This window comes from Streptomyces sp. R41, from assembly GCF_041053055.1.
In the GTDB taxonomy this organism is placed as follows: Bacteria; Actinomycetota; Actinomycetes; order Streptomycetales; family Streptomycetaceae; genus Streptomyces.
The window spans coordinates 6,093,970-6,207,341 of sequence record NZ_CP163443.1; the positions used below are offsets into that span (position 1 = coordinate 6,093,970).

Sequence of the window (113,372 nt, forward strand, 5' to 3'; positions counted from 1 at the left end):
AGCCCCGCGCCGTCGTCGGACCACTTGAGCGCGGCGTTGGGGGGCGAGTACCGGTCCAGCTCGAGAAGCGTGTTGCCGACGGCGATCTGACTACCGAGGGGCCACTCGTCGTCGTCGCGTTCATCGATGGCCTCGCCATCGAGGGTGACGCCTTCCTTGTCCCCCTGAACGGCGACGCGACAGGTTCCGTCCGTTGCAACTGACAACGTCAGGGCCCTTTGCGGGAGCTCGGGATCATCGATCCGTATGTACGAGGATGCCCCGGCGCCGATGTCGTACCGCCCGATCCCGAGCCGATGCACGGCACCGGCGGCTGGACCGCCGGCGACCCTGAGCTCGACGAGCCCGGTCGGCTCACCCGGCAGACACCCGGCGGGGTCGTGCAGGCTGACGACGGCGCCTTCGCGCAGCGGCGAGGTGCCGATGGTGGCGGAGGGATCGACGGGATACCCGTCGACGTACGCGACGGGCGCTCCGCTGCCGGCGGCCTGGTGCTGCCCGATCGGGATGATCTGCGCACCCCCGCTGTACCCGACGTGCGCCGCCAGTTCCTTGGCGATGTCCCCCACCGAGGACTCAGGATCCGCATCAAGAACCACGTCGGCGGTGGCGCCGCCGAGCGGGTCGACGACGGTCAGAGTCAGGCGCACGCTCGTCCTCCCCAGGAACCTGAGGCCGCTTCCGGAACGCGGGCCACAGTGACCTCGACGATAGCCGCTTCCCCCTTCCCGCAGGCAACGGCCCGTGTGAGAGGTCTCTGGAGGCCTCCGGCGGGATATGCGGTCCTGCGGGCCCCCGGGACGCGGACACCCTGCCCGTCCCCGGACACAACCGGGGTCCTCTCGTGACAGAACCGGGGTGTGCGCCTGCAAGCGCCGTAAGTAAGCTGCTGCCTCAAGCGGACGATCGCATCATCCGCATCAGGAGCCACGGGGGTTGGCCCTGCGGCGAGTTGGAGTATGGAGGACGCCACATGGCCGGCGGCAAAGACGCAGATATCACATACGAGAAGATGCGGCACGCTGCGAAGCGACTGGGCCACGAGAAGGAAAAGATGGAGGACAAGCTCCACGGCCTGGACAGCTACATCGACGGCCTGGTCGCGGACGGATACACGACCGCGAAGGGTTCGCAGGCCTTCGACGACTCCTTCAAGGAGTTCACCAAGGGCATGAAGGACACCCTTGAGGGCCTCAAGGGCATGGCCAAGTTCCTCGACGACGCCGCGAAGGCGTACGAGGACCTGGACGACCAGCTGGCCAAGGGTGTGAAGGGCAAGTAGCACCGGCTCGCACCGCTGTTGCATCCGGCGTGGCGGCCCTTGGGGCCGCCACGCCGCTCTTGCATTTCCAGCGGGCTCCGCGTCCCAGGTAACCGCCCAGCCGGAAGCGCTGACTGCAGTTCGTGCGGGACAGGTCCAACCCACCTGTTCTCCTTTGGAGATGGATTCCTAGGCAATGGGCAGTTCGGCGCTTGTGGTGGGCCGGTCCGGGTAGGCCGCGGACCGGGGCCCGGAGCTCCGTCGATGTTCGCGTTGACGACGTTTGTGATCGCGACTTCCCGATCGAAAAGGCTCGCTGCTGCGCCGTGTCGCACGGTCGCCCGTCGCACGTACCGGGCAGGGCGTAGGCCGGATCCGGCCGTCGACGTGACTACGCGTTCTGGACGCTCCCTTTGCTTTCCGTTGGTTGCTGGCCGAAAACCCATGCAGAACAGTGGGCGTGGCCGCGCCGCGGCAGGTGAGCCGGAAGAGGCGGACGCGGCGGTCGGAGGGACAGCACTCGTACGGGGGTCGGAGTGGCGGATCACATCGCCGTGTCCACATCGGAACTGCGGGAAATAAGCCGGTCGGTGGCAAAGTTGAAGACGCACTTCGAGAACGCCAAGGACCTGGTCGACTCCTACGACGCCGAGATCGGATCCGGCGACGTCGCGGACGCGCTCGACGACTTCGCGGACGACTGGAAGAAGAAGCGCAAGCAGCTCTGCGACGGGCTGGAGTTCCTCGGCAAGACGGCCGGCTCGGCGGCCAAGGCCTACGACGACCTCGACCAGCATCTCGCCCAGGCTCTGCTGAAGTCCCAACCGGGCGGTCCGGGGAAGGGCGGCAAGGGCAAGTGAGCGACGACTTCTCCGGCGTCGACTGGCAGACCGCCCGCTGCACCGACAAGGAATTCACCCCGGGCGATCCTTACGAGGTCGCCCGGCTCGGCAAGCGCATCGCCGACACGGCCGCCCTGATCCAGGAGCAGGCCACCAAGCTGCACAACCTGGTCGACGGCAATGGCTGGGACTCCGACGCGGGCCGCGAGTTCCAGAAGAAGACCGAGGACACGGTCGGACTGCTCACCAAGTCGCACAAGCGGTACGCGGCCGCCGCCGATGCCCTCGGCTCCTCGGTGGGCCACGGACCCGTCTCCGACGAGGCGCGGGAGAACTGGGCCACCGCCCTCAACCACGCGCAGAACCTGGTCCGTACGGCGCTCGAGAAGGCCAAGGCCGCCGATGCGGACGGCAGTCACTACCAGAACCAGATCGACCAGCATCCCGGCCCCGACGACCACCCCGACAAGCAGAAGCTGAAGAAGCAGAAGGAGTCGGCCGACGCGGACCTGGAGGACGCCAAGAAGGACCTCCGGCACGCGCTGTCCTATCGGGACACCCAGGCCGGTTACGCCAAGTCGGCCATTCGCGACGCCGTCGACCACGACGGGCTGAAGGATCCCAAGCACCACTGGTGGGACAACTGGAAGGACTGGGTCGCGGACATCGGGCACTGGGCCGGGGCGATCGCCGCCGTGCTCTGTCTGCTGGCCCTCGTGCTGAGCTGGGTCCCCGTCCTCGGCGAAGTGCTCGCCGCGCTGGCACTGGTGGCCTCCGTAGTCGCTCTGGTCTGCGACACCATTTCCGCCCTGGACGGCAAGGGCACCTGGCTGGACGTCGCCATCGACGTGGTCGGCGTGCTGTCCTTCGGCGCCGGGCGCGTGCTCGGCACCGCGGCGAAGGAGGCATCCGTGGCCGCACGCGGAGCCTCCGCCCTCAAGGACTTCCAGCTGGCCCGGGAGATGGGGCTGAACCCGACGGCGGCGCGCGAACTCGCCGAGACGCTCAACGGGGTCAAGTCCGGGCAGATCGGGAAGGCACTGGCCGAGGGGCCCGCCGAACTCCTGCCGCGGATGCGGTCGGTGGTCAAGGAGTCGGTGAACTTCAAGGCGTACGTGAACGACATCCGGATCGCCGCGGGCAGACTCCCCGGCGAGGAAGGCCTCCTCGCCGACGGCGCGCCGAAGCTGTCGCAGATCGCGGGCTCATCGTTCAAGGGGATGGCCCACTCGGCCAACCGGCTCTACTGGGCGAGTCAGGCCCTGCCCTTGGCAGCCGGCATCGGGAACTTGGCGCCGGTGCAGGACTGGGAGCCCAAGGGTCTCGAGCCCAATGTGTTCCGCGAACTGAAGAAGATTCCTGGCGTCGGCGCGGGCGGGATCCCCTTCTACAACTGGCACTGGACCACGTCCTGAGGCGGCTGCCGAACCCGTCGGCTACCGGGCACCCCCGGAACTAGGAAAGCAAGGATTACGTGGCGAGCAAGGACGAGGGGTCTGTCGACGAGCTGTTCGCGCAGTTGCCGAAGGAAGGGCAACTGGCGCTGGAACAAGTCGGTATGGGGCTGCCGGAACTGCGACGTATCGCGGCAGGCGAGGGCGGCATGCGACAGGTGCGCGGCATCCTCTCGGAGTTCAGCGCCAACTCCCATCCGTGGCGGCTCGGTGACGACGAAGGGCCCACTGAGCGGTCCGCGGTGTGGCCGTGGATGCGGCTGCTCCTGGTAGCCGTCGCCGGTGTGGTGATCTGCTTGCTGTCCACGTATCCCATCAACTCCACGGCATTGTTCGTGGGTTGGGCCTGCGCAGTGCCGGTGGCCTGGGCGATGTTCAAGACCCGCCTGTCCCGCGGGGGACTCGTCGCGCGCTGCCTCATCGGGCCTGCCTATGTCGTCCTGATCTGGATGGGTTCCTACTCCGCCGACGAGTGGTATCTGCAGGTGCGCGGACAGGAGACGACCGTGACCTATGCCAAGCCCGACTATTCGGAATCGCACGGGGTTCGCGTCACGTACTGCCGCGTCAAGCTCCCTGACGGATCAGTCCGTGAGGTGTTCCAGAACGACAAGTGGTGTACGGATGAGAACATGGCCGGTTCCGAAGTGGACGCGGTGATCGATCCGTCAGGCCACTACCGGCCGGTCCTCGGGCACAAGTCCGACATCGGCGGCACCGCCGGCGGCTACGTCTGTCTGGGCGCCGCCGCGGTCCTCGTCCTCGCCCCGGTGACCGCCGCGGTCATGGGCCGGGTGCGTCCGGTGGGGCGCAGCCGACGCGACCGGGCGAACGGAACGGTGGCATGACGAACCCCTCCCACGCGGAAGCGGTCACCGGCGGTCCCGAGGCACCGCCCGTACCCCCCTCCGACTACCGCCTGGCCGTCCCCGAAGGCTGGGAGCGAGTGGTCCTCGACCCCGACCGCTGGCCCCACCGCATCGACAAGCTGGTCAACCGCGGCCTGCGCCGGACGAAGGCCACCCCGCAGCTGAAGGCCGCGCTCGCCGACCGGCTCCGGAAGCAGGCCGAGGACGCGCACGCGAACGGCGGGGTGGAGATGTACCTCGTCAACCAGGTCATCGGGCAGGTGCCGGTGTCCGCGGGCCTGGTCGTCACCGTTCTGCGGCCCCCGCCGGACACCGCGGCGGGGGACCTGTCCGACATCGCTCTGTCCTTGCGAGCACGCGGCGCCGCCGACGACGTCACCATGGTCGACCTGCCCGCCGGCCCAGCCGCACGCCACCTCTACCGCCGCCGCCCCGCGTCCGACGACCCGGACGGCAACAAGGTGCCCGTCACGCACCTGGACCTCTACTTCGCGGTACCGCAGAGCGACCAGCGCCTGCTGCTCTCCTTCTCCACCCCGACGCCGCCGTCGATGGAGCCGCTGGCGGACGCCCTGGTGACCCTCTTCGGCTCGATCGCCCGCACTCTGCAATGGATGGCCTGATCCCTCATGCCCGCGTTCTCCGCGTCCACGGTCCGTATGCAGGCGCCGGACGACGCCGTCTCCCTGCCCGTGCGTGAACTCCTCGACCTGGATGCCTGGGCCACGGACGCGGCCCGGCAGCGCGTGGGCCCCGAAGGCGACGAGTGGCTGATCGAGGCCCTCGCGGACGAACTGCGCGGGGCCGCCGAGGACGCGCGCGGCCGCGGCCCGGTCACCGCGCTGTCCTACGTCCCCGAGCCCCGCCTCGGGGAGCTGGCCCGCATCGAGCTGTCGGCGCTGGTCGCCGACGACACGTACCCCACGGTGACCGTCGACCTCCTCCAGCGCTACCTGACCACTCCGACGGACATCTCCTTCCGCCCGCCCGAGGCCGAACTGCGGACCCTGCCCGCCGGCCCCGCGGTACGGGTGCGGCACGCGTACGTCCAGGACGCCGACCGGGACGGGACGGGCACCGTCCTGGAGACCTGCGCGTACGGCATCTGTCCTGACGAGAAGTGGGCCCTCGTGCTGCTCACCTCGTGGCGCGCCCTCGCGCACACCGACGCGCTGTGCGCCCTGACGGACGATCTCGCGCAGACGGTCGCGGTGAACTGACGGGCTGTCACGACGGCTTCAGGGAGCGTGTGAAATCTCCTCGGGCCACCCTCCCCGCCAGCCCGTCCTCCGTGTCCCGTACCAGCGACCCGTACCCGGTGGCGGCCCACACGCTCCGCTCGCCCGGGACCTCGAAGTACGGGACCTTGCGGTCGTCCCTCGTCGTGTCCGTGAGGACCTCGGGGGCGCGGCGGGCGCGAAGGGCGTCGGCGCACGGTTGACAGACGGCCACGTTCAGCCGTTCGCGGCGGCCCAACGGGCGCCAGGTGGTGCGGTGGGCGGCGCGGCCGTGGAGCGGGTTGAAGAAGCAGAGGGGGAGGGGTGATGCGGTGCCGCTGAGGGCGTCCTGCCCCTCCGCCACCAGGGCCAGCACGCCCGCCAGGTCCGGGATGCCGCGGGCGGCGTCGAGGACGGTACCGGCGGCGGCGTAGGCGTCGAGGGCTTGCTGCAGGCCGGGGGTCTCGTCCGGGTCGGCCGCTTGAGTCGCTTCGCCCAGGACAAGGACTTCGGCCTCCGCCCGGCGGCGCAGCCCCGCCTCGTCGGCGGCGCGGGCCGCGGCGAACACGACCTGGGGGAAGGAGAAGGGGGCGGTACGGGAACGGGAGCGGCGGGAGCGTACGAGCGAGCGGCCCACGAGGGCGAACAGGACGAGCGCCGGTACGGCGACGAGGGGCCAGAGCCACCAACTCGCGCCACCTGAAGTCGGCTTGGCGGCAGGAGTCGTAGAGCTGGAGTCCCGGAGGCCCTGCGTCGCCTCCTCGTACACCTTCGTCCCGTCGCCCTCCGCGACCAGTTCCACGGCCTTGGCCGTCCGGTCCGCCAAGCCCGCGCCCCGCATCTCGTCCAGGAATTCGACGGCGGCCACGGCGTCGCCGCTCTGGTGCGTGTCGCTCGGCCACTCGTAGCCGTTCAGCGAGTCGGTGAAGTCACTGTCCGTCGTGATGAGGATGAGGTTGTGCTGGGGGAGACGGTCGTGGACGACCCGGGCGAGGACGTCCGAGTCCCCGTCGAAGCCGTCGCCCTTGGTCAGCGGCGTCAGGACCACCTTGATCGGCAGGCCCGTCTTTTTGATCTGCGCCACCAGTTGCTTCTGGCGGGCGGGCGGTACGGCGTCGGCGTACGCGTCGTCGACGTAGACGGGCGATGTGCGCAGGGCGTTGGCGATGCGTTCGCCGGGGCTGGTGGAACCCGCCGCCCGGGCCGAGGCGGCGGGGACGACAGCCAGCAGAACCGCCAGCAGAGCGATGATCACACGCTTCCGGTCACTCAACACCGGCCAACTCCCTTACCGCGTCGATGAGTCGGGGAATGCCGCCGATCACGGCGGAGAGCGGGCTCTCGAGTACGTCGTACGGAACACGGTCCCGGCCGTCATCGTCCGGGTCCGGCGGTGCCGGCAATGTCATCAACAGTGTGTGGACGGCCCCCGGTTCGCGGATCACCGTGGCGCGGCAGACGTCGCACACCGGGAGCCGGCGACGCAGCCGGTCCTCGGCCGACACCCGTACGGGATGGCGGGTGACCGCGGGCCCGTGCAAGGGGTTGAGGCCGCAACACAGGTCGTACGCCTCACCCCTGAGCGCGGCGCGCCCCGCGCGGGCGAGGACGATGACCGTGACCAGGGTCCCGGGATCGACGCCCGTGCCGTCCGCGTCGTCCCCATCATCAGCGTCATTCGTTTCGGTGAGCCGGTCGCGGTCGCCGTCGACGAGGAGCATCGCGGCGTCGAAACAGTCCCAGGCGCGGACACGGTCGGTGAGGCCGTCGGGGTTCTCTTCGTCGGCTGCCAGGAACTCCTCGGACAAAGCGCCGAGTTCGTCGTACCCGGTGGTCCGCAGATACGACATCGATGGATCACTCGGCGCCTGGAAGTACGCCGACTCCGAGGCCGGCGAAACCGGATGGCGCCGCCGCAGCACCGAGCCGACGATCGCCAGGACGCCCGCCACGAGCCCGAGGTTCAGCAGCGCCCCCAGGCCGCCGACGAGCAGCCCCGGCCAGAAGTCCCCGGAGAAGAGCGGCGGGAGCGCGTTGTCCTCGATGGGCTTGGCCTTGGTGTCCTGGTCGGACGTGGTGCTCGGCTCGTTCGTACGCGGAGACTTGTCCAGGAACGTCATGAGGTCGTCGAGCCGCTCGCCGAGGAGATGGTCGTCGGCCTCTCGCGCCTTGTCGTCACCGAAGCCGATGGATTCCGGCAGGTCGAAATAGAGGCGGCTGCTCTCCAGCCGCAGACCGTGGTTGAGGACGTCGATGTCACCGCGGAGCGTGTCGGCGACGACGAACAGTCCGTCCTTACGGCCGTTGCCGTCCTGGCCGTCCTGGCCGTCCTGGCCGTCCTGGCCGTCCTTGCCGAGCTCGGCGTGCACGGCGTCGGCGAAAGCCTTGGGGTCGCCGCCGGATTCGTCGACGGACAGCTGCGGGACGAGGAGGACGTAGACAGGACCCCCGCCATCCGACCGAGCGAACTTCCGGATCCGCTCGTGCAGTTGGGACAGCTGACGCGAATCCAGCACCCGCGGACTCTCCGGATCTACGTACACGGGATCCTGTTCCAGTCCTGCCGCGACCCGCTCGACGCGGGAGGACAGGTCGGCCGCGGTGGGCGGGACGGCCGCGCTGGATGTGGTCTGGTCGAAGGTGAGCGGGGCGGCGACGACGATCACGGCGACGGTGAGGAGGGCGAGGACGGAGGCGAGCCACTCCGGTGCGCGGCGACGGTCCGGTTTCGCCTGTCCAGTCACCTTGAGGAGAATGTGCCGCCAGCGCCGTACGTAGGTGATCAGCAGCAGAATCAGCAGGGGCACGCCTGTGAGCAACACCCCGGTGAGGAACGACTGGTTGTCGCGGTCGGTGGGGTCGATGTACATCCGACCGGGCTCGGCGTCGCCTTCCCCGTACTTCTCACGAGCCGCCTCCGCCCGTTCGGCGGCCTTCGCGCCGCCCTGCGCGACGACGTCCACGAAGCGCTCGAAGCTGCGCAAGGGGCCTGCGTCGTAAGGCAGTTCGTAGAGCGAGACGGTCGCGGCGTCGTCGGCGGGCGCGCGCACCCCGTACGCCACGGCGTCCGTAACCCCCAACGTGTCGACCAGCACATACAGCCCGTCCCGCCCGAGCCGGTCGTGCACCGCACCGAGCAGTCCCTTGCCGCCCAGATCCTGCTCGGGGAGCACGAGGACGTACGTCGGGACGCCGGTGCGCTTGGCCAGCTTGGCGAAGGCGGGGGCTTGGGAGTGCGGGATCTCGCGGGGGAGTTGGTCGGTTACGTAGATGGGGTTGGTGCGGAGGTGGGAGGCGAGGTAGGCGGCTTGGGTGGTGAGGGCGGGGGGTTCGGCGGCCTGGGCGGCCGGGGTGGCGGTTGCGAACAACCCCAATAGTGATAGCAGGGACACCAGCGCGGGGATTACACGCATTCGAGTACACGGACCGACGCGGCTTCCGTTACGGCCGCGACTGCGATGGGGCGTGAGGGCCGAGTGCGGCTCCTGCGCTTTCATTCGCCGCACTCTACTTAGCTGTTCGCTCTGGCGAAATGGGACGAGATCCGGCTCGGGCTTTGATCAGGCCGAGTCGGTCTCCTCGGCCTCAGCGGGCCCGTCCGGCTCTGGCCGTTTCTTGTCCTGGAACGGCCGAGGACGGCGATAGCCACTGAGGGTTCCCCAGACGATGGCGACGAGCACGGCGGCCGAGCCGAGGGCCAGCAAGGAGGCTTCGTAGGTCGCCCAAGAGGAGTGCGCGAGGTACGGGCGTTGGAGCGAGACGTAGCCGTCGTGCAAGAGGTAGGCAGCAGACTGGGCTGCCACCAGACTGCCGATCATCGCAAATCCCAGGAAGCCGTTCCGCGCGCGGAGCCACGCACCGACCAAAGCGCCCACCACCACGGCGACCGGGCCCGTAGGAATGGTCACTGCCCGGTCGTCGTACTGGACGAGTTTGGAACCGAGCCACGCGCTGGCGGCCACGGCGACGACCGTGAACGAAAGGACGGTGACGCCTCGCCAGGTGGCGCCGAGAGGCGTGCGATGCGGCCAGGTGTCGTGTATCCGGTCCAGCCCACTGGTGGGTTCATCCACGGCCCTTCAGTCCTCCGGCTCGACGAAGGAGACGGTCTGGAGGATCGCCGCGACCATGTCGCAGAATTCGCCCCAGTACTCCGTTGACGCCGTGTAGAGCGTGAAGACTGCCGTGTACGGGCCCGTCGGGAAGGGGACATAGATCTGGATCTGCCCGGTCAGGAGCTTGGCCTGCTCGCCGCTGGCCGTTACCGACGGATCAAGAGTGAACTCGCGCAGAGTGATGCAGGAGACCGCAGGACCACAGGGCAAATCCAGCCAACGGGCATCGTTGAGCGGGTCCTTGGAGAGAATCGAGAGCGTGCCCTGCGCGGCGATCTCCGGATCCTTCTGGTCGGTCTCGACGGCTGCCACGGTAAAAGCGCACTGGGCAACACCGCCTTCCTCGGTGGAGAAGAGCCCCATGGCGGAGTACGAAACACCTTCGGCGGCCATGTATTCGGCGATCGCGGCGTAATAGGGGGCCGCCGGGGTCCAGACAGACTCGTCGCCCTCCGAGTAGAGCTCGCGTACGAACCCGTGGGCCAGGGCGGTGCGTCCCTCTGGAGTGGGGGCTATGGGGAGGGCGAAGAGACCCTCGGGGACGGTGAACCAGAGAGGCGGAATGTCGGACCCGTCGGAGGGCGGGGGCGGGACGATGGTGGTGGGGGTGGTCATGCGGAGCCGTTCCGGTCAGAGGTCGCCTGGCTTGAAGTTCACGTGCTCACCGTTCGGACCCATGAGTTTGAGCCGCGGATCAGTGCCCACACGCGGGTCGGGAACCAGTCCGGAGGTCACCTCGATCGTGAAGTTGCCGCTGGGGCGCCGGGTCACCACGGTGTCGAATGCAGCGCGTTCCGCCTGGAAGGCCGTCACCGTCTCTCGCTGACCGGGAGTCAGCGCTTCGGGAGCGATGAGCTTGGAGGGGTAGGCGAGATGGCGTACGACCTCCCAGTGGTCGTTGGCCTCTGGCGGGGCGAGCCTGCACCACGAGCCGTCTACAAAGGTGATCTTCGCCTCCACGCCCACCTTGCTGAACGTTAGGCGCTGGACATCCGCGACCGTGTCCCGGTCCGTTTCCCAGAGCACTTCATCCTGAGTGGTGTCGTCGTCGGGGAAACCGAGTACGAGTACGCGGCGGTCGGTAACAACGACATGGGTTCTGTAGTGCTCGGGGCACCGGCCCGGGTCGAGCTGCCATGGGAGCGTGCGCGCGAGAGTGCCGGGATCCGCCCACATGACGGGGAAGTCGTCGACCTCGTTCGCGTGGTTCTGTGCGCGGCCGGCACCCCGGGGACTGCTGCCGACGCTCCCGGCAGCGGCCAGCGCCTCCACCGCACCCATGACGACGAGACCGAGAGCGCGGCCCGCGAAACCGCCGGCTGCCCGAGTCCGCCGTTCGGCCTTCGAACGGATGGTGAAGACCGGGCCCTCGGGCCATCCGACGAGGTCGTGCTGGATGTCGTTGCGTTCTGTGTCTCGGAACCAGCGCATCCCGGCCACCGCGGTAGCCGTACCTGTGGCGAAGCAGCCCGGGGTGCGCGCCAGGAGGGTCTCGCCGGGAGAGGGTTGCCAAGTAGCCATCCGTATGGTGCCTTCAGTGTGAGGTGGCTGCGTCGTGGAAGCGATCGCCGGGGTTGATCGCTTCTCCGACGTGCTGCGTTATGGTGCTGATCTTCGGACCGATCTTGCCTGCGGCGTCGATGGCGATGCCCAAGGGCTTTTCCGGGTTGAAGGCCAACTTACCGCCGCTGATGAGCTTCAACCCCTTCGTTCCGATCCACTGGCCCTGGTGATAGCCCGCTTCGGCGAGTCCCGCGAGTCGGTTCATCTTTCCGGACTCTGAGCTGATGAAACCGATCTCCTTGAAGGATCCACCCAGCACGACTCGCTTGCCCAACAGGCTGAGCCCACCTTCTACCTTCGTCGCCAGCTCGCCGGTGGCGAAGAGATTGCGCGCCCCTGCTGCCAGCTCCGCGCCCTCCATTCCCTTGCCGAACATCGCCGCCCGCTCGACAGCTGTCGCCTTGGTCGCCACCTTGACACCCTTGCCGAACAGGCCGATGCCGGGCAGAAGCCCGAGTGCGTCCGTGCCGATCTCCATCCAGCTGACGTCCGCGCCGGCCGCTTTGGCTATGGAGTGAGTCAACAGAGCGAGACCACTGGTGAGGAGAGCCGCAGCACCGAAGATGGCACCGAGGGGCTCGAAGGGGATGGTGATGATGGCCAGCAACCCCAGAATCGCGGTGAGATCGCTCAGCAGGTCGCCGATGAAGGCGATCAGATCGGCGTGGTCCTTGATCCACTGACCGGTGGCGTCCCACGCATCCGCGATCCCATGCCCCAACTTGTCCCAGAATCCCGGCTCGTCCGGCGCGATGTCCGCCGCCTTGTCGAGCTCCTTGCTGATGAGGTGGGCAGCCTTCTTGTAGCGGTCCTCGAGGTCGTGGACGTCGCTGGTGACCTTGTCCACCGCGCCGGAGGCCTTGCCGAGCTCCTCGCTCCCCTTGCCCTCGGCCTTCTGCTCGGCCTTGTCCTTGGCTTCGAGCTTCTCGCCGGCGGTCTTCTCCAGCCGGTCGGCCTCGTCCTGGAAGTCCTTCAGCTCCCCGGCCCATCGATGCAGGGCGCGCGACGCCTTGTCGAAGGAGTCGTGGCTCTTGCGGATGAGAGGGGTGACGTCCTTGCCGATGTACTCGGTGAAGGCGAGCGCGGTCTTGCCTTTCCACGCCCCGCATTCGATCCGCTCCAGCTCCTTCAGGGCTGTCCCCAGCTCGCTTGCCAGCCCGCCGAGCTTCTTGGCGAGGTCGCGCGTGTCCTCCACGTCGCCCGGGGTGGGATCCCAGCCTATGTGCGGGAAGGCGGGGCGCTTGCCGGCCACGTCACTTGCCCTTCTTCTTCGGGGCCTTGAGCGATTCGGCGAGATCCAGGTCGAGCTTGCTGAAGGAGTCGCCGATCTTGTTGATCATCTTGACCGCGCCGTGGGTGTGCTTGCCGAGCTGCTTAATTCCGTAGCCCCAGTCGTCGGCGAAGTCCTGTACGTCCTCGACGAGCTTGCTCTCGCCGACGGCCGAGGCGTCGGTGCCCTTGAGGGTGCGGCGGGTTGTCTCCATACGGTCGCTGATGCTGGAGAAGGTCTTCTTCAGATCCTCGAAAATGGTGTCTTCGAGGCGCAGGTCACTCATGTCGTGGTCCGGGTTTCCTGGGGGATCGGTGGCCTGGAGTCGGAGTTCGGGGCTGGTTGCTTCGGGTCAGCTGCGGTTGACGGCCTGGACTTCCTGGACGGTGACGTTCTGGGTGGCGCCGAAGGTGCCGTTCGGCAGCTTCGTCGGCTGCGGGTTGCCAGTGCCGGTCCAGGTGATCTCCCAGGTGACGGTCGCCTTGAGCGCGAACTTGCCGTCGCCGGAGGATCGCAGGTACTTGATGCCGCAGGGCGGGGTCTCGTCGGCCTTGCCTTTGGCGTACGGCTCACCGATCGAGCCGTCGTCACCGAACCGGCACTCCCCGGAGGCAGGGTAGGTCTCCGCGTCCTTCGTGCCCGGCTCCAGCTTGAGGGCGATGGGCTTGGCCGTCGTGGTGGCCTGAATGTTGAGGCCGCCCACATTGATCTGCGCGGTCACATCGACCGCCTTGAATGTGGCCTTGTCCAGCCAGCCCCACGTCGCGAGATTCACCTTGGTGATGTCCTCGGGCGCGAGAGTGACTTCCGTCTCGGGAAGCTGCAGCCTGTTGTACGCCAGTTCCGCGAGGACCTGCGGGGTGACGGCGTTGGGGACCTTGGGGGTGTCGCCGTTCACGACCCAGAACGGCATCTCGTTGCAGAGCTGCGCCGCGGGTTCCATCCAGCGGTCGGGGTCCTGGACAGCAACCCACCACGTACCCTCATCGGCCTTGTCGAGGTTGTAGTTCTTGTACTTGCCGTCTTTGTACATCTCCCGGAACTGCCCGACGGCCGTCTTCGCGTAGCTGTGCTGCCCCGGGTAGTTGATGGTCTCGGTGTACATGTTCTCGACGTACTTCTGGAAGTCCTCGGCCGTGCGCGGCTCGTACCAGCAGGCGGGGGGAGTCCAGTCGCCCACCGGGGTGACGTTCCCCTTGCCGCCGCTACCGCTGCCCTTGGAGCTGCCGCTGTAGCGGACCATCGACACGATGTCCGTGCCGGACTGGCCGCCGCCGGCCTCCGTGGTCCCGCCGTTCGACTTGCCCCCGGGACCCCAACCGGCCATCGCTGTGCCCGGAATCAGAACGCAGACTCCCGTGACGGCGCCGACGACCAGCCATCTGTTGCGCCGCCTCGTCAAGGCGTGCATGTCTTGTTCCCCCGTTCCGATACAAGCTTGGTGGTCTGCCAGATGCCCTTCTCGGTCTTTTCCAGGCGAGTGCTGTAGAGCACGTACGAGTCGTTTGTCGCAGGCGTCTTGTCGATCTTCTGCGTCTTCCGGTTCTTGTTGAATGCCTTGCTCTCGTCGGAGCAGTAGGAAAGGCCCGCGGATTTCTTGTCGAACACTTCGAGATTGGGCGAGTAGTACCGGACCGCGCCAGTGAACGTGGAGCCGGAGTCGACGATTGTTTTCACCCAGTCCTGGCTGCCGGGCAGGGCCGTACCGGCCTGGTAGAAGGAGAGCGCCTCGGACTTGGGGTCACCCTTGACGACGGCGTACGTGACAGCCGTCTGGGCGCGACCGGCATCAGCCAGGATTGCGTCTTTGGTCGCGTCGCCGGTCTTCCAGCCCTGGAAGGTCTCCGTGATGTCGCCCGGCAGCGTCAGGTCGGGACGGTTGATGCTGTCCGACGGGCTCGCACTCGGCGAAGCCGACGCGGTGTCCCCCTGATCGGCCCCCGCGATCTTGTCATTGTCGCTGGACTTGTCGCCCCCGCCGCCGCACGCCGTCAGCAGCAGGGCTGCGGTCGCGGCGAGCGCGGCAGCAACGGGCAAAGAGCGGCGCTTCACAGTGGACTCCCCGTGGGACAGAGATGCAGTCAAGAGCAATGACGGTATCGGTGGGGCTGACGGTTTCGCCAGGCTGAACTTCCTTCAGGATGCGGGTAATTGCGAATCTAGTTGCGCAAATCGGTCGGGTACTGTGCCTTGATCGTGTCCGCTTGGAGACGCGCTCGGCCCCGGACGCTCGGGGAGTGTCCGGGGCCAGATGATCCTGCCCGTCTTCGCGGCAGCTATCGGGACGGTTGGGGGAAGCGGCACTTCGGGCAGGCGCAGGGCGGGAAGGCTGCGGTCTGTGGAGTGGGGTCGATACGGCTGCCGGTCCAGGTGTGGACTTCTCCGTGGTCCTGGGTGGCCGCGCCCTCGGTGGTGATCTTGTAGACGCGGATCGTCATCCGGGATGGTCGCGGGGCGGCTTCGAGGAGTTCCTGGGTGTCCGTGAGGGGTGGGTAATGGTTCGCGCACTCCGGGCACGCGTAGACGTTGAAGCCAGGGCCCGTCGCCGCGTGGACCTCATGGACCAGGACCGGTTCGTCCGTCGTGCGCTCGCAGCGAGCGCACATCCGCAGCGCGGGGCGCGTCATCGGACGGCCGCCGGTACGCGCACGCCGTGGATGCGGTCCGGGCCGGTGTCGATGCCGAGGGTCGCCAGGTAGAGGGCTCGGCGTCGTTCGCGCTGGCGGCGGTGTTCGGCGGGGCTCAGGACGTAGGGGCGTACGAGACGGGATGCACTGCCGTCGAGGAGCTCGGTGAAGCGGGGCGGCGGGAGTGGCCTGATCCGCAGCGGAGGGGCAGCTCCAAGGCGGTGGCGGCCGCGGGGGTGTGGGGTGCAGATGCTCAGCATCCACGCCAGGAATCGGAGAGTAAGGTCCAGCATGTTGACGCTCCTAGAGCAGCGTTGGCCATGCCCCGGGACGGCCGCAATCCGTCGCCGGGGTCTTCCTGCAAATCAGCCTACATTGCTACGCATGTCAGTGCATAGCAGTGCACAGCATTACGTCTATTGCTGCAGCTCAGCGCTGTTTTACGGTGGCTGGTATGGCAGTAGACCCAGACGATTCGCCGATCGATCCCAACAAGATCGCGTACGTCTACATGCAGCTAGCCGACCACATTGCCGCCCGGATCGCTTCGGGTGAGCTGAGGCCAGGAGCACGGCTGCCCGGTGAGCGGGATCTTGGCGCGGAGTACGGAGTTGCGTACCTGACTGCCCGTCGCGCAGTCCGCGAGCTGCGCGAACGCGGCCTCGTCGTCACCCTCCCCGCGAAGGGCACCTTCGTCGCGTACCCCCAAGCCGACGAGCCCGCGGACGACGACCAGGAGTAGCGCTCGCTTGTGCCGGAATCAGGTGAACCGTGAGTGGGCGCAGCCTGCACCGCACATACTCGCGGTATGCAGGATTTCGCCGCCCAGGCGCTCACGCCCGAGCAGCTCAAGGAGCGGGCCGAGCGCACCCGCGCTCTTCTCGCGGATCACTTCGGGCACTACGTGACGGACGAGGAGTCCGCCGAAATGCGGCGCAGGATGCGTGAAGCCACCGCCGCTCATAGAGGAGGCGGGTGACTACGCCTCGTCACTCACTGCCCTGCCTCATCCCAGCTTCGAGTTCTGCGCCTTCACGAGATCGGCCGGGATCTTGGCCTTGCCGAGGTGGGCGTTCATGAACGCGCTGCTGTCCAGTGTGAAGTAGCTGGCGATGGTGTCGCCGAAGCGGAACGTCTGGGTGCGGATGGTCTGGGTGAGGCCCCGGAACTTGAAGGTGGCGGCGGTGGCCAGGGACTCATCGCTGCCCGAGGGGGCGGTCTCCACGGTCACGGAGTCGTACGTGGTGCTGCCGCTGTTCGACTTCGCCGTGAAGCCACTGCCGCAGGAGTCGGCCGCCGTGGTGAGGTCCTTCATGGCGGTCGCCGCCTTGCCGTCCGCGTAGGTGGAAAGGGTGATGTACGTGAGCATGCCCGTGGACTTGTCGGCGACGCGCGTGAGTGAGGCTTCCGAGGTGCCGACAGGGAGTTCGTTCATCGCGTAGGCCAGTGGGGTGCAGGCGGCCTTGTCGACGTTCATCTCGTCCTGGGTCTCGGCGAGGGAGTCACCGGCGCTGGGCTTCCTGACGGAGTAGCCGCCGGCCTCGGCCTTGGTGACCATGAGCCGCGCGACCTGCTCCGCCGGGCTGAGCGTCTTGGCCGGCGAGGCCGTCGTCTTCTCGGGCTTGCTGTTGCTGTCGGTGCCCTGGTCCGAGCCACCGCACGCGGTGAGTACGGCGGCGAGGGACAGCGCGGATGCGGCGGCCAGGGCGGTGCGCTTCATGTGGGGGGACTCCTCGGTTGTGGTCGGCTCACGGCGGTCCAGTGGGGCGGCCGACCGGACGATGGCGGAAGCAAAGGACGATAGCCCGTCGGACGAGAAGAGCGCCTGGCACTCCGCACGCTCACCCACCTCGTAGGCTGACCCGAGCCGAACAGGGGAACGAACAGAGGGACGGACGGGGGGACACGCCATGGCTCGCTACATGGAGACGCTCACCATCGAGCGCGGTGGTTTTCGGATCAAGGTGCCGGAGACATGGTGGGAGTTCGACGTACGGCCCGAATCGCGTGACGACTCCATACGGCGGATGGTGAACGAACGGGTCCAGCAGCGCCCGGAGTTGGCCAAATACCGTGACACCTACACCGCGTTCCTGCAGAAGTCCGCGGCCGACGCCTGGAAGTCCGGCGCCCTGTACTGCGGCTGCATGGCGGAGACCTTCGGCGGTGACACCCCGATCACCGGCTCGGTCACCGTGTCGATCGTCGGCGGCCGCTCGCAGACCGGCGAGCCCCTCTCCACGGACCCGGCCACCATCGCGGGCCAGCTCGCCGTGCGCGAGGCCAAGAAGGAGGGCGACGCCTGGCGCAAGGTGACCACCGTCGACATTCCCGGCGTCGGCCCCGCCGCGCGCACGTACGGCATTGAGGACATCGCCGTACCCGACGACTCCCTCAACCGCACCATCCGCGCCGTACTCATGCAGACGTTCATCCCCGTGCCGGGGCAGGAAGGCAAGGTCGCCCTGGTCGCCGGCAGTAGCCAAGTCCTCGACCTCGCCGACTCGTTCTTCGACATCTTCGACGCGATCACGTCGACGTTCCGCTTCGCGGAGTAGTCCCGGCGTTCTTTCTTTCGTGACTCGCGCAAATCCAGTAACTTCGCTCATGCGTACGGATGTTGCTGATGGTGTTGCTGTCACGGGGGTTGCGGCATGGCGGGAAATCGGCCGGGGGACTGGCATGTCCTGGACCTGGACAAGGACCCGACGCCAGGTGATCCGGACCGGGTCCGTCATCTGGCCAAGAACCTGCATGACTTCGCCGATGACGTTGGGGACGCGCTCCGCCTGATCAAGGGGATGGCGGACGAGGACGCGGTCCTGAAGTGGGCGGGCAAGTCCGCGAAGGCGTTCCAGGACGAGTTCTCGGGTGTGCCGAAGCAGCTGAAGAAGCTGAAGAAGTCGTACGAGATGGCGGGGGATGCCCTCACTGACTACTGGCCCAAGCTGGAGCGCGCGCAGGCGCTGGCGGACAAGGCCCTGGCGAAGGGCCGTGAGGCGCAGTCGGACCTCTCCTCGGCCAAGTCCCGTCTGTCGTCGGCCGATTCGTGGGTGACGAAGGCCAACAAGGAAGCGGACAAGTACAAGGACGACCCCACCGGCAGCAAGGACACCGAGAAGCCGGACGAGGCGAAGGTGCGGGCCGCCACCCGGGACGCGCAGCACGCCAAGTCGGCGCAGACTTCGGCCCAGTCGGATGTCACGGCTGCGAACGGCGCGTTGGACGCGGCGAAGAAGATGGCCGAGGACGCCCGCAAGATGCGGGAAGAGGCCGCGAAGACCGCCAAGGACAAGATCGACGAGGCCTCGGACGCGGGGATCCACAATCGCAAGTGGTGGGAGGAAGTCGGGGACTGGTTCTCCGACAACTGGGACACCATCGTCGCGGTCTGCAAGGTCGTCGTCGCGGTGGTCGGCATCATCGCAATGATCATCGGCGGGCCGATCCTCGGCGCCATCGTCCTGGTCGCCGCGCTCGTCGTCCTTGCGGACACCCTCAACAAGTACGCGAAGGGCCAGGCCTCCCTGTGGGATGTGGCGTTCGCGGCGCTGGACTGCATACCCGGCGGCAAGGGCCTCACGAGCCTCGGCAAACTCGCCAAGGGCATGAAGGGCCTCGGCAAGACGGGCCTCAAGGGCATGGCTCTCGGCATGAAGGGACTCGGTAAGAGCACCCGCTCGTTCGGGCGCCAAATGAAGAAGCTCTTCACTTGCGGTGACCCGATCGACATATCCACAGGACAAATGGTCATGTCGGAAACCGACCTGACCCTTCCAGGCGTGCTGCCCGTTGTCCTTGAGAGGCACCATCGCACCGGTCTGCGATCCGGCCGCTTCTTCGGGCCGAGTTGGTCTTCCACTCTGGACCAGCGTCTGCTGCTCGACGCGACGGGGGTCCGGTTCGTCAATGACGACGGAATGGTGCTCTCCTACCCGGTTCCCGAGCCAGACGTACCAGTTCTTCCTGTCGAGGGGCCGCGATGGCCGATGGAATGGGACGGCACGCGCAGTGGGCCGATCACCGTCCATAGGCCTGAAACGGGCCAAACGCTTCAGTTCGTGTCGCTGCCCAGCGGGGCACCCGCAGAGCTGATGCTGGCAGGGGTTATCGATCGTAACGGGAACAGCATTGCGATCACGTACTCGGCCGAGGGGACACCGACAGAGGTGGTCCATCACGGCGGCTATCGCATCGGTGTGACATGTGCTTCCGGGCGTATCACGGAATTGCGCCTTCTCAGTGATCCTGACGAGCCGACGGTGATGCGTTACGCGTATGACGATCGGGGAAATCTCGCTGAGATCTACAACTCTTCCGGCCTGCCTCTGAAGCTCGCCTACGACGATCAGCGTCGCATCACCGGTTGGGACGACCGTATCGGTACGTGGTATCGATACATGTACGACGACATGGGCAAATGTGTCGCTTCGCGTGGTATCAACGGAATTCTTGACTACACCTACGTGTACGACGACGAATCCGGCACGACAACTGCCGTCAATTCATTGGGTCACACGAGTCGCTATCAGTTCAACGACTCGTACCAACTCGTCGTTGAGACCGACCCCCTGGGCAACACGACTCACCGAACCTGGAACCGCTACGACAGTTTGCTCACACTCACCGATCCGCTTGGCCGTCTTACAGAGTTCGACTACGACGCCGCAGGGCGACTTACCCGGATGCGGCTCCCGGACGGTTCGGTCACCACGACTGAATTCGGCGAACTCGGGCTCCCCGTCACGGTGGTGGAAGCAGACGGAGCGAGGTGGAGCCAGAGTTATGACAGCAAGGGCAATCTTGCCGAGGCCGTGGATCCCAGTGGCGCGATCACCCGGTACACGTACGCTCCAGGTGGCCGACTCGCAACACACACAGACCCGTTGGGACACACACGTACGCTCACCACCGACGCGGCCGGTCTCCCTCTTGAGCTGACGGATTCGATGGGGAGCACTACTCGGTGTGTGCGTGATGCATTCGGACGAGTTGTCGAGCTCCGGGATCCGGCGGGGCAAGTCACTCGCATGGGCTGGACGGTTGAGGGACTCCAGGCCTATACCGAGGATCCGGACGGATCGCGTGAAAGCTGGGAATACGACGCTGAAGGAAATGAGATTGCTCACCGGGATCCCTCCGGCGCTACCACGCTTCATGATATCGGTCCGTTCGATCTGCCGCGTGTGCGTATCAACGCTGACGGGACCCACTACAAGTTCGACTACGACACCGAACAGCAACTGCGGTGCGTCACCAACGCGCAGGACCGCACCTGGACCTACGACTTCGACGAGGCGGGACGCCTCGTCGCGGAACGTGACTTCAACGGCACCGATCTGACGTACCGCTATGACGCTGCCGGCCAGCTGACTCGCCGGGCGGACGAGAGCGGCGAGGCTCTCGAGTATTCCTACGACCTATTGGGCAACGCGGTCGAGCATCGCTTCTCCGACGGCAGCGTCTCCACTTTTAGGCACGACGCCGGCGGCCAACTCGTATGGGCTCGTAACGCCAACGCCGAAGTTGAGCTTCGGCGAGATGCGATGGGACGCATCGTCTACGAGTCCATCAACGGACGCACCGTCACGTCCGTCTACGACTTGCTGGGGCGCCGTATTGAGCGAGTCACTCCATCCGGGGTGGTGTCCCAATGGACATACGACTCTGAGGATCGTCCCGTCAGGCTCAAGGCGCATGGCTACACCCTTGGGTTCGAGTACGACACTGGGGGCCGGGAAGTACGACGACAGCTTGGGCAACGGGCCATCCTCTCTCAGTCCTGGCGTCATGCGGGCTATTTGAGGGACCAGGAGATCCTGACGCAGGGCCCGAGGGGTGCTTCGACTCTGTGGCGACGCGGGTTCTCCTACGCGTCGGGTGGCAACGTCTCAACCATCGACGAACCCGGAACGGGAACACACCGGTTCCAACTGGATGCCGTCGGCCGAGTGACGTCGGTGTCGGGGCCTCAGTGGCAAGAGCGATACGCCTACGACGCGGTCGGGAACGTTGCGAGTGCCGCCGTGTCGGGCGCGGAGGGCCTGCTTACCGATAAGCGGGAGACGAGCGGGACACTGGTTCGCCGGGCCGGCGGCTCCAGATACGAACACGACAAACAGGGCCGTGTCATCCGCCGTATCAAAAGGACGCTTTCTGGAATCCGCAAGGTATGGACGTATAGGTGGAACCCGGAGAATCGACTCACCGACCTCTTCGCGCCCGATGGATCCCATTGGCGCTACAGCTACGACCCGCTTGGCCGCCGCATATCGAAGAAGCGTATCGACGACGATGATACGGCCGTAGAAATCTGCTTCTTCGACTGGGACGGAGAGGCTCTGGCGGAGGAGGAGTCGGATGGCGGTGATGTGCGGACGTGGGAATACGAGCCCGGCACGCACAGCCCGCTCCTTCAGATCAATCGTACTCCTGATCAGGAAGATTACGACCAACGCTTCTATGCGATCATCACTAACCTGGTCGGAACTCCCACCGAGCTTATTTCCGAAGACGGGGAAATTGCGTGGCAGGCCAGGACCACGCTTTGGGGAGAGGATGCCGGGACGACCGTTGTGGAGACGGACTGCCCGCTGCGGTTTCCCGGCCAGTACTACGATTCTGAGAGCGGCTGGCACTACAACTTCTACCGCTACTACGATCCGCAGACAGCTCAGTACACCTCTCCGGACCCGTTGGGTCTGCTGCCGGAGGACAATCACCACGGATATGTGCGGAACCCGCTGTCCTGGCTCGATGCGCTGGGGCTGGCACCTTGCGCCAAGGTAATCGCCCTCAGGTTGTGGAAGGCTCGGAACAACCAAGGAGGTTACTCCGTCTACCATGGACTGGATGCTCAGGGAAACAAGATCTATGCCGGGATAACCAATAAGCTGGCCAGGCGTGAACGGCAGCATATTGCAAAGAACTATGGGATCGTGAGGCTGCAGGAGGTGAGAGGGGCAACCGGCCTCAAGAAGTGGCAGGCTCGAGCGATCGAGCAGGGTCTGATCGAGGATGTGCGAGCGTCAGGGTTCAGTAGAATCAAGAACGGTGTCTCCATCCCGCAGATCAACTCCATATCTCCCAAACGGTTGATATATGGAACGGCCTTGCGGTATGGCAGAATATTTCTTGCGTAACTTCGCATGGCTCACGAGAAGGGGCGGTGTCTACTATGCCGTTGCAGAGGATGAAGGGGCAGCGTCGGCAGCATGAAGTTGGTGACGTGTTCGCACTTCAACTGGACGACTCCAGCTACCGTTTCGGTCGAATCGTCAAAATTGGCGAGAGCGGGCCTCAGGGGCGGTTTCCCGGCGGTATCCTCGCCTACATTTATGACGTCTCGTCCAGCGCGCCGGAGCCGGATCTTACCTCGCTGATGCCGGATCGCTTGCTGTTGCCCCCGTTCTTCACGATGAACTGGGTGTGGCAGAAGGGGTACTTCCGAACTGTCGCTCATGAGGAGCTGGAAGCCTCGCACCTGTTGAAGCAGCACTGCTTCTACGACGCCAGTACCGAGGGCTATGTCGACGAAAACGACAACATCATCCCCGAACGAGTAGAACCGTGTGGTTGGTTCGCGCTGACCAATTTCGAGCACTTCCAGCATGAGTTGGACGAAGCCCTTGCGGGCCGACCTGTACACGGGGCGTACGCGCGGAATTCCTCTGAGCCGCCAGGGGCTTCTTAGCCGCACGGCCAGGACATCGAAGCGCGCCTGATCCGGTACGAGGACCCAGCAGAGACACCCCACGCCGGCGTCCTGGAGCTTCGGACATGAGTGCCGGATCGGCACTGCCCCCGCCTCAGGAACTGACTGGACGACAACGACGCAGGGCCCTGATGACCACCGAAGAAGGCCGAACTCCTCTGTCCGTGTACCGCCTACTGCCGAGCATGAGGGAGTACCAGATCCTTCATTTCGACAACTCACCAGTGGACCTCATGCGTTGGCAGCTGGGTGGTTCGACAGGGGCCCACCCCAAGGAGTTCGCCGCCGAGTGGGGAGGCCACCCGCGGTGGACGAAGAGCGAGTTTCCCAACGGGGACCCGAGCTCTCCGGTCTTGAGTCGCCGCATCGCGGATCTGCTGCGGGACGACCTGGAGAAGGCGGGTCGTCTGTTGCCGGTGCGGATCGAGAAGGCGGAGGCGGACGAGTACCTGCTGTATCTGGTGGAGCAGGTGGCGGACTGTCTGGACATGGAGAGGTCGTCGCCGCCGGACCGGCTGGGCAGGGTGCAGCAGTCGGTCTTCAGACCGGAGGCGCTGCCGGCTGATGTCCCGGCGTTCCGTTCGATGGGGTTTCCGACGGCTGTGTGCTGGAACGGCTGGGCGGTCGAGCTTCTGAGCGGCCTGCTGGGGGATCTGTTGGAGGCGCGGCTGGTGTGGTCGGAGGATCCGGGCCTGGTTCCACATCCCGACCCGTGGGGGTTCTGACATGGGCGACGAAGCCCGGGCGGCGGGCTTCCGGGACCACGTGCTGAAGGAGGCCGTACGCATCCTGGACAGCTTTCCCGAGGTGCTGCGGCCCGAGATCTACGTCGTCTCGTTCCGTATCTGGCGCGTGGGCCAGGACCCCCGCTATCCGTACGTGGCTGTCGGCTACAACACCGAGAGCGAGGTCCGTCGGGTCCTGGAGCAGGAGTGCTCGTACGAGGGGACGGCACGGTGGGAGTACGCGTACTGGCTCCTCGAGGGGTTCGAGATGGTCGGCCATGTGCCCGAGGACCCGGTCGGCAGCGCCCTGCACCTGGCCGAGGCGAGGGCAGAAGGACTCTGGTACGAGGATGAGGACGCGCTCGCCGAGGACGAGCGGGACGCCCGCGACGACGAACTCGTGCTGCGCTTCGACGACATCTGTATCGATGCCGCCCGCCACCTGCGGGCCGACGGCCACCTCGAACGGACCCTCGGACGACCGGCACCGATCGTGCTGTTCGACATGGACCGTCCCGGCTGGGAGGCGGAAGCAACCGAGGCGGCCAATCCTCCCGAGGCGATCGCCGACTTCGTAGAGCATCATTCGGCGCTGTGACGGTTCTGAACGGCCAGGTGCACTATCTGCCGTTGGATGACACCACCTCGGCCAGTAGGCCCCGTCACCCGTGTGACTGAAAGATCACCATCTCCGCTCACCGCACCCGTAAACACCTCGTGCAGGCCTGGTGCACACCCCGTGACGAACCCCCAGGTCTGGATCCCGGCGGATTCGCGCCCGCACAGCACCCTCCACCCATCAGATCCCCGCCCCCAACAGGGAACCACCCAGCCCCCGTTGCGCGTGGATAACGTCGAGTCCCGTGAGGTTCACGAGCCTTGGCGCGCCTTGAGGGGCTTATGTGCGGCTGATACGGTGCCATGGCTTGACACTCGCTTCAGCGCTGGCTATTTGGCCAGGTCGGGTGGTACGTCCGGCTCGGGCGTACCGAGGTGAAGTGTCCCAATTGGCATGTGAATTGGCAGAAATCTTCTTGGGTGTACGGGGAGCGGTTGCGTGAAGATCCAAGAGCGTACGGGGGCGGGCAACCACCGTTCCGCTGCGTCGGCCCAGCCGGCGATGGGTGAGCGCCTTCCCGCGCCGCCTCGCGAGCGCAAACCCGCGCTCGCCGCTCTCGCGGTGCTCCTGATCCTCGTCGGCGCGCTGGGCGCGACGATGCTGGTGCTGCGCGCCGGGGATCGTGTCGAGGTCGTCAAGGTGACGCAGGACATCCAGGCCGGAGAGTCCGTCAACACCAGCAATACGACCTCGGTCATGGTCGCGGACGACGCCAGCATCCACTACGTCAAGTGGAGCCAGCTCGGCGCTCTCAAGAAGCTGAAGGCGAAGTCCACCATCTACAAGGGGACCGTCGTCATCGGCGACATGTTCGCCGGTAAGAGCACCCTCCCCGCGGGCAAGGCCTCCGTAGGCCTCGCCCTCAAGGAAGGCCAGTACCCGGCCGACATCAAGCCGGGCGACATCGTGTCCGCCTACCGCGTCGGCGACAACAGCAGCAGCTCCGACAAGACCGGTTCGTCCGGTACGTCGGGCAGCAGCAACTCGCTGCTCGTGGAGAACGCGCGCGTCAACACCAAGAGCGACGACAGCGATGCCACGGTGAGCACCGGCAATCTCTCCATCACCCTGCTCGTCGACCAGAGCGATGTGCCGGCCCTCACCGCGGCCGCCGCCGCGGGCGAGGTCTCCGTCGTTCTGGTCCCCGGCAACTAAAGGCGAGTGAGTAAAGAGAAATGGCGCTCATCGCCCTCGCCGCGGACAAGGGTTCCCCCGGCGTCACCACCGCCGCGGTGGCCCTGTCCGCGGTCTGGCCCCGCAGGGTCCTGCTCGCCGAGACGGACCCCGCCGGCGGCGATCTCGTGTACCGGAGCGCGGCGGCCCACGGCGGTCCGCTGAATCCCAACACCGGCATGCTGTCGATAGCGGCTACCGCGCGGCGCGGGCTCGTGCCCGATCAACTGTGGGATCACGTCCAGCCGTTGAGCGGTGGGCTCGAAGTCCTCGTCGGGCTCGGTGTCGCCGAGCAGGCCACCGGGCTCGCCGGGCTGTGGCCCACGCTGGGGCGGGCCTTCGCCCAGCTCGCCGACTCGCCGCACGCGCCCGCCGACGTCATCGCCGACTGCGGGCGGATCAGCGGTGACACCCCCGCTGCCGAGATGTTCTCCCAGGCCGCCCTCGTGCTGCTGATCGCCCGCACCGAGCCGGAGTCCATCGCCCGCGTACGTGATCGCGCCGCCGCGCTCTCCGCCAAGCTGCACGGTGGCCACCGCGGCGCCGCCACCCTCGCCACGCCGCTCATCGGCGTCATCCTCATCGCCGACCCGAGCGACTCCGCCAAGCTGGTCCACCAGGTCAACGACATGCTGGTGGCCGCGCAGACCGGTGCGCGGGTGGTGGGCACGCTCGCCGACGACCCGGCCGGCGCCGACCAGTTGGCCGGGCGCAAGCGAGGGCGGCTCGACAAGTCGCTGCTCATCCGCTCGGCCCGCAAGGTCACCGCGGACCTGTACCAGCAGTACGGCGCCGCCTGGGCCGTACCGGCCGGCGGTGGCCATCACGGTCAGCCCGCCGCGGGAGCCGGACGATGACGGCCGTCGACCACCAGTTGGTCAAGCGGTTCCGGCAGGACGCCGGTGACCGTATCGCCGAGCAGCGCCGTGAGGACCAGGTCCGTGGCGTCACGCCGATGTCCAACGAGGACGAGCGGCACTACGCGCGAGCCGTCATCGCCCAGATACTCGAGGACTACGCCCGTACCGAGATCAACCTCGGTCGCACCCCCCTCGACGCCGAGACCGAGGAGCAGTACGCGGCCGCCGTGCACGCCGCCCTCTTCGGCGTGGGGCGCCTCCAGCCGCTGCTCGACAACCCCGAAGTCGAGAACATCGACATCAACGGGTACGACCAGGTCTTCATCGGATACGCGGACGGGCGGGAGGAGAAGGGTGATCCCGTCGCCGAGACCGACGAAGAGCTGATCGAGCTCATCCAGATCCTCGGTGCGTACTCCGGCCTCTCCTCCCGGCCATTCGACTCCGCCAATCCCCAGCTCGACCTGCGGCTGCCCGACGGGTCACGGCTCTCCGCCGTCATGGACGTGACGCGCCGGCCCGCGCTGTCCATTCGTCGGGCACGCATGGGCAAGGTTTTCGTCTCGGACCTCGTCGGCAATGGGACGATCACGCCAGAGGTGGCCCACTTCCTCGCATGCGCGGTCCGGGCCCGTAAGAACATCATGATCGCGGGCGCGACCAACGCCGGTAAGACGACGCTGCTGCGCGCGCTCGCCAACGAGATCCCGCCGCACGAGCGCCTCATCACTGTCGAGCGCGCACTGGAGCTCGGTCTCGACACCTTCGCCGACCTCCACCCGAATGTGGTGGCGTTCGAGGAGCGGCTGCCCAACTCCGAGGGGCAAGGCACCATCTCCATGGCCGAGTTGGTGCGCCGGTCGCTCCGTATGAACCCCTCCCGCGTCATCGTCGGTGAGGTCCTCGGCGACGAGATCGTGACCATGCTCAACGCGATGTCGCAGGGCAACGACGGCTCGCTGTCCACGATCCACGCGAACAGCTCCAGCGAGGTCTTCAACCGTATTTCCACGTACGCGCTCCAGGCGAACGAGCGGCTGCCCATCGAGGCCAGCCAGATGCTCATAGCGGGCGCGGTGAACTTCGTCGTCTTCATCCAGCGGCGCAACAACTACGAGTCGGGCGGCCGCCTCCAGCGCATGGTCACCTCCGTCCGCGAGGTCAACGGCGTCGACGGACGCGTGCTGTCCAGCGAGGTGTTCGCCGAGGCCCCGGACGGCCGGATCGTCCCGCACGCGCCGATCGCCTGCCTCGACGACCTCGTCGCACAGGGCTACCGGCTGCCCGGCGGCGGGAATTGGGGCTGATCATCGCATGACGGATACGACTTCTCTCGCCGCGCTCGACTCGCTCGGTTCCATGGGCGGGCTGTTCTCCACGACCGTCCTGTACGCGCTCGCGTCCGGTGTCGCCGTCGGCGGCGGCCTCGCGCTGTTCGCCGTCGCCGTGCGCGGACTGCCCGCCAAGCCCGAGCACGAGAAGCAGAAAGCCAGCGAACGGGCCAATGAGCTGATCCGGTTCGCCGGGCAGCGCGGTTCGATCGCCGCCATCGCCGGACTCGTCGTCCTGCTCCTCACCCGCTGGGCGGTCGCCGGTATCGCCGCCGGTGTCCTCGTCTTCTTCTGGGACAAGCTCTTCGGCGGCGCCTCGGAGGAGCGGGCCGCCATGCGCCGCGTGGAGGCGCTGGCCTCCTGGACCGAGTCGCTGCGCGACACGATCGCGGGCGCGGTCGGCCTGGAGCAGGCCATCCCCGCCTCCGCGCGCGCCTCCGCCCCTGTACTGCGGCCGCATCTCGACGCTCTCGTGGACCGGCTGCGTTCCCGTACGCCGCTGCCCGAGGCCCTGCAGCAGCTGGCCGACGAGATCAATGACGCGTCGGCGGACATCATCGTCGCCGCGCTCATCCTCAACGCCCGGCTGCGCGGCCCGGGTCTGCGCCAGGTGCTCGGCGCGCTCGCCAAGTCGGCGCGCGAGGAGGTCGACATGCGGCAGCGCGTGATGGCCCAGCGCGCCTCGACCCGGCGCTCGGTCCAGATCGTCGTCGCCGTCTCCATCGCCTTCGTGCTCGGTCTGTCGATCTTCAACCGCGAGTTCGTCAAGCCGTACGGCACGGCGGTCGGACAGCTCGTACTCGCCTGTGTCTGCGGCCTGTTCGCGCTCGGCTTCTGGTGGCTGCGCAAGCTGTCCACCATCGAGACGCCGGAGCGGTTCCTGGTGCGCGACGAGTCGTCGGTGCAGTTCGTGCGTCCTCGTACGCCCGCGCAGTCCGCACCGGATGAGGGGGTACGCCGATGAACCTGACCATGCCGATCCTGATCGGTGCCGTACTGGGCCTCGGGATCTACGCCCTCGTACGCGCCCTCATGCCGTCGAAGCGCAGCGCGGTCGCGCAGGTCGCGCGCATCGACGCGATGCGGGCGCGCGGGGCGGCGTACGAGTCCGCGCACCACGCCCAGCAGGAGGCCGGCAGGCTCGGCAGCGTACGGGCCCAAGTGGGCGCCCGTGTCGCCGAGTTCTATCTGCAGCAGGGCTGGGAACAGCGCTCGCTGCGGGCCGACCTGGCGGTCCTGGACCGGAGTTGGGAGAAGTTCCTCGCGACGAAGGCCCTGCTGGCCGCGGCGGGCCTGTTCTTCGGCCCGTTCCTCTTCGCCATCGTCTGGACGCTCGGCTTCGGCAGCAGTCCGATCATCCCGGTCTGGCTGGCGCTGCTCTTCGCGCTCGTCTTCTTCTTCCTCCCGGACGTGGAGGTACGGCGGGACGCGGCGGACAAGCGGCGTGACCTGCGGCGCGTGATCGGCGCGTATCTGGACCTGGTGGCGATGAGCCTGGCCGGCGGCCGGGGTCTTCCCGAGGCGCTGATGGCCGCCGCCGAGGTCTCCGACGGCTGGGCGACGCAGCGCATCCGCAACGCGCTCGCCGACGCCCGGATCACCGGCATCAGCCAGTGGCAGGCGCTCGGCTCGCTCGGCGAGGAGCTGGGCGTGGAAGAACTGAAGGACCTCTCGGCCTCGTTGGCGCTGGTCGCGGACGACGGCGCGAAGGTGCGCGAGTCGCTCGCCTCGCGCGCCGAGACGATGCGGCACCGCGAACTCTCCGAGATCGAGGGCAGCGCGGGCGAGAAGTCGCAGTCGATGCTGGTCGCCCAGCTGCTGCTGTGCGCGGGCTTCCTGGTCTTCCTGATCTTCCCGGCGGCGATGCGCGTGTTCCAGGTCTGACGGGGCTGACTGCTCTGAAGTCGACGATCCGCAATTTTTCTTCGAACTCGACGTATTCGAGAGGACAACTCACCATGAACGGACGGAACTTCAGCACCGGGATCCCGGGGGTGGACTTCCTGATCACCTTCCTCCAGGGCCGGGTGCAGCGCGCCCGCTCCGGCGAACTCGACCGCGGTGCCTCCGCTGTCGAATGGGTCATCATCTCCGCCGTCGTCGTCGCGATCGTCGGCGTGGTCGCCGCGATCATCAACGCCGCCCTGAGCGACGGCGCCAACAAGGTGGGCGACTGCATCAAGGGCGCAGACGCGGGCAAGACCTGCTGAGTTCTTCGTCCACTTCTCATACGGGGATACGGGTGCGCGCACGCCGAGGGGTACGTCGCTGGGTGCGCCGCAGGGTGGAGGCCGCCTCCGCCCGCGGCGACTCCGGCATGACCGCGATCGAGTTCGTGCTGCTCACGCCGGTGCTCTTCTTCATGATCTTCGCGACGGTGCAGTTCGCGCTGTACTTCTTCGCGGACCATGTGGCCCAGGCGGCGGCCCAGGCGGGCGCCCGCAAGGCGCGTGCCGTGGCCGACGAACAGCCCGGCGCGTGGCGCGGCGAAGCTCGCGACGTCGTCGACAGCTACATCCGCCAGCTCGGCCCGCAGCTGGTGCTCTCCCCGGACGTGACGATGCTCCAGCCCGAGCAGAACACGGTGGGCGTGGAGATCACGGCGAAGGTGCCCACGGTCTTTCCGGGGCTCGACCTGACGGTGCACGCGCAGTCGTCGGGGCCGGTGGAGAGGTTCGTCAAGGAGGGGGAGAACTGATGACCGGTCTGGTCTCCCTCGTACGGGACCGGGCATCCCGTGACCGGGGCCTGTCCACGATCGAGGTCGTGATCCTGGCGCCGGTGATGATCCTCTTCATTCTCGTCCTGGTGGCCTTCGGGCAGTTGGTGGACGGGCGGGGCGCACTCGACGGGGCAGCCCGGGACGCCGCGCGCGCCGGGTCGATCCAGAAGGACCACTCGACGGCCATGGCCGAGGCGAAGAAGGCGGCGGAGGCGGATCTCGCGGACGTCTGCTCCGGCCCGGTGACCGTGAACCAGACGAGCTCCGGCTTCGAGCCCGACACCCTGTTCACGGTCGAGGTGAGCTGTGAGGTGCGGGGGCTGGCGATGATCGGTCTCGACGTGCCCACGACGCTCTCGGCCAGCTTCAGCTCGCCACTCGACCCGTTCAGGAGGACGGCATGACGCTGCGTTCCGCTGGGCGGGGCCGGGGGACGGCCCGAGCTACCCGGGTGACGGCTGGACCTGCCAGGTGGACGCCTGGACCTGCTCGGGTGACGGCCGGACCTGCTCGGCTGACGACCGAACCTTCTTGGGCGGCCGTACCTTATTGGGCTGCGGCCGTACCTGCCTGGGTGGCGGCCCGCCGTGCCCGCCTCGACGACCGCGGCTCGGGCGCCGGCGCGGTCATCATCTTCGCGATCGTCTTCCTCTCCCTCTCGGCCTTCGTCATCGACGGCGGGATGTCCATCTCCAAGCGGGAGCGTGCCGCGGACATCGCGGAACAGGCTGCGCGGTACGCCGCCCAGGACATCGACCGCGAGGCCCTCTACCAGAACCAGAACGGCCCCGCCCCCATCCGCTACGAGAACTGCGGCGCCCGCGTCAAGGCCTTCGCCCGCGAAATGGGCATGTCCGGCGCGGACATCGCGGCCACCCACTGCGTCGCCGCCAACGCCGACCAGGTCGAGGTCGAGGTCCAGCTCACCTACTCCCCGGTCTTCACGGGCATGTTCTACGGCGGAGACGTGGTCGTCCACGGCCAGGCGGTTGCGGAGAACGAGGTCGGCTGAGGGGAGTGGCGCTCAGCCCCGGTGAGGGGCGGCTGGCCGCCGGCGTGCCGCCGGCGACCTACTTCCCGTCGCCCTTCTTGCCGCCCTTGCCGTCCTCCTGCTTCACCCCGTCCTTGACGTCCTTGGCGAGCTTGTCGTCGAGCTTCTTGAACTCGCGGACCACGGCGTCGGACATGTCGGCCAGGGCGTCCAATGCCTGGGTGATGTCCTCGCGGCCGTCCTCCCAGCCGGACTCGAAGTCGTCGAGCGCGTCGTAGACCGTGTGGTCGCCGAGGTCGTCCTTGTACGACTCGAAGAGCTTCTTGGTGTGGTTGAGGCGGGTCTTGATGTCCCGCAGCCGCCCGCCGTAGTCCTCCAGCTCACTCAGCGGGAGCGCGAGGTCGCTCTTGCCGTTGCCCATGTCTCAAGTCCCCCAAGCTCGGTTCGTCAGACGAAGCGGAAGGTGCTGGTCACCGCGTCGAAGATGTCGTGGAACGCCTCCGCCAGGTCCAGCACCGGGCTGGCCCCGGAGACGAGGACGACCTGGTCGGTGGTTCCCGGGACGGGAATGTACGTCTGGGTCAGCACCATACGAAGGGTACGCGTGTCGCCCTGCGCGACGGGTACGTCTTCGACGCCGAACGTCCGGGCTGCCGCCCCGACTTCGCGGATGTCGACGGTCGTCACAGTGCGCCAGGCGTCGCCGTCCCGACGGGGCGTGATGGTGCGCAGGTTCTCGGCGATGGCGCGGGGATCGGTGGAGAGCGCCACACCCTGCTTGTCCTTCGCACCGAGCACGGAGACCGTGACGGTCGCGGACAGGGGTACCCCCTCGAAGTTCTCCGCCATACAGCCCATGTAGATGGCACCGGAGTCGTGCGCGTCCTTGGCCATCTTGCGGAGCATGTTGGTCAGGTCGGCGCGGTAGGGAGCGAGTTCGGGGATCTCGCGGGTCCGCTCGTCGACGAGGGCACGGATGGTCGCGTCCCGGCCCTCGGGGCGGATGTCGAACTCCCACCAGGACTCCGGGACCGAGAGAGACACGCCGACGGCTGCGGTACCAGGGGCAGTCATACGCCCTCCTCGTCGTCGAAGGTGACGGGCACGTAGGTCTCCGCGTGTTTCGCCAGGAAAGCGCATGCCTCTTCGGGAAGCGGCAGGGGAGCCTGGGCGACGTAATCCAACAGGCGCTTCGGTGGGTAATAGTCGACGAACCGGTACTCCACGTGCGCCAGGTTGGCCACGGTGGCATACCTTTCTTCCACTCCGAGGGCCGTGAGCAGTTCCGGAAGACTCAACTCGGCGACCCGACTGCCCGGATCCACGGGAAGGCGGTAGCGGGTCACGTCGGCAGGCGAATTCGGCAGAGAGCCGTCGGCGATTTCCTGAAGCTGGGGGTAACCCAGGGCGAACCAAGGGCCGTTCTTCTTGACCACCATCCAGCGATCGGAAACACCGCTCTGGAAGATGTGGCATTCCGCGCCGGAGAAGACCTGAGACATCCCCAGCCCCATCCTGGTGAGCCGAGGAAGCGATCCGTCCAGGCTGTCGATCTCCTCATGCCCGGCCTGTACCAGGTGGGTGAACTCGTCGAAGAAGCTCTCCCGCTTGTCGGATCCCTCCAGGCAGGAGAAGTGAATGTTGCCGTCCAGGAAGGAGGGAGCAGCGGCCCATGGGTCTCGGACAAGCCGGTAACCGACGATCTCCCCGCAGTACCCTTCGACAGGCGGAGCCGCCTCACCGCAGATCTGGCAGCAATTGATGTCGGGCATGTCTCTCCTGGTGGTCAGCTCCGCGGAGCCTGGATTGTCGCAGTCTATGTTCTATACGCGGGGCACCGGGATGAGGCCGCCGACGTCGCTCACCGGGCCGCCGGCGGGGTACGTTCCTTGCGGGAGCTCCAGGACCCCTGTGTTGTCGAAGAACCTGAGATTGCCATCACGGCTGATCACCACCTCCGTGTGAGGTGTGCTCTTGTTGTCCAGGTCCCGGCTCATGCTGTTTCTGACATTGCGCGCGGCTTCCATCTCATCGGGAGGGCCGGGTATCCGATCCTCCGGGTGCGTATGAGCAATGAACTTGTAGCCGTCGTTCGCCAGTTCATCGGGGATTTTCGTGGTGATCTCCGTGCCCTGGAAAAGTCTGAGTTCACCGGCCGCATTCTGAACCACAGCGTGTTCGACGCCATGGAATTTCTGAAGCTCGGCCATGTGAGAGATGTTCACCTCGTTCGGGCGGATGTGAACGGGGCCGCGCGTGAGAGCCTTGGCGAGTTGGCGCGCCTTGGGTGACAGCGCGCGGTAAGGGATGGTTCCGCCGAATAGTCGCGTCGATCCCTTGAACGGTCGGTAGATGGCGCGAAGGCCTTCTCCTGACCTGATCTGCAGGGCCTTTTTGAGGAGCCCTCCGCCGATTCCTTTCATGAACGCACCGCCGAGGGCGCGCAGCCCGCCGACCTTCCACAGCTTCCCGATCTTGGCGAGGCTGGTGAAGCCCTTCGTGGCGGGTATGCAGTCGAGGACGGCGAAGAGCAGATCGCCCCAGCCCGCTTGGCCGTTGGCCATCTTTCTTATCGTGTCGGCCAACACGACCAATGCGGCGGCGAACACCAGCCAGCCCAGTGGGCCGCCCACGATCATCACGATGATGCCGACGATGGTCACGACCCACTTGCAGACGGTGACGATCTCGTCCCAGTGGTCGGTGACCCAGTCGACGGCCTCTTCCCACCAGTGCCGGTTGTGGATGCCGGCGTCGGAGGCCTCGTGGAGCTTCTTCACCGTGCGGCGGGCGGCGTCCTCGCGCAGGCCCTTCGCATGGGCGGCGAGCTTCTTCGCCGCGTCCAGCATGCCCTGGGCGTCGTCCACGTCCTTCTGGGCGGCGGTCTGCTGCTCCTTGGCGTGCTGCGCGTTGCGAGTGGCCCGCCGGACCTCGGCCTCGTCGGGCTTGGGTACGTCCTTGCCGTGGTTCTTGTTCGGGTCGTACGAGTCCGCCTTCGCGGTGGCCGTGTGCACCCAGTCGTTCGCGCCGGACAACGCGGTCTGCGCGGTGGAGAGTTCCTCGCGGGCCTTGCGGCCGTCGCGCAGTGCCTTGTCCGCCTTCGTCTGGGCGTCCTCCAGGTCCGGCCAGTACGTGGCGAGGGCGTCGCCCGCGAGGTCGTAGGACTTCTTGAGCTTCTTCAGCTTGCCGGGGACGTCCTCGAACTCCGCGGTGAACGCGTCCGCGGTCTTGCCCGCCCACTTCAGGACGGCGTCCTCGTTCGCCATGCCCTTGATGTCCCGCAGCACGTGGGAGACGTCGTCGGCGAAGTCGTGCAGGGAACCCGCGAGTTTGCGGACCCGGTGCGGGTCACCCGGCGCCGGGTCGTGATCCAGGTCGAGTATGTGCCAGTCGGTCGGGCGGTGCGACACGTGTTTCCCCCGTAAACACCTGCGACGTAAAATCATGTCTGCAATAGAACGCGCATGCGAACATAGCGCATTGACCGTTGCTGGTGTGACGCGCAATGACAGTTGGTCAGTTGCGGGGCGCGCCCCCCAAGTGCCCAGCAGGCCCGCTCAGCGGTTGATCGACTGGATCTCCTGGACGTTCATGTCCTGGGTCGTCTCGAAGGTGCCGTTCGGGAGGTCGCCGCCGGTGCCGTCGCTGCCCTGCCAGGTGATCTGCCAGGTGACGCTCGCCTTCAACTGGTACGGCCGGCCGTCCGTGGCGCGCAGGTAGGTGATTCCGCAAGGCGGAGCCTTGTCGGCGTCCCCCGTCTTGTACGGGGTGCCGATGGAGCCGTCATCGTTGAACTTGCACTCGCCGGAGGCGGGGTAGGTCTCGGCGTCGTCCGTGCCCGGCTCCAGGTTGAGGGCGATCGGCTTGGCGGTGGTCTCCGCCCACAGACCCGTGTTCGGCAGCTCGGCCCGGACCTTGACCTCCTGGAAGGTGCCCTTGTCGAGCCAGACCCAAGTGGGCAGGTTCACAGTCGACTTGGCCTCGGGCCTCAACTCGACCTGCGTGTCCGGGACCTTGATCTTGTCGTAGGCGTATTCGGCGAGGGTCTTGGCCGTGGGGGCGTGCGGGACCTTCGGTATCTGACCGGCGTTCTGCCAGAACATGATGAGACCGCAGTTCCAGGACTCCGGGTCGGTGTCGTCCGGTGCGACGCTCCGCCAGAAGTAACCGTCCTTGCCGATGTTGTAGTTCTCGTAGCCCGGCGCGGACGTCCACTTCTCGTCCATGTTGTCCTCGGGCTTGCCGTCCTTGTAGTGGTCGGTCCACAACCCCTTGCCGAACCAGGACTGGTGGATCCCGACGTCCCCGTTGCCGTCCGACTCGTCCACGAAGTTCTTGAGCCCCTCGGGCGTGAAGACGGGCTCGTACCAGCAGGCCGGCGGCTTCCAATTCGGGTCGACGGTCCCGAGGTTGCCCTTCTTCCCGCCGCTGTTGCCCTTCGTGTAGGTGATTTTGATCTGGGAGTGGGTGGCGGAGGCGTAGATGTTCTTGCCCTTGGCGCCGCCGCTCGGCTTGTCCGCGGGCGGAGTCGTGGTACCGCCCGGAACGTCATCGGCGTATGCGGCGCCGGCCGACCACAGGACGGCTGCCGCTGCCAGAGCGGCGGCCCGGCGTGCCGTGTGCTGTGCGGTCGTCATCCCTGGCACTCCTTTACCCGCCCCTGCACCTCGATCTGCTGTGCCTTCCACGACTGCGTGGAACCGGGTGAGGGGCGCATCAGGATGGTGAACTTCTGGTAGCTGTCCAGGGATTCCTTCGTGTAGTGGGTCTTCCCTGTCTTGATTTTCTTGCTGTACGACTTGGCCTGGTTCCTGCAGAACGTGACGAGGACGCCCGTGGAGCCGACGTTCGCGGTGTCGGCATTGAAGTACTTGTCCGTCCCGGTGGCGGTCCATCCGCCGTCCACCCACGCCTGAATCTGCGACTTGGCGTACTTGGCGGCGCCGCCGACGGAGTAGTACTGGTACGCCGGATCGTCCGGATTCTGCTTCACGATTCCGTGCTTCAGCGCCCGGATGTAGTTCGTGGCCGTGTCGAGCGCCGCCGCGTGCTTGGAGTCGGAGGGCTTGGCGAAGTCGAAGACGAGGTGCAGATCGCCCGGCAGCGAGAGGTCGGGTGCGTCGGAGTTCGCCTTCGACGTCGAAGCCGACGGACTGCTCGACCCGGTGTCCGCCCCCTTGATGCCGTCGGACGAGTCGTCATTGCTGCCGCCGCAAGCGGTGAGCAGCAGGGTCGCCGTCGCGGCGAACGCGGCGGCGGTGGTCAGGGTGCGGCGGGCCACGATCGATCTCCCCCTGTGTAAGGCATGTGTGCAACAGAGAACGAAGCTACCAGCGGCGCGTAAAGGGGAGCGGGGCAGCAGAAGGGGATTGTGTGGGGACCGTGAGAACTGTGACATGACGGTTGCGAATGATGTGGAGGCTGGGCGTCATGGGGGATGGGGCCCGACGGGCAACTCGGGCTTACGGGGCGGGTGGTGAGGAATCGGATGGGCGCAGGTCGGCGTCCCCTGTCTGACCTTCGACTCTCTCCTTAAGATCTCGGTAGGCTCAGCACACTCCCAACTCCCACTCCCTCCACTCACGACCCAGGACACCCGCCATGGCGCGACGCACCACTTCCAGCTCGACGGGAAGCTCGCCGGGTCCGAGGAATCGGACGCCGCAGCCCCTGCCCCGGCGTCGTCGGACGTTCGGGGACTTCGTTAAGGCGTTCGGGGCGTTCGTCGCTCTGGTCGTGCTGTTGGTCGGGGTGCCGGGTGCGCTGGCCACGCAGATCGGGTGGCCGCTGCCGAGCGGGAAGCCGTCGCTGGACTGGCTGCAGCAGGAGATCACCGTCGACACGTTCATCAACGTGCTCACCGTGATCGTGTGGTTCGCCTGGGCCCAGTTCACCGCCTGCGTGCTCGTCGAGGTGAAGGCCGCGCTGTCGGGCGTGGGGCTGCCGAACCGGGTACCGGGCGCGGGGCCCAGCCAGTTGCTCGCGCGGCAGCTCGTCGCCGCGCTGCTTCTCGTGGGGGCCACCGCGGCCAGCTTCACTCCCGGGCTCTCGCAGCTCGGGCAGAACCTGGAGGGCAACCAGCGGGGGACCGTCGCCGTCGCCCAGCAGACCCCTGGCGGGCTGTTCGCCCAGCAGCAGGAGCAGGCCGCCGCCGACACGGCCGCCGCGATCGCCGAACAGGCCGCCCATGCGGCCTCGCACGCCGACAGCGGGAGCGGTCACGCCGCCAAGGAAGGCGACACCAAGTACTACCGGATCCAGCCGCCCGAGGGACGCCACCACGACTCGCTCTGGGAGATCGCCCAGCGGCATCTCGGCGACGGGCGCCGGTACAAGGAGATCTACCAGCTCAACAAGGACCGTACGCAGCCCGACGGGTCCAAGCTCTCCGAGGCCAGCCTGATCCGGCCCGGGTGGATCCTCGAAATGCCCGGCGACGCCCACGGCGGCGAGCTCGTCGAGATGCCCGACGAGGCGCCCAAGGTCTCGGAACAGGTCCAGCAGCAGATCCACGACTACGCCAAGACCGGGGATCACCAGCAGGGCGGAGGCAGCCAGCAGGGCGGCGGCTCCGGAGACCGGGACACCGCGCACATCCATGTGCCCCAGCAGCGGCCCAGCAGTGACCAGGGCGGCGGCGACCAACAGCACGAGCAGGCCGGTTCGCAGGAGAGCGGCTTCTCCTTCGGGCTTCCCGAAGCACTCGTCGGCGCGCCCCTCCTCGCCGCCGGCCTCCTCGGCGCCCTCGGCCGCCGGCGCCGTCAGGCGCTGTGGCAGTCGGCGCTCGGTGCCGTCGGCGGGCGGCGCGGCATGGAGCCGCCGATCCCGACCGGTTCCGCCGCGGACGCCCAGGACGCGCTGCTCGTGGGCGCCGACCCCGAGGGCGTACGCCTGCTCGACCTGTCGCTGCGCGGACTCGCGGCCGCTCTCGCGGCAGAGTCGCGCCCGCTGCCGACCGTCTACGCGGCCTGGCTCAGCGGCAACGGCGATCTGCATCTGCAGCTCGCCCAGCCCGCCGGGAAGCCGCCCGCGCCGTGGCAGCTCGGTCAGGACCAGACGTTCTGGATGCTGGCGCGGACGGACGCGGAACGGTACGAGGACGTCGACACCGCCGCGCCCTACCCCGGGCTGGTCAGCCTGGGCACCATGGACGACTCCAGGCTGCTCCTCAACCTCGAGTCCGTCCCCGGCATCGTCTCGCTCAGCGGCAGCGAGAGCGACCGCGCGGGCGTCTTCGCCTCCGTCGCCGCCGAGTTGGCGACCAATGGGTGGTCGGACCGCATGACGATCACGCTCGTCGGCTTCGGCCAGGACCTGACGCCGCTCGCGCCCAACAGGCTGCGCCACCTCGACGACGTCGAGGCGCTGGTGGAGACCATGGAGGCGGAGACGCGGCAGCGGCGCGGTGCGCTGGGGGCCGCCGGACACGACTCCGTGCTCACCGGCCGCACCGGGCCCGCCCAGCACACCCGTTGGGCCCCGCACCTCGTGCTGCTCGCCGCCGAGCCGTCCGCCGAGGATGCCGTCAAGCTCGCCGAACTCGCCGCCGACGCCAGCCGGTTGGGCATCGGCTACCTCGTCGGCACCGAGAGCGGCGATCTGCCGGGCGCCGCCTGGGAGATGGAGATCACCAGCCAGGGGAAGCTGCTCGCGCCGCTGCTTGGCCTCGAACTCGACGCGCAGCTCCTGCCGGTGGCGCAGCAGCGGGCCGTCGTCGAGCTGTTCGTCGAGGCGGACCCCGAGCGGGAGAGCACCAACTCCTCCGCGCCGCCGTTCCTCGTCGACATCAGCGAGCAGGGGCGTCCGGCGGTGTACGCGCGCCTCGTGGGCCCGTACGAGATCATCGGTCTGGAGACGCCCGACGGCGAGCGCAGCCCACTGCTGCACGAGGCGCTGGCGCTGCTGCTTCTGCACCGTGAGGGTGTGCACCCGCGGGTGCTGTCCTCCGCGCTGTGGCCGCGCGGTGTCACCGAAGACGTACGCGACGCGCTCGTCGAGCGGCTGCGCGGCTGGCTCGGCAACGACCCCGACGGCACGCCCCGCCTCGGCATCGACGCGGCCGGGCGGCTCACGCTCGCCAAGTCGGTCGTGTCCGACCTGGATGTGCTGCGCTCGCTGTACCACGAGGCGACGCAGGGCAAGGGCGTCAACAGCCGTGCGGTGCGGGGGCGGTTGCTCACGGACGCGCTCGTGCTCGTACGCGGGCCGCTGCTCGCCGACCGTCCGCAGGGGCGGTACGGGTGGCTCACGCACGAGATCATCGACGCCCAGCTTCCACTGCTCGTCGCGGACATCGGACTCGCGCTCTCCGCGTTCCATCTGGAGAAGGACCGGGCGGAGAAGGCGATCGAGGCGCTGAACGCGGCGTTGGGCTCCGCCCCCGGGGACGAGCGGCTCTGGAACGAGTTGCTTCGGGCGACGCATGCCACGGGGGACAGTGACCGGCTGAAGCGGCTTGCTGCGGACCTCGTTGCCCGCAGTGGGGCGCGTGGGTTGCCTCCGCGCACGGAGGCGCTGCTGGATGAGTTGCTGCCGACGTGGCGCAGTGGCGTGGCTGCCGTCGGGTGACGTGCCCCGGCCCTGGGGCTGGACCTCTTTTGAGCGGTAGCGGTGGCTGTCCGATGCCCGCTGGGTGGCGACAGGGCTCGAACGGCCTACGTAGGGTGTGCGCGTGGATCTCGATCTCTGGTTGACCGGTGTCGCCGCCCTGTGGGGCGCGGCGGCGGGGTCGCTGGTGCCGCGGGCCGCGTACCGGTTTTCCGTCGCGCCGGATGAGGCGTGGCGGGAACGGTGTCCCGAGGGGCATGTCATCGCCGGGGTCGCGGGCGGATGGCTCGGGCTTGCCCGGTGCGGCCGGTGCGCCGGCTCCGGTCGTGCGTCTCGTACGTCGGAGGCCGTGCACGGTGACGCGGGACATGTGGCCGCCGGTCGTGCACCCGCCTCGTACGGACCCAGTGCCCTCCTCGTCTCCCTCGCCACCGCTCTCGTCTGTGCCGGGCTCGGCCTCGCGACCGGTACGCGGCCGGAGCTCGCGGTGTGGCTGCTGCTCGCGCCGCTCGGTGTGCTGCTCGCGGTCGTGGACTTCAGAGTGCAGCGGCTGCCGGATGTGCTCACCCTGCCGCTCGCGGGTGCCGCGCTCGTGCTGCTCGGGGTGGTCGCGGCCGTGCCCGAGCACGCGGGGGAGTGGCTGACGGCGCTGTTCGGGGCGCTCGCGCTCGGGGGCGGGTACTTCGTCCTCTTCCTCGTCAATCCGAACGGCATGGGGTTCGGGGATGTGAAGCTGGCGCTGGGGCTCGGGGCCATGCTCGGCTGGTACGGGTGGAGCGTGGTGTTCCTGGGGACCTTCGCCGGGTTCCTGTTCGGCGGGCTGTACGGGATGGGGCTCGTCGTGGTGCGGCGCGCCGGGCGCAAGACATCGATCCCGTTCGGACCGTTCCTGATCGCAGGGGCGTACGTCGGGCTCCTGATCGGGGCGTACGCGGCCTGAGCAGGGCGGAATCGACGGCGTACGCGGCCTGACGTCGGGTGACCGAAGGGGCTGGCGTAGGCTGGTTCGGTCCGTCCACAACCCTTACGAAAGGGACGCCCCGGTGACCGAGAACGCCGACCTCCAGTCCGTCCTCGACCGTGCCGCCGAGGGTGGGCGGATCACCCCCGAAGAGGCGCTCGACCTCTACCGCGACGCCCCGCTGCACGCGCTGGGCGCCGCCGCCGACGCCGTACGCCGCCGCAGGTACGCCGGTACCGAGCACATCGCCACGTACATCATCGAGCGCAACATCAACTACACGAACGTGTGCGTCACGGCGTGCAAGTTCTGCGCCTTCTACGCGGCCCCGAAGGACACGGACAAGGGCTGGACACGCGACCTCGACGACATCCTGCGGCGGTGTGCCGAGACCGTCGAGCTCGGCGGTACGCAGATCATGTTCCAGGGCGGGCACCACCCGGACTACGGCGTCGAGTACTACGAGAAGCACTTCGCCGCGATCAAGAAGGAATTCCCGCAGCTGGTCATTCACTCCCTCGGCGCGTCCGAGGTCGAGCACATGGCCCGTATCTCCAAGGTGAGCGTGGAGGAGGCCATCCAGCGGATTCACGCGGCCGGCCTCGACTCCTTCGCCGGCGCCGGCGCCGAGCTGCTCCCCGAGCGGCCGCGCAAGGCGATCGCCCCGCTGAAGGAGAGCGGCGAGCGCTGGCTGGAGATCATGGAGACCGCGCACCGGCTGGGTGTGGAGTCGACGTCCACCATGCTCATGGGCACCGGCGAGACCAACGCCGAGCGCATCGAGCACCTGCGGATGATCCGCGACGTACAGGACCGGACGGGCGGCTTCCGCGCCTTCATCCCGTACACCTACCAGCCCGAGAACAACCACCTGAAGGGCCGTACGCAGGCCACGCTCTTCGAGTACCTGCGGATGATCGCCATCGCGCGGCTGTTCATGGACAACATCGCCCACATCCAGGGCTCCTGGCTCACCACCGGCAAGGAGGTCGGCCAGCTCTCCCTGCACTACGGCGCGGACGACCTCGGCTCGATCATGCTGGAGGAGAACGTCGTCTCCTCGGCCGGCGCCAAGCACCGCTCCAACCGCATGGAGATCATCGACCTGATCCGCAAGGCCGGACGCGTGCCCGCCCAGCGGACGACGACGTACGAGCACATCGTCGTGCACGACGACCCGGCGAACGACCCGGTCGACGAGCGGGTCATGTCCCACATCTCCTCGACCGCCATCGAGGGCGGCACGGCTCACCCCGAGCTGAAGCTGCTGGCGTCCAACTGACCCCAGAATGCTGACGATTCACGCCGCGGACGACCTGCGGTACGCCTGGGACGACTCCGAGCCGGTCAAGGACGGCGCCGTCGCTGTCGAGGGGGACCGAGTCGCGGGCATCGGGCCGCTGGACGAGCTACTGGAGCGTTTTCCGGGGGCGCGCGTACGGAGATGGCCCGGGGTCCTCGGGCCCGCCCGTGTCCACGACGGTGCCCTGCCCGAGGCACCGAGCCCCCGCGAACGCGTCCACGCCGTCCTGAAGTCGGGCGCCACCGCCGTACTGGCGGAGTACGCCGATACGGCTGAACTCCGCGCGGCGGCCGCCCGCAACGACGTCGCCGTCCTCGCGTGTATGCGAAGGGCCGCGATCGTCGCCGCGGGACGTGCCGACCTCGCGGTCTTCGACGCGGACGGGGCGTGCATCGCCACGGTGTGCGCGGGTCGCTTGGTGCACCGGCGCCGATAGGTACCGTCGGCCCGGTGTCGCTGCTCGGGGGTGGGCTGCGCAACTCGGCGCCTACGAGGTGCCGCCCTCTGCGGGACGGGCGCCGCCTGGGGGTCCCCCCACGCCGTCAAGGCAGTGGGGGAGGCACGATCGCCCACAGCTGGGTCAGCCGGCCAACGCCTCCGCGAACTCCCCCGAACTCTGAGTCACCCCACTGCAGTTGGTGGCCGCATCGTCTGACGCGGAGTCGTCGTCCTCGCACTGCTGGTCCCGGAACGTCGACCACATCGACACCCAAGCCACCCCCTTCTCCTCCGCGAACGCCCGTACCTGCGCCGCGTCCGAGAGCGTGAACGTCTCGCCCGAGACGTCCTGTTCGCCGATCATCGAGGTCAGTGCGAGCCCCTGCCAGGCGCCCGTGCTCGACAGCCCGAAGACGTCCCGCAGTTGATCGTGGGCCGCCTTGGCGGACGTCTCGGCGTAGTCGCCCATGTCGTCGGTGTACGAACTGCCGTAGTTCATCGTCATGATGTTGACGGTGGAGACCTTCACGGCGTTGTCGTTGGCGGACTCCAGGAGCGCCAGGCTGTCGTCGTCGAGGCCGGACGGCATCACCGGCAGCGTGAAGGAGACCTTCAGGTCGGTGCGCTCCTTCTGGAGCAGCGCGATCGCCTTGGAGCGCAGCGCGACCGAGTCGGAGTCGGTCAGCGCGTCGCCCTCGATGTCGAAGTCCGCCTGGGTCGAGCCGGCGGCGTCCAGCGCCGCCCCGTACGCCGCCGCGAGCGCCGTCGCGCTGTCGCAGACCTCGGCCAGCTCCTTGCCGGACGCGCCGCCGAAGGAGACGCGCACGTTTGCGCCGGACTCCTTGAGCGCCGAGATCCTGGTCCTCACGGCCGAGTTGCCGATGGCGTACGTCCCGTTCCACTTCGCCGTGCAGTCGCTGCCGTCGGAGATCACGAAGGCCAGGTTGTACGTCGTCGGCGACCCGGTGGAGTCGGTGTCGGACGCGGTGGTGGCGCTCACGTACGGGGCGTACGAGGTGGTGGACGAGGCCTCGCTCTCGGAGGGCGCCGCACTGGTCCGCCGGGTCTGCGCGGGTGCCGCGTCCGATGCGTCGTCACCGCCCGAGGAGCACCCCGCACAGGCCAGAGCCACCAGGCAGACGAGCCCGGCGGCCGGCTTCAGGAAACTCCTCATTGCACATGCACCCGCTCTCGTGATTTCTGTCTCAGGACGGAAACAAAATGCGATTCCGGAGTTCAAAGGTGGCACATCCGGTGGTGATTCATGAATACAGGGAGTGCATAGATGCTGCATAGGAAAGTGGGCTGAAGCAGGGTATATCGGGCGCGAGAATGGGGCATAAGGCCTATATCTACTGAGCCTGAGCTGCGCAGATGTTCATGGATTCTCTCAGGGAATGGACAGGTTGGGCCAAGTCTCATGGGTGCCTCACATGAGAACCAGAGAATTGGCCACATAAAGGCGGCCTAATATCCGGGGAATGCAATCCGAGTCAGCCATCGAAAACCGCGCCCAAGTGCGCGGCCGCCGCCGCAAACGCGGCAACGGGGCCGTCGACGGTCCCGTGTTCGTTGACAACTCTGGGCGCCGGGCCCGCCTGCTGCGCAGAATCGGCATGCTCGTCGGCGTCGTCTGCCTCGGCTACGCGGTCGTGCTCGGTATGGCCTTCATGGGCTGGGGCACCTCGCTGACGCCGTCCTCACTCTTCCCCTTCGGCGGCGGCCAGGCCGGCTCCGCTCCCGGCGGCGGGGGCAACCTGCAGCCGCAGGGCGGCGCCGCAGCCACCGGCACCCCGCCCACGAAGCCCACCGGTACTCCGCCCACGGGCGTCGCCACGGGCGAGCCCCCGTCCCCCGCCGCGTCCGCCTCCACCGACGCCAACTGACGGGGACGCACACACTCATGACACCGACTGGGACGCACCCACACCCATGACTTCGACCACGCCCTCGCGCGGCCGTCGGCGCGCCCCCTCCAAGATGGAGCGGGCGGCCGACAAGGCCGCGGCGCTGCAGAAACCGCGCGTGATCCTCGCCCTGCTGCTCCTGCTGGCGCTCGTCAGCGTGATGCTGCTCGACGGCTACCTGCGCTCCGAGATCGGCAACGACTCGCGCGTCCGCGACGGCGCGGCCTACGACAAGGTCCCCCAGAAGATCCTTGACGGCGGCCCCATCCTGACGTTCGACAACGGCACCGCGAAGACCGAGTCCGTGCCGGACAAGACCATCGTGCTCACCTTCGACGACGGGCCGACGGCGACCTGGACGCCCCAGGTCCTCAAGGTCCTCGAGGACAACGACGTCGAGGGCACGTTCTTCATGGTCGGCTCGATGGTCTCGCGCTACCCGAGCGTGGTGAAGGACCTGGTGGACCAGGGCAACGAGATCGGCATCCACACCTTCACGCACGTCGACCTCTCCTACCAGAGCACCGCACGGCTCCAGCGCGAGCTCAAGCAGACGCAGCTGGCGCTCGCGGGCGCCGCCGGGATCCAGACCACGCTGTTCCGCGCCCCGTACTCGTCGGAGATCAACGCCGTCGACAACTACAGCTGGCCGGTCTACAAGCAGATCGGCAACCTGGGCTACACCAGCGTCTTCGTCGACACCGACAGCGACGACTGGAAGAAGCCGGGCGTCTCGAAGATCGTCCAGTGGGCGACGCCGAAGAAGAACAAGGGCGCCATCGTCCTCCTGCACGACGCGGGCGGTGATCGCTCGGAGACGGTCAAGGCGCTCGGCACGTACATCAAGAAGATGAAGGCGAAGGGCTACACCTTCACCACGGTCAGCGGCGCGATGGCCAAGGCCAACAACCAAAGCCGGCAGCAGAACGCCCAGCAGGCCGGTGCCACCGGGCAGACCGACGGCGAGACTGCCGGGCAGGCCGCCGGTTCCGGACAGCAGCCCGGCGGTACGCAGCCGACCGGTCGGCCCCAGCAGGGGCGGGGCGCGGGCGCGGCCGGCACGGTCAGCGTCGAGCAGGCCGCCCACAGCAAGGCCACCGGCGCCACCCTCTACGAGGGCAAGGCCCTGATCTGGGCGGTCGCGGTCGCCGAGTGGGTCGTACCGGTGCTGTCCTACTTCCTGATCGTCGTCGGCGTCGCCGTGATGGGCCGGTTCGGGATGATGCTGATCCTCGCCCGACGCCACTACAGACAGCGCAACAGAAAACGCGGCAGGGGTGGGAAGTTCAGCTGGGGTCCGACGGTCACCCGGCCGGTGACGGTCATCGTGCCCGCGTACAACGAGAAGGAGTGCATCGCCAACACCCTGAAGTCGCTGGCGAAGAGCACCCATCCGATCGAGATCATCGTTGTCGACGACGGCTCCGAGGACAACACGTCCGAGATCGCCGAGTCGCTCGGCATGCCGAACGTCCGCGTCATCCGGCAGGAGAACGCGGGCAAGCCCGCTGCCCTCAACAACGGTGTGCGCAACGCCAGTCACGACATCGTCGTGATGATGGACGGCGACACCGTCTTCGAGCCCGACGCCGTGCACCAGCTCGTGCAGCCCTTCGCGGACCCGGAGATCGGCGCGGTCGCCGGCAACGCCAAGGTCGGCAACCGCAACACCATGATCGGCGCCTGGCAGCACATCGAGTATGTGATGGGCTTCAACCTCGACCGCCGCATGTACGACCTGCTGCGCTGCATGCCCACCATTCCGGGCGCGATCGGCGCGTTCCGCCGGGACGCGGTGCTTGAGGTCGGCGGCATGAGCGAGGACACGCTCGCCGAGGACACGGACATCACCATCGCCATGCACCGCGCGGGCTGGCGGGTCGTCTACCAGGAGCACGCCAAGGCCTGGACAGAGGCGCCGGGCTCCCTGAAGCAGCTGTGGTCGCAGCGCTACCGCTGGTCGTACGGCACCATGCAGGCGCTGTGGAAGCACCGCAAGTCCCTGACGGACAAGGGTCCTTCGGGCCGCTTCGGCCGCGTGGGCATGCCCCTGGTCGTGCTCTTCCAGATCGTCACGCCGGTCTTCGCGCCGCTCATCGACGTGTTCACCGTCTACTCGATGATCTTCGTGGACTTCAAGGCGGCCCTGCTCGCCTGGCTGGCCGTCCTCGCAATCCAACTCGTCTGCGCGGCCTACGCGTTCCGACTCGACCGGGAGAAGTACCGATACCTCGCGATGCTGCCGCTGCAGCAACTCGCGTACCGCCAGATGATGTACCTGGTTCTGATCCACTCCTGCGTCACGGCCCTGACCGGCGGCCGCCTCCGCTGGCAGAAGCTCAAGCGCACGGGTGAGGTCGGAACTCCGGCAGGAGTGAGCTAGATGAGCTGGGGCTCGGAACAACCGGGGCAACAGGGGCAGCAGGGCTACGGCTACGGATACGGGCAACAGCCCGACCCGTACGGCTACGGGCAGCAGCCCCAGCAGTACGCCCAGGGATACCCCCAGTACGAGCAGCAGACGTACGCCGACTACGGGCAGGGGTACGCCGGCGAGACCGCGCCCCTGCCGACGGTGGAGCCGGAAGCTGCTACCACTGTGGGCAATCGTCCCGCAGGGCGATGGGGGTCCCCCCGCTCGAGCGAAGCCGAGAGTGGGGGAGGGTGGGCACAGCCAGCAGCGCCGGACGCCCTGGAACCCGACCCCGGCACCGACGGCGGTGAGTCAGTGCCCCCCGCGCCGAAGGCGAAGGGGGGCGGCCGCGACCGCTACTTCGACACGCTGCGCGCCATCGCGCTGATCCGCGTCGTGGCGTACCACACCTTCGGCTGGGCCTGGGCCGGCATGGTCTTCCCCTCCATGGGCGTGATGTTCGCGCTCGCCGGCTCGCTGATGGCCAAGTCCCTGGAGCGCCCCGCGTTCAAGGTGGTCAAGAGCCGGATGCGGCGACTGCTGCCGCCCTTCTGGTTCTGGGGATTCTTCGTCGTGCTGGCGATGCTCGTCCACGACTGGATGCCGGGCTGGCAGATCGTCTTCTGGATCGTCCCGGTCGGCGACCCGCCGGGCAACCAGTGGGGCATCCAGGCCTGGGAGATCCTCTGGTACCTGCGGACGTACCTCTGGTTCGTCCTGCTGTCCCCGCTGCTCCTCAAGGTCTTCCGCAAGGCCCCGATTCCGGTCCTGCTCCTCTCCCTCGTCCCGATCGTGGTCTTCCAGTACGGCTGGCAGCCGCCGTACAACCGCTTCGGCAGCGGCCTCACGGACCTGGCCACCTTCCTGTTCTGCTGGCTGGTCGGCTTCGCGCACCGCGAGGGCGTGCTGCAGCGGCTGAAGCCGGCCGTGGTGATCCTGGCGTCGGGAGCCCTGCTGGCGTACGGCGGCTGGTACGCCTTCGGGCACCAGGCGGAGTTCGGCACCTACGACCTGGACGAGGTGCCGCTCGCCCAGACCTTCTGGTCGGCGGGCTTCGTGACGCTGCTGATGTTCTTCAAGGCGTACTACAACGTCGACGTCGCCTGGCTCGCCCGCTTCAAGCGGCTCGACCGGATCGTGACGATCTTCAACGGGCGGGCGGTGACGATCTACCTCTGGCACGAGATCGCGCTGGTGCTCGCGGTCCCGCTGATCGACCAGTTCTGGAAGGTGCCCGCCTTCGAGAAGTGGCTGCCGCTGGAGAGCCAGTGGTTCATGTTCGGCATCGGCTGGGTGCTGATCTGGGTCGCGATCCCGCTCGTGGGGTGGGTCGAGGACGTGGCCGCGAAGAAGAAGCCGAAGCTACTTCCCTGAGGGGGTTCCGAGGGGGCCCGGAGGGGGGTGCGTGAGACGGGCGTACGGGCCGGGTGCTGGAGAGACGCGGGCGATCACGACGGGTTGGGTATCTGACCTGCAAGTTTCCCGTCTGCGTGTCCCCTTCGGCATCCAACATCGCCGCGTATTTGCCGGTAGGGGCCGTTCCGGGCACGTGCAACGCCCTAGGTGTGCTGACCGGAGAGGTTGGTGACGCGGCCGGCTGGGGTGTGGCACGCACATCTGCGGCGTTGTCATCGGTTGCCTGCTCCGCGTTGACGCCCCCTCCGCCTTGCGGCTGCACGCACCAGACTCCGCTCGGGTCGGCCAAGAGGTACCGCACCTCACGGCCGGGCTGATCCAAACGACGGCCCTGGTGCTGCGCCGCGGAAGTTCCGCCGATGAGTTTTCGGCGGTTGTGCGGTCTACCCGTCGACGAAGGGAGCGCACCATGCGCGAGATCATCGTTTGCACGTTTCTGACGCTGGACGGCGTCATGCAGGCGCCGGGCGGTCCGGACGAGGACGCCGAGAGCGGCTTCGAGCACGGCGGCTGGCAGAAACCGGTGGCCGACGACGAGGTCGGCGCGGCCATCGCCGGTTGGTACGAGCACTCCGACGCGATGCTGCTCGGCCGTAAGACGTACGAGATCTTCGCGTCGTACTGGCCGACCGCCGATCCCGACAACCCGTTCACCAATCGGATGAACAGCATGCACAAGTACGTGGCGTCTCGGACCCTGACGTCCGTCGAGTGGCAGAACTCCACGCTGCTGGAGGGCGACATCGTCGATGCCGTACGCAAGCTGAAGGCGTCCGACGGCGGCAACATCAACGTCGTCGGCAGTGGCGACCTCGCCCAGACCCTCATGCGGCACGGCCTCGTCGACGAGTACCGGCTGACCATCCATCCGGTGATCATCGGCACCGGCAAGCGGCTGTTCGCCGACGGAGCGATCCCCACTGCGCTGGAGCCGGTCAGCGTCTCGACGACGAAGGGCGGCACCATCGTCGGCGTCTACCGGCCGAACGGTAAGCCCAGCTACGACAGCTACTAGGCGGTTCGTTTGGATCACCGAGCAGGCCAGAGAAAGATGCCCGCGACGTGGAGTCCGGCCAGGTGGACGGTCGCGGTCTTCTCGTAACGGGGGGCGATGCCGCGCCATCGTTTCAGGCGGTTGATGCACCGCTCGACGGTGTTGCGCTGCTTGTAGGCCGCCCGACCGAACTCCTCAAGCGGGTGTCGCTGGGGTCACCGGGGGATCAGCTGCCCTGCTTCGGTGAGGACGAGCGTGAGGCGACCCAGCCACTCGCCGTCGTCTGGGTACTCCCAGTTGTCAGCATCTGCCAGCAAGGCGGGAAGGTCATGTCGCGGGATGGAAGGACCGGGCTGGAGTCCAGGCTTGTCATCCGGAGCGGTCCAGGGAACGAGCCGGGAGACTTCAATCCAGCCTCTGTCGATGAGCGGCAGAAGGATTGCGGTCAGCTCGGTGGGCTCGGCGGATGCCAACGCTTCTTCCAGGTCTCCCCGAACACCGGGCAGGATGTCGATCTCCGTCGCATTGATCATGAATGCGTGCTCGGCTGACGACAGCTCGTCTGTTGCGGGATAGCTCACCGGGAGATCATCCCAGCTCCGCCAGGTCGTGGGGCGGCTACAGCGCAGGATCTCGGGCCGTCGCTGGGCTGCCTGAGGGTGGCCGATGGTGACGGGCGACGACAGCGGCCGACCGCTAACGCACAGGTCATGCGGTCGGCCGCCGGAGAAGGGGGTCACTGCGAGCCAGGCTCGTCATGTCCTGCGGCAGCTGATGGTCAGCGATGGTCTGCACATCTGTGCCGCTGCGGCACATCTGTGCCTCTGCGCTATCGATCATCGTCGTCTGGCGGCTCATGCACAGGTTGGAGCGCGCCGCTGCGACAGCGCCCGCTGAGCCATGCGGCCAGCCCGGCCGCGACAGTCACCAAGAACCGGTCTGGGCTCAGTCGGGCGTGCCTGACTCTCCGACGCCCCGGCTTCTCCAGTGCGCGAGGTTGTTGCGGGTGGTGAGGGTGTCGAGTGGTCGGGACTCGGCACAGGCCCGGGCCAGATCGGCGAGCGCGGTGGCGGGCCACTTCGAGTCGGCCGGCACAGCCCGGCCGTTCAGCCGGGACTGCCGGAGGGTGCCTGATCCTGCGGGTCGCCGGGCGGTACGGCGTCGTGCGGCGGGAGCGGGGTTGTCGAATCCGCCTGCGGGGCCGGGATCCGTGCCCGCGCCCGCAGTCTGCGCCGGTGGCCGGTGCGGTCGGCGCGGCCCTTGTAGCCCTTGGGCTGCCATTTGTTGCCGTGCCAGAGGTCGGGCGGAACCCAGCGGGAGCAAGCCTGTTCGGCGTCCGTGGTGACGTTGGCCATCCGGGTCAGCTCGACGCGGTAGCGCAGTCTCGGGAGACCGTCGGCGGGCGGGTCACCGTCCCGTACATATCGCCACAGCAGGGGGTGATCGAGGTCGAAGTCCCCGCGGGGGAAGAGCTCGAGCGTCGCGGTGCCGTAGTCGACGGCTGCGTCACCGGTGGAGTAGATGCACACACCGGCCAGCGACTCCCAGGTCAGCAGCGTGTCCCCTTTGGAGCTGAACCACCACCACCCCGTGGCATCGAAGACGAATCTGTCGTCGCGCTCGGCCACTGTCACTACCGGTAGCACCAGGCCGACAAGCGCATACGGACTGACGACAGCGCCGAGAATCCACGAAGCCACGTTGCTGTCCACCAGCGCCGCGCCCGTCAGTCCGGCAGCGGCAACCACGAGAAGGTATGCGGTGGTGATCAGGCCGGGTCGGACGTCCCGCTGCCCGTACCGTACGGCGGTCGCATCGTTGGACGGCCGCGCTGGCAAGCTCCCCCCGGCGCTCATGGTCACCACTGTACGGAGAGCCGCTGCGGAATGCCCGGAATCCGCACCCCAGGGGGATGGCAAAACCCGGCCGCATTCCGTCACCGGTCGGCCGCAACACTTGGGTGGCGCCGTCCAGCGCCCTTGGAGCCAGATCAACTCCGTACCTCGGTGGTACCCGAGCAGCTCCGTGGTGGGGCCCGAACAAGTGCTTGTGAACACTGAGCGGTTCCGGAAACTTCGCCACGTATTTGCCGCAGCCACTCGCAGAAACCCGGTGACAGCCGGACGGCGCCGGACCCTCCCCACGGTTTACGGGGGAGGGTCCGGCGCTTTTCCAGGTACGCAGAAACAGGCTCCGACCAGCACATAGGCGTGCCTGAAGGTAGGGCTCCGAATGAGTGCCCTCGGTAGTGCCCGAATCTGCGGCCGGGTGCTGGAGAGTCGCCCGGTCCGTACTGCCACAATGGGTTCGTGACCCGCGCATCCCTGGACAAGCAGCCGCACGAAGTCGCCTCGATGTTCGACGACGTGGCGGAACGGTACGACCTGACGAACGACGTGCTGTCGCTGGGCCAGGCCCGGCTGTGGCGCAGGGAGGTCGCGAAGGCGGTCGACGCGCGGCCCGCGCAGAAGATCCTGGACCTGGCGGCCGGTACGGCGACCTCGTCCCTCCCCTTCGCCCGCACCGGCGCGTACGTCGTGCCCTGCGACTTCTCCCTCGGCATGCTGCGGGTCGGCAAGAAGAACCACCCCTGGCTGCCCCTGACCGCGGGCGACGCGACGAAGCTGCCCTTCAAGGACGACACCTTCGACGCGGTCACGATCTCCTTCGGACTGCGCAATGTGCAGGACACCGACGCCGCGCTGAGCGAGCTGTACCGGGTGACCAAGCCCGGCGGCCGCGTCGTGATCTGCGAGTTCTCGCACCCCACCTGGGCGCCGTTCCGCACGGTGTACACCGAGTACCTGATGCGCGCGCTGCCGCCGGTCGCCCGCGCGGTCTCCTCCAACCCCGAGGCGTACGTCTATCTCGCCGAGTCCATCCGCGCCTGGCCGAACCAGCCCGAGCTGGCCGAGCGGCTGCGCAAGGCGGGCTGGTCGAAGGTGGCCTGGCGCAACCTGACGGGCGGGGTCGTCGCCCTGCACCGGGGCTTCAAGGCCTGAGGCCTCAAGCCGTGAAGCGCCTCAAGCCCTGAGGCGCTTCGGGCCGTGTGGCGCTTCAAGCCCTAAGGCGCTTCGGGCCGTGTGGCGCCTCAAGTCCTGAGGCGCTTCAAGGCCTGACCCGGGCACCTGCGCACCCGGCACCGGCACTGATCACCTGAGGACCTCGAACGGGTCGCCCGGCTCGTCGAGTTCGCGGCGCATCCCGCCGGACGGCGGCCGCGGCAGCCGTGGCTCGCGCACCCCCGCGCCGCCCTCGGTGTCACCGAGGTCGAACCACACCGTGACCACGGCACCGCGCGGGACCTCGGCGCCGGGCGGCGGATATTGGCGTACGACGTAGTCGACGACCGTGAGATGGAAGTCGGGCCGGTCGGGCGCGACGAGCAGCACCCCTCGGGCCTCGGCCGTCTCGCGCGCGTCCACAGCCATCAGGCCGATGAGCCGCGGTACGCGCACTTCGGGTGTCTCGGGTGTTATGCGCACAGACGTCACCCCCAGCGGTACCGGAAGGGTAAGCCGCGCCCGGGCCATTCCGGAAGCCGTAGGGTGGCTCGCCGGGAGCCGTCAGAGGGCCAGCCGGTAGCAGTGCGCGGGCTGCTTCAGCTCCGGGTGGGGGAAGCGCTCGGCCAGTTCCATGCCGAGGCGCCGGGTCACGGCGATGGACCGCTCGTTGTCGGCTCTGACCATGGCGACGACATGGGAGACGCCCGCCGCGCGCACCCTCTCCAGGGTGGCGAGCCCGGCCGCCGTCGCGTACCCCTTGCCCCAGTGTGCCCGCCCGAGCCGCCAGCCGATCTCGATCTCGCCCGTGGGGCCCCATTCCCGCGGCCACGGCTGCGCGCCGGTGAAACCGAGTACCTCGCCCTCGGAGTCGACCATCGTCCACAGACAGAACCCGAGCTCCGCGTCGTGCCGCCGCTGCCGCGCGGTGAGCTCCTCGTAGACGGACAGTTCGGCCGCCCGGCCGCCGTGGAACTCCATGACCTCCGGGTCCGCGAAGACCCGGTGCCAGGCGAAGGCGTCCTCGTCGGTGGGGACTCGGAGCTGTACGTCGGGGAGCGCTCGGTTCACGGGGCAGCCCTTCAACGAGGTGATCAGTACCGCTGCATAGACTGCCCATGTCCAGTGCCCGTCGGCACGTTGATTTCGCATCTTGGGGAGAACCCGCCGTGACCGAGCCCCAGCCCCTCTCCGAAAACACCGCCGATGTCATCGTCGTCGGGGCCGGGCCAGCCGGTTCCACCACCGCGTACTACCTGGCGAAGGCGGGGCTGGACGTCCTGCTCCTCGAGAAGACCGCGTTCCCGCGCGAGAAGGTCTGCGGTGACGGGCTGACCCCGCGCGCCACCAAGCAGCTCGTCTCGATGGGCATCGACATCTCGGAGGAGGCCGGCTGGCTGCGGAACAAGGGCCTCCGCATCATTGGCGGCGGCGTCCGCCTCCAGCTGGACTGGCCGGATCTCGCCTCCTTCCCCGACTACGGCCTCGTACGCAAGCGGGACGACTTCGACGAGCAGCTGGCGCGGCAGGCGCAGAAGGCGGGCGCGCGGCTGTACGAGCGCTGCAACGTCGGCGCCCCGATCATCGACGACCGCACCGGCCGCATCACCGGCGTCCACGCCAAGCTCGGGGACACCGGCGAGAAGCGCGAGGTCACCTTCCACGCGCCGCTGGTCGTCGCGGCCGACGGCAACTCCACCCGGCTCTCGCTGGCGATGGGCCTGCACCGCCGCGAGGACCGTCCGATGGGCGTCGCGGTCCGTACGTACTTCACCTCCCCGCGTCACGAGGACGACTACCTGGAGTCCTGGCTGGAGCTGTGGGACCGCCGGGGCCCCGAGGACCGTCTGCTGCCCGGCTACGGCTGGATCTTCGGCATGGGCGACGGCACCTCGAATGTCGGCCTCGGTGTGCTCAACACCTCCGACTCGTTCAAGGAGCTGGACTGGCGCGAGGTCCTGAAGGCGTGGTGCGCGTCCATGCCGGAGGACTGGGGTTACACCCCCGAGAACATGACCGGCCCGATCCGCGGCGCCGCCCTCCCCATGGCCTTCAACCGCCAACCGCACTACACGAAGGGGCTGTTGCTGGTCGGCGACGCCGGCGGCCTGGTGAACCCCTTCAACGGCGAGGGCATCGCCTACGCCATGGAATCCGGCCAGATCGCCGCCGACGTCATCGTCCAGGCCCACGCGCGCGCCACCCAGGGCCAGCGCGAACTGGCCCTGCAGCGCTACCCGCGCGTCCTCAAGGACACCTACGGCGGCTACTACACCCTCGGCCGCGCCTTCGTGAAGCTCATCGGCAACCCGAAGGTCATGAAGATCGCCACCCAGCGCGGCCTGACCCACCCCATGCTGATGAAGTTCACGCTGAAGATGCTCGCCAACCTGACGGACCCGACGGGCGGCGACGCGATGGACCGCATCATCAACGGCCTGTCGAAGGTGGCTCCGAAGGCGTAGCTCCCGGGACTACCGGGCGAGTTCGGCTTCCTTGACGGCGCGGCGGGCGAGCACCCGCTCGCGCCGGTCGGCCACCTGCCGCAGGGCGTCCTTCCGCTCCCGCTTGGAGAGACGATCCAGATAGACGTGCCCGTTGACGTGGTCGGTCTCGTGCTGGAGGCAGCGGGCGAAGTACCCCGTCCCCTCGATGACCACGGCGTTCCCGTCCTGGTCGACGCCGCGTACGACGGCGCGATCGGGGCGGGGTACGTCCATCACGGCGCCCGGTACGGACAGGCACCCCTCGCCCTCGTCGAGGAGGCGACGGCCGGTCGGATCGAGCTGATCGAGGACCGGGTTGGCGATGTGGCCGACGTGCCGGACGCCGTCGTCGTCCGGGCAGTCGTACACGAACAGTCGCAGGTCGACGCCCACTTGATTCGCCGCGAGCCCGGCTCCGTCGGCGACGTACATCGTCAGGAACATGTCGTCGATGAGCGCGGCGAGGTCGGGACCGAACTCGGTCACGTCCCGGCACGCCTTGTGCAACACCTCTTCCCCCACCTCGGTGATCCGTCGCACCGATCCGCGAGCGGCCTCCGGCGTCAACCGGGGGTAGGACGTGACGGGCTTTCCCTGGACGAACACACGTGGCATGGCTGGTTCTCCTTCGGGTGGTGTGTGGATGCTGTGGGTGGCCTGGCGGCGGCCTTCCGGCCTCCGGCGCCGCTCCCTACCCTCCCGTACTCATGACAACAGAACACTCGGAACAGTCCCAGGAGCACATCGGACACTCACGCAGACGCTTCCTGGCCGGTACCGGAGGCGCCCTCGGCGCCGTCGCCTTATGGCCCGGAAGCGCGAGCGCCGCCTCCGGCAAGCGCGTCGCCGTCCTCGGCGGCGGCGTCTCCGGCCTCAGCGCGGCCCATGAGCTCGCGGAGCGGGGCTACGCGGTGACCGTCTACGAGTACTACGACGTCCTCGGCGGCAAGGCCCGCTCGATGGACGTCCCCGGAACGGCAGGCGGCGGCCGCAAGCCGCTCCCCGGCGAGCACGGCTTCCGCTTCTTCCCCGGTTTCTACCGGAACCTCCCGGACGTGATGCGCCGGATCCCCTTCCCCGGCAACGCGAACGGCGTCCACGACAACCTCCGCGGCGGCACCGAGGCCCTCTTCGCCCGCACGGGCGGCCGGCCCGATCTGCACTTCCCGCTGCGGCGGGTGACGACTCCGCCCGCGCCCGGCGACATCACCCCGTCGTGGATCCGCGACCAGCTCCTGTCCGTCCTCGACCTGGGCACCCGGCTGCCCGCCCACGAGGCCGCGTACTTCGCCGACCGCCTCCTCGTCCACCTCACCAGCTGCGACGCGCGCCGTGAGGACCAGTGGGAGAAGACCTCCTGGTGGGACTTCATCCGCGCCGAGAAGATGAGCGAGGAGTACCGGACACTCCTCGGCATCGGCCAGACCCGCAACCTCGTCGCCACCCGCGCCGAGGTCGCCTCCACGCGCACCGTCGGCCGCGTCATCATCGAGGCGCTGCTGTTGTGGGGCCTGCTCGGCCGCGGCATGGACGGCGACGCCGACATCGACCGCGTCCTCAACGCCCCGACGAGTGAGGCGTGGATCGCCCCCTGGGAGACGTATCTGCGCTCGCGGGGCGTCGAATTCGTCCTGCGCACGCAGGTGCGAGAGGTCCTGTACGCGGGCGGGCGCGTCACCGGCGTACGCGTCTCGGCCCCCGACGGGAGCCAGGAACGTACGGTCATCGCCGACCACTACGTCTCGGCGATGCCGGTGGAGCACGCGCGCGGGACCTGGGGCCCGGCCCTGCGCGCCGCCGACCCGCAGCTCGCCAAGTGCGATGCCCTGAAGACGGACTGGATGGTGGGCATCCAGTTCTATCTGCGCACGCCGACGCCCGTGGTGCACGGGCACATCAACTGCCTCGACTCACCCTGGTCGGTGACGGGCATCGGACAGGCCCAATTCTGGGACGTACGCGACTTTTCGGCCGACTACGGAGACGGCGGCGCCCACGACTGCCTCTCGGCGATCGTCTCGGAGTGGGACAAGCCGGGGATCCTGTACGGCAAGACGGCCCGTGAGTGCACCAAGGAGGAGATCGTCGCCGAGACCTGGGCGCAGCTCAAGGACGGCCTCAACGACTCCGGGAAGACGACTCTCACGGACGCCGACCGGCTCGGCTGGTTCATGGACCCGGCGGTGACGGGGCTCGGCGGCCCGGATCCGCAGAACCGAGAGCCACTCCTCATCCACCCGACGGGAACCCTCTACAGCCGCCCGTCCGCCCGCACGGCGGTGCCGAACTTCTTCCTCGCGGGCGACTACGTACGCACCGACGTGGACCTGGCCACCATGGAAGGCGCCAACGAGTCCGCACGCCGGGCCGTCAACGCACTCCTGGACGCGGACAATTCGGGCGCCGAGCGTTGTGAGATCTGGGAGCTGTACCGCCCGCCCGAGATGGAACCCCTCAAGCGCGTGGACGAACTCCGCTACAAGCTGGGCCTGCCCAACACATTCGACCTCGGTTAGGGCCGGTTCGAGTCAGGGCAATTCACCCAGGACGGGCCGAAAGGGCCACCGCCCCCGAGGCGGCGGCCCTCAGGCCGTGTGGTTCGTGCGTCTTAGAGGACCCGCACCGCACCCGTCGCCGGGTAGCCCGAAAGGTCCTGAATCACCACACCCTTGGAGGGGTTGGCGGCGTCCAGGTACTGCCCGTTACCGATGTAGACACCCACGTGGTACGCCGAACCGGCCGAACCCCAGTACAGGATGTCGCCGACCTGGATGTTGGACAGCGAGACCGGCGTACCGCTCGTCGACTGGTCCTGCGAGACGCGCGGCAGGTCGACGCCGACCTGCTTGAACGCGGCCTGCACGAGACCGGAGCAGTCCCAGGCGTTGGGCCCGGTGCCACCCATGACGTAGGCATCGCCGACCTGCGCCTTGAGGAAGGCGATGACGGTAGCGACACTGCCGCTGGCCGGGGCGGAGACGTTCGAGCTCGTGGAGGCGGACAGGGTGGTCCGCTCCGAGGAGCGCGAGGCGGCCTGGGCGGCGGCGGCCTTGCGGGCGGCCTCGGCCTTCTTCTTGGCCTCCGCCTTCTTCTTGGCCTCGGCCAGGTCGGCCTTGGCCTGCTTGGCGGCCTTGGCGGCGGCCGCGTCACGCTCCGCCTGCAGCTCGTAGTTGGCCGCGGCCTGCTGTGTGGCGTCCGCCGACTGCGCGACCTGGGTGGCCAGGTCGGCCGTCAGGGTGGGCAGTTCGAGAGTCTGCGTCGTGGACTCGGCAGCGTTCGCCGAACCCGACGCACCGGCCACTGCCAGGGTGCTGAGAACGCCACCGGCAACTCCGGCGCGCATCGCGAGCGACGACGCGTTGCGACGGGGCTTCCGGTGGCTTCGTATGTGAGCGGTGTGGGACATGGGTACAAGCGGTACCAGGGGCTCCTCCATACCTTCAAGAAACGTGTGGTGCGCCACAGTTGTTCAATCCGCGGCCGAATTCAGCTCGCGTCACTCTTTATTGACGCCGTAACGGGCATTGCGGACACGGTCCATCAAGCCCGTGATCAAGGGCTTTCTGCATTACGTCCGAATTGCCTGCCGCCTACCACTGGTTTGAACGGATGGCCAAGCCCGGCTTATCTGACCCATAGGGAGATGTGGTGCAGGTCACGGAACGGTCACCGCGACGGTGGCGTCACGCGCGTGAGTCCCCACCCCCTCCGTTCGTGAACGCGTGCACGCGTCCACACCCGTCCCCGCGCCTCCCTCTGAAGTGTGAATGCGCCCCTCTATCAAGGCCCCGCGTCCATCGCCAATTTGCATGCAAAGGAAGCCTCTTGATATGGAGACGCCGCCCGGGACCTGCGGTGACGAGCGGAAATGTCACCTCTGGTGATCGACCGGACGCTTCGCGTATGAAGATCACTGCTCATCCGACTTCATGATCGTTCGTCAGGTGGTGGAGATCACAAAGCTTGTGCAATACCCCGTGTCGCAGATCACAGACCGCCGGGCATAAGATGCGAGGCAGTTGGGCTTGTGACCTGCTTCACATGTTCGCGATCTTCGCCGGGACGCACGGGGCTCGTGGGACACGTGGGCGGAAGTGCTCGCCCGACGCAACCGCCAGCAGTCAGTGCCGACTGAGAGGAGCGAGGAGCGTGAACGCGTATGCGCCGATCCTCGTACTGGGAGCCCTCGGGGCAGGCTTTGCGATCTTCTCCGTGGTCATGGCCACGCTGATCGGTCCGAAGCGGTACAACCGCGCCAAGCTCGAAGCCTACGAGTGCGGTATCGAGCCGACCCCCACGCCGGCCGGCGGCGGGCGCTTCCCCATTAAGTACTACCTGACGGCGATGCTCTTCATCGTCTTCGACATCGAGATCGTCTTCCTCTACCCCTGGGCCGTCACCTTCGACGCCCTGGGTGTTTTCGGGCTCGTGGAGATGTTGCTCTTCGTGCTCACCGTCTTCGTCGCGTACGCGTACGTATGGCGGCGCGGCGGCCTGGAATGGGACTGAGGGGCCTTTAAGACATGGGACTCGAAGAAAAACTGCCGAGCGGATTCCTGCTGACCACCGTCGAGCAGGCCGCGGGCTGGGTGCGCAAGGCGTCCGTCTTCCCCGCCACGTTCGGACTCGCCTGCTGCGCCATCGAGATGATGACGACCGGCGCCGGGCGCTACGACCTGGCGCGCTTCGGTATGGAGGTCTTCCGCGGATCACCGCGCCAGGCGGACCTGATGATCGTGGCCGGCCGGGTCAGCCAGAAGATGGCCCCGGTGCTGCGGCAGGTCTATGACCAGATGCCCAACCCCAAGTGGGTGATCTCCATGGGGGTTTGCGCCTCATCGGGCGGGATGTTCAACAACTACGCCATTGTGCAGGGTGTCGACCATATCGTCCCGGTCGACATCTATTTGCCCGGCTGTCCGCCGCGGCCCGAGATGCTGTTGGACGCGATTCTCAAGCTCCACCAGAAGATCCAGACCTCCAAGCTCGGCGTGAACGCCGAGGAGGCGGCCCGCGAGGCGGAGGAAGCGGCGCTCAAGGCGCTCCCCACCATCGAGATGAAGGGCCTGCTGCGGTGAGCGACGCGAACGGTAACGGGGCGAACACGCCGGGCGACGGCGTCAACCCCGAGAAGGACCTGGGCGCCCAGAACCTCCCCGGCCAGCGCGGCGAGGGCGGAGAGGAGATCCGCGTCCAGCGCGGCATGTTCGGTGCCAACAACGGCGGCGACACCACCGGCTACGGCGGCCTGGTCCGCTCCATCCGGCTGCCCGGCCCGGCCGCCCGCCCCTACGGCGGCTGGTTCGACGAGGTCGCCGACGAGCTGGAAGGCGCCCTTGAGGAACAGGGACTCGTCCCCGAGCACGCCATCGAGAAGACGGTCGTCGACCGCGACGAGATCACCTTCCACATCGAACGCGAGTACCTGGTCCGCGTCGCCCAGACTCTGCGCGACGACCCGGCGCTCCGCTTCGAGTTGTGCACCGGCGTGAGCGGGGTGCACTACCCCAGCGACAAGGGCCGCGAGCTGCACGCCGTGTACCACCTGCGCTCGATCACCCACAACCGGCTGATCCGCCTGGAGGTCAGCGCCCCCGACGCCGACCCGCACGTTCCCTCGCTCGTCTCCGTCTATCCGACGAACGACTGGCACGAGCGCGAGACGTACGACTTCTTCGGGCTGATCTTCGACGGTCACCCGGCGCTGACGCGGATCATGATGCCGGACGACTGGCAGGGCTTCCCGCAGCGCAAGGACTACCCCCTCGGCGGCATCCCCGTCGAGTACAAGGGCGCCCAGATCCCGGCTCCGGACCAGCGGAGGTCGTACTCATGAGCACGCAGACCCCTTCTTCTGCAGCATCCGCTGCGGCCCGGGAGACGACCGAGGGCACCGTATATACGGTCACCGGTGGCGACTGGGACGAGATCGCCCAGTCCGCGGCGAAGTCCGACGACGAGCGCATCATCGTCAACATGGGGCCGCAGCACCCCTCCACGCACGGTGTACTCCGGCTCATCCTGGAGATCGACGGCGAGACGGTCACCGAGGCCCGCTGCGGCATCGGCTACCTCCACACCGGCATCGAGAAGAACCTCGAGTTCCGCACGTGGACCCAGGGCACCACGTTCGTGACGCGCATGGACTACCTGACGCCGTTCTTCAACGAGACGGCGTACTGCCTCGCGGTCGAGAAACTTCTCGGCATCACGGACCAGATCCCCGACCGGGCGACGATCATCCGCGTGCTCCTGATGGAGCTGAACCGGCTCTCCTCCCACCTGGTGTGCATCGCCACCGGCGGCATGGAGCTGGGCGCCACGACGATCATGATCTATGGCTTCCGTGATCGTGAACTCATTCTCGACATCTACGAGCTGATCACCGGTCTGCGGATGAACCACGCGTACATCCGCCCCGGCGGACTCGCCCAGGACCTGCCCCCAGGTGCGGTGGACCAGATCCGCGAGTTCGTGAAGAAGATGAAGAAGAACCTTCCCGAGTACGACAAGCTCGCCACCGGGAACCCCATCTTCAAGGCCCGTATGCAGGACGTCGGCTATCTGGACCTGGCCGGCTGCATGGCCCTCGGCGCCACCGGCCCGATCGTGCGCTCTGCCGGTCTGCCGCACGACCTGCGCAAGACCCAGCCGTACTGCGGCTACGAGACGTACGACTTCGACGTCCCGACCGCCGACACCTGCGACTCCTACGGGCGCTTCCTGATCCGCCTGGAGGAGATGCGCCAGTCGCTGCGGATCGTCGAGCAGTGCCTGGACCGGCTGCAGCCCGGCCCGGTCATGGTCGCCGACAAGAAGATCGCCTGGCCGGCCCAGCTCGCGCTCGGCCCCGACGGTCTCGGTAACTCCCTCGACCACATCAAGAAGATCATGGGCACCTCCATGGAGGCCCTGATCCACCACTTCAAGCTGGTGACCGAGGGCTTCCGCGTCCCGCCGGGACAGGCGTACGCGGCGGTCGAGTCGCCCAAGGGCGAGCTCGGGGTGCACGCCGTGTCCGACGGAGGCACCCGCCCCTACCGGGTCCACTTCCGCGACCCGTCCTTCACCAACCTGCAGGCCATGGCGGCGATGTGCGAGGGCGGCCAGGTCGCCGACGTCATCGTCGCCGTCGCGTCCATCGACCCCGTGATGGGAGGCGTCGACCGGTGACCACCACCCCCGAGGGCGTCAGCCTGGGCATGCCCCAACTGCCCGCGCCCGACTACCCGGACGACGTTCGAGCCCGGCTCGAAGCCGATGGGCGCGAAATCATCGCCCGCTACCCGGACTCCCGCTCGGCGCTTCTTCCGTTGCTGCATCTCGTGCAGTCGGAGGAGGGCCATGTCACGCGCACAGGGCAGCGGTTCTGCGCGGACATGCTCGGCCTGACCACGGCCGAGGTCGCCGCGGTCGCGACCTTCTACTCGATGTACCGGCGCAAGCCGAGCGGTGACTACCAGGTGGGTGTCTGCACCAACACCCTGTGTGCGGTCATGGGGGGCGACGCGATCTTCGAGGCCCTCCAGGACCACTTGGGCGTCGGCAACGGCGAGACCACCGACGACGGCAAGGTCACCCTGGAGCACATCGAGTGCAACGCGGCCTGCGATTTCGCGCCGGTCGTGATGGTCAACTGGGAGTTCTTCGACAACCAGACCGTGGACTCCGCGAAGCGCCTCGTCGACGACCTGCGCGCGGGAGCACAGGTCGAACCCACCCGCGGCGCCCCCTTGTGCACCTTCAAGGACACCGCCCGCATCCTGGCGGGCTTCCCCGACGAGCGGGCCGGGGCTGTCGAGGCGGGCGGCAGCGCGGGACACGCCTCCCTGATCGGCCTTCGCCTGGCCAAGGGCGAGACCGCCCCCGCGCGCGTGGTGCATCCGCGCGGTGGTGAGGCCCCTCAGGACCAGTCGCCCGCCGAGCACTTGAGCTCGCACGACGCGCCGCAGGACACATCGGCCTCCGACCCGTCCCACCCGGCGGGTCCTGCAGCCGAGGAGGGGGAGTGATGACCTTGGCACCCGAGATCAACGAGACCAGCCCCGAGAAGCTGCTGGTACCCGTGCTGTCGGCCTTCTGGGACGAGGACGAGTCCTGGACGCTCGACGTCTACCGGAGGCACGAGGGGTACGAGGGCCTGCGCAAGGCGCTCGCGATGTCGCCGGACGACCTGATCGCGTACGTCAAGGACTCCGGGCTGCGCGGCCGCGGGGGCGCGGGATTCCCGACGGGAATGAAATGGCAGTTCATTCCCCAGGGTGATGGCAAGCCTCACTATCTAGTTGTCAACGCCGACGAATCGGAGCCGGGAACCTGCAAGGACATCCCGCTCCTCTTCGCGAACCCGCATAGCCTCATCGAGGGCATTGTGATCGCGTGTTATGCCATCCGGTCTTCGCATGCGTTCATCTATCTGCGCGGTGAAGTGGTCCCCGTACTGCGGCGGTTGCACGAGGCCGTGCGTGAGGCCTATGCGGCGGGTTACCTCGGCGAGAACATCCTGGGCAGCGGACTCGACCTCAAGCTCACCGTGCACGCGGGCGCGGGCGCGTACATCTGTGGTGAGGAGACCGCACTGCTCGACTCGCTCGAAGGCCGCCGTGGTCAACCGCGGCTTCGTCCCCCTTTCCCTGCCGTCGCGGGCCTCTACGCGTGCCCGACTGTTGTAAATAACGTCGAGTCGATCGCGTCAGTTCCCGCAATTCTGCACAAAGGCAAGGAATGGTTCCGGTCGATGGGAAGCGAGAAGTCCCCGGGCTTCACGCTGTACTCGCTCAGCGGCCACGTCACCAATCCCGGCCAGTACGAGGCCCCGCTCGGCATCACACTCCGTCAACTCCTCGACATGAGCGGCGGGATGCGACCCGGCCACCGGCTGAAGTTCTGGACGCCGGGCGGCTCCTCGACGCCGATGTTCACCGACGAGCACCTCGACGTCCCTCTTGATTACGAAGGAGTGGGTGCCGCGGGTTCCATGCTCGGGACCAAGGCCCTGCAGTGCTTCGACGAGACGACATGCGTCGTCCGCGCCGTCACCCGCTGGACCGAGTTCTACGCCCATGAGTCCTGCGGCAAATGCACACCGTGCCGCGAAGGCACGTACTGGCTCGTGCAGTTGCTGCGCGACATCGAGGCAGGCAAGGGCGTCATGTCCGACCTCGACAAGCTGAACGACATCGCCGACAACATCAACGGCAAGTCCTTCTGCGCCCTCGGCGACGGTGCCGCCTCGCCGATCTTCTCCTCGCTCAAGTACTTCCGCGAGGAGTACGAGCAGCACATCACGGGCCGCGGCTGCCCCTTTGACCCGGCCAAGTCCACGGCTTGGGCCGACCGCACGGAGGTGAACGCATGACGGTGACCACCAGCGCTCCCTCCGGTGGGGGAGAGGCGGCGGTTCCGCCGGAAGATCTGGTCTCGCTGACGATCGACGGCGTGGAGATCAGCGTGCCCAAGGGCACCCTGGTCATCCGGGCCGCCGAACAACTCGGCATCGAGATCCCCCGCTTCTGCGACCACCCGCTCCTCGACCCGGCCGGCGCCTGCCGCCAGTGCATCGTCGAGGTCGAGGGCCAGCGCAAGCCGATGGCGTCCTGCACGATCACGTGCACGGACGGGATGGTCGTCAAGACTCACCTCACCTCCCCGGTGGCCGAGAAGGCCCAGCACGGTGTGATGGAGCTGCTGCTCATCAACCACCCGCTGGACTGCCCTGTCTGCGACAAGGGCGGCGAGTGCCCCCTGCAGAACCAGGCGATGTCGCACGGCAACGCCGAGTCCCGCTTCGAGGGCAAGAAGCGGACGTACGAGAAGCCGGTCCCGATCTCCACCCAGGTGCTGCTCGACCGCGAGCGGTGCGTGCTGTGCGCCCGGTGCACCCGGTTCTCCAACCAGATCGCGGGCGACCCGATGATCGAGCTGCTCGAGCGGGGCGCGCTCCAGCAGGTCGGCACCGGTGAGGGCGACCCCTTCGAGTCGTACTTCTCCGGGAACACGATCCAGATCTGCCCGGTGGGCGCGCTGACGTCGGCGGCGTATCGCTTCCGCTCGCGCCCCTTCGACCTCATCTCCTCGCACTCCGTGTGCGAGCACTGCTCCGGCGGCTGTGCCACTCGCACCGACCACCGGCGCGGCAAGGTCATGCGGCGGCTCGCCGCACCCGACCCCGAGGTCAACGAGGAGTGGCTCTGCGACAAGGGGCGGTTCGCCTTCCGGTACGCGCAGCAGCGGGACCGGCTGGAGACGCCTCTCGTTCGCGACGGGTCCGGAGAGCTCGTGCCCGCTTCCTGGCCGGAGGCGCTCTCGATTGCCGCTGAGGGACTGTCGGCCGCCCGCGGCCGGACCGGCGTCCTCACCGGCGGCCGACTCACCGTCGAAGACGCCTACGCGTACAGCAAGTTCGCGCGCGTGGCCCTCGACACGAACGACATCGACTTCCGCGCGCGCGTGCACACCGCCGAGGAGGCCGACTTCCTGGCGGCCCGGGTCGCCGGACGCGGACGGGACCTCGACGGTACGGGCGTCACATACACCTCTCTGGAGAAGGCGCCCGCCGTCCTGCTCGCCGGATTCGAGTCGGAGGAGGAGGCGCCCGGCGTCTTCCTGCGGCTGCGCAAGGCGTGGCGGGGGCACGGACAGAAGACCTTCTCGCTCGCCACACACGCGACGCGCGGCCTGGAGAAGGCGGGCGGCACGCTGCTGCCGGCCGCGCCCGGCACCGAGACCGAGTGGCTGGACGCGCTCGCGAGCGGCGTCGGCCTGGAGGGCGACGGCGCCAAGGCCGCGGAGGCGCTGCGCGCCGAGGGTGCGGTGATCGCCGTCGGTGAGCGGCTCGCCGCCGTGGCGGGCGGGCTCACCGCCGCCGTGCGGGCCGCGTCCGTGACCGGCGCCCAACTGGTGTGGATTCCGCGCCGGGCCGGGGAGCGCGGTGCGATCGAGGCGGGCGCGCTGCCGTCGTTGCTGCCGGGCGGACGCCCGGCCACCGACCCGCGCGCGCGGGACGAGGTCGCGGCGGCCTGGGGAGTCTCCGAACTCCCGCACCGATACGGCCGCGACGCCGGTCAGATCGTCGAGGCCGCCGCCGGTGGCGAACTGCAGGCCCTGGTGGTCGCGGGCGTGGAGGTCGCCGACCTTCCTGACCCGGCACGCGCGCGTGCGGCACTTTCCGAAGTGGGCTTCCTGGTGTCGCTGGAACTGCGCCCCAGCGAGGTCACCGATCACGCCGATGTCGTCCTTCCGGTCGCCGCGGTCACCGAGAAGGCGGGAACCTTCCTCAACTGGGAAGGCCGGGCCCGCTTCTTCGAGGCCGCGCTCAAGCCCGACCAGATGACCCGCCGCCTGGCGCCCACCGACGCGCGCGTCCTGCAGATGCTGGCCGATGCCATGGACGTACACCTGGGTCTGCCGGATCTGCGCACCGTGCGCGGGGAGCTGGACCGGCTCGGGGCCTGGGACGGGCCGCGGGCCACCGAGCCCCTGGAGGTCGCGGCCCAGTTGCCGCGCCCGGCCGCCGGAGAGGCTGTACTGGCCGGGCACCGGTTGCTGCTCGACCAGGGGCGCCTCCAAGAGGGCGACGACGCGCTCGCCGGGACCCGGCACGCCGCACGCGCGCGCGTGTCGGCCGCCACGGCAGCCGAGGCGGGCGTCAAGGACGGCGATGTCCTCGCCGTGACCGGTCCCACCGGAGTGGTCGGACTTCCGCTGCAGATCACCGAGATGCCCGACCGCGTGGTGTGGCTCCCGCTGAACTCCACAGGAGGGGGCGTCGCCTCCGACACCGGAGCGCTGCCCGGCGCTCTCGTCCGCATCGGCCCGGCGACCCTGGCCGCCGAGCCCCCCAAGGAGGTGGAGGCATGAGCCCGTACCTCGCCGCTGAAGACCTCTCCATGTTCGGCCGCGACCCCTGGTGGCTGGTCGTCATCAAGGCGGTCTTCTGCTTCGCCTTCCTGATGGTGACCGTGCTGTTCTCCATCGTGTGGGAACGCAAGGTCGTCGCCTGGATGCAGCTGCGCATCGGCCCCAACCGGCACGGCCCCTGGGGCATGCTCCAGTCGCTCGCCGACGGCATCAAACTGATGCTCAAGGAAGACGTCATCGTCAAACGCGCGGACAAGATGGTCTACGTCCTCGCACCGATCGTCGCGGCCATCCCGGCCTTCATGGCGATCGCGGTGATCCCCTTCGGGCCCGCCGACAACGAGATCTCGATCTTCGGCCACCGCACCACGATGCAGCTCACCGACCTGCCGATCGCGATGCTCTACATCCTCGCGGTCGCCTCGGTGGGCATCTACGGGATCGTGCTCGCGGGTTGGAGTTCTGGATCCACCTACCCGCTGCTCGGTGGTCTGAGGTCCTGCGCGCAGATGATCTCGTACGAGATCGCCATGGGCGCCGCCTTCGCCTCGGTGTTCCTCTATTCCGGGTCGATGTCGACCTCGACGATCGTCGAGCAGCAGCACGACCGCTGGTACATCATCCTGCTGCCGGTCTCGTTCCTGATCTACATCGTGACGATGGTCGGCGAGACCAACCGCGCCCCCTTCGACATGCCGGAGTCCGAGGGCGACCTGGTCGGCGGCTTCAACACCGAGTACTCGTCCATCAAATTCGCGATGTTCATGCTTGCCGAGTACGTGAACATGGTGACGGTCTCGGCCGTGTCGACCACGCTCTTCCTGGGCGGCTGGCGGGCTCCCTGGCCCATCAGCACCTTCTGGGAGGGCGCCAACCACGGCTGGTGGCCGATGCTCTGGTTCGTGGTGAAGGTGCAGCTGCTGCTGTTCTTCTTCATCTGGCTGCGCGGCACGCTCCCGCGCGTCCGCTACGACCAGCTGATGAAGCTCGGCTGGAAGGTCCTCATTCCGGTCTCCGTGGTCTGGCTGATGCTCGTCGCGACCGTACGGACGCTGAGGAACGAGAACTACGACTTCGCGGACATCGCCCTGTACGTCGGCGGAGGCGTCCTCGTCCTGCTGCTGCTCTCGTTCGCCGCGGACATCTTCCGCGACAAGCAGGGAGCCGAGGAGGCGCCCGCCGAACCCGCCGCCTTCGACCCGATGGCGGGCGGATTCCCCGTACCGCCGCTGCCGGGACAGGAGCTTCCGCCGGTGCCGCGACGCCGCCCGCGCCGCGAGCGGGAGTTGATTGTCAGTGGTGGGTCCGATACTGCGAGTGACGGATCAATGGACGGAACTCGTGACGGAAAGGAGGGGTCCGATGGCTGAGGAGCCGAAGGAGACCAAACCCGGTTTCCAGAACCCCGTCGCCGGCTTTGGCGTGACCTTCAAGGCCATGTTCAAGAAGCGGCTGACCGAGCAGTACCCGGAACAGCAGAAGACCACCGCCCCGCGGTTCCACGGCCGGCACCAGCTCAACCGCCACCCGGACGGCCTGGAGAAGTGCATCGGCTGTGAGCTGTGCGCCTGGGCCTGCCCCGCGGACGCCATCTATGTGGAGGGCGCGGACAACACCGACGAGGAGCGCTACTCGCCGGGCGAGCGGTACGGCCGCGTCTACCAGATCAATTACGCCCGCTGCATTCTCTGCGGCCTGTGCATCGAGGCGTGCCCCACGCGCGCGTTGACGATGACGAACGAGTTCGAGCTGGCCGACTCCAGTCGCGCCAACCTCATCTACACCAAGGAGCAGCTGCTCGCCGGTCTCGAGGAGGGCATGGTCGACACGCCGCACTCGATCTTCCCCGGCACGGACGAGCAGGACTACTACCGGGGCCTGGTGACCGAGGCGGCGCCCGGCACGGTGCGCCAAGTCGCGGTCTCCAAGGGCGAGAAGGCTGCCGGAGAGGAGGTGGAGGCATGAGCAATCTGGCCGCCTACTCCACCTCCACCGGAGAGGCCTTCCAGTTCTGGGTCCTCGGCGCGGTCGCCGTGCTCGGCGCCCTGGGCACCGTCTTCATGAAGAAGACCGTGCACAGCGCGCTCAGTCTCGCCGGGACCATGATCATCCTGGCGGTGTTCTACCTTGCCAACGGCGCGTACTTCCTGGGCGTCGTGCAGATCATCGTCTACACCGGCGCGATCATGATGCTGTTCCTCTTCGTGGTCATGCTCGTCGGTGTCACCGCGGCGGACTCCCTGAAGGAGACGATCAAGGGCCAGCGCTGGCTGGCCCTGGTGTGCGGGCTCGGCTTCGGCGTCCTGCTGATCGGGGGCATCGGCAACGCGTCCATCAAGGACTTCAACGGCCTGGCCAAGGCGAACGCGAACGGCAACGTGGAGGGTCTCGCCGCCCTCATCTTCACGAAGTACGTGTTCGCCTTCGAAATCACCGGCGCTCTGCTCATCACGGCCGCCGTCGGCGCCATGGTGCTCACGCACCGCGAGCGCACCGAGCGCGCCAAGACCCAGCGCGAGTTGTCCGAGCAGCGCGTACGGGAGGGCAAGCACGTACCGCCGCTGCCGGCCCCCGGCGTCTACGCCCGGCACAACGCGGTGGACATCGCGGGCCTGCTGCCCGACGGCACCCCGTCCGAGCTGACCGTCAACAAGACGCTGCGCGAGCGCGGGCAGATCCGTGACGTGTCGACCGAGGCGTTGAACGACCTGAAGGCCCTGGAACAGCGCGCCGAGGAGCGCCTGGAGCGCACGAACTCGGGAGAGGGGTCGAAGTGAACCCGGTCAACTACCTCTATCTCGCCGCCCTGTTGTTCACGATCGGCGCCACCGGCGTACTGATCAGGCGGAACGCGATCGTGGTGTTCATGTGCGTCGAGCTCATGCTCAACGCCTGCAACCTCGCGTTCGTCGTCTTCTCCCGTATGCACGGCAATCTCGACGGCCAGATCATCGCCTTCTTCACGATGGTCGTCGCCGCCGCGGAGGTCGTGGTCGGGCTCGCGATCATCGTGTCGCTGTTCCGTTCCCGCCACTCGGCCTCGGTCGACGACGCCAGCCTGATGAAGTTGTAAGGGGTCGCTGAATCGTGGAGAACCTGATTGCGCTGCTGGTAGCGGCGCCTCTGCTCGGAGCGGTCGTCCTGTTGTGCGGCGGACGGCGGCTGGACGCCGTCGGCCAGTGGATCGGCACCGCTTTCGCGGCCGCCTCCTTCGTGATCGCCGTCGTACTCTTCGCCGACATGCTGGGGAAGAGCCCCGAGGACCGGACCCTTACGCAGCACCTGTACAGCTGGGTCGCCGTCGGAGACTTCCGGGCGGACGTCGGCTTCCAGCTCGACCAGCTGTCCATGACGTTCGTCCTGCTGATCACCGGCGTCGGCTCGCTGATCCATCTGTACTCGGTCGGCTACATGGAGCACGACGAGCGCCGCCGCCGCTTCTTCGGCTATCTGAACCTGTTCCTGGCGGCGATGCTGCTGCTCGTCCTCGCCGACAACTACCTGTTGCTGTACGTCGGCTGGGAAGGCGTCGGCCTCGCCTCGTACCTGCTGATCGGCTTCTGGCAGCACAAGCCCAGCGCCGCCACCGCCGCCAAGAAGGCCTTCCTGGTCAACCGCGTCGGCGACATGGGCCTGTCCATCGCCATCATGCTGATGTTCACGACCTTCGGGACCTTCGCCTTCGGGCCGGTGCTCGGCACCGAAGGGCACCCGGGGCTGGTCGGAGGCGCCACCGAGGGCAAGCTCACCGCCATCGGCCTGATGCTGCTGCTCGCCGCCTGCGGCAAGTCCGCCCAGGTGCCGCTGCAGTCCTGGCTCGGGGACGCGATGGAGGGCCCGACCCCGGTCTCGGCCCTCATCCACGCCGCCACCATGGTGACCGCGGGTGTGTACCTGATCGTGCGCTCGGCCGCGATCTTCAACGGGGCGCCCGACGCACAGCTCGTCGTCACCGTCGTGGGTGCTGTCACGCTCCTGTTCGGTGCGATCGTCGGTTGCGCGAAGGACGACATCAAGAAGGCGCTCGCCGGTTCGACGATGTCGCAGATCGGCTACATGGTGCTCGCCGCGGGCCTCGGCCCCATCGGCTACGTCTTCGCGATCATGCACCTGGTGACGCACGGCTTCTTCAAGGCCGGGCTCTTCCTCGGCGCAGGTTCGGTCATGCACGGTATGAACGACGAGGTCGACATGAGGAAGTACGGCGGCCTCAGGAAGTACATGCCGGTCACGTACATCACGTTCGGCCTCGGCTACCTCGCCATCATCGGCTTCCCCGGCCTGTCGGGCTTCTTCTCCAAGGACAAGATCATCGAGGCGGCCTTCGCCAAGGGCGGCACCGAGGGCTGGATCCTCGGCGGAGCGGCCCTGCTGGGCGCCGCGATCACCGCGTTCTACATGACGCGCGTGATGATCATGACCTTCTTCGGGGAGAAGCGCTGGCAGCCCGACGCGGAAGGCCATGAGCCGCACCCGCACGAGTCGCCCAAGTCCATGACGATCCCCATGATCGTGCTGGCCTTCGGATCGGTCTTCGCGGGTGGTCTGTTCAGCATCGACGACAGCTTCCTGCACTGGCTGGAGCCGGTGACCGGTCACTCGGAGGGGAACTCGCCCGTCAGTGCCCTCACGGTCACGCTGGCCACGATGGCGCTGCTCGTCGTCGGAGCCGGAATCGCGTACGTCCAGTACGGGCGCCGTCCCGTCCCGGTGGTCGCCCCGCGCGGCTCCCTGCTCACCCGGGCCGCCCGGCGCGACCTGCTTCAGGACGACTTCAACCACGTCGTGCTGGTGCGCGGCGGAGAGCACCTCACGCGCTCCCTGGTGTACGTCGACCACACCCTGGTCGACGGTGTCGTCAACGGCACGGCGGCCTCGATGGGCGGCCTCTCCGGGCGGCTGCGCAAGGTGCAGAACGGCTATGCGCGCAGTTACGCGGTCTCGATGTTCGGCGGTGCGGCGATCCTCATCGCCGCGACCCTGCTGATGAGGGCGGTCTGATACCGATGTCCTTTCCTCTACTGACAGCGACGGCGGCGCTCCCGGCCCTCGGGGCGATCGCCACGGCCGCCGTGCCGGCCGCGCAACGCGTCGCGGCCAAATGGCTGGCGCTGCTCGTCTCGCTCGCCACGCTCGTGCTGGCCGCGATCGTGCTCGTACGCTTCGAGCCCGGCGGCAGCCGCTACCAGCTCACCGAATCCCACGCCTGGATCAAGGACTTCGGGGTGCAGTACGAGCTGGGGGTGGACGGCATCGGGGTGTCGCTCCTCGCGCTCACGGCGCTGCTGATCCCGTTCGTGATCCTCGCGGGCTGGCACGACGCCGACCCGCACGAGACCGGAAGCAAGCGCTGGCGGCCCACGCAGGGCTTCTTCGCCCTGATCCTGGCCGTCGAGGCGATGGTGATCATCTCCTTCGAGGCCACCGACGTCTTCCTCTTCTACATCTTCTTCGAAGCCATGCTCATCCCGATGTACTTCCTCATCGGCGGCTTCGGAGACCGCGCACACGAGCACGGCGACGAGGCAGCGGCGACGCAACGCTCGTACGCCGCCGTGAAGTTCCTCCTCTACAACCTGGTCGGCGGCCTGATCATGCTGGCCGCCGTGATCGGTCTCTACGTAGTGGCCGGAAACTTCTCGCTCCAGGAGATCGCGCAGGCACGCGCCAACGGTTCGCTGCACATGGCGACCAGCACGGAGCGGTGGCTCTTCCTCGGCTTCTTCTTCGCGTTCGCGGTGAAGGCGCCGCTGTGGCCGCTGCACACCTGGCTGCCCAACGCCATGGGTGAGGCGACCGCCCCGGTAGCCGTACTGATCACGGCGGTTGTCGACAAGGTCGGCACGTTCGCGATGCTCCGCTTCTGCCTCCAGCTGTTCCCGGAGGCGTCGAAGTGGGCGACGCCCGTCATCCTCGTACTGGCGCTGATCAGCATCATTTACGGGGCGCTGCTCGCGGTCGGCCAGCGGGACATCAAGCGGCTGGTCGCGTACGCGTCGATCTCGCACTTCGGTTTCATCATCATGGGCATCTTCGCGATGACCAGCCAGGGCCAGTCGGGCGCCACGCTCTACATGGTCAACCACGGGATCTCGACCGCCGCCCTGATGCTGGTGGCGGGCTTCCTGATCTCGCGGCGCGGTTCGCGTCTGATCGCCGACTACGGAGGGGTGCAGAAAGTCGCCCCGGTGCTCGCGGGCACCTTCCTGATCGGCGGCCTGGCGACCCTCTCGCTCCCCGGGCTCGCGCCCTTCGTGAGTGAATTCCTGGTCCTGGTGGGCACGTTCACGCGCTACCCGGCCATCGGCATCATCGCCACCTTCGGCATCGTCCTCGCCGCGCTCTACACACTCGTCCTCTACCAGCGGACGATGACGGGCCCGGTGAAGGCGGAGGTCGCCGAGATGCCCGACCTCAGGGTGCGCGAGCTCCTGGTGGTCGCCCCGCTGATCGCATTGCTGATCTTCCTGGGCGTCTACCCGAAGCCGGTCACCGACATCGTCAACCCGGCGGTCCAGCAGACCATGTCAGACGTACACAAGACGGACCCCAAGCCCGAGGTGGAGGCGGCCAAGTGAGCGCAACAGCCGTCCACAGCCTGTGGACAACCGCGGCCGACCCGATCTCGAAGATCGACGCGCCGAAGATCGAATACGGGCAATTGTCGCCCACCTTGATCGTCATCGGAGCTGCGATCATCGGGGTGTTGATCGAGGCGTTCGTGCCGCGCAAGTCGCGCTACTACGCCCAGGTGTTCGTCTCCGTCGTCGCACTCGCCGCCGCGTTCGCCGCGGTCGTCGCGCTCGCGGCGGGCGGATACGGCACCACGAAGGCGCACATCGCGGCGATGGGCGCAATCGCGGTCGACGGGCCTTCCTTGTTCCTGCAGGGCACGATCCTGCTCGCGGGCATCCTCGGCGTATTCACCTTTGCCGAGCGACGGCTCGACCCGGAGGCGCACGGCAACCGCGTCGACTCATTTGCCGCGCAGGCCGCCTCCGTGCCCGGCAGCGACAGCGAGAAGGCCGCCGTGAAGGCCGGGTTCACCACCACCGAGGTGTTCCCGCTCCTGCTCTTCGCGATCGGCGGCATGCTGGTCTTCCCGTCGGCCAACGACCTGCTGACGCTGTTCATCGCGCTGGAAGTCTTCTCGCTGCCCTTGTATTTGCTGTGCGCCGTGGCCCGCCGCAAGCGGCTCATGTCGCAGGAGGCCGCGGTCAAGTACTTCCTGCTCGGCGCCTTCGCCTCCGCGTTCACGCTCTTCGGCATCGCCCTGCTGTACGGCTACGCGGGCTCGGTGTCGTACGCGACGATCGCGCAGGTCGTCGACGGCACGATCACGAACGTCGACCCGGCGCTGGCCGGCACCATGGGCAACGATGCGCTGCTGCTGATGGGCGCCGCCATGGTCGTCATGGGCCTGCTGTTCAAGGTCGGCGCGGTGCCGTTCCACATGTGGACGCCGGATGTCTACCAGGGCGCGCCGACACCGGTCACCGGCTTCATGGCGGCGGCGACGAAGGTGGCCGCCTTCGGCGCGCTGCTGCGTCTGCTGTACGTCGTCCTGCCGGGCCTGCGCTGGGACTGGCGTCCGGTCATGTGGGCCGTCGCGATCGTCACCATGCTGGGCGGTGCGATCGTCGCGATCACCCAGACCGACATCAAGCGGTTGCTGGCGTACTCGTCGATCGCGCACGCGGGCTTCATCCTCGCGGGTGTCATCGCGACCTCGCCCGACGGCGTCTCCTCCGTCCTCTTCTACCTGGGCGCGTACTCGTTCGTCACGATCGGCGCCTTCGCCGTCGTGACGCTCGTCCGGGACGCGGGCGGCGAGGCCACGCACCTGTCCAAGTGGGCGGGGCTCGGACGCAGGTCCCCGCTGGTGGCGGCCGTGTTCGCGGTCTTCCTGCTGGCCTTCGCGGGTATCCCGCTGACCTCCGGTTTCGCCGGAAAGTTCGCCGTGTTCAAGGCGGCGGCGGAGGGCGGCGCGGGCGCGCTGGTCGTGGTCGGTGTGATCTCGTCGGCGATCGCGGCGTTCTTCTACATCCGCGTGATCGTGCTGATGTTCTTCAGCGAGCCGCGGCCGGAGGGTCCGACGGTCGCGGTGCCGTCGCCGCTGACCATGACGGCGATCGGGGTGGGCGTGGCGGTCACGCTGGTGCTGGGTGTGGCGCCGCAGTACTTCCTCGACCTGGCAGGCCAGGCGGGGGTCTTCGTCCGCTGAACCGCGCAAGTGCCGGGCCTCGCTCCCTCCTCGGGAGCGGGGCCCGCGGCATGATCAGCGGGCTGCGTGGGGCGCGCTGTCCAGGGGAGCGCGGCGAGCCGGGAGCCGGTGCGTACCGAAGCCGTCCGGTCGCAGCCTGTGGATAACTCTGAGGCTGTCGGTGCGGGGCCCTATGGTGGCTGTCGTGGGCGAAGCACGACATACGGGGGACGACGGGCGATGAGCGGGATGGGCGGGGCAGGTGTGATGACCGGAGCGGACACGACCGAGACACTGGGCGACAGCGAGGCACTGGCCACGCTCCACCGGGTCTTCGGGTACGACGCCTTCCGCGGCGAGCAGGAAGCGATCATCGAGCATGTGGTGGCGGGCGGTGACGCCGTCGTCCTGATGCCGACGGGTGGCGGCAAGTCGCTCTGCTACCAGATTCCGGCGCTGGTCAGAACCGGTACGGGCGTCGTGGTCTCCCCTCTTATCGCGCTGATGCAGGACCAGGTGGACGCGCTGCGCGCGCTGGGCGTGCGCGCCGGGTTCATGAACTCCACGCAGGACTTCGACGAGCGGCGGGTAGTGGAGGCGGAGTTCCTGGCGGGGGAGCTGGACCTGCTCTACCTGGCCCCGGAGCGGCTCCGTCTGGACACGACACTGGACCTGCTGTCGCGCGCGAAGATCTCCGTCTTCGCCATCGACGAGGCGCACTGTGTGGCCCAGTGGGGCCACGACTTCCGCCCCGACTATCTGGCCCTGTCGCTGCTGGGCGAGCGCTGGCCGGACGTCCCGCGGATCGCGCTGACGGCCACGGCCACCCGCGCGACGCACAAGGAGATCACCCAGCGCCTCGGCATGCCGGAGGCCCGGCACTTCGAAGCGAGCTTCGACCGCCCCAACATCCAGTACCGGATAGTCCCGAAGGCCGACCCCAAGAAGCAGCTGCTGTCCTTCCTGCGCGAGGAGCACGCGGGCGACGCGGGCATCGTGTACTGCCTCTCGCGCAACTCGGTCGAGAAGACCGCCGAGTTCCTCTCCCGCAACGGCATCGAGGCGGTGCCGTACCACGCGGGACTGGACTCGGGCACCCGTGCGGCCCACCAGTCGCGCTTCCTGCGCGATGAGGGACTGGTCGTGGTCGCCACCATCGCCTTCGGCATGGGCATCGACAAGCCGGACGTGCGGTTCGTCGCCCACCTCGACCTGCCGAAGTCCGTCGAGGGCTACTACCAGGAGACGGGCCGCGCGGGTCGTGACGGACTGCCGTCCACGGCATGGATGGCGTACGGCCTTCAGGACGTCGTCCAGCAGCGCAAGCTGATCCAGGGCTCCGAGGGCGACGAGGCGTTCCGCCGCCGGGCGGCCGCCCATCTCGACTCGATGCTGGCGCTGTGCGAGACGGCCCAGTGCCGGCGCTCCCAGCTCCTGGCCTACTTCGGCCAGGACCCGCACACCCCCGCGTGCGGCAACTGCGACACATGTCTGACGCCGCCCGAGACCTGGGACGGCACGGTCGCGGCGCAGAAGGTGCTGTCCACGGTGGTGCGGTTGCAGCGCGAGCGGGGACAGAAGTTCGGCGCGGTCCAGATCGTCGACATCCTGCTGGGGCGCCGGACCGCCAGGGTGATCCAGTTCGACCACGACCAGCTGACCGTCTTCGGCATCGGAGAGGAGCTGTCCGAGTCCGAATGGCGGGGTGTCGTACGGCAGTTGCTGGCCCAGGGGCTGCTCGCGGTCGAGGGCGAGTACGGCACGCTGGTGCTGACCGAGGCGAGCGGGACGGTGCTGCGGCGCGAGCGCGACGTGCCGCTGCGCAAGGAGCCGCCGAAGCCGGTGACCTCCCGGTCGGGGTCCGGTTCGGGATCGGCCCGGGGCGAGCGCAAGCCCAAGGGCGCCGTGGCCGAGCTGCCTCCCGAGCTCGTCCCCGCCTTCGAGACCCTGCGCTCCTGGCGCGCCGAACAGGCCCGAGAGCAGGGCGTCCCCGCATACGTCATCTTCCACGACGCCACGCTCCGGGAGATCGCCACGCTGTGGCCCAGCTCGGTGGCCGAACTGGGCACCATCAGTGGCGTGGGCGAGAAGAAGCTGGCGACGTACGGGGAGGGGGTGCTGGGGGTGCTTGCCTCGCTGGACACTCCCGGAGCAACGCCCGACGTCGCCCCCGACGAGGCGCCGGATCCGGACTGGCCGGAGATGGAAGCGGAACCGGAGCCGGAGGACTGGATATAGGGGTGCGGCGCGTTCGTAACCGCCCCCCTGCTGTGGGCATGCGTGTCGCTAGGGGCGACACCCGTCCCCGAGAGCGCGGCACCCCGTAAGTGCCGGGCTGCGCGACCCACCCCGGCGCCGGCACCCACGCCGGCCGCCCTTGGGCGCGGCCGCATGCGGCACGGCGTCACAACGCCCGTGACGCATATGCCCTGACGTCCGCGTCGGGGTCCGTCACCGCCGTGGCGAGGGCGGCGCGGGCTTCGGCGACATCGGCATGGCGGACCAGCGCCAGCACCGCAGCCTTGCGGACGTCGGCGTTCGGGTCGCCCAGAGCCTTGGCCAGGGCGGGGACGGCCACGTCGGTATCCGCGCCGGACAGCGCGGTGGCGGCGCCGGCCCGGACCTGCCAGGCGGCGTCGGCCTGGGCGGCGACGGCGCGCGCGGCGAGCGGCGCCGGGCACCCCGTGGCCGCCAGCGTCTCGAAAGCCGCCGCGCGGACCAGGGCGTCGGGGTCCTCGGAGAGCCGATCGAGGGTGTGCTCGACCGGCCTCCCCGGGGTCACGTTGGCCAGGGCCTTGGCCACGGTGACGCGGACCTCGCGGGAAGGGTCTGCCGCCGCCCGGGCCAGGGGCTCCGCGGCGTCGATCGAGACGAGGGCGCGTACGGCCTCGATCCGGACGGCGGTGGCGGGATCGGCGAGGGCGTCCGCGAACAGCGCCGCGTCACCGAGGCGCAGCGCCCGCAGGACGTCCAGGGAGGCGGCGCGTACGACGGGATCGTCCTCGGCGAGGGCGGAGGCGAGACCGTCGCGCAGGTCTGGCTCGGGCGGCAGCGTCTCGACCAGCTCGCGCAGCGAGGCCGCGGCGGCGGCCCGTACATCGCCGTGCGGGTCGCGGAGCGCGGTGGCCAGGGCGGGGCCGGTACCGGGCGGCACGGTCTCGGTGAGTACGGCGACGGTCGCCCGCCGGACGGCAGGGGAGGGATCGCTCAAGTAGGGCCGCAGGGTGGAGAGGTCGGGCTCCTCTTCGGAGAGGGCGAGGAGTTCCAGCAGGCGCGGTGTGGAGTCGTCATCCGCGTCCGGGTGATTGCTGGTGCCGGCGTCGGGGATGTCGGTGACCGCCGACGGCGAGGCCACCGGTGCCGCATCACGGGCACCCGCCGTGGCCACGCCCTCCGGGTGGACCTCGCCGAGGTGCCGGGAGGGGCCGCCGGTGGGGGTGAAATCGGGGACGGGGACCAGATAGGGGGCCACGGGTCGGGCCGTGAACTCCATCGAGCCGGAGGGGGACTTGTGCAGGTCGAGGTGGTGGAACCAAGAGGCGTCGTCGCGCGCGGGATGGTCCGTGCGGTCGTGGTACAGGCCCCAGCGGGACTCCGTGCGGGCCAGCGAGGCGCGCGCGGCCATCTCCGCGCAGTCGCGGATGAAGGTGACCTCGGCGCACCGCATCAGCTCATGGGGCGTGCGGGCACCCATCTCCGCGATGTCCTTACGCATCCGCTCGAACGCTTCCAGGGCGAGCGACAGCCGGGCGCCGGACTTCGGCGGTGCCACGTAGTCGTTCACGAAGCGGCGGAGTTTGTATTCGACCTGGGGTTGAGGCGGGCCGTCCGGGCTGCGCAGCGGGCGGTAGATCAGTTCGTGCGCGTCGCGGAGTTGGTCCTGCGGCAACTCGCCCTCGTAGGGCTTGTACTGGGCCGCGTCGGCGCCCGCGAGGTCGCCGAAGACGAAGGCGCCGATCATGTAGTTGTGGGGGACGCAGGCCAGGTCTCCAGCGGCGTACAGGCGCGGCACGGTCGTACGGGCGTGGTCGTCGACCCGTACGCCGGAAGCGGAGTGGCCGCCGCACAGGCCGATCTCGGAGATGTGCATCTCGATGTCGTGGGTGCGGTAGTCGTGGCCGCGGCCGGCGTGGAAGGTGCCGCGGGTGGGGCGTTCCGTGGTGTGCAGGATGGATTCGAGGGCGCTGATCGACTCCTCGGGGAGGTGGCTCAGTTTGAGGTACACCGGGCCCCGGTCCGAGGCGACCTCCGCGGCGAACTCCGCCATCATCTGGCCGGACCAGTAGTCGGAGTCGACGAAGCGCTCGCCGTGCCGGTTGACCTGGTAGCCGCCGAAGGGGTTGGCGACGTAGGCGCAGGCGGGGCCGTTGTAGTCCTTGATCAGCGGGTTGATCTGGAAGCACTCGATGCCGCTGAGCTCGGCGCCGGCGTGGTAGGCCATGGCGTAGCCGTCACCGGCGTTGGTGGGGTTCTCGTACGTTCCGTAGAGGTAGCCGGAGGCGGGCAGGCCGAGGCGGCCGCAGGCGCCGGTGGCGAGGATGACGGCACCGGCGCGGACCGAGACGAAGCCGCCCGTGCGGGTGTTGAAGCCCGCCGCCCCGACCGCGCGGCCCTCCGCCGTGAGGACCCGCACCGGCATCACGCGGTTCTCGATCCGGATCCGCTCACGCGTCTCGCGGCGCCGCAGCTGCCGGTAGAGGACCTTCTTGACGTCCTTGCCCTCGGGCATCGGCAGCACGTACGAGCCGGACCGGTGCACCTGGCGGACCGCGTACTCGCCGTGCTCGTCCTTCTCGAACTTCACGCCGTACGACTCCAGGCGCTGCACCATGGCGAAGCCGCGGGTCGCGGTCTGGCGGACGGTGGACTGGTCGACGATGCCGTCGTTGGCGCGGGTGATCTCGGCGACGTAGTCGTCGGGTTCGGCGCGGCCGGGGATGACCGCGTTGTTGACGCCGTCCATGCCCATGGCGAGGGCGCCGGAGTGGCGGACGTGCGCCTTCTCCAGGAGGAGGACGTCGGCCCCATGCTCGGCGGCGGTGAGGGCCGCCATGGTGCCGGCCGTGCCGCCACCGATGACGAGGACGTCACAGGTGAGTTCCTCGGCGTCCGCGAGGGCGGGGATCTCCATACGGGTGTCCGCGCGGGTGGTGTCCACGGGGGTGCCTTTCAGGTGCTGAGGGAGGTGAGGACCTCGCGGCGCAGGGACAGCCTCGCCGGGTCGTCCAGGGCGGATCGCTCACGAGGGCGCGGGACTTCGCGTACGGCGAGTAGCCTGCCGGCGCTGTGGGAGCCGGCGCCGTCGAGCGGACGTCCGGAGCCGAGCAGGGCGACGCGGTCGCCCAGGAACAGCGCCTCGTCCACGTCGTGCGTCACGAAGACCACCGTGGCGCCGGTTCCGTGCAACACCTCGACCAGCAGGTCCTGCATTCCGGCGCGGGTCTGGGCGTCGAGGGCGCCGAATGGTTCGTCCATGAGGACGGCGCGGGGCGCTCCGGCGAGGGCACGGGCGAGTTGGACCCGTTGGCGCTGTCCTCCGGAGACACGGTGCGGCAACTGCCGTCCGTGGCCGGCGAGTCCGACCCGGGCGAGCCAGGAGTCGGCCTGGGCGCGACGTTCGGCGCGGGACAACCCCTTGATGGCCAGCGGGAGTTCGACATTGGCGCGCAGGGTGCGCCAGGGGAGCAGGGCGTCCTCCTGGAAGACGAGCGCACGGTCGGCGGCGGGGCCCACCAGGGGGCGGCCGTCCTGGGTGACCGTTCCCGCGAGGGCGGGCAGCAGCCCGGCCAGGGTGCGCAGGAGGGTCGACTTGCCACAGCCCGAGGGGCCGACGACCGTGATGATCTCGCCGGGGGCGATGTCGAGGTCGACCCCGTCGAGGACGGGGGCACCGGGGCGGCCGAGGGAGGCGTTCACGACGGACAGGCGGGTGCCGCGCGTGGCGATGGATGTCCCGGTCTCGGCGACGGCCGACTCCGTGCCCGCGACAGGCGGCTCCGTGCCGGCGACGGACGTCTCGGTCTCAGACGAGGTGCTCATCGCGCACCCCCTCAGGGCGTTCAAGCGCCGGAGTCGGGGAGACCGGCGCGGTCTTGCGGACGCGCGCGCCGGTGACGTACTCCGTGCGCGGCAGCCAGCGGGTGAGCCACCGGCCCACGCGTTCGACCGCCGTGGACGTGAGCCAGCCGAGCACCCCGATCGTGACCATGCCCACGAAGACGCCGGGGTAGTCGACGACGGTGTAGTCCTGCCAGGTGCGGTAGCCGACGCCGTACTGGCCGGAGATCATCTCGGCGGAGATGACGCAGATCCACGAGACGCCGATGCCGACCGACAGGCCACCGAAGATCCCGGGGAGGGCGCCCGGCAGGATCACCGAGCCGAGCACCCGCCACCGGCCGCCGCCCATGGTGCGTACCGCCTCCTCCCATACGGGGGTCAGCGCGCGCACCGCGTGCCGGGTGGAGACCAGGACCGGGAAGAAGGCGGCGGTGCAGGTGATGAAGACGATGCCTTGTTCGTTGGAGGGGAAGAGAAGGATCGCGACGGGGACGAGGGCGATCGCCGGGATCGGGCGGACCACTTCCAGGACCGGGCCGAGCAGGTCCTCGGCGAAGCGGGAGCGCGCCACGGTCACTCCGGTGGCCACGCCCAGGACGGCCGCCAGCAGGAAGCCGGTGAGGATCCGGGTGAGGCTGTCGGTGAGGTCCGTCCAGTAGTCGTCGCCGCCCAGCCGGTCGCCGAAGGCGCGGGCCACATCGGCGACGGTCGGGAACTGCGAGAAGCGCAGCCAGAGGTCGACGTTCAGGCTGGTCAGCAGCTGCCAGGCGGTCAGGGCCGCGGTGAGCGACGCGGCCCTGACGAGATACCGGGTCATGACGCGCGCTCCAGGGCGGTGGCGTACGAGATGGTGCGCGCGCCCTGGTGGTCGGCGATGTACGCCCGGGCGGTCTCCGCCGTGACGAAGGGGTGCAGGTCGTCGCCGTCGGCCACCCACACCGCCTTGTCGGCGAACCACAGGGTGCCGGTGGTGGTGTCGGGGACGTACGCGGCGCGGAGAGCGGTGCGATGCGCGGCCACGTAATGGAGAAGGGAGGCGGGGGAGTTGAAGGTACGCGTGCTGGTGGCGCCCTTGGGCCAGGCCTGGCTCGCGGCCGGTGGGGGTGTCGCGGTGAGCTGGTCGGCGTACGCGGTCGGGCCGAGGGCGCGCTTCACGTACTGGTCGTCGACGAAGGCGTCCACGTCCACGTCGCCGACGAGCTTCGCCGACTTCAGGACGGACACGTCCTTCTTCAGGGCAGAGATCAGGCTCGGTTGCAGCGCCGGGTTGAAGGTGGCGATGCCATGAGCGCCGTTGTAGAGGTAGACGACCTCGGCGGGCAGGCCGGTCGCCTTCGCGACCTTCTCCGCCGCGGCCACCGGGTGGTCGTGGAGGTAGGCCGTCGCGTCCGACTGCGCCTTCAGGAACGCCTCCAGCACGGCAGGGCGCTTCTTCGCGAAGTCCTCGCGGGCGGTGACGCCGTGGAAGGTCGGCAGGTTCAGTTCGGCGCCGTCGTACAGGGCCTTCGCTTTGCCCTGGTAGGCGAGCAGACCGGGCCATGCGACGAACTGCGAGAGCGCGTCCGTGCTGCCCGCCGCGAGGGCCGAAGCGCCCACCGCGGGCTGCTGGTTGAGCTTCTCGACGCCCTTGGCCGGGTCGATTCCGGCGCGCTGGAGGGCCCGTACGAGAGTGCCGTCGGCGGCCGAGCCGACGCTGGTCGACACCTTCTTGCCGCGCAGGTCATTCAGCGAACGGAGCTTCGAACCCGGCGCCGTGACGATGGTGTTGAGGCCCCCGCGGAGGTTGTAGCCGGTGACGGAGACCAGGTGGGTGGGGCGGCCGAGTTGTTTGCCGCGGGCCGCGTTGATGAGGAGCGGGAAGTCACCCATCGAGCCGATGTCGATCTTTCCGGCGGTCATCTGGGCGGTGATCGGGGCGCCGGTCGCGTAGTCCTGCCAGTTCACCTTGTAGGTGGTGCCGTCTCCGAGGGCGTTCAGCTCCTTTTCGAAGGAGCCGAGCGAGCGGAGGAGGGTGCCTGCTGTGACCGTGTTGATCGTTTTGGACTGGTAGCCGATCGTGACGGTGACCGTGGAGCCGTCGCCGGGACCGGTGTCGGTGCCGCAGGCGGTGAGGGGGAGTGCGAGGGCGGTCGTGACGAGGGCGGCGAGTGCTTTGCTCTTTGCGCCGTGCTTGGCCCCGCGCATGTCCTTGTGCGCGGCTCCGTGTTTCGCCTTGCGTATTGCCTTGTGTTTCATGGGAGTTCGGGCCTCTCACCGGAGCAGATAGGGCATGTTGACCGTGACGGCTCCGGTGGGACAGCGGGCCGCGCACGGGCCGCAGTACCAGCACTCGTCGACGTGCATGTACGCCTTGCCGTTGCTCTCGTCGATGGCGAGGGAGTCCAGCGGGCACATGTCCACGCAGAGGGTGCAGCCGTCGATGCACTTCGACTCGTCGATGGTCACGGGCACGTCGGCCCGCTGGGGCGCCAAGGGCATGGCTGTCTCCAGGGAGGTCCTGCGGGAAGGGCGGGTCGGGAGGAGTGGGCTCGGGAGGAGTGGGCTCGGGCTGGGTGGGCTCGGGCTGGGTGGGGTCAGCGCGCGCGGCGGAGTCGGCCGCTCATCGTGATGCGGTCGCCGCGGAAGCGGATGAACTCCAGGTCGACGGGGCGGCCGTCGGCGAGATGCGTGAGGCGTTCCAGCATGAGCACGGCGGTGCCGCGCGGGGCCTGCAGTACGGCGGCCGAGTGGGCGTCGGCGTTGACCGCCTCCAGGGTGATGTCGGCGTGCCCGAGGGGCTGCCCCGTGACAGCTTCCAGGAGCCGGAAGACGTCGGTGTTCTCCAGGTCGGCGCCGAGCAGGGCGGTGCCGAGGTCGAGCGGGATGTAGGTGAGGTCGAGGGAGAGGGGGAGGCCGTCGAGGCGGCGGAGGCGTTCGATGTAGAGCACGTCGGCGCCGGGGGCGATGTGGAGGCGGTCGGCCACCGGGGCGGGTGCGGCGACGGGGCCGACGGTGCGGACTTCGTTGGTGACCTGGCCGTGTTCGCGCAGGGTCTCCGCGAGTCCCATCAGCCGGTCGAGCCCGTGGGGGTACTTCTGGGCGACGACGACCGTGCCGACGCCGGGGAGGCGTTCCACCAAGCCCTCCGCGCGGAGCAGGTCGAGGGCCTGGCGGACGGTGTTGCGGGAGGCGCGGTAGTCGGTGCCGAGGGTGGTCTCGTGCGGGAGGGAGCCGTTCGGGTAGCCGCCGGTCAGGATCTGGTGGCGGAGCAGGTCGGCGAGTTGGCGGGCCTGGTCCGCGCGCAGCCGGCGCCGGTGGGCGGCGACGGTGGTCGCGCCCTGGCCGGCGTGGTCTCGGATGCGGTCGGTGGGCATGCGTCGGACGATACCGACGGGGGGTGGGGCGTGGTGTTGCCGGAGTGTTGCGCCACTCCCTGCCGCCCGGGAAGCCTCGCTGACCTGGGGTTTCGTGTATCCGTGGGCAAGATCTGCCACCGGTGTGCCGCTGGTGGGGTGCCGCGTGTGCCGCTGGTGGTTTGCCGCGTGCGCCTCGCGTGGGTGGGTCGCGTGCGCCTTACCTGTGTTGGTCGCGTGCGCCTCACGCGTGTGGGTGGGGCGGGTCCGTGCCGGTACATCCGCCCGTCGCGGTGCCGACGTTCTCTGGGAGGCTCGACTTGGCTGTCGGGAGCGACGGGCATTCGATGTACCGGCACGGACCCTTCCGTGCGTGGGCGACTGCGGGTGCGTGGGGGCTATGGGCTATGGCCTCAGCGCCCTTCGCCCCTGTGGGGGTCATGGCCTCAGCGCCTTCCGACGGCGCCTCCCGTATTCGTGGGGGCTGGGCCGCGGACCCAACGTCTCCCGCGCCGCCGCGATTGCCATCGCCGCGGCGGCCTCCTGTCACGCGCTCGGCGTGATCCGCCCAGTCACCTCACCAAGGCCCACCCGTGTCCCGCCCGGCCCAGGAGCCCATGCCGTCAGGGTCACCTCGTCGCCGTCCTCCAGGAAGGTGCGCTCGGCGTCGGGGAGGGGGAGGGTGTCGCGGCCGTTCCAGGTGAGTTCCAGGAGGGAGCCGCGTTGGGTTTCGGTGGGGCCGCTGACGGTGCCGGAGCCGTACAGGTCGCCGGTGCGCAGGGAGGCGCCGTTGACCGTCATGTGGGCCAGTTGCTGAGCGGCGGTCCAGTACATGGTGGCGAAGGGGGGTTCGGAGACGACGTGGCCGTTGATCGCGACGGAGATGTGGAGGTCGTAGCCGCCGGGGTCCTCGGAGGAGTCGTCCAGGTAGGGGAGGAGGGGGTGTGTGCGGGTGGGGGGCGCTACCCGGGCGTCTTCCAGCGCGTCGAGCGGGGTGATCCATGCCGACACCGACGTGGCGAAGGACTTGCCGAGGAAGGGGCCGAGGGGGACGTACTCCCATGCCTGGATGTCGCGGGCCGACCAGTCGTTGAGGAGGCAGAGGCCGAAGACGTGGTCGCGGAAGTCGGAGAGGGGGACGGGGGTGCCCATGGGTGAGGGTGTGCCTACCACGAAGCCGACCTCCGCCTCGATGTCCAGGCGGATGGAAGGGCCGAAGGTGGGGGCGGTGTCGGAGGGGGGCTTGCGCTGGCCCGAGGGACGTACCACCTCCGTGCCGGAGACCACCACCGTGCCGGAGCGGCCGTGGTAACCGATCGGCAGGTGCTTCCAGTTGGGGGTGAGGGAGTCGGCGGCGTCGGGACGGAAGATCTGGCCGACGTTCCGGGCGTGGTTCTCAGAGGCGTAGAAGTCGACGTAGTCCGCTACGTCGAAGGGGAGGTGCAGGGTCGCCTCGGAGAGGGGGTGGAGATGGGGTTCGAGGGTCTCCCGGTGTGCCGGGACCGTCACCCAGGCCGTGAGCGCGCGTCGTACGTCGGACCAGGCAGTGCGGCCCGCCGCGAGCAGCGCGTTCAGGGTCGGCTGCGCCAGCAGCTCGGCGTACGGGGAGCCGAGTGCGCGGGCCGCCGCGCCCGCGTCGAGTACGTGGTCGCCGAGCCGGACGCCGATGGTTCGCTCGGACGAGCCGGCCCGGGAGAAAACGCCGTACGGAAGGTTGTGCGGGCCGAAGGGATCGCCCTCGGGGACATCGAAGGGGGGCATCGGGTGCTGCCTCACTTTCGGATTCGTACTCGCCATGTGATTCATGTGTTCCATGTGGTCGGGGCACACGTTACGGGGGAGTGACCATGCTGTGGCAGTGCCTAAAGAGTTTGCAATGTCCGAATTGGTCTTGTCGGACGTGGCAATTCCGGCTTAGCGTCCTTTGGGGGACACGGACGGGGTGGGTCCGGTCCGTAGGGGGGACGCGTGGGGGGACCCGTGGCCAGGAGCTCCAGCAGTGTGCCGGTCGACGCCGACCGGGAGGTTCCGGGCCTCATCGTGAAGTTCGGCGACTACCCGCTGCACCACGGTGGGGTGGGCGCGATCCGGAGTCTGGGCCGGCTCGGCGTACCGATGTATGCGATTACCGAGGACCGTTACACGCCCGCTGCGGCCTCGCGCTATCTCCGGCGTGCCTTCGTATGGCCGACGACCGGGACGGAGGAACCGGAGCGGCTCGTCGAGGGGTTACTGCGCATCGGGCGGCGGATCGGGCGGCCGACGGTGCTCGTCCCGACGGACGAAGAGGCCGCGGTGCTGATCGCCGAGCACCAGGACGAGTTGGGGGACCGCTTTCTCTTTCCGCGCGTCGATGCCAAGCTGCCGCGCCGCCTCGCGAGCAAGCAGGGGCTGCACGAACTGTGCGTGGAGCACGGCATCCCCAGCCCGCAGGCGGCCTTTCCCCAGTCGTACGAGGAGATCGCCGCGTTCGCCGAGAGCGCCCGCTTCCCGCTCGTCGCCAAGAACCGCGAGGCGTTCGTGCGTCGCAGCCGGCCGGCGGTGAACGGGACGACGCGGATCGCGACCCGCGAGGGGCTGCTGACGCTCGCCCGGGACTGGGGCGCGCAACCGGGCGTGATCCTCCAGGAGTACCTGCCGAGGGAGGAGGCGGAGGACTGGATCGTGCACGCGTACTTCGACGCGGACTCGACACCTCTCGCGATGTTCACGGGCGTGAAGGTCCGCTCCTGGCCGCCGCACGCGGGAATGACGGCGAATGCGTACGTCGTCGACAATCCGGAACTCGCGGACCTCGCCGCGCGTTTCATCAAACAGATCGGCTTCAGCGGCGTCATCGATCTCGATCTGCGCTTCGACCGGCGCGACGGACAGTACAAGCTCCTTGACTTCAACCCACGGATGGGCGCGCAATTCCGGCTCTTCGAGAACGAGTCGGGGATCGACGTCGTCCGTGCCATGCATCTGGACCTGACCGGACGCACCGTTCCAGAGGGGGAACAGCGCGCCGGTCACCGGTACATCGTGGAGAACATCGACCTGCCGGCCCTGCTCGCCTACCGGCGCAGTGGCTATACGACACCGCACGCGCCGGCTCGCGCGAGCGGTACGGAGCTGGCGTGGCTCGCGGGTGACGACCTGCGGCCGTTCTTCACGATGCTCGCGCGCTTCGCGCGGCCGGGTGCGAAGCATCTGTATCAGCTGTGGCGGACCAACCGCCGCGGCAGCAGCAACAGTTCCACCGCGAAGTAGACGTAGTACGTCCTGGGGAGGGGACTTCGTGATTCATCCGGTAGCAGTCATCGGTGCCGGGCCATTCGGCCTGTCCACCGCCGCCCATCTGCGGGCGCGCGGTGTCCCGGTGCGCGTCTTCGGCGAGCCCATGGTGAGCTGGCGCGATCACATGCCCGAGGGGATGCTCCTCAAGTCGACACCGATCGCCTCCAACATCGACGCCCCGCAGCGCGGGCACACGCTCGTCGACTACTGCGACGCGGCGGGGATACCGCGGCTGGTGACGGACGAGGACATCATCCCGGTCGAGACGTTCATCGCGTACGGGGAGTGGTTCCAGCAGAAGCTCGTGCCCGAGCTGGAGCGGGTGCGGGTCGTCTCGGTCGACCGCAAGGCCGGCCGCGAGGGCTCCGGTGACGCAGGCGGCTTTGAACTCAAGCTGGACTCAGGGGAGTTGTTCACGGCCCGGGCGGTCGTGGTGGCCACCGGCCTGTCCGGACTCGCCCATCTGCCCGCCGAGCTCGCGGGAGCGGCGGCAGACGGACCCACCCCCACGGGCCCTGTCTCCCACAGCTCCCAGCACCATGACCTGAGCCGGTTCTCCGGCAAGGAGCTCATCGTCGTCGGCGCGGGCCAGTCCGCTCTGGAGACGGCCGCGCTCGCGGCGGAGGCCGGCGCGCAGGTGCGGGTGGTGTCCCGTGGCAAGGGCGCCGTCGACTTCGGCGCGCCCCCGTGGAAGCAGCCCAAGTTGCGCCCCGAGTCGCCCTTCGGCCGCGCCTGGTCCCTGTGGGCGCTGAGCTACTACCCGCAGCCCTACCGCTATCTGCCCGCGCAGACCCGGCACTATCTGGTCCGCCGTGTGCTCGGTCCGCTCGGTGCCTGGTGGCTGCGCGACCGCTTCGAGGGCAAGGTCGACGTGCGCGAGGTCTCCCGGATCGTCCGCGCCGGCACCCCCGACGGCCACCCCGTCCTGTCCGTCCAGACCCACGGGGGCCGGACCGAGGAGCTCTCCGCCGACCACGTCATAGCCGCGACCGGATATCGCGTCGACATCGCCGCGATGGACTTCCTCGGACACGAGCTGCGCACCGAGCTGGCGGTCAGCCGGGGTACGCCGAAACTCGGCGCGGGATATCGGTCGTCCGTGCCCGGGCTGTACTTCACGGGGTTGCTGGCGTCGGCTTCGTACGGGCCGGTGATGCGGTTCGTGTGCGGGACGGAGTTCGCTTCACCGCGGTTGGCCAAGCACTTGGTGGCTGCGCACGCGTGAGTTGGGGGCAGGGGGCGCCCTTGCAAATGGGTGCGCCCCCTCGCCGTCGGATCACATCCGCGCGGGTCAAGACGCTCGCCCTACCCGCGTGCTCGCGGCAGGCCAACTGCGCATCTGGGAGTCGACGTTGGACGCGGGCACGGTGGCGCACCTCGGTGTGAGCAGAAGTGGACCACGTACGGCCAGTACGGCCCGTAACGCCAGTACCATCCAAACCGCCCGTGCGGTGAACGGCGTTGCTGACGGGATACCGGACGTCGTCCGGTTCACGCCGGGCCGATGAGTCGTTCGATCCGTATTCTTCGGATCATGGCCGCTCCGACTGCATATTCACTCATCGCCACTGACCTGGACGGAACGCTGCTGCGCGGCGACGACACACTCTCCGACCGGTCGCGCGCCGCGTTGGCGAGAGCCACGGCCGAGGGTGCCCAGCATCTGGTGGTGACGGGACGGCCGGCGCCGAGGGTCCGACCGCTCCTCGACGAACTCGGCGGCGAGGGACTGGCGGTGTGCGGGCAGGGGGCGCAGTTGTACGACGCCGGGGCGCACCGTCTGCTGTGGTCGGTGACCCTGGACAGGGAGCTGGCGGAAACCGCCCTCGGCAAGATCGAGGCGGAGGTCGGGCTGCTCTACGCGGCGGTGGACCAGGACGGTGTGGACGGCCTGACGCTCATCGAGCCGGGGTATGTCATGCCGCATCCGACGCTGCCTGCGGTACGGGTGCCGCGCCGCGACGACCTCTGGACGGAGCCGATCAGCAAGGTGTTGCTCCGTCACCCTTCCCTGTCCGACGACGAGTTGGCGTCGGCGGCGCGGGGAGTGGTCGGCTCGCTGGCGACGGTCACCATGTCGGGGCCGGGCACCGTCGAACTCCAGCCATGCGGCGTGACCAAGGCGACGGGGCTCGCCCTCGCCGCCGCCCACCTCGGCCTCAGCCCCGCCGCCACCCTCGCCTTCGGCGACATGCCCAACGACATCCCCATGTTCGACTGGGCCGCCCGCGGCGTCGCCATGGCCAACGCCCACCCGGAACTGAAGGCGGTGGCCGACGAGGTGACCCTGTCGAACGAGGAGGACGGGATCGCGGTGGTGCTGGAGCGGCTCTTCGGGGCCCGGGAGAACGTGTCTCAGTAGGCGCCGTTGACGTTGTCGATCGAGCCGTACTTCGCCGCCGCGTAGTTGCACGCCGCGGTGATGTTCGCGACCGGGTCGTAGGGGTCCATCGAGGTGCCGGGGACGTGGTACGCCTTGAAGGTCGGGTCGATGACCTGGAGGAGGCCCTTGGACGGGATGCCGGCGGCAGCGTTGGAGTCCCAGTTGTTGATGGCCCGGGGGTTGCCGGAGGACTCGCGCATGACGTTGCGGTGGATGCCGTTGTAGGTGCCCGGAATGCCCGCCTTGCCCATGATGTCCAGCGACTGCTTGATCCAGCCGTCGAGGTTGTTGGCGTACGTCTTCACGGAGGCGGGAGTGGCCGTCGTCGCGGACTTGGTGCTCGCCTTGGTCGTCGAGCCCAGCTTCACGGTCTTCGTGCCCACCGTCAGCGTCAGGCCCGGGGGGAGGACCGACGGGTTCGCACCGATCACCGCGCGGTTGGCGTCGTACAGCTTCTTCCAGCCGCCGCTCTGCGGGTACTTCTGCGCGATCTTGGACAGGGTGTCGCCCGCGACCACCTTGTAGGTGACGAGCTGGACGTCGGTGATCGTGACTGCGGCGGCCTTCGTGACCTGCGGCGCCTGCGTCGGCTGGGCGGCGTGCGCGCTGGTGGCGCTCACGAGCGGGAGGACGAGCGCGGCTCCGCTCGTGCCTGCGGCGATCATGCAGCGGGTGAACGGGCTGCTGGTCTTGCGGCGGTAGTGCTTGCCTCGTGCGGGCATGACGACATTCCTCTCCGGCGCCTGCGAGGTGAGCTGTCGGGTTCGGGCGGGAGGTGCCCGGCCGCGCGCTGGGCGCGGCTTCACCCCTAGCCGTTCCGGAGTCCGGATCGGCGGCTTACCTGGGTCCCCCGCTCCTGCCGTGCTTGCGTGGGTGGGTGGGTTTCCGAGCGGCGGCAGGATTCGGCGATCCGCTCGGATCGGGGCGAACGTATGCGAGAGCACATGTCGGGAACAAGCCCCGAATTCCCGCCTCAGCCCGCTTTAACCTGGGAAAAGGAAGGGTTGAATTGCCCGATTGGGGCGGAATGTGATCCTCAACTTGCCTTTCGCGAAGGGGAAGTCGAGGTGGTGGAGTGTGGCGCGAGGGCGGCTCGGACGTGACCCAATTCACGCGACCAAGGCCATTAAAGCGGCAATGCTTTCAATTCGGGCATTACGCTTCGAGCGTCCAGACCGGGGAATGCCGGGGAGGAGCCGGCCGCACCTCCCACACGGAGAGGTCCGTGTCGGGGTCGTCGTCGGGGAGGCGGCCGGCGTTGGGCTTGAAGTAGAGGCCGTAGCCCCAGTATTCGGGGAGTTCGTGGCACATCAGATCGGGGTACGGCGCGAACTTCCGCCCTTCGTATGCCCTGTTGATCCTCGCTACCGCTTCCGCCCGCGAGATCCCGAAGCGCGTGACCATCTCGTGGGCCATCTCGCGGAAGTACGCGAGCATGCCCTCGTCGAGGTCCATCAGGAATTCCTCGGTCCGCGTCTGCGCCATGCTCCTCAGGGTTCCGTACGGCACCCTCGCCCTTCTAGCCCGCCGTTCGGGGGATCCGCTTCTCCCAGGTCCGGTGGAAGACCACCTCGTCGCCGTCCTTGCAGATCACCTCGTTGGAGGTGATGAAGTCCTCGGCGTCGCAGGTGATTTCGGAGGTCGTCGAGATGCGCGCGTCCCAGGGTAGGTCCGGGCGGTGCAACCGGACCGACCACGTCGAGCGGGCGCGAGCGGACAGAGGGGCGGAGTCTTTGATGGTGTACGTCTCCAGCGCGTTCTCGGTGAATTCGAGACCGTCGGGGTACACGCGGGTGCCGCCGTAGCGCGGGTCGACCTCCAGGCGCCACGCGCTGGCAGCCACGTCGCGGACCACCAGGCGCTCCGGGCGGGGTTCGTCCAGCGTCGTCGGGACGACCACCCCCAGCGGTTCGGACTGCTCCGGTTCCTCGAAAGTGATGGCGGACGTCGACTCCCGTGCCCTGACCGGGAGTTCCAGCGTGCTGCCCATCGGGTCCAGGGCGAAGCCGGCCTCCGAGCCCGGCTGCGGCCAGATCCAGGGCCAGTACGCGGAGGAGACGGAGAGGCGGATGCGGTGGCCCGGCGGGAAGGCGTAGCCGATGCCGTTCAGGTCGAAGACCACCTCCTCCGTAGCACCTGGTTTCCAGGGAACCGCCTGGTCACGACCATGGCGCGATGACAGGTTCAGCACACCCCGGGTGACGAGTGTCGAGGCTCCGTGGGGGGCCACGTCGCAGAGGCGGGCGATCACCTGGCCCCGGTGAGCCGAGGACGTCAGCCGCAGCCGGACTCTCGGGCGGCCCAACACCCAGGTCTCCTCCGGTACTTCGAACTCGAAGCAGGCGGATCGCGCGTCCTCCTCCCGCTGGTCCGGAGGCAGGTCCGAGTCGTTCCCGAGGGGGAAGAAGCGGCCCGCGTCCGCACCTGTGTGCTGGGGTGAGCGGATCAGCACGGGGTCGCCCTGGAGCGCGTACGAGACGGGGGTGACGGAGGGAGAGGGCCAGGCGGGGTCGCCCACCCAGCGGCCGGGGAGCTCCGGGTACACCGTCGCCGGGGGGTGCGCGTCCATCACGTACGAGCGGAGGACGGGGGTGGACAGGGCGCCCGTGTCCTTGTCCCGGAGCCAGTGGTCCCACCAGCGCAGGGTCTCCTGGAGGAAGCCGATCGCCGGGCCGGGCGGCAGGCCCCGGTCGGGGTACTGGTGCGACCAGGGGCCGATCAGGCCGCGTACCCGATCCCGCGGAAGGTGTTCCACCAGCCGCAGCACCGTGTCGCGGTACGGGTCGTGCCAGCCGCCGACCGCCAGGACCGCCGCCCGGATCGCGCCGTAGTCCTCGCAGACGCTTCCGTGCCGCCAGTAAGCGTCCCGGGTCTGGTGGGACAGCCAGGTGTGGACGAAGGGGTCGACCGCCTGCAGGCGCTTCACCCACATGTCGCGCCACATCACCTGGCCGACGTGCACCGGGTCCGGCGGGCGGCAGACGTAGGCGAGCATCGTGGCCGCCCAGGCGTGCATGTCGACGGCGAGGACGGAACCTCCCATGTAGTGCACGTCGTTGTCGTAGCGATCGTCGCTCGAGCAGACCGCGACGATCGCCTTGAGCGGCTCGGGCGCGAGTGCCGCGATCTGGAGGGAGTTGAAGCCGCCCCAGGAGATGCCGAACATGCCGACCTTGCCGGTGCACCAGGGCTGGGACGCGAGCCAGTTGACGGCCTCCACCCCGTCGGCCAGCTCCACCTCCGAGTACTCGTCCGTCGGCAGGCCCTCCGAGTTGCCGTGGCCGCGGACGTCCACCCGGACGGAGGCGTAGCCGTGGCCCGCGTACCAGGGATGGCGTTGCCAGTCGCGGGGCGCGGTCCAGTCCGTGAGGCGGTACGGGAGGTATTCGAGGAGGGCGGGCACGGGCTCGTCGGTCAGCGGGCGCCAGACGCGGGCGTACAGGCGGGTGCCGTCCGGGAGCGGGATCCAGATGTCCTCGTGAGTGGTCTCGTACGGGAAGGACGTACGGATGTGCATGAGCGTCACCCCAGTGGCTTCAGTGGACCGGGTGCATCGTGCGGCGCGGCCGGGGAGCGAGGGCGAATTGCGCCGCGCGTCCGCGTCCGGCCAGGTGACGGCGGCCCGCTACGTACTGGATGAGGCCGAATGTCATCCCGATGGCCGCCGCCGAGAATCCCCGGTGCCAGCCCCTGTGGTCGCCGAGCCGGCCGGTGATCAGGGGACCCGCGAACGCGCCGATGTTGATCGCCATGCGGTAGAGGGCGAAGCCGGCGTCGCGGCGGTCGTCGTCGGTGGCGTAGAGCTTGCCGGCCATGGTGGCGACGTTGGGCTCGAGCAGGCCGGTGCCCGCGCTGGTCAGGCCCAGGCCGGACCAGGTCGTCGCGGCCGTGGGGACCGCCATGGAGTAATGGCCGCTGGCGATCAGGATGCCGCCCCACAGGACCGCGCGGTACGAGCCGAGCCCGCGGTCGGGGAGCCGGCCGCGGGCGACGGAGACCAGGTGGACGAGCGTTCCGTACGCCGCCGACACGGACGCCGCCGGGCCCGCGGCCATGCCCATGCCGCCGTGCGTTGCGGTGTCGGCGAAGTAGAGGCGTGCCGAGGAACGAGAAGCGCTCCCAGTCCTCCGGGCCGGAGAGGGTCGGCAGGCCCCTGGGCTGCCCGAAGAAGGCCTGGTCGTCACCCGGCGGCGGCCGGCTGCCGGGCTCGGTCTCGTCGGCGCTTCGGGACACGGCGGGGTGCCTCCGGATGGGTCGTTGCATGTCCGGTCGTATCAGCTGATCAAGAACATACCGCCCGTGATCCGATATCGCCCGGGCGAGCGGGGGTACCTGCTGCTGGAGCGAAGTCGGGCGGGGGGACGGTGGGCGCTCGTGGTGATCGAAACGTGACCGGATACGCTGACTTGAGTGATGGCAGCGACACATCGACAAACCGTGTCATCGACCGAATGATCGACCGAGTTCGCCATGTGATCGTCAGCAGACAGGAGATCCTCTCGTGACCGTCGTCGGGCCGTTCGGGCTGAGCGTGCGGGACCAGGCTCTCGAAGCCGATGTCCAGGCCGGATTGGCGGCTGTGGAGGAGGGCTTGCTCGAAGTCACCAAGAGCGAGGTCCCCTTCATCACAGAGGCCGCGCAGCATCTCCTGAGGGCCGGTGGCAAGCGGTTCCGTCCGCTGCTCGTGATGCTCGCCGCGCAGTTCGGTGACCCGTATGCGCCGGGTGTCGTGCCCTCGGCCGTGGTCGTCGAGCTGACCCATCTCGCCACGCTGTACCACGACGACGTGATGGACGAGGCGGACGCGCGGCGCGGGGTGCCCAGCGCAAACACCCGCTGGGGCAACTCGGTGGCCGTCCTCACCGGTGACTTCCTCTTCGCGCGCGCCTCGCACACCCTGGCCGACCTCGGGCCCGAGGCCGTCCGGATCCAGGCCGAGGCGTTCGAACGGCTGGTGACCGGGCAGATCCTGGAGACCGCGGGGCCGCGCGACGGGCGTGACCCGGTCGACCACTACCTGGACGTGCTCAGCGGGAAGACCGGCTCGCTGGTCGCCGTCGCGTGCCGGTTCGGGGCGATGATGTCGGGGGCCGACGAGACGGTCGTGGACGTGCTGACGCAGTACGGGGAGCGGCTGGGTGTCGCCTTCCAGCTCGCGGACGACGTACTGGACATCGCGTCCGACTCGCACGAGTCCGGGAAGACGCCGGGGACGGATCTGCGCGAGGGGATTCCCACGCTGCCGGTGCTGCGTCTTCGGGAGCGGGCGGAGCGGCTGGGCCTTGCCGAGGACATCGCGCTGTGCGAGCTGCTCGACTCCGACCTGACGGATGACGCCCGGCATGCCGAGGCGCTCTCCCGGCTGCGGGTCCATCCCGCGCTGGAGCAGGCTCGGCGGGACACCGTCCGGTACGCGGAGGATGCGCGGGCCGCGCTTGCTCCGTTGCCGGAGTGCGATTCGAAGGCTGCGCTGATGGAGCTGGTTGACGCGGTGGTGCACCGGGCCGGATGAGGTCTGCCTTCCGGGTACCCGGGGTCGGGGTCGCCGTCGGGGGTGGGTCGCGCGGCCCGGCGCTTACGGCGTGCCGCTCTCTTTGGGGCGGGCGCCGCCCCAGCGGCACGATTGCCCACGGCCAGGACTGTCGGTTGCGACGGCTGCCTCAGTAGCCGGTTCCTCCCGTGTTCGTCGCCGGCGTGCCTGATGCCTTTGCTCCTGTCGGTGTCACCGCGAACCAGGTTCCGTCGACTCCCTGGCCGTACGCCTCCTTCGGTTCGTCGTCCTTGGTGTAGCGGTAGAGGGGCCAGCCGGCGAGGGTGAGTTGGGTGGTGCCGTCGGTGCGCTTCACCGTGGAGACGAGGTTCTTGTCGATGCCCTTGGTCGTGATGCCGCCCTGGGCGGTCGCGGCGGGCCAGAGCTTGGCGCAGGCGTCGTAGCAGGTGACCTTGGTCGGGTTCGCGGAGTCCGCGTCGAAGCGGTAGAGGACGTAGCCCTTGCCGTCGGTCACCACCGTGCCGACGTTCTTGACGTCGGCGGTGGTCAGCGTGGTCTCCGACGCCGTCGAGGTGCCGGTCTTCGCGCCGTTGCCGCTGCCGCCGCCGCTCCCGCACCCGGCGAGCGTGAGCGCCACCACCGCGGTGCCCGTGGCCGCGTAACCAATGATGTGCCGCATGGCGACCCCCTTGGCCGATGCCGATTGCTGCCACCCAGATGTACGGATTTAGGCGATTTTTCGCTTGCCCTCGGAGTGGTGTGATGCGGGTCACATAGTTGGATTGAGTCCAGGGTCGGATCCAGTCCGTACTCATGCCCAGAAGCTGACGCAGGGGGTGTCAGCTGAGATACGGGGAGAAAACAGAATCATGGGATCGAACGCCACGTTCACGACGCGTCGCAAGAGCCTGATCCTGACCGGCGTCGCGGTCGCCGCCGCGGCCGGTGTCGCCGCCGCCGTCATCCCGGCGGTCGCCGCCGGCGGCAGCCACGGCAAGAGCCACAGCGGCATGAGCCACTCGATGCACGGCGACCAGACCATCGTCACGCAGAGCGGCGTCATGGGCGGCAGCGGCGGCACCATCCTCGCCACCAGCCTCAACGGCGCCAACGAGGTGCCCGTCCAGGGCGGCCCCGCCGTCGGCGACAAGGATGGCGCCGCGCTGGAGTTCATCAAGGTCAAGGGCGACAAGGTGTCGGTCGCCGTGACCTGGCGCGGCACCGGAAAGCCGACTCTGCTCCACATCCACCAGGGCGCCAAGGGCACCAACGGCGGCGTCAAGGTCGACTTCAGCAAGTTGCTCGACAAGATCAAGGGGCACAGCGTCGTCGGTACCGTCAAGGTCGAGGACGCGGCACTGCTCGACGCCCTGAAGTCCGACCCCGGTTCCTTCTACGCCAATCTGCACACCGCCGAGTTCCCGGGCGGCGCCGTCCGTGGCCAGCTCCACAAGGTCACCAGTTCCTTCGACTTCCGGCACGCCCTGAACAACTTCCAGGCGTCGGTCGTCAAGGGCAAGCAGATCTACGAGTGCAAGCCGGTCGAGGGCGGCGGTTACGCCTTCGCCCAGCGTGACGTCGCGGCCCTGCTCGGCGGCAACATCGCACACTCGTTCGTAAAGCCCAATTCCGGTACGCCCCAGTGGGTCGCGCCCGACCGCAGCGCGGTCACCGGCGCGCTGATCTCCAAGACCCCGAACGGCGACAAGAACATCCCCGAGCTCGACCTCAAGGCCACCCAGTCCGGCAAGCACCGCGGCCTGCTGGCCGGGACGCAGGAGATCCTGCGCCTCAACACCGTGGGCGGCGTCGCCCCGGCCGGGTCCTGCTCGCCCGGGACGATCGTGGGTGTCCCCTACCAGGCGGACTACGTGTTCGTGCAGCGTTGACCGACCGGGCCCATTGGAGGCGGTGCCTCCCCCGACCCCTACGGGTCGGGGGAGGCACCGCCTCCTCACGTCATACCGGAGGAGTACGTGGAGTTGAGTCCGGGGTCTGACGCTTCTCTCTGGCCGATTTGGTCAGATTGAGAACACCACTCCTCACCGGTTCGGGTGAGAATGGCGGCTTAGGGGTGGACGAGTGCAGCACGGTAGGCCGCCGCCGACGACGGAGGTAAGGCACACATGGCACCGTACGAATCCGACGACAGCACGAAGGTCGATGAGACCGAGGACGTGCGCGCCGGGCGACGCAAAGCCGCGCGGTACGTCGTTCCGGTCGCGGTGGTGGGGGTGGCGGCGGCGACCATCGGGCTCGTCCCGGCGCTCGCCGACTCCGGCGACCCCGACCTGCCGAAGATCACCGCACAGCAGCTCATCGAGAAGATCGCCAAGTCCGACGTCCAGCAGCTGTCCGGCACGGTCAAGGTCAGCACCGATCTCGGACTGCCCAGCCTGGGCGGCCTGGAGAGCGGCTTCGCGTCCGGCGCGGCCAAGGGCGACGGCGGCTCCTCCGCCGACCCGCAGTCCAAGCTGCTCGAACTCGCCTCCGGCACGCACACGCTGCGCGTCGCGGCCGACGGCCCGGACAAGGGCAAGGTCTCCCTGCTGGACAGCGCCGCCGAGTACAGCGTCATCCACAACGGCAACGAGGTGTGGGCGTACGACAGCAAGTCGAACGAGGCCTACCACGCGACCGCGCCCAAGTCCGAGAGCCGTAAGGAGAAGGAGGAGGTCCCCTCCACGCCCAAGGACTTCGCCGACGAGGCCCTGAAGTCGGTCGACGGCACCACCTCCGTGACCGTCGACGGCACCGCGCAGGTCGCCGGCCGTGACGCGTACAAGCTCCTCATCAAGCCGAAGCAGTCCGGCTCCACGGTCGGCGCGATCAGCATCGCGGTGGACGCGAAGACCGGGCTGCCGCTGAAGTTCACGCTGACCCCGGCGAGCGGTGGCTCCGCCGTCGTGGACGCGGGCTTCACCAAGGTCGACTTCGCCAAGCCGGCCGCGTCGACGTTCGACTTCACTCCGCCGAAGGGCGCGAAGGTCACCGAGGGCGACGACCTGAAGAGCGAGGAGAAGGCGCAGCCGAAGTCCGACGAGGACTTCGCCAAGGGACTCGACGGTCTGAAGACCATCGGCAAGGGCTGGAACTCCATCGCCGTGTTCGACACGGGCGGCGAGGGCGTACCGTCCGGCTCCTCCGGCAACGGCGACGTCGACGGGTTCCTGAACTCCCTCGGCGACCACGTCACCGGCAAGTTCGGCTCGGGCACGGTCTTCTCGACCCGCCTGGTCAACGCGCTGATCACGGACGACGGCAAGGTGTACGCCGGTGCCGTCACCAAGGACGCGCTGGTGAAGGCGGCCGACGCCGCCCAGTGATTACCGTATGCGCACCATGAATTGAGGGAGCCCATGGAGGAACTGTCCGCCGCGGAACCGGACATGGCGGACACGGGAGGCGCAGTGGTCGCGGAGGACACCGTGATCGCCACCCGTGCGCTCACCAAGCGCTACCGCGGCGGACAGCTCGCCGTCGACGGCCTGGACCTGACCGTCCCGGCAGGCAGCGTCTTCGGCTTCCTCGGGCCGAACGGCTCGGGCAAGACGACCACCATCCGCATGCTGATGGGCCTGATCGAGCCGACCTCGGGCACGGCACGGGTGCTGGGGCAGCCCATGCCCCGCGCCACCCGCGCCGTGCTCCCGCACGTCGGCGCCCTCATCGAGGGCCCCGCGCTGTACGGCTTCCTCTCCGGGCGCGACAACCTCATCCGCTACGACGCCGCCGACCCGACGGCCGACCCGCGCACCCGGCGTACACGCGTCGCGGCCGCCCTCGACCGGGTCGGGCTCACCGCCGCGGCCGCCAAGAAGGCGAAGGCGTACTCGCTCGGCATGAAGCAGCGGCTCGGGCTCGCGGCGGCGCTGCTCCAGCCCCGCCGGCTGCTCGTCCTGGACGAGCCGACCAACGGACTGGATCCGCAGGGCATGCGCGAAATCCGCTCCCTGGTCAGGGAGCTGGCCTCCGACGGCACGACCGTCTTCCTCTCCTCGCACCTCCTCGACGAGATCGAGCAGGTGTGCACGCACGCGGCCGTGATGGCGCAGGGGCGGCTCATCACCCAGGGCGCGGTGGCCGATCTCGCCGCGGGCGCGCGGGGCCGCCTGGTCGTGACCACCCCCGACCCCGGGGACGCGGCGCGCGTACTGAAGGAACAGGGCGTCGCGGATCTCATCGTGACCGAGACGGGCGTGACCGCAGAGCCTCCGGACCGCGAACTCGCCGAGCTGAACGCCGCGTTGGTCACGGCGGGCGTCCGGGTCCGCGGCTTCGGGGTCGAACGGGCCTCGCTGGAGGACGCGTTCGTGGCGCTGACGGGGGAGGGGTTCGATGTCGCGGGCTGAAGTCGTGACGGCAGAAGCTCAGGTCAGGCGGGCGCCCAGCCCGCTGTGGACCTTCGGGCTCTTCCGCAGCGAGCTCGTCACCACCTTCCGGCGCTGGCGGACGATCGCGCTGCTCGGCGTGCTGGCGGCCGTGCCGATCCTCATCGGCATCGCGATCAAGATCGAGACGAGCGACGGCTCGGCGGCCGGCGGTGGCGGCGGCGAAGGACCGGCGTTCATCTCGCAGATCACCAACAACGGTCTGTTCCTGGTGTTCACGGCGCTGGCTGCGACGCTTCCCTTCTTCCTGCCGATGGCGATCGGTGTCATCGCGGGCGACGCGATCGCGGGCGAGGCCAACGCGGGAACGCTCCGCTATCTCCTGGTCGCCCCCGCGGGCCGTACGCGCCTGCTCCTCACCAAGTACGCGACCACGATGACGTTCTGTCTGGTCGCGACCCTGGTCGTGGCGACGTCCGCGCTCATCGTGGGTGCGCTGCTGTTCCCGCTGGGCGAGCTGACCACGATTTCCGGGACCCGGATCAGCTTCACCGAGGGGCTCGGGCGGGCCCTGCTCATCGCGCTGGTCGTGGCCGCCTCACTGATCGGCGTCGCGGCGCTCGGCCTGTTCGTCTCCACCCTGACCAACAGCGGCATCGCGGCGATGGCGACGACGGTCGGCCTCCTCATCACCATCCAGATCCTGGACCAGATCCCCCAGCTCCACGCGCTCCAGCCGTACTTCTTCTCCCACTACTGGCTGTCCTTCGCCGACCTCATGCGCGACCCGGTGTACTGGGACGATCTGGTCCGCAACCTCGGGCTTCAGGCGCTGTACGCGGCCGTGTTCGGATCGGCGGCGTGGGCGCGGTTCACCGTGAAGGACATCACGGCGTAGGACTCACTGGGCGGCGGCCTCGTGCGGGAAGCGGGCGAGCGGCGGGTCCTGTGCGAAGAAGGTCTTCGCGCGTGCCAGCGCCTGCGTGTCGCTCAGTACGTCACCGCGCGCGCTGCCGTTGCCGAGCAGCACCCCGCCGAAGCGCATCTTCATGTACGCGGCGGAGTTGTTGAGCGTGCCGATCAACGGCTCGGCGACTTCCGGTTCCGTGTCCGCGAGGGCGGTGACACCCCAGAGGGTGCGACCGGCCAGGGTCGCCTTGAAGTCGACACCGGGGGTGCGCAGCCAGCCCGACCAGTAGTCCAGGTAGCGCTTGGTGAGGCTGGAGACCGAGTACCAGTACAGCGGCGAGGCGATCACGATGTCGGTGGCCGCGAGCGTGGCGTCGAGCAGCAGCGCCGGGTTGCTCCCGTCGGGAGAGCGCACGTGGTCGCTGTCGCGCCGCAGGTCCACGAAGTCGGGCAGCGGGTGCTCGGCGAGGCTCAGCCATCGCTGTTCGACATCTGCGGGCAGTTGTTCGGCGGCCTTGCGGGCCAGTATCTCGGTGTTGCCCTCGGAACGGCTGCTGCCGAGCAGGAACAGGAATCGGCGGTTCATGGGTCCCCCTTTGAGTGCGCGCGAGTGCGCGGCGAACGACGGCTACATGCGTGCACAATATATGCGTACGCATCTAAGTGTCCAGGGTGGGGTGGGGGGGCTGGTCGGTCGCGGCGCAGAGGAGTCCGGGCGTCAGGCTTGGGACGGGCGATCCGGTCGTGCAGGCATTGGGCAGGGCGGACCGGCTGTTTCGGGCTCCGGGCAGGGCGGACCGGCCGCTTCAGGCTCCGAGCAGGGCGGACCGGCTGCTTCAGGCTCCGAGCAGGGCGGACCGGCTGCTTCAGGCTCCGAGCAGGGCAATCCGGTCGTGCAGGCTTCGAGCAGGGCAGACCGACTGTTTCAGGCTTCGAGCAGGGCTGCCTATGCTCCCAGGTCCAGCAGGAGAGCCATGACGCCGACCAGCGTCGCGCTGCTGACGATCTCCCGGCGGGCGATCATCCCGGGGATGTCGGCCAGCGGGATCCACTCGAGGCGGTCCGACTCATTGCGTTCGGTCGGCTCGCCGACCCGGGTCGCCCGGTCCGCGCGGAACACGAAGTGCTGGGAGTCGGTGATCCCGCCGGCCGGCTGCGCGTAGATCAACTCCCGTAGCGAGTCCGGGCGCCAGCCTGTCTCCTCCTCCAGCTCCCGCGCCGCCGCGTCCTCGGGACGCTCCCCATCCTCGACCAGGCCCATGGGCAGCTCCCAGCCCCAGGTGTCCGTGACGAAGCGGTGCCGCCACATCATCAGTACGCGCCGCTGTCCGTCCACCGCCGCGGTGACGGCGACGTCCCGCAGCCTGACGACGTGGTAGTCGGCGCGGGTGCCGTCGGGCCGTTCGACGTCGAGGGAACGCAGGCGGACCCACGGGGTTTCGTGCAGGGTGCGCTCGCCGTGGACGGTCCATCGCATCAGTTGGGGTCCTGTTCTCTCGTCCGATTGAGCCCGTTCAGCCGTGGGAACTCGCTTCGCCGATCGAGCTCGTCCAGCTGCGCGACCCGTAGGAGCAGCGGCTCGGCGCCGTGCCGGGCCACGAGCTGGAGGCCGACCGGGCAGCCGTCGGGGCCAAGGCCCGCGGGGATGCTCGCCGCGGGGTGGCCGCTCAGATTGAACGCCCAGGTCAGGGCGGTGGAGTAGCGATCGCCCGGTCCCTCGTGGCCGTGCGGCGGATTGGGTGTGGTCGGGGTCAGCAGCAGCGGAGTCTCGGCGAAGAGCCCGGCGAGCAGGTGGTCGTTCGCCTCCTGGAGCGGCTGAGCCACGGCGGCATCGGCACCCGGCGTCCGCAGCGCCAGCCAGGCGGGGCCCGGGTCGGCCAGGCATACGTCCTGGGACACCAGCCGTACGATCCCTGCCTCGACGAGGCGCCCCACCGCGCCGTACGCGAGGGCCGCGATGTCCGCATCGGTGTCGGCGAAGCCGAGGTCGGGGGACCAGATGGCGGGGATGGGGGACGGGGTCGGAGGCTGGCTCGGGTGCGGGTGCGGGTGCGGGTGCGGGTGCGGGTGCGGGTGTGGGCGTGGGGCCTGGCTCGGGCGCGGGTACTGGTACGGGTTCTGGCTTTGGTCCGACTCCTGGTTCGAGCCTGGTTTCCGGCTCGGGGCGGGGCGATGGCTCGGGTGCGGGTGCGGGTGCGGGTGCGGGTGCGGGTTCGGGTTCGGGTTCGGGCGATGGCTCTGGTCCGAATCCGGCCTTGGGGTCGGGTTCCGGCGCGCGTCCGAGAGCGGGCTCGGGTCCGAATCCGGGCTCAGGTCCGAATCCGGGCTCGGGTTCGGGCCCTGGCTCGCGTGGCCCAAGTCCGGACCCTGGTCCGGTGTCCGGCCCGGGGCCTGGTCCAGTGTTTGGCCCGGTGTCCGGTCCGGCCTCCGCGGTGGGCCGCCGGACACGACCCGCCAGTACGCGGCCGCGTCCGACGCGTGGCGTGTGAGGACGCCGGCCGCCGTGAGGCCCGTACGGTCGGTGGAGGGGAGTCGGGCGTTCGTGGTCTTGAGGCCGAAGACGCCGCACCATGCGGCGGGGATCCGTACGGAGCCCGCGCCGTCGCTGCCGGTCGCCATCGGCACCAGTCCCGCGGCGACGGCGGCCGCGGACCCGGCCGAGGAGCCGCCCGGGGTCCGGTCGGCCCGCCAGGGGTTGACGGTCCGTCCGTGGGCCCCGAGCCCCCATGTCTGCCAGGCCGTACCCGGGCCGGGCACCGAGGTGGCCCCCACGGGCACGCACCCGGCAGCGACCAGCGCGCCCGCCGTTCGCAGTCCGCGGCGCCCCTTCACGCCGATCGGAACCCCCGCGAGCGGCAGCCACTCGCCCGCGGCGACCCGCGCGTCCACCTCGCCCGCCCGGCGCAGCGCCTCCTCGCCCCATACCTCGGCGAACGCGGACAGGGTCGGCTCCACCCGCTCGATCCGCGCCAGCGAGGCGGCGACCACGTCCACGGCGCGGACCGTGCGCGCTCGGACGGCAGCGGCGATGCCCTCGGCCGACAAGGACGGATAGCCGTCCGGCGACAGATCCAGTTCCATGGGTTCTCGGAGACTCCCTCGGCATGGTGTGTACGGCATGGTGTGTACGGCGTGACTGCGGCCAACTCGTACGCGGCTCAGCGGGCGGGACCACCGCCGGGTCCCGGTGGCTTCGGCTGCTGGGGGAGCTGCGGGCGGAGCGGCGCCGACGGGCCGGCGGCGGGAGGTCGTCCCGGCACGCTTCCGTCGCCGGAGGCACTGCCACCGACCCCGCGAAGCCTCGCGGCCTGCGCCACGGGATTACCCGGAGCCGCAGCAGACTGCGGACCAGCCGACGTGCCCGGACCAGCCGACGCCGCCGCAGCCGCGGAGGCCGTCGACACCACCGAAGCCGTAGGTGCTGCAGCAGGCGCCGCCGGTGTCGCGGACGCTCCCTGGGCCAACTGCTCCTTCGTCAGATACGGGCGGGGCTCGACCTTCCAGGACGGAGCCGCCGGGTCGACCTCCTTGCGGACCACCCGTTCCATGAGGGTCGCCATCTCGACCGGGCCGATGCCGCCGGGCACGGGAGTGAGGTGCTGCGGGATGTCGTACGCCGCGCGCTGGACGTCTCCACGCACGCTCCCGTCCGGCTGCGGCACGAAACCGGAGTCGACGACGAGCCGGTGGTGCGGCCGGAGGTGGTCGGGGCCGAGGATGCCCGGGTTGCCGGTGACGGAGACGACGATGTCGGCGTCCCGTACCCGCTTCACGTCGTCACCGGCGTCGAGTTCCATCAGGCGGTGTCCCCGCTCCCGCAGGGTGTTCACCACGCCCTGTCCCACGAAGCCCTTGCTGCCCACGACGGCGATCGTCGGGTCGTCCCGCGCGAAGGGCTCCACCACACGGCAGATGCCCTCGGCCGTGGCGCACGCGGTGTACTGCGAACGCCCCTTGAGCAGGGCGTCGATGTCCTTGGCCGGGTCCATGCGCTCGACGAGCGGGCGCAGCTGGGCCGGCGGCGGGAACTGGACGATGATGGCGCGGGTCGCGGGATCCTGGTTGGCACGGTCGAGGACCTCGGCGAACTGCGCACGTGTGGTTCCCGGCGGCATCACGACGTGGTCCGCCTTGAAGCCCAGGTGCTCGAAGCTCTTCACCTTCTGCTCGGCGGAGACCTTGGAGGCCTCAAGACGCACCCGCCAGTCCGGCGGATCCGTGGCGGCGGGCTCGAAACGGATGATGGCCACCCGCTGTCCCGTGGGCTCCACCGCATCCCGGTAGGGCCGGTAGAGCTCCTTGGCCTGCCTCAGGACGTCCCGTCCCGACACATGCTGAGTCATCGTCACCTCACCCCGTGCGACCGATCCGCACGAGCACTTGGGCGACGGGTTCGAGCTTGCGGCCCAGCAGCTCCTCCACCTCGCTCGCCGACAGCGGCCGGTCGCCGCTCAGGTCGTCGTGGTGTCCGGCCGGTCCGGCGGTCACGGTGATCCGGGTGAAGGTCTCGGGCCCTGTCGGGTCGTGGTACGAGAACTCCCCGAAGTGCGCGATCCAGGCGACCTGTTCGAGCCGCGCGCCGAAGCTCAGGCGCAGCGCCGGCAGCACGGCGTTCGCCACGGAGCCGAAGTCGTCCGTGATCCCGCGGTCGTCGGGGTTGCTCGCCAGCTCGGACACGACGGCCACCGCCCGGCGTCCGTCGGGGGAACGGACCGCGCGCACCAAGGTGTGCGCCCGGCCGGCCCGGTGGTGACGCCAGTCGACGACGTCCTCGAAGTAGTCGACGCGCGGGTGAGGGGGGTGCGGGTGGTTCATCCGTGCTTCTCCTTGGGATTCCAGGGCAGTTGGCGCTGTCGCCGAAGCGTGCGCCGTCGCGGAAGCGTGCGCTGTCGCGGACGCGGAAACTAGCGGCTCCGCGATGCCGCTCCGCCGCTCGACGCGGGACGCGGTGTCCGGGGCGGGGAGGGAGGGGCCGGCGAGGACGGCGAGGACGGCGAGGACGGCGAGGACGCCGAGGACGGCAGGGCCCTGGCGGGCACACCCCCGGTGGCCTGCGACGACACTCGCGGTCCGCTGCGGGAGGCCGCCGCCGCGGCGAGCCCGCCGGACGTGGCCGGGTCTGCCGAGGTGGCGGAAGCCGCGGCGGCCGGGGCCGCCGTGCCGACCTGCGCGGTCGCCGTGCCGACCTGCGCGGTCGACATATGGGCCTGCGCGGTCGGCGTATGCGCCTGCGCGGTCGGCATATGGGTCTGTGCGCGCTCGACCGTGCGGGCCAGCAGGGGTTTCAGGTCCTTCGGGACGCGGGTGGCGAGTGACTCGACGCGGGTCTTGAACAGGGTCTGTTCCTGCTCCGTCCAGGGGCGGGCCCGCTCGCGCTCGATCACCTCGCGCGTCGGCACCGGCAGGCGCCAGCCGCCGTCCGGCGTGGACTCGTTGCTGTGCACGATCTCGCCGCCCCTGAGGCCGACGTGGACGGCGTCCGTGGACTGGTTGCGATCGATGGCGTCCGCGGTCTCCAGGACCCGTTTGTAGGCGGTGTCGTGCCACTCGGGCCCCACCCATCGGCCGTACCCCTGGTCGTCCCGCATGGCCTGATAGCGGTCGACGATGCCGAGCTGACTGCGGGCGTCGTCGACCGCGACGAACACGGTCTCCACCCGGTACCCGGCGTCCCGGAAGTCCTTGAAGCGCTCCTGAGCCCACTCCGGACCGGCCAGCGGAGAGCTGATGACCACGTCGGCCCGCTGCTCGCGGACGTGTTCGACCGCCATGTTCCACCAGCGGGGGTCGCTGCACACGGCGGCCGCCGTCCGGTCGTTCTCGCGGGCGTGTTCCACATACCGGGGATGGAACAGAAGCAGGTCGTCACCGTCGATCCGGACCGCGTCCTGCAGCCCCTTCGCCTCGACGAGCTGTGCTTCCAGCGTGCTCTTTCCGGCGCCTGGCTGACCGCCGATGAACACCGCGACCGGCTGTTCCTTCGCGGGTCCCGACATGAGGGGCTTGATGGAACGCTCGAATATCTCCTCGATCTGATTCTGCGGAAGGACGTCTCTTTGCGGCGGAGTGTTCGTCACTCGCCGTCCTCCCGTGCGTCATTGTCTCCCCGCGACTCTCCGTCCTCCCGCGCGGTGCGCAGGATTTGCGGATACTCGGAGATGACGCGGCTGATCTCCTCGTGGTCCCGGACGGAAAGGCTTTGCATCTGCGTCCAGTACTTCCGCTGCTCCCGGGTGAGTCGCCGTACGGTCACCGGATCCGTTTCCCGGTGAATACGTGCGCTGTAGTGGGCCACGATCGAGCCGATCAAGTCCCGTGCGCGCACGAAGTCCTGGGATTCCCGCTCGGTGAATTTCGGGAAGGCGCCCAGCTCCTCGATCCCGCTGGTCCGCTTTTCGTCCGTCGAGCCTTCCGGCGTCATGTCCTCGGGCGTCATGTCTTCGGGCCTCGTTTCCGTCCGATGCCGACCGGGTAATCTTCCGCGCGTCGGTTCAGGGTAGGGCAGGCGATTCACCTGCGGTGAGGGGTGGAAAATGCAGAGGGAGAGGGCGCTCGGCGCGTACGCGGCCGGTCCTGTCTGGCGCAAGAGTTCCTACAGCGGCAACCACGACGCGACCTGTGTGGAGATGGCCCGCATCGCCGTCAAGGTCGGCCTGCGGGACTCCAAGAACCGGCAGGGCCCGGTGCTGCTCTTCTCGCCCGGAGCCTGGGGAGGATTCCTCGCCGGTGTGAAGTCGGAGCCGGAGCGGGCCGACGGCTGAGGACGCGCGGGACCCCGCTCACCACAGGTTCCTGTCGTAGGGATCGGGCTCCGGCGGTGTATCGGCGCGCGAGGCCTCGGGGACGGCGTACGCCTCGGTGGTCGGGGCCTGCTTCGCGCGGTGGCCGCCCGCCTTGCAGCCCGCGAACGGGCCGGTGGGAGAACGGAGCTCGGAGAGTACGGGTCCGAGGTGGTCGCGGTGCCAGACTGCGGGCCCGGACGCGCCCGCCGCCGGGTCGGTGTGCTCCTGCCAGGCCAGCCACAGCCCGTGCAGCCGGGCCACCGCCTCCAGGTGCTCCCACCAGCGCGGGCACCACGGCTGCTGCGAGGTGACCTCGCGGCCGTACACCGGAAGCAGCAAGTCGGCGACCCAGACGGCGAGTTGGCGCATCTCCTCGGCGTACTCCGCGCCGTCGAGGTAGAGAATGAACGGCGGGGCGGCAGGCCCTTCCTGGACCTGCTGCTCAGCTGCGGTGGTCGTCATCGCGTGATGATCCCTTCGGCGGCTCGGGCGGTGATGGCCTTGACCTCGGTCTGCGCCGCGGTCGCGATTCGGTCGGCGCCGGGTTCGGCGTACCAGGGGCGCAGCCTGACCAGCGCCGGCTTGATGCCGGTGGCCAGGAGCAGCGCGGTGCCCTTGGGCAGGGCGCGGATGCGGTCCGCGGGCAGGATGCGCTCGAGGCGGTAGGAGGTCGAACGGGACCGCCCGTCCTTGCTCTTGGACCAGCTGACCGTCGACACATCGTGCTCGCCGACCAGCCGGGAGATCTTCTCCACGAAGTCCGCGTCGTCCAGGCCCGCGCCGAGCAGCTTGATGGTGGCGGCTCCCCAGAGCGCGTCCATGCCGGCCTCGCCCCACACCCGGACGCCCTGCCGATAACTCTGCAGCAGCGTCACGATGTTGATGCCGCGCGAGCCGAAGTGCGAGTACAGGTCGGGGAGATCGGAGATCCGGCAGACGTTGGCGGCCTCGTCGAGCACGGCCGTCATGGGCGGATCGAGCCGCCCGCCCATCCGCTCCGCGGCCACGACTCCCGCACGCAGTACGGAGTCCGCGGCCGCCGCGATGACACCGGCCGCCGAGCCGCCGCCGTCCTTGGAGAGGAGGTACAGCGTGTCCGTGGACAGGACGTGCCGCTCCGGGAGGAACTGCGGCAGGTCCGGGTCGGGCGTCACCCATGCGGCGATGCTCGGGTCCAGCAGGCAGGCCACACACTGGCGGGCCGTCTCGTAGATGCCGTCCCGGGTCTCCACTGCGCCCTGCATGGTGCCCTGCAACTGGTCGGCCAGGGCCGCCATTCCGGCGTCCCGCAGCAGGTCGACGGGGGTGCGGTCCGCCGGGTCGGCAAGCCAGGCGAGTACCTCGCCGATCTGCCGTTCGCCCCGGTGGGCCGCGTGGAAGAGGGCGGTGAGGGTGTTCTGCGCGGCCGAGATCCAGAAGTCGCGCTTGGACGCGTCGTCGTTGACCGCTCCGACGAAGTGGCCTGCCAGCCGACGGGCACCCTCGATCGTGGCGGCGTCGGCGAGCATGTCCCACCACAGGCTGCGGGGTGTGTGGGCGATGCCCTGGGGGTCGAACGTCCATACCCGGCCGACGCGTTCGCGTTCCGCTCGGGTCACGCTGTAGACGTCCGCCTTGTTCGAGGTCAGCAGGACGCTGCCGCGGGCGCGCAGGACGCGCGGTGCCGCGATGCCCGTGGACTTGCCGGCCCGGGGGGCCATCAGGTCCAGCTCCACGTCCTCGTAGCTGGAGCGGAGCTCAGGGCCACCTGGTTCCAGGTTGCCGAGCAGGTTTCCGGTGTCGTCCGGGGTGAGCTTGCCCAACTTGGCCAGCAACGGGCGGAGTTGCCGTGCGCGCTGCGCCGCGCCCTTGGGCAGGAGCCCGGCGAGCTCCTTGCGCCCGGCGAGCCCGCTGGGCTTGGCGGCCTTTCGCCGTACGAGCATGACAAGCACGACGACAAGGGCCACGACCGCGCCGAACACGACCGCCATCCCGGCCGCGACCGCGGTCGGCGACGCCGCCGGCCACACCGCGGCCGGGCCGTCCTTGACCAGCCTGGACAGGGTGGACAGCCCGAACGGTGGCGGGTCCCAGCCGGTGCCGCTCGCCGCCGCCCCGATGGTCCCGCCCAGCCAGGCCCCGAAGAACAGAGTGCCGACGAGGAAGGCGGCGCCCGGCACGATCCAGGGAAGGAGGTCCTCCCCGCTGCTGTGATTCCTACGTGTGCTGCTCATCTGTGCTCCCCCCGATGGGTTTCGCCCCCGCCGCCCCTACCCGTTCCCGTATCTGGGGGCTGCGCCCCCAGACCCGCCTGGGTTGTCTTCTTGCTGCGGCCCGGTGGGGGTTGTTCGCGCAGTTCCCCGCGCCCCTGATAGGGGCGCAGCCCCGAGGTACGGCGGGGGGCGAGAAAAGCTCCCCGCGGACGCCCCGTCATCGCAATCCACCGTCCCGCTTGGAAAGCGACGGCTTCCCCGCCTCCGACCACCGCGTGTTCGTGTTGTGCAACGCCCGCTCGGTGTCCGTGATGGACACCTTGATCGGGATCCCGGGACGCCCGCCCACCTTGATCAGGAAGCGTCCACGCCCCGGCGGCTCCTCGTTCCCGCCCGTGCTCGCCCACCCGGGCGGCGAGGACCAGGACGACACGAGTTCGATCTCCCGCTCGGACATGCCGACGATCTCGCCGAGCTCCTTCATCTCGGTACGGGGAAGCCCGGCGCAGACGACCATCCCGGCCCGTTCCACGAAGCCGCGCGCCTTCGCGCGGTCGGACTCGCTGCCCAACGCCTCCGCGTCCTTCAGCGTGTGCGTGATCTTCGCGTCGCCCAGCCCCAGCGACCGGTTCAGCCGGGTCAGCGCGTCGATCCGCTCCACGATGCCGGAGGCGGCCCGCAGGGGACGCCACAGTTCGTCCAGGACCGTGAAGAACCATCGCTGGGGGGCCAGCCCCGCGTCCGCGAGCGCGTGGGCGGCCGCCACCGTGCCCAGTCCGTCCGACCACGCGGCGAGCATCGCAGCCGCGGTCAGCTGCGTGTCCGCCTCGCCGATACGCGAGATGTCCACGCAGACCGCCGGCGAGGCCGGGTTGATCCGCGTCGACGTCTCGGACGCGAAGGTGTCGCCGAGCGGTCCGTCCAGCACGCCCAGGAGCGACCGGTGGAGAGGGTCCACCGCCTCCTGGTAGCGGGCGACGTTCCCCCGGTCCAGCGTCACCGCACGGACCCGGTCCGGACCCTCGTCCAGCACCTTCAACAGATCCGGCAGCAGCGGCGCCCGCCCCGGCTTCGTACGCTCCGCGAGGTGGTGGAGGCAGGCGGACAGTACGGACTGTTCGTGGTCGTCCATCGGGCGGCCCCGCACGATCGTGATCAGCGCGGCGACCATGTTCAGGACCCGGCCGTGCGCCTCCGCCGCGAGGATGCGGCCTCGCTCGCCCCCGATCCGTACCGCCGCCTCGCCCATCGCGCCCGGGTCGAGGACGTTGATACCCCCGACGCCCCGCCCGATCGAGATCACCTGGCCGCCCAACGCCCGCACGGTGTCGGCGTAGTCGGGCTTCAGGTCGCCGAGTACCAGCGGGGTGATGCCCGTCGCGGACATGCCGATCAGCATGCGGTTGACCAGCGTCGACTTGCCCAGGCCCGGCATGCCGAGCATGAACAGGGACGGGTTGGAGATGTAACGGGCGCGGGTGAACCAGGAGATGGGGTCGCCGCACACGGTCGCTCCGGTGTGCAGATGCTGGCCGAGCGGGACCCCGGTCATGGGCGCGCCGGAGCCCGCCGCGAAGGGCCACAGCCCGCACGCCTGAACCGTGGTCGCGCGCCACATCGAGGGCGGGTCCACATGCCCGACCTGGCCGCCGCCGGGACCGTACCAGCCGCGCGGCGGGGCGGTGGGGATGGATTTCACGGCACTCACAGCGCCTCCCTGATCTGGTACGGAACGAGGGTGTGCTCCCACGGCAGCAGGCCGACCGGCAGCGTGCAGGTGAAGGCCGAGGCCTGCATGCGGTCCGCGGGGCGCATCAGGATGCGGGACGACGCCTGGAGGTTGCGCACGGTGATGCCCGCGTCCTGCAGCTGCTCCTCGTCGTCGACGGTGACGGTGACCATCAGCGAGAACTCCACGAGTCCGGCGCCCGCCGCCTCCTCGGCCGCGGTCTGCTCGGCGGCCTGCATCTCCGAACTGGCCCGCGCCTGGACGAGACCGCGCCGCGAGCCCGCCATGAAGTGGGCGGAGCGCCGGTCGGACTCGACGATGCGGGCGGAGGTCGCCGGGTCGATGGGCCGGTAGATGAGGGAGACCCTCTTGCGCCGGGTGCCGGGCGCGGGTTCGAGCAGGCCCCGCAGGACGCTCGATCGCACCGTGCCGCGCGGCGCGAGCGTCAGCATCCAGGTGCGCGAGACACCCGAGTCGTGCTTGTACGAGGTGACGGTCTCGACGGCGGCCGCCGGACCCGCGTCGCTCCACTCCAGGCCGGTGGTGGCGTGTTCGGCGCGGGCGCTGAGCACGTCGGGACCGATGGCCGGGTCGTACGCCACCCGGACGATCTCGGCGAGCCGCTCGGCGGCCAGGGGGTAGGCGCTGCCGCCGCCCGCGGCCACCAGGCCCGACAGCAGGCCGGGCAGGCGCATCGACAGGTCGGTGATGATGTCGTCGACGTCGCGCTTGGGGCCGCCCGTCGGGCCGTACGTCAACGCGATGTACGTGTGCATCTCGGAGGACGCCGAAGGGTAGCGTTCGACGACCTCCTCCATCACGGCGCGGGCCGCGGCCGGAGCGTCCGGCGAGATGCGGGGGAGCACCTCGGCCGCGAGGCGCGTACCCGTGTCCGGGGCGGTCTCGACGACCACCTGGGCGCCGCGCAGACCCGGCTCGTGCGAGAGCCGCGCGAGCCAGTCGCCCCAGGACGCCACCCAGATGTCGACCTGCTGGGGGTCGACCAGCGAACCGCCGTCCGGCTCGCACGCCAGGACCACGGTGTAGAGACCGCGGCCCGGGTGGTGCAGCACGCCGAACGAGCGGTTGTAGGCGTCGCGGCCCTCGTACATCTTGGTGCGCGCGAGCAGCCCTGGCGGCTGGAAGCGGCCGCCAGGGCGCTTGGACAGCGGCCCGGAGACATACGTGTGCGAGCCGTTCGCCTTGCGCTTCATCCAGCCGATCCGGACCGCGAGGACCTGGTAGACGTTGCGGCCGTCCACGGTGCGCAGCGCCAGCGGGGCGAGGAACAGCCCGACCGGCACCAGCACGGCGATCGCGGCCATGAGCGAGACCAGCGACGCCAGCAGCGCCACCAGCAGTCCGCCGAAGGCGACGACGGTGCCGAGCAGACCCAGCGGACCGAGTCCGGGACGGCGGGGCCTGCGCCAGTTCCCGTACGTGGGACGCGTCATGGCGTCGGTGGACATGGGGGTTCCTTCTTCCGGCTCGGCTGGCTCAAGGTGCTTGGGATGTAAGGGGGTTGGGGCGGCCCCTGTCGGTCGGTGGCCGCCCCCACGCCCGGGCGTGGGCCTGGCGGGCCCTACTGGTTGTGGCCCTTCATGCCGTCGTTGTCGTCAAGGGAGCCCGCGACTTCCGTGGCGGCCGCGACGCCGGTCTGTACGGCGACCGCGGCGGCCTGGACCGCGAGGGCCGCGCCGCCCGTGGCCGCACCCGCGGCGGCGGCACCGCCTCCGGCGGCCGCGCCCCCTGCCCCACCCGCTCCACCGGCCGGAGCGCCGGCGCCCGCGGACGGCGAGCCCTTCGGGCCGGGCCGCGCCGCCCCCGCCCCCCCGCCCCCCGCCGGCACCGCCCGCGGCGATGCTGACGGCGCCGGTGGCGATGTTGTTGGTCGCGTTGAGCGCGACCGTGCCGCCGGACGTGCCGCCGAGGGCCGCCGTTGCCGGAACGATCAGCTTGAGCAGCGCAGGCAGGGCGAAGACGGCCATGATCAGCATGCCCA

Annotated in this window: 107 protein-coding genes, 2 pseudogenes and 1 riboswitch (2 of these 110 only partly in view); of the genes and pseudogenes, 57 read left to right on the forward strand and 52 right to left on the reverse strand. The window is 68.9% G+C overall.

Features of this window, described 5'->3' with window-relative positions; translation table 11 throughout:
- Positions 1-650 carry the start of an FtsK/SpoIIIE domain-containing protein gene (locus tag AB5J53_RS27915; RefSeq protein ID WP_369248396.1) on the reverse strand. 3,913 nt of this gene lie to the left of the window's left edge, so only the first 650 of its 4,563 coding nucleotides appear in the window; its start codon is at positions 648-650; the stop codon falls past the left edge of the window.
- 323 nt (positions 651-973) lie between these two features.
- Between AB5J53_RS27915 and AB5J53_RS27920 the strand changes: the two genes are divergently transcribed.
- The 6 genes from AB5J53_RS27920 to AB5J53_RS27945 all read left to right on the forward strand — a co-directional run bounded on the left by AB5J53_RS27920 (position 974) and on the right by AB5J53_RS27945 (position 5,646).
- Positions 974-1,282, forward strand: a complete 309-nt coding sequence (locus tag AB5J53_RS27920) for a WXG100 family type VII secretion target (RefSeq protein ID WP_078629450.1) — start codon at positions 974-976, stop codon at positions 1,280-1,282.
- A gap of 569 nt (positions 1,283-1,851) precedes the next feature.
- The gene (locus tag AB5J53_RS27925) at positions 1,852-2,121 is read left to right on the forward strand and encodes a hypothetical protein (RefSeq protein WP_369248397.1); all 270 of its coding nucleotides are present in this window, start codon (positions 1,852-1,854) and stop codon (positions 2,119-2,121) included.
- A complete protein-coding gene (locus AB5J53_RS27930) occupies positions 2,118-3,518 on the forward strand; it encodes a putative T7SS-secreted protein (RefSeq protein ID WP_369248398.1) in 1,401 nt (466 codons plus the stop codon). The genes AB5J53_RS27925 and AB5J53_RS27930 overlap by 4 nt, the downstream gene beginning before the upstream one ends.
- 59 nt (positions 3,519-3,577) lie before the next feature.
- A complete protein-coding gene (locus AB5J53_RS27935; RefSeq protein ID WP_369248399.1) occupies positions 3,578-4,405 on the forward strand; it encodes a hypothetical protein in 828 nt (275 codons plus the stop codon).
- Positions 4,402-5,049 (forward strand): hypothetical protein, encoded by a 648-nt coding sequence (locus AB5J53_RS27940; RefSeq protein ID WP_369248400.1) that lies wholly within the window; start codon positions 4,402-4,404, stop codon positions 5,047-5,049. The genes AB5J53_RS27935 and AB5J53_RS27940 overlap by 4 nt, the downstream gene beginning before the upstream one ends.
- 6 nt (positions 5,050-5,055) lie before the next feature.
- A complete protein-coding gene (locus AB5J53_RS27945; protein ID WP_369248401.1) occupies positions 5,056-5,646 on the forward strand; it encodes a hypothetical protein in 591 nt (196 codons plus the stop codon).
- 7 nt (positions 5,647-5,653) lie between these two features.
- Here AB5J53_RS27945 and AB5J53_RS27950 read toward each other — a convergent pair whose 3' ends face one another.
- From AB5J53_RS27950 to AB5J53_RS28000, 11 genes are all read right to left on the reverse strand, one after another.
- Positions 5,654-6,919, reverse strand: a complete 1,266-nt coding sequence (locus AB5J53_RS27950) for a hypothetical protein (RefSeq protein ID WP_369248402.1) — start codon at positions 6,917-6,919, stop codon at positions 5,654-5,656.
- Complete coding sequence (locus AB5J53_RS27955; protein WP_369248403.1) at positions 6,909-9,011, reverse strand: hypothetical protein; 2,103 nt, start codon at positions 9,009-9,011, stop codon at positions 6,909-6,911. The genes AB5J53_RS27950 and AB5J53_RS27955 overlap by 11 nt, the downstream gene beginning before the upstream one ends.
- 192 nt (positions 9,012-9,203) lie before the next feature.
- Entirely contained in the window at positions 9,204-9,716 is a 513-nt protein-coding gene (locus AB5J53_RS27960) for a hypothetical protein (protein WP_369248404.1), read from the reverse strand.
- 6 nt (positions 9,717-9,722) lie between these two features.
- Positions 9,723-10,373: a hypothetical protein gene (locus AB5J53_RS27965; RefSeq protein ID WP_369248405.1), complete on the reverse strand. Its 651-nt coding sequence runs from the start codon at positions 10,371-10,373 to the stop codon at positions 9,723-9,725.
- A gap of 15 nt (positions 10,374-10,388) precedes the next feature.
- Positions 10,389-11,279, reverse strand: coding sequence for a hypothetical protein (locus tag AB5J53_RS27970; RefSeq protein WP_369248406.1), 891 nt, complete (start codon positions 11,277-11,279; stop codon positions 10,389-10,391).
- Positions 11,280-11,292: 13 nt separating this feature from the next.
- The gene (locus AB5J53_RS27975; protein ID WP_369248407.1) at positions 11,293-12,573 is read right to left on the reverse strand and encodes an enoyl-CoA hydratase/isomerase family protein; all 1,281 of its coding nucleotides are present in this window, start codon (positions 12,571-12,573) and stop codon (positions 11,293-11,295) included.
- 1 nt (position 12,574) lies between these two features.
- Positions 12,575-12,877: a hypothetical protein gene (locus AB5J53_RS27980; RefSeq protein ID WP_369248408.1), complete on the reverse strand. Its 303-nt coding sequence runs from the start codon at positions 12,875-12,877 to the stop codon at positions 12,575-12,577.
- A gap of 66 nt (positions 12,878-12,943) precedes the next feature.
- A complete protein-coding gene (locus AB5J53_RS27985) occupies positions 12,944-14,002 on the reverse strand; it encodes a hypothetical protein (protein WP_369248409.1) in 1,059 nt (352 codons plus the stop codon).
- Complete coding sequence (locus tag AB5J53_RS27990) at positions 13,990-14,676, reverse strand: hypothetical protein (RefSeq protein ID WP_369248410.1); 687 nt, start codon at positions 14,674-14,676, stop codon at positions 13,990-13,992. The genes AB5J53_RS27985 and AB5J53_RS27990 overlap by 13 nt, the downstream gene beginning before the upstream one ends.
- Before the next feature lie 191 nt (positions 14,677-14,867).
- Positions 14,868-15,218, reverse strand: a complete 351-nt coding sequence (locus AB5J53_RS27995) for a hypothetical protein (RefSeq protein ID WP_369248411.1) — start codon at positions 15,216-15,218, stop codon at positions 14,868-14,870.
- Complete coding sequence (locus AB5J53_RS28000) at positions 15,215-15,511, reverse strand: hypothetical protein (protein WP_369248412.1); 297 nt, start codon at positions 15,509-15,511, stop codon at positions 15,215-15,217. Before AB5J53_RS28000 ends, AB5J53_RS27995 begins: the two co-directional genes overlap by 4 nt.
- A gap of 161 nt (positions 15,512-15,672) precedes the next feature.
- Here AB5J53_RS28000 and AB5J53_RS28005 point away from each other — a divergent pair, with 161 nt between their 5' ends.
- Both AB5J53_RS28005 and AB5J53_RS28010 read left to right on the forward strand, forming a co-directional pair.
- Entirely contained in the window at positions 15,673-15,960 is a 288-nt protein-coding gene (locus AB5J53_RS28005) for a GntR family transcriptional regulator (protein WP_369248413.1), read from the forward strand.
- A 66-nt stretch (positions 15,961-16,026) separates the two neighbouring features.
- Positions 16,027-16,197 carry a hypothetical protein gene (locus AB5J53_RS28010; protein ID WP_369248414.1) on the forward strand — a complete coding sequence of 57 codons (171 nt, stop codon included), beginning with the start codon at positions 16,027-16,029 and terminating at the stop codon, positions 16,195-16,197.
- Between the two features lie 27 nt (positions 16,198-16,224).
- On the opposite strand, the gene AB5J53_RS28015 is transcribed toward AB5J53_RS28010, so the two are convergent.
- A complete protein-coding gene (locus tag AB5J53_RS28015; RefSeq protein ID WP_369248415.1) occupies positions 16,225-16,938 on the reverse strand; it encodes a hypothetical protein in 714 nt (237 codons plus the stop codon).
- Positions 16,939-17,128: 190 nt separating this feature from the next.
- Here AB5J53_RS28015 and AB5J53_RS28020 point away from each other — a divergent pair, with 190 nt between their 5' ends.
- The 14 genes from AB5J53_RS28020 (at position 17,129) to AB5J53_RS28085 (ending at position 31,374) form a co-directional block, all read left to right on the forward strand.
- On the forward strand, positions 17,129-17,776 hold the full coding sequence (locus tag AB5J53_RS28020) for a hypothetical protein (RefSeq protein WP_369248416.1): 648 nt from the start codon (positions 17,129-17,131) through the stop codon (positions 17,774-17,776).
- A gap of 96 nt (positions 17,777-17,872) precedes the next feature.
- Positions 17,873-22,360: a DUF6531 domain-containing protein gene (locus tag AB5J53_RS28025; RefSeq protein WP_369248417.1), complete on the forward strand. Its 4,488-nt coding sequence runs from the start codon at positions 17,873-17,875 to the stop codon at positions 22,358-22,360.
- A gap of 35 nt (positions 22,361-22,395) precedes the next feature.
- The gene (locus AB5J53_RS28030) at positions 22,396-22,911 is read left to right on the forward strand and encodes an immunity 26/phosphotriesterase HocA family protein (protein WP_369248418.1); all 516 of its coding nucleotides are present in this window, start codon (positions 22,396-22,398) and stop codon (positions 22,909-22,911) included.
- Positions 22,912-23,117: 206 nt separating this feature from the next.
- Positions 23,118-23,657, forward strand: coding sequence for a hypothetical protein (locus AB5J53_RS28035; RefSeq protein WP_369248419.1), 540 nt, complete (start codon positions 23,118-23,120; stop codon positions 23,655-23,657).
- A 1-nt stretch (position 23,658) separates the two neighbouring features.
- Complete coding sequence (locus tag AB5J53_RS28040) at positions 23,659-24,255, forward strand: hypothetical protein (protein ID WP_369248420.1); 597 nt, start codon at positions 23,659-23,661, stop codon at positions 24,253-24,255.
- Positions 24,256-24,714: 459 nt separating this feature from the next.
- Positions 24,715-25,431, forward strand: coding sequence for a hypothetical protein (locus AB5J53_RS28045; protein ID WP_369248421.1), 717 nt, complete (start codon positions 24,715-24,717; stop codon positions 25,429-25,431).
- Positions 25,432-25,451: 20 nt separating this feature from the next.
- Positions 25,452-26,306, forward strand: a complete 855-nt coding sequence (locus tag AB5J53_RS28050; protein ID WP_369248422.1) for a hypothetical protein — start codon at positions 25,452-25,454, stop codon at positions 26,304-26,306.
- On the forward strand, positions 26,303-27,616 hold the full coding sequence (locus tag AB5J53_RS28055) for a CpaF family protein (protein WP_369248423.1): 1,314 nt from the start codon (positions 26,303-26,305) through the stop codon (positions 27,614-27,616). The genes AB5J53_RS28050 and AB5J53_RS28055 overlap by 4 nt, the downstream gene beginning before the upstream one ends.
- Positions 27,617-27,623: 7 nt before the next feature.
- Positions 27,624-28,604, forward strand: a complete 981-nt coding sequence (locus AB5J53_RS28060) for a type II secretion system F family protein (RefSeq protein ID WP_369248424.1) — start codon at positions 27,624-27,626, stop codon at positions 28,602-28,604.
- A complete protein-coding gene (locus tag AB5J53_RS28065; protein ID WP_369248425.1) occupies positions 28,601-29,524 on the forward strand; it encodes a type II secretion system F family protein in 924 nt (307 codons plus the stop codon). The genes AB5J53_RS28060 and AB5J53_RS28065 overlap by 4 nt, the downstream gene beginning before the upstream one ends.
- Positions 29,525-29,598: 74 nt before the next feature.
- Positions 29,599-29,850 carry a hypothetical protein gene (locus AB5J53_RS28070; RefSeq protein ID WP_028805786.1) on the forward strand — a complete coding sequence of 84 codons (252 nt, stop codon included), beginning with the start codon at positions 29,599-29,601 and terminating at the stop codon, positions 29,848-29,850.
- Between the two features lie 107 nt (positions 29,851-29,957).
- The gene (locus AB5J53_RS28075; RefSeq protein WP_369252513.1) at positions 29,958-30,338 is read left to right on the forward strand and encodes a TadE family protein; all 381 of its coding nucleotides are present in this window, start codon (positions 29,958-29,960) and stop codon (positions 30,336-30,338) included.
- The gene (locus tag AB5J53_RS28080; RefSeq protein WP_369248426.1) at positions 30,338-30,766 is read left to right on the forward strand and encodes a TadE/TadG family type IV pilus assembly protein; all 429 of its coding nucleotides are present in this window, start codon (positions 30,338-30,340) and stop codon (positions 30,764-30,766) included. Before AB5J53_RS28075 ends, AB5J53_RS28080 begins: the two co-directional genes overlap by 1 nt.
- A 170-nt stretch (positions 30,767-30,936) precedes the next feature.
- Complete coding sequence (locus AB5J53_RS28085) at positions 30,937-31,374, forward strand: pilus assembly protein TadG-related protein (protein WP_369248427.1); 438 nt, start codon at positions 30,937-30,939, stop codon at positions 31,372-31,374.
- A 58-nt stretch (positions 31,375-31,432) separates the two neighbouring features.
- Here AB5J53_RS28085 and AB5J53_RS28090 read toward each other — a convergent pair whose 3' ends face one another.
- The 6 genes from AB5J53_RS28090 to AB5J53_RS28115 all read right to left on the reverse strand — a co-directional run bounded on the left by AB5J53_RS28090 (position 31,433) and on the right by AB5J53_RS28115 (position 36,634).
- Positions 31,433-31,774: a hypothetical protein gene (locus tag AB5J53_RS28090; protein WP_369248428.1), complete on the reverse strand. Its 342-nt coding sequence runs from the start codon at positions 31,772-31,774 to the stop codon at positions 31,433-31,435.
- 26 nt (positions 31,775-31,800) lie between these two features.
- Positions 31,801-32,427: a hypothetical protein gene (locus AB5J53_RS28095; RefSeq protein WP_369248429.1), complete on the reverse strand. Its 627-nt coding sequence runs from the start codon at positions 32,425-32,427 to the stop codon at positions 31,801-31,803.
- Complete coding sequence (locus AB5J53_RS28100) at positions 32,424-33,125, reverse strand: hypothetical protein (RefSeq protein WP_369248430.1); 702 nt, start codon at positions 33,123-33,125, stop codon at positions 32,424-32,426. Before AB5J53_RS28100 ends, AB5J53_RS28095 begins: the two co-directional genes overlap by 4 nt.
- A gap of 51 nt (positions 33,126-33,176) precedes the next feature.
- Complete coding sequence (locus tag AB5J53_RS28105) at positions 33,177-34,763, reverse strand: putative T7SS-secreted protein (RefSeq protein WP_369248431.1); 1,587 nt, start codon at positions 34,761-34,763, stop codon at positions 33,177-33,179.
- Positions 34,764-34,910: 147 nt separating this feature from the next.
- The gene (locus AB5J53_RS28110) at positions 34,911-35,990 is read right to left on the reverse strand and encodes a hypothetical protein (RefSeq protein WP_369248432.1); all 1,080 of its coding nucleotides are present in this window, start codon (positions 35,988-35,990) and stop codon (positions 34,911-34,913) included.
- Positions 35,987-36,634 carry a hypothetical protein gene (locus AB5J53_RS28115; RefSeq protein WP_369248433.1) on the reverse strand — a complete coding sequence of 216 codons (648 nt, stop codon included), beginning with the start codon at positions 36,632-36,634 and terminating at the stop codon, positions 35,987-35,989. Before AB5J53_RS28115 ends, AB5J53_RS28110 begins: the two co-directional genes overlap by 4 nt.
- Positions 36,635-36,954: 320 nt before the next feature.
- Between AB5J53_RS28115 and AB5J53_RS28120 the strand changes: the two genes are divergently transcribed.
- From AB5J53_RS28120 to AB5J53_RS28135, 4 genes are all read left to right on the forward strand, one after another.
- Positions 36,955-39,921 carry a BTAD domain-containing putative transcriptional regulator gene (locus tag AB5J53_RS28120; protein WP_369248434.1) on the forward strand — a complete coding sequence of 989 codons (2,967 nt, stop codon included), beginning with the start codon at positions 36,955-36,957 and terminating at the stop codon, positions 39,919-39,921.
- Between the two features lie 97 nt (positions 39,922-40,018).
- Positions 40,019-40,840 (forward strand): A24 family peptidase, encoded by an 822-nt coding sequence (locus AB5J53_RS28125; protein WP_369248435.1) that lies wholly within the window; start codon positions 40,019-40,021, stop codon positions 40,838-40,840.
- A gap of 103 nt (positions 40,841-40,943) precedes the next feature.
- A complete protein-coding gene (mqnC, locus tag AB5J53_RS28130) occupies positions 40,944-42,143 on the forward strand; it encodes a cyclic dehypoxanthinyl futalosine synthase (RefSeq protein WP_369248436.1) in 1,200 nt (399 codons plus the stop codon).
- A 7-nt stretch (positions 42,144-42,150) separates the two neighbouring features.
- The gene (locus tag AB5J53_RS28135) at positions 42,151-42,600 is read left to right on the forward strand and encodes a hypothetical protein (protein ID WP_369248437.1); all 450 of its coding nucleotides are present in this window, start codon (positions 42,151-42,153) and stop codon (positions 42,598-42,600) included.
- 144 nt (positions 42,601-42,744) lie between these two features.
- On the opposite strand, the gene AB5J53_RS28140 is transcribed toward AB5J53_RS28135, so the two are convergent.
- Entirely contained in the window at positions 42,745-43,776 is a 1,032-nt protein-coding gene (locus AB5J53_RS28140; protein ID WP_369248438.1) for a chitinase, read from the reverse strand.
- 307 nt (positions 43,777-44,083) lie between these two features.
- Between AB5J53_RS28140 and AB5J53_RS28145 the strand changes: the two genes are divergently transcribed.
- The 4 genes from AB5J53_RS28145 (at position 44,084) to AB5J53_RS28160 (ending at position 49,353) form a co-directional block, all read left to right on the forward strand.
- A complete protein-coding gene (locus AB5J53_RS28145) occupies positions 44,084-44,488 on the forward strand; it encodes a hypothetical protein (protein ID WP_369248439.1) in 405 nt (134 codons plus the stop codon).
- Positions 44,489-44,534: 46 nt separating this feature from the next.
- Positions 44,535-46,892: a bifunctional polysaccharide deacetylase/glycosyltransferase family 2 protein gene (locus tag AB5J53_RS28150; protein ID WP_369248440.1), complete on the forward strand. Its 2,358-nt coding sequence runs from the start codon at positions 44,535-44,537 to the stop codon at positions 46,890-46,892.
- Positions 46,893-48,296, forward strand: coding sequence for an acyltransferase (locus AB5J53_RS28155; RefSeq protein ID WP_369248441.1), 1,404 nt, complete (start codon positions 46,893-46,895; stop codon positions 48,294-48,296).
- Positions 48,297-48,747: 451 nt separating this feature from the next.
- Entirely contained in the window at positions 48,748-49,353 is a 606-nt protein-coding gene (locus tag AB5J53_RS28160) for a dihydrofolate reductase family protein (RefSeq protein ID WP_369248442.1), read from the forward strand.
- A 44-nt stretch (positions 49,354-49,397) separates the two neighbouring features.
- Here the strand turns inward: AB5J53_RS28160 and AB5J53_RS28165 are convergent.
- The 4 genes and pseudogenes from AB5J53_RS28165 to AB5J53_RS28180 form a co-directional block, all read right to left on the reverse strand.
- Positions 49,398-49,508: pseudogene (locus tag AB5J53_RS28165) on the reverse strand (IS5/IS1182 family transposase); the annotation flags it as partial.
- Between the two features lie 39 nt (positions 49,509-49,547).
- Positions 49,548-49,913, reverse strand: a complete 366-nt coding sequence (locus tag AB5J53_RS28170) for a hypothetical protein (RefSeq protein ID WP_369248443.1) — start codon at positions 49,911-49,913, stop codon at positions 49,548-49,550.
- Positions 49,914-50,277: 364 nt separating this feature from the next.
- Entirely contained in the window at positions 50,278-50,427 is a 150-nt protein-coding gene (locus tag AB5J53_RS28175) for a hypothetical protein (protein ID WP_369248444.1), read from the reverse strand.
- An 11-nt stretch (positions 50,428-50,438) separates the two neighbouring features.
- Entirely contained in the window at positions 50,439-51,188 is a 750-nt protein-coding gene (locus AB5J53_RS28180) for a hypothetical protein (RefSeq protein WP_369248445.1), read from the reverse strand.
- Between the two features lie 453 nt (positions 51,189-51,641).
- On the opposite strand from AB5J53_RS28180, the gene AB5J53_RS28185 reads away from it, so the two are divergent.
- On the forward strand, positions 51,642-52,334 hold the full coding sequence (locus AB5J53_RS28185) for a demethylmenaquinone methyltransferase (RefSeq protein ID WP_369248446.1): 693 nt from the start codon (positions 51,642-51,644) through the stop codon (positions 52,332-52,334).
- Between the two features lie 150 nt (positions 52,335-52,484).
- Here the strand turns inward: AB5J53_RS28185 and AB5J53_RS28190 are convergent, their stop codons facing one another.
- Together AB5J53_RS28190 and AB5J53_RS28195 are read right to left on the reverse strand one after the other, a co-directional pair.
- Positions 52,485-52,817 carry a PASTA domain-containing protein gene (locus tag AB5J53_RS28190; RefSeq protein WP_369248447.1) on the reverse strand — a complete coding sequence of 111 codons (333 nt, stop codon included), beginning with the start codon at positions 52,815-52,817 and terminating at the stop codon, positions 52,485-52,487.
- 81 nt (positions 52,818-52,898) lie between these two features.
- Positions 52,899-53,405, reverse strand: a complete 507-nt coding sequence (locus AB5J53_RS28195; protein WP_369248448.1) for a GNAT family N-acetyltransferase — start codon at positions 53,403-53,405, stop codon at positions 52,899-52,901.
- Between the two features lie 98 nt (positions 53,406-53,503).
- On the opposite strand from AB5J53_RS28195, the gene AB5J53_RS28200 reads away from it, so the two are divergent.
- Positions 53,504-54,799, forward strand: a complete 1,296-nt coding sequence (locus tag AB5J53_RS28200; protein WP_369248449.1) for a geranylgeranyl reductase family protein — start codon at positions 53,504-53,506, stop codon at positions 54,797-54,799.
- Positions 54,800-54,808: 9 nt separating this feature from the next.
- Here the strand turns inward: AB5J53_RS28200 and def are convergent, their stop codons facing one another.
- Positions 54,809-55,435: a peptide deformylase gene (def, locus tag AB5J53_RS28205; protein WP_369248450.1), complete on the reverse strand. Its 627-nt coding sequence runs from the start codon at positions 55,433-55,435 to the stop codon at positions 54,809-54,811.
- A gap of 92 nt (positions 55,436-55,527) precedes the next feature.
- Here def and AB5J53_RS28210 point away from each other — a divergent pair, with 92 nt between their 5' ends.
- Positions 55,528-57,336, forward strand: a complete 1,809-nt coding sequence (locus tag AB5J53_RS28210; RefSeq protein WP_369248451.1) for an FAD-dependent oxidoreductase — start codon at positions 55,528-55,530, stop codon at positions 57,334-57,336.
- 92 nt (positions 57,337-57,428) lie between these two features.
- Here the strand turns inward: AB5J53_RS28210 and AB5J53_RS28215 are convergent, their stop codons facing one another.
- The gene (locus tag AB5J53_RS28215) at positions 57,429-58,256 is read right to left on the reverse strand and encodes a C40 family peptidase (protein ID WP_369248452.1); all 828 of its coding nucleotides are present in this window, start codon (positions 58,254-58,256) and stop codon (positions 57,429-57,431) included.
- Between the two features lie 713 nt (positions 58,257-58,969).
- Here AB5J53_RS28215 and AB5J53_RS28220 point away from each other — a divergent pair.
- The 15 genes from AB5J53_RS28220 (at position 58,970) to recQ (ending at position 77,120) form a co-directional block, all read left to right on the forward strand.
- On the forward strand, positions 58,970-59,329 hold the full coding sequence (locus AB5J53_RS28220; protein ID WP_007383963.1) for an NADH-quinone oxidoreductase subunit A: 360 nt from the start codon (positions 58,970-58,972) through the stop codon (positions 59,327-59,329).
- A 14-nt stretch (positions 59,330-59,343) separates the two neighbouring features.
- Entirely contained in the window at positions 59,344-59,898 is a 555-nt protein-coding gene (locus AB5J53_RS28225) for an NADH-quinone oxidoreductase subunit B family protein (RefSeq protein WP_056552623.1), read from the forward strand.
- Positions 59,895-60,656, forward strand: a complete 762-nt coding sequence (locus tag AB5J53_RS28230) for an NADH-quinone oxidoreductase subunit C (protein WP_369248453.1) — start codon at positions 59,895-59,897, stop codon at positions 60,654-60,656. Before AB5J53_RS28225 ends, AB5J53_RS28230 begins: the two co-directional genes overlap by 4 nt.
- Positions 60,653-61,993, forward strand: a complete 1,341-nt coding sequence (locus AB5J53_RS28235; protein ID WP_369248454.1) for an NADH-quinone oxidoreductase subunit D — start codon at positions 60,653-60,655, stop codon at positions 61,991-61,993. The genes AB5J53_RS28230 and AB5J53_RS28235 overlap by 4 nt, the downstream gene beginning before the upstream one ends.
- 29 nt (positions 61,994-62,022) lie before the next feature.
- On the forward strand, positions 62,023-62,832 hold the full coding sequence (gene nuoE / locus AB5J53_RS28240) for an NADH-quinone oxidoreductase subunit NuoE (protein WP_369252515.1): 810 nt from the start codon (positions 62,023-62,025) through the stop codon (positions 62,830-62,832).
- Complete coding sequence (gene nuoF, locus AB5J53_RS28245) at positions 62,829-64,178, forward strand: NADH-quinone oxidoreductase subunit NuoF (protein WP_369248455.1); 1,350 nt, start codon at positions 62,829-62,831, stop codon at positions 64,176-64,178. The genes nuoE and nuoF overlap by 4 nt, the downstream gene beginning before the upstream one ends.
- Entirely contained in the window at positions 64,175-66,679 is a 2,505-nt protein-coding gene (locus tag AB5J53_RS28250) for an NADH-quinone oxidoreductase subunit G (protein WP_369248456.1), read from the forward strand. Before nuoF ends, AB5J53_RS28250 begins: the two co-directional genes overlap by 4 nt.
- Positions 66,676-68,049, forward strand: a complete 1,374-nt coding sequence (nuoH, locus tag AB5J53_RS28255) for an NADH-quinone oxidoreductase subunit NuoH (RefSeq protein WP_369248457.1) — start codon at positions 66,676-66,678, stop codon at positions 68,047-68,049. The genes AB5J53_RS28250 and nuoH overlap by 4 nt, the downstream gene beginning before the upstream one ends.
- Complete coding sequence (gene nuoI / locus AB5J53_RS28260; protein ID WP_369248458.1) at positions 68,042-68,644, forward strand: NADH-quinone oxidoreductase subunit NuoI; 603 nt, start codon at positions 68,042-68,044, stop codon at positions 68,642-68,644. The genes nuoH and nuoI overlap by 8 nt, the downstream gene beginning before the upstream one ends.
- The gene (locus AB5J53_RS28265) at positions 68,641-69,456 is read left to right on the forward strand and encodes an NADH-quinone oxidoreductase subunit J (RefSeq protein ID WP_369248459.1); all 816 of its coding nucleotides are present in this window, start codon (positions 68,641-68,643) and stop codon (positions 69,454-69,456) included. The genes nuoI and AB5J53_RS28265 overlap by 4 nt, the downstream gene beginning before the upstream one ends.
- Positions 69,453-69,752: an NADH-quinone oxidoreductase subunit NuoK gene (nuoK, locus tag AB5J53_RS28270; RefSeq protein ID WP_018568277.1), complete on the forward strand. Its 300-nt coding sequence runs from the start codon at positions 69,453-69,455 to the stop codon at positions 69,750-69,752. Before AB5J53_RS28265 ends, nuoK begins: the two co-directional genes overlap by 4 nt.
- A gap of 14 nt (positions 69,753-69,766) precedes the next feature.
- Positions 69,767-71,680, forward strand: coding sequence for an NADH-quinone oxidoreductase subunit L (nuoL, locus tag AB5J53_RS28275; protein ID WP_369248460.1), 1,914 nt, complete (start codon positions 69,767-69,769; stop codon positions 71,678-71,680).
- Between the two features lie 5 nt (positions 71,681-71,685).
- A complete protein-coding gene (locus tag AB5J53_RS28280) occupies positions 71,686-73,257 on the forward strand; it encodes an NADH-quinone oxidoreductase subunit M (RefSeq protein ID WP_369248461.1) in 1,572 nt (523 codons plus the stop codon).
- Positions 73,254-74,903 (forward strand): NADH-quinone oxidoreductase subunit NuoN, encoded by a 1,650-nt coding sequence (gene nuoN / locus AB5J53_RS28285; protein WP_369248462.1) that lies wholly within the window; start codon positions 73,254-73,256, stop codon positions 74,901-74,903. The genes AB5J53_RS28280 and nuoN overlap by 4 nt, the downstream gene beginning before the upstream one ends.
- Before the next feature lie 228 nt (positions 74,904-75,131).
- Entirely contained in the window at positions 75,132-77,120 is a 1,989-nt protein-coding gene (gene recQ / locus AB5J53_RS28290) for a DNA helicase RecQ (RefSeq protein WP_369252517.1), read from the forward strand.
- 166 nt (positions 77,121-77,286) lie between these two features.
- On the opposite strand, the gene AB5J53_RS28295 is transcribed toward recQ, so the two are convergent.
- The 7 genes from AB5J53_RS28295 to fahA form a co-directional block, all read right to left on the reverse strand.
- Positions 77,287-80,013 carry a fumarate reductase/succinate dehydrogenase flavoprotein subunit gene (locus AB5J53_RS28295; RefSeq protein WP_369252519.1) on the reverse strand — a complete coding sequence of 909 codons (2,727 nt, stop codon included), beginning with the start codon at positions 80,011-80,013 and terminating at the stop codon, positions 77,287-77,289.
- 38 nt (positions 80,014-80,051) lie between these two features.
- Entirely contained in the window at positions 80,052-80,921 is an 870-nt protein-coding gene (locus AB5J53_RS28300) for an ABC transporter ATP-binding protein (protein ID WP_369248463.1), read from the reverse strand.
- Complete coding sequence (locus AB5J53_RS28305; RefSeq protein ID WP_369248464.1) at positions 80,905-81,759, reverse strand: ABC transporter permease; 855 nt, start codon at positions 81,757-81,759, stop codon at positions 80,905-80,907. Before AB5J53_RS28305 ends, AB5J53_RS28300 begins: the two co-directional genes overlap by 17 nt.
- Complete coding sequence (locus AB5J53_RS28310; protein ID WP_369252521.1) at positions 81,756-83,126, reverse strand: ABC transporter substrate-binding protein; 1,371 nt, start codon at positions 83,124-83,126, stop codon at positions 81,756-81,758. The genes AB5J53_RS28305 and AB5J53_RS28310 overlap by 4 nt, the downstream gene beginning before the upstream one ends.
- Before the next feature lie 66 nt (positions 83,127-83,192).
- The gene (locus AB5J53_RS28315) at positions 83,193-83,420 is read right to left on the reverse strand and encodes a ferredoxin family protein (protein WP_010986276.1); all 228 of its coding nucleotides are present in this window, start codon (positions 83,418-83,420) and stop codon (positions 83,193-83,195) included.
- 95 nt (positions 83,421-83,515) lie between these two features.
- Positions 83,516-84,295, reverse strand: coding sequence for a GntR family transcriptional regulator (locus tag AB5J53_RS28320; RefSeq protein WP_369248465.1), 780 nt, complete (start codon positions 84,293-84,295; stop codon positions 83,516-83,518).
- A gap of 525 nt (positions 84,296-84,820) precedes the next feature.
- Positions 84,821-86,035, reverse strand: coding sequence for a fumarylacetoacetase (gene fahA, locus AB5J53_RS28325; protein ID WP_369248466.1), 1,215 nt, complete (start codon positions 86,033-86,035; stop codon positions 84,821-84,823).
- A 219-nt stretch (positions 86,036-86,254) separates the two neighbouring features.
- Here fahA and AB5J53_RS28330 point away from each other — a divergent pair, with 219 nt between their 5' ends.
- From AB5J53_RS28330 to AB5J53_RS28340, 3 genes are all read left to right on the forward strand, one after another.
- Positions 86,255-87,526, forward strand: a complete 1,272-nt coding sequence (locus AB5J53_RS28330; RefSeq protein ID WP_369248467.1) for an ATP-grasp domain-containing protein — start codon at positions 86,255-86,257, stop codon at positions 87,524-87,526.
- A gap of 28 nt (positions 87,527-87,554) precedes the next feature.
- Positions 87,555-88,778 (forward strand): FAD-dependent oxidoreductase, encoded by a 1,224-nt coding sequence (locus AB5J53_RS28335; RefSeq protein ID WP_369248468.1) that lies wholly within the window; start codon positions 87,555-87,557, stop codon positions 88,776-88,778.
- Between the two features lie 309 nt (positions 88,779-89,087).
- Positions 89,088-89,915, forward strand: coding sequence for an HAD family hydrolase (locus tag AB5J53_RS28340; RefSeq protein WP_369248469.1), 828 nt, complete (start codon positions 89,088-89,090; stop codon positions 89,913-89,915).
- On the opposite strand, the gene AB5J53_RS28345 is transcribed toward AB5J53_RS28340, so the two are convergent.
- From AB5J53_RS28345 to AB5J53_RS28360, 4 genes and pseudogenes are all read right to left on the reverse strand, one after another.
- The gene (locus tag AB5J53_RS28345; protein ID WP_369248470.1) at positions 89,909-90,658 is read right to left on the reverse strand and encodes a transglycosylase SLT domain-containing protein; all 750 of its coding nucleotides are present in this window, start codon (positions 90,656-90,658) and stop codon (positions 89,909-89,911) included. The genes AB5J53_RS28340 and AB5J53_RS28345 overlap by 7 nt on opposite strands.
- Positions 90,659-90,661: 3 nt before the next feature.
- Positions 90,662-90,854, reverse strand: a riboswitch (cyclic di-AMP (ydaO/yuaA leader).
- A gap of 237 nt (positions 90,855-91,091) precedes the next feature.
- Positions 91,092-91,421: a hypothetical protein gene (locus AB5J53_RS28350; RefSeq protein WP_369248471.1), complete on the reverse strand. Its 330-nt coding sequence runs from the start codon at positions 91,419-91,421 to the stop codon at positions 91,092-91,094.
- A gap of 34 nt (positions 91,422-91,455) precedes the next feature.
- Complete coding sequence (locus AB5J53_RS28355; RefSeq protein ID WP_369248472.1) at positions 91,456-93,453, reverse strand: CocE/NonD family hydrolase; 1,998 nt, start codon at positions 93,451-93,453, stop codon at positions 91,456-91,458.
- Positions 93,454-93,505: 52 nt separating this feature from the next.
- A pseudogene (locus AB5J53_RS28360) lies at positions 93,506-94,199 on the reverse strand (oligopeptide:H+ symporter); the annotation flags it as partial.
- A 238-nt stretch (positions 94,200-94,437) separates the two neighbouring features.
- On the opposite strand from AB5J53_RS28360, the gene AB5J53_RS28365 reads away from it, so the two are divergent.
- Positions 94,438-95,448 carry a polyprenyl synthetase family protein gene (locus tag AB5J53_RS28365; protein WP_369248473.1) on the forward strand — a complete coding sequence of 337 codons (1,011 nt, stop codon included), beginning with the start codon at positions 94,438-94,440 and terminating at the stop codon, positions 95,446-95,448.
- Between the two features lie 148 nt (positions 95,449-95,596).
- Here the strand turns inward: AB5J53_RS28365 and AB5J53_RS28370 are convergent, their stop codons facing one another.
- Positions 95,597-96,106 carry a hypothetical protein gene (locus AB5J53_RS28370; protein ID WP_369248474.1) on the reverse strand — a complete coding sequence of 170 codons (510 nt, stop codon included), beginning with the start codon at positions 96,104-96,106 and terminating at the stop codon, positions 95,597-95,599.
- A 190-nt stretch (positions 96,107-96,296) separates the two neighbouring features.
- Between AB5J53_RS28370 and AB5J53_RS28375 the strand changes: the two genes are divergently transcribed.
- The 4 genes from AB5J53_RS28375 (at position 96,297) to AB5J53_RS28390 (ending at position 100,656) form a co-directional block, all read left to right on the forward strand.
- Positions 96,297-97,316: a CHRD domain-containing protein gene (locus tag AB5J53_RS28375; RefSeq protein WP_369248475.1), complete on the forward strand. Its 1,020-nt coding sequence runs from the start codon at positions 96,297-96,299 to the stop codon at positions 97,314-97,316.
- Between the two features lie 237 nt (positions 97,317-97,553).
- Positions 97,554-98,753 (forward strand): outer membrane lipoprotein carrier protein LolA, encoded by a 1,200-nt coding sequence (locus tag AB5J53_RS28380; RefSeq protein ID WP_369248476.1) that lies wholly within the window; start codon positions 97,554-97,556, stop codon positions 98,751-98,753.
- Between the two features lie 33 nt (positions 98,754-98,786).
- Positions 98,787-99,779, forward strand: coding sequence for an ABC transporter ATP-binding protein (locus AB5J53_RS28385; RefSeq protein ID WP_369248477.1), 993 nt, complete (start codon positions 98,787-98,789; stop codon positions 99,777-99,779).
- Positions 99,766-100,656, forward strand: coding sequence for an ABC transporter permease (locus tag AB5J53_RS28390; protein WP_369248478.1), 891 nt, complete (start codon positions 99,766-99,768; stop codon positions 100,654-100,656). The genes AB5J53_RS28385 and AB5J53_RS28390 overlap by 14 nt, the downstream gene beginning before the upstream one ends.
- Positions 100,657-100,659: 3 nt before the next feature.
- On the opposite strand, the gene AB5J53_RS28395 is transcribed toward AB5J53_RS28390, so the two are convergent.
- The 7 genes from AB5J53_RS28395 to AB5J53_RS28425 all read right to left on the reverse strand — a co-directional run bounded on the left by AB5J53_RS28395 (position 100,660) and on the right by AB5J53_RS28425 (position 107,103).
- Positions 100,660-101,253, reverse strand: a complete 594-nt coding sequence (locus AB5J53_RS28395; protein ID WP_369248479.1) for a flavodoxin family protein — start codon at positions 101,251-101,253, stop codon at positions 100,660-100,662.
- 360 nt (positions 101,254-101,613) lie between these two features.
- Positions 101,614-102,144, reverse strand: coding sequence for an NUDIX hydrolase (locus tag AB5J53_RS28400; RefSeq protein WP_369248480.1), 531 nt, complete (start codon positions 102,142-102,144; stop codon positions 101,614-101,616).
- Entirely contained in the window at positions 102,144-103,748 is a 1,605-nt protein-coding gene (locus AB5J53_RS28405; RefSeq protein ID WP_369248481.1) for an amidase family protein, read from the reverse strand. The genes AB5J53_RS28400 and AB5J53_RS28405 overlap by 1 nt, the downstream gene beginning before the upstream one ends.
- A gap of 77 nt (positions 103,749-103,825) precedes the next feature.
- Positions 103,826-105,010 carry a tetrahydrofolate dehydrogenase/cyclohydrolase catalytic domain-containing protein gene (locus tag AB5J53_RS28410; protein WP_369248482.1) on the reverse strand — a complete coding sequence of 395 codons (1,185 nt, stop codon included), beginning with the start codon at positions 105,008-105,010 and terminating at the stop codon, positions 103,826-103,828.
- A gap of 7 nt (positions 105,011-105,017) precedes the next feature.
- Complete coding sequence (locus tag AB5J53_RS28415; protein ID WP_369248483.1) at positions 105,018-105,482, reverse strand: hypothetical protein; 465 nt, start codon at positions 105,480-105,482, stop codon at positions 105,018-105,020.
- Between the two features lie 89 nt (positions 105,483-105,571).
- Positions 105,572-106,744, reverse strand: coding sequence for a zeta toxin family protein (locus tag AB5J53_RS28420; RefSeq protein WP_369248484.1), 1,173 nt, complete (start codon positions 106,742-106,744; stop codon positions 105,572-105,574).
- Complete coding sequence (locus AB5J53_RS28425) at positions 106,741-107,103, reverse strand: hypothetical protein (RefSeq protein WP_369248485.1); 363 nt, start codon at positions 107,101-107,103, stop codon at positions 106,741-106,743. The genes AB5J53_RS28420 and AB5J53_RS28425 overlap by 4 nt, the downstream gene beginning before the upstream one ends.
- Positions 107,104-107,200: 97 nt before the next feature.
- On the opposite strand from AB5J53_RS28425, the gene AB5J53_RS28430 reads away from it, so the two are divergent.
- On the forward strand, positions 107,201-107,428 hold the full coding sequence (locus AB5J53_RS28430; RefSeq protein ID WP_369248486.1) for a DUF397 domain-containing protein: 228 nt from the start codon (positions 107,201-107,203) through the stop codon (positions 107,426-107,428).
- 18 nt (positions 107,429-107,446) lie between these two features.
- On the opposite strand, the gene AB5J53_RS28435 is transcribed toward AB5J53_RS28430, so the two are convergent.
- The 5 genes from AB5J53_RS28435 to AB5J53_RS28455 form a co-directional block, all read right to left on the reverse strand.
- Positions 107,447-107,911, reverse strand: a complete 465-nt coding sequence (locus AB5J53_RS28435; protein WP_369248487.1) for a DUF4913 domain-containing protein — start codon at positions 107,909-107,911, stop codon at positions 107,447-107,449.
- The gene (locus AB5J53_RS28440; protein WP_369248488.1) at positions 107,908-109,662 is read right to left on the reverse strand and encodes a type IV secretory system conjugative DNA transfer family protein; all 1,755 of its coding nucleotides are present in this window, start codon (positions 109,660-109,662) and stop codon (positions 107,908-107,910) included. Before AB5J53_RS28440 ends, AB5J53_RS28435 begins: the two co-directional genes overlap by 4 nt.
- Before the next feature lie 196 nt (positions 109,663-109,858).
- Positions 109,859-111,349 (reverse strand): ATP/GTP-binding protein, encoded by a 1,491-nt coding sequence (locus tag AB5J53_RS28445; RefSeq protein ID WP_369248489.1) that lies wholly within the window; start codon positions 111,347-111,349, stop codon positions 109,859-109,861.
- Positions 111,346-112,839 carry an SCO6880 family protein gene (locus AB5J53_RS28450; RefSeq protein ID WP_369248490.1) on the reverse strand — a complete coding sequence of 498 codons (1,494 nt, stop codon included), beginning with the start codon at positions 112,837-112,839 and terminating at the stop codon, positions 111,346-111,348. The genes AB5J53_RS28445 and AB5J53_RS28450 overlap by 4 nt, the downstream gene beginning before the upstream one ends.
- A gap of 147 nt (positions 112,840-112,986) precedes the next feature.
- On the reverse strand, positions 112,987-113,372 hold the final stretch of the coding sequence (locus tag AB5J53_RS28455) for a hypothetical protein (RefSeq protein ID WP_369248491.1). Its footprint extends 724 nt past the window's final position; only the last 386 of its 1,110 coding nucleotides appear in the window; the start codon falls outside the window, past its right edge — the gene reads right to left on this strand; its stop codon occupies positions 112,987-112,989.

Bases quoted from the DNA above. Each gene is read 5' to 3' on its own strand.
- AB5J53_RS27920 (WP_078629450.1), top strand. From the start codon at position 974: ATGGCCGGCGGCAAAGACGCAGATATCACATACGAGAAGATGCGGCAC.
- AB5J53_RS27940 (WP_369248400.1), top strand. From the start codon at position 4,402: ATGACGAACCCCTCCCACGCGGAAGCGGTCACCGGCGGTCCCGAGGCA.
- AB5J53_RS27945 (WP_369248401.1), top strand. From the start codon at position 5,056: ATGCCCGCGTTCTCCGCGTCCACGGTCCGTATGCAGGCGCCGGACGAC.
- AB5J53_RS27965 (WP_369248405.1), bottom strand. From the start codon at position 10,373: ATGACCACCCCCACCACCATCGTCCCGCCCCCGCCCTCCGACGGGTCC.
- AB5J53_RS27970 (WP_369248406.1), bottom strand. From the start codon at position 11,279: ATGGCTACTTGGCAACCCTCTCCCGGCGAGACCCTCCTGGCGCGCACC.
- AB5J53_RS27980 (WP_369248408.1), bottom strand. From the start codon at position 12,877: ATGAGTGACCTGCGCCTCGAAGACACCATTTTCGAGGATCTGAAGAAG.
- AB5J53_RS27985 (WP_369248409.1), bottom strand. From the start codon at position 14,002: ATGCACGCCTTGACGAGGCGGCGCAACAGATGGCTGGTCGTCGGCGCC.
- AB5J53_RS27995 (WP_369248411.1), bottom strand. From the start codon at position 15,218: ATGACGCGCCCCGCGCTGCGGATGTGCGCTCGCTGCGAGCGCACGACG.
- AB5J53_RS28000 (WP_369248412.1), bottom strand. From the start codon at position 15,511: ATGCTGGACCTTACTCTCCGATTCCTGGCGTGGATGCTGAGCATCTGC.
- AB5J53_RS28005 (WP_369248413.1), top strand. From the start codon at position 15,673: ATGGCAGTAGACCCAGACGATTCGCCGATCGATCCCAACAAGATCGCG.
- AB5J53_RS28010 (WP_369248414.1), top strand. From the start codon at position 16,027: ATGCAGGATTTCGCCGCCCAGGCGCTCACGCCCGAGCAGCTCAAGGAG.
- AB5J53_RS28015 (WP_369248415.1), bottom strand. From the start codon at position 16,938: ATGAAGCGCACCGCCCTGGCCGCCGCATCCGCGCTGTCCCTCGCCGCC.
- AB5J53_RS28020 (WP_369248416.1), top strand. From the start codon at position 17,129: ATGGCTCGCTACATGGAGACGCTCACCATCGAGCGCGGTGGTTTTCGG.
- AB5J53_RS28025 (WP_369248417.1), top strand. From the start codon at position 17,873: ATGGCGGGAAATCGGCCGGGGGACTGGCATGTCCTGGACCTGGACAAG.
- AB5J53_RS28030 (WP_369248418.1), top strand. From the start codon at position 22,396: ATGCCGTTGCAGAGGATGAAGGGGCAGCGTCGGCAGCATGAAGTTGGT.
- AB5J53_RS28035 (WP_369248419.1), top strand. From the start codon at position 23,118: ATGAGGGAGTACCAGATCCTTCATTTCGACAACTCACCAGTGGACCTC.
- AB5J53_RS28040 (WP_369248420.1), top strand. From the start codon at position 23,659: ATGGGCGACGAAGCCCGGGCGGCGGGCTTCCGGGACCACGTGCTGAAG.
- AB5J53_RS28050 (WP_369248422.1), top strand. From the start codon at position 25,452: ATGGCGCTCATCGCCCTCGCCGCGGACAAGGGTTCCCCCGGCGTCACC.
- AB5J53_RS28055 (WP_369248423.1), top strand. From the start codon at position 26,303: ATGACGGCCGTCGACCACCAGTTGGTCAAGCGGTTCCGGCAGGACGCC.
- AB5J53_RS28060 (WP_369248424.1), top strand. From the start codon at position 27,624: ATGACGGATACGACTTCTCTCGCCGCGCTCGACTCGCTCGGTTCCATG.
- AB5J53_RS28065 (WP_369248425.1), top strand. From the start codon at position 28,601: ATGAACCTGACCATGCCGATCCTGATCGGTGCCGTACTGGGCCTCGGG.
- AB5J53_RS28070 (WP_028805786.1), top strand. From the start codon at position 29,599: ATGAACGGACGGAACTTCAGCACCGGGATCCCGGGGGTGGACTTCCTG.
- AB5J53_RS28075 (WP_369252513.1), top strand. From the start codon at position 29,958: ATGACCGCGATCGAGTTCGTGCTGCTCACGCCGGTGCTCTTCTTCATG.
- AB5J53_RS28080 (WP_369248426.1), top strand. From the start codon at position 30,338: ATGACCGGTCTGGTCTCCCTCGTACGGGACCGGGCATCCCGTGACCGG.
- AB5J53_RS28090 (WP_369248428.1), bottom strand. From the start codon at position 31,774: ATGGGCAACGGCAAGAGCGACCTCGCGCTCCCGCTGAGTGAGCTGGAG.
- AB5J53_RS28095 (WP_369248429.1), bottom strand. From the start codon at position 32,427: ATGACTGCCCCTGGTACCGCAGCCGTCGGCGTGTCTCTCTCGGTCCCG.
- AB5J53_RS28100 (WP_369248430.1), bottom strand. From the start codon at position 33,125: ATGCCCGACATCAATTGCTGCCAGATCTGCGGTGAGGCGGCTCCGCCT.
- AB5J53_RS28110 (WP_369248432.1), bottom strand. From the start codon at position 35,990: ATGACGACCGCACAGCACACGGCACGCCGGGCCGCCGCTCTGGCAGCG.
- AB5J53_RS28120 (WP_369248434.1), top strand. From the start codon at position 36,955: ATGGCGCGACGCACCACTTCCAGCTCGACGGGAAGCTCGCCGGGTCCG.
- AB5J53_RS28135 (WP_369248437.1), top strand. From the start codon at position 42,151: ATGCTGACGATTCACGCCGCGGACGACCTGCGGTACGCCTGGGACGAC.
- AB5J53_RS28140 (WP_369248438.1), bottom strand. From the start codon at position 43,776: ATGAGGAGTTTCCTGAAGCCGGCCGCCGGGCTCGTCTGCCTGGTGGCT.
- AB5J53_RS28145 (WP_369248439.1), top strand. From the start codon at position 44,084: ATGCAATCCGAGTCAGCCATCGAAAACCGCGCCCAAGTGCGCGGCCGC.
- AB5J53_RS28150 (WP_369248440.1), top strand. From the start codon at position 44,535: ATGACTTCGACCACGCCCTCGCGCGGCCGTCGGCGCGCCCCCTCCAAG.
- AB5J53_RS28155 (WP_369248441.1), top strand. From the start codon at position 46,893: ATGAGCTGGGGCTCGGAACAACCGGGGCAACAGGGGCAGCAGGGCTAC.
- AB5J53_RS28160 (WP_369248442.1), top strand. From the start codon at position 48,748: ATGCGCGAGATCATCGTTTGCACGTTTCTGACGCTGGACGGCGTCATG.
- AB5J53_RS28180 (WP_369248445.1), bottom strand. From the start codon at position 51,188: ATGAGCGCCGGGGGGAGCTTGCCAGCGCGGCCGTCCAACGATGCGACC.
- def (WP_369248450.1), bottom strand. From the start codon at position 55,435: ATGCCACGTGTGTTCGTCCAGGGAAAGCCCGTCACGTCCTACCCCCGG.
- AB5J53_RS28210 (WP_369248451.1), top strand. From the start codon at position 55,528: ATGACAACAGAACACTCGGAACAGTCCCAGGAGCACATCGGACACTCA.
- AB5J53_RS28215 (WP_369248452.1), bottom strand. From the start codon at position 58,256: ATGGAGGAGCCCCTGGTACCGCTTGTACCCATGTCCCACACCGCTCAC.
- AB5J53_RS28225 (WP_056552623.1), top strand. From the start codon at position 59,344: ATGGGACTCGAAGAAAAACTGCCGAGCGGATTCCTGCTGACCACCGTC.
- AB5J53_RS28235 (WP_369248454.1), top strand. From the start codon at position 60,653: ATGAGCACGCAGACCCCTTCTTCTGCAGCATCCGCTGCGGCCCGGGAG.
- nuoE (WP_369252515.1), top strand. From the start codon at position 62,023: ATGCCCCAACTGCCCGCGCCCGACTACCCGGACGACGTTCGAGCCCGG.
- AB5J53_RS28250 (WP_369248456.1), top strand. From the start codon at position 64,175: ATGACGGTGACCACCAGCGCTCCCTCCGGTGGGGGAGAGGCGGCGGTT.
- nuoH (WP_369248457.1), top strand. From the start codon at position 66,676: ATGAGCCCGTACCTCGCCGCTGAAGACCTCTCCATGTTCGGCCGCGAC.
- nuoI (WP_369248458.1), top strand. From the start codon at position 68,042: ATGGCTGAGGAGCCGAAGGAGACCAAACCCGGTTTCCAGAACCCCGTC.
- AB5J53_RS28265 (WP_369248459.1), top strand. From the start codon at position 68,641: ATGAGCAATCTGGCCGCCTACTCCACCTCCACCGGAGAGGCCTTCCAG.
- AB5J53_RS28280 (WP_369248461.1), top strand. From the start codon at position 71,686: ATGTCCTTTCCTCTACTGACAGCGACGGCGGCGCTCCCGGCCCTCGGG.
- recQ (WP_369252517.1), top strand. From the start codon at position 75,132: ATGGGCGGGGCAGGTGTGATGACCGGAGCGGACACGACCGAGACACTG.
- AB5J53_RS28295 (WP_369252519.1), bottom strand. From the start codon at position 80,013: ATGGAGATCCCCGCCCTCGCGGACGCCGAGGAACTCACCTGTGACGTC.
- AB5J53_RS28300 (WP_369248463.1), bottom strand. From the start codon at position 80,921: ATGAGCACCTCGTCTGAGACCGAGACGTCCGTCGCCGGCACGGAGCCG.
- AB5J53_RS28305 (WP_369248464.1), bottom strand. From the start codon at position 81,759: ATGACCCGGTATCTCGTCAGGGCCGCGTCGCTCACCGCGGCCCTGACC.
- AB5J53_RS28310 (WP_369252521.1), bottom strand. From the start codon at position 83,126: ATGCGCGGGGCCAAGCACGGCGCAAAGAGCAAAGCACTCGCCGCCCTC.
- AB5J53_RS28315 (WP_010986276.1), bottom strand. From the start codon at position 83,420: ATGCCCTTGGCGCCCCAGCGGGCCGACGTGCCCGTGACCATCGACGAG.
- AB5J53_RS28320 (WP_369248465.1), bottom strand. From the start codon at position 84,295: ATGCCCACCGACCGCATCCGAGACCACGCCGGCCAGGGCGCGACCACC.
- fahA (WP_369248466.1), bottom strand. From the start codon at position 86,035: ATGCCCCCCTTCGATGTCCCCGAGGGCGATCCCTTCGGCCCGCACAAC.
- AB5J53_RS28340 (WP_369248469.1), top strand. From the start codon at position 89,088: ATGGCCGCTCCGACTGCATATTCACTCATCGCCACTGACCTGGACGGA.
- AB5J53_RS28345 (WP_369248470.1), bottom strand. From the start codon at position 90,658: ATGCCCGCACGAGGCAAGCACTACCGCCGCAAGACCAGCAGCCCGTTC.
- AB5J53_RS28350 (WP_369248471.1), bottom strand. From the start codon at position 91,421: ATGGCGCAGACGCGGACCGAGGAATTCCTGATGGACCTCGACGAGGGC.
- AB5J53_RS28355 (WP_369248472.1), bottom strand. From the start codon at position 93,453: ATGCACATCCGTACGTCCTTCCCGTACGAGACCACTCACGAGGACATC.
- AB5J53_RS28370 (WP_369248474.1), bottom strand. From the start codon at position 96,106: ATGCGGCACATCATTGGTTACGCGGCCACGGGCACCGCGGTGGTGGCG.
- AB5J53_RS28375 (WP_369248475.1), top strand. From the start codon at position 96,297: ATGGGATCGAACGCCACGTTCACGACGCGTCGCAAGAGCCTGATCCTG.
- AB5J53_RS28380 (WP_369248476.1), top strand. From the start codon at position 97,554: ATGGCACCGTACGAATCCGACGACAGCACGAAGGTCGATGAGACCGAG.
- AB5J53_RS28385 (WP_369248477.1), top strand. From the start codon at position 98,787: ATGGAGGAACTGTCCGCCGCGGAACCGGACATGGCGGACACGGGAGGC.
- AB5J53_RS28390 (WP_369248478.1), top strand. From the start codon at position 99,766: ATGTCGCGGGCTGAAGTCGTGACGGCAGAAGCTCAGGTCAGGCGGGCG.
- AB5J53_RS28395 (WP_369248479.1), bottom strand. From the start codon at position 101,253: ATGAACCGCCGATTCCTGTTCCTGCTCGGCAGCAGCCGTTCCGAGGGC.
- AB5J53_RS28400 (WP_369248480.1), bottom strand. From the start codon at position 102,144: ATGCGATGGACCGTCCACGGCGAGCGCACCCTGCACGAAACCCCGTGG.
- AB5J53_RS28405 (WP_369248481.1), bottom strand. From the start codon at position 103,748: ATGGAACTGGATCTGTCGCCGGACGGCTATCCGTCCTTGTCGGCCGAG.
- AB5J53_RS28410 (WP_369248482.1), bottom strand. From the start codon at position 105,010: ATGACTCAGCATGTGTCGGGACGGGACGTCCTGAGGCAGGCCAAGGAG.
- AB5J53_RS28415 (WP_369248483.1), bottom strand. From the start codon at position 105,482: ATGAACCACCCGCACCCCCCTCACCCGCGCGTCGACTACTTCGAGGAC.
- AB5J53_RS28425 (WP_369248485.1), bottom strand. From the start codon at position 107,103: ATGACGCCCGAGGACATGACGCCGGAAGGCTCGACGGACGAAAAGCGG.
- AB5J53_RS28430 (WP_369248486.1), top strand. From the start codon at position 107,201: ATGCAGAGGGAGAGGGCGCTCGGCGCGTACGCGGCCGGTCCTGTCTGG.
- AB5J53_RS28435 (WP_369248487.1), bottom strand. From the start codon at position 107,911: ATGACGACCACCGCAGCTGAGCAGCAGGTCCAGGAAGGGCCTGCCGCC.
- AB5J53_RS28440 (WP_369248488.1), bottom strand. From the start codon at position 109,662: ATGAGCAGCACACGTAGGAATCACAGCAGCGGGGAGGACCTCCTTCCC.
- AB5J53_RS28450 (WP_369248490.1), bottom strand. From the start codon at position 112,839: ATGTCCACCGACGCCATGACGCGTCCCACGTACGGGAACTGGCGCAGG.